This is a genomic window from Mycobacterium paraffinicum, from assembly GCF_001907675.1.
Lineage (GTDB): Bacteria > Actinomycetota > Actinomycetes > Mycobacteriales > Mycobacteriaceae > Mycobacterium > Mycobacterium paraffinicum_A.
This window is the reverse complement of sequence record NZ_MPNT01000013.1, coordinates 57,108-169,328: the sequence shown is the minus strand read 5'-3', so window position 1 is coordinate 169,328 and position 112,221 is coordinate 57,108. Positions and strand designations below refer to the sequence as shown.

The 112,221-nt window shown below is 70.2% G+C and carries 112 protein-coding genes (1 of these 112 cut by a window edge); 67 read left to right on the top strand and 45 right to left on the bottom strand.

The features are described 5' to 3' along the window. Positions 1-80 precede the first annotated feature (80 nt). From BRW65_RS16180 to BRW65_RS16160, 5 genes are all read right to left on the bottom strand, one after another. Positions 81-518 (bottom strand): SufE family protein, encoded by a 438-nt coding sequence (locus BRW65_RS16180; RefSeq protein ID WP_073876192.1) that lies wholly within the window; start codon positions 516-518, stop codon positions 81-83. Beyond that, positions 515-1,408: a sulfurtransferase gene (locus BRW65_RS16175; RefSeq protein ID WP_073876190.1), complete on the bottom strand. Its 894-nt coding sequence runs from the start codon at positions 1,406-1,408 to the stop codon at positions 515-517. Before BRW65_RS16175 ends, BRW65_RS16180 begins: the two co-directional genes overlap by 4 nt. 125 nt (positions 1,409-1,533) lie before the next feature. After that, entirely contained in the window at positions 1,534-2,166 is a 633-nt protein-coding gene (locus BRW65_RS16170) for a Maf family protein (protein ID WP_073876188.1), read from the bottom strand. Beyond that, positions 2,163-2,444, bottom strand: a complete 282-nt coding sequence (locus tag BRW65_RS16165) for an acyl-CoA carboxylase epsilon subunit (RefSeq protein ID WP_084187840.1) — start codon at positions 2,442-2,444, stop codon at positions 2,163-2,165. Before BRW65_RS16165 ends, BRW65_RS16170 begins: the two co-directional genes overlap by 4 nt. Continuing rightward, the gene (locus BRW65_RS16160; protein WP_073876184.1) at positions 2,441-4,090 is read right to left on the bottom strand and encodes an acyl-CoA carboxylase subunit beta; all 1,650 of its coding nucleotides are present in this window, start codon (positions 4,088-4,090) and stop codon (positions 2,441-2,443) included. Before BRW65_RS16160 ends, BRW65_RS16165 begins: the two co-directional genes overlap by 4 nt. Positions 4,091-4,125: 35 nt before the next feature. Between BRW65_RS16160 and BRW65_RS16155 the strand changes: the two genes are divergently transcribed. From BRW65_RS16155 to BRW65_RS16145, 3 genes are read left to right on the top strand one after another with little or no spacing between them, the layout of a single operon-like run. After that, positions 4,126-5,694: an FAD-binding protein gene (locus tag BRW65_RS16155; protein ID WP_073876182.1), complete on the top strand. Its 1,569-nt coding sequence runs from the start codon at positions 4,126-4,128 to the stop codon at positions 5,692-5,694. Positions 5,695-5,711: 17 nt separating this feature from the next. Further along, positions 5,712-6,518: a biotin--[acetyl-CoA-carboxylase] ligase gene (locus BRW65_RS16150; RefSeq protein WP_073876180.1), complete on the top strand. Its 807-nt coding sequence runs from the start codon at positions 5,712-5,714 to the stop codon at positions 6,516-6,518. A gap of 10 nt (positions 6,519-6,528) precedes the next feature. Beyond that, positions 6,529-7,047: a PH domain-containing protein gene (locus BRW65_RS16145; protein WP_073876268.1), complete on the top strand. Its 519-nt coding sequence runs from the start codon at positions 6,529-6,531 to the stop codon at positions 7,045-7,047. Here the strand turns inward: BRW65_RS16145 and BRW65_RS16140 are convergent. Continuing rightward, on the bottom strand, positions 7,002-7,661 hold the full coding sequence (locus tag BRW65_RS16140) for a GtrA family protein (RefSeq protein ID WP_073876179.1): 660 nt from the start codon (positions 7,659-7,661) through the stop codon (positions 7,002-7,004). The genes BRW65_RS16145 and BRW65_RS16140 overlap by 46 nt on opposite strands. Positions 7,662-7,758: 97 nt before the next feature. Between BRW65_RS16140 and BRW65_RS16135 the strand changes: the two genes are divergently transcribed. The 6 genes from BRW65_RS16135 to BRW65_RS16110 all read left to right on the top strand — a co-directional run bounded on the left by BRW65_RS16135 (position 7,759) and on the right by BRW65_RS16110 (position 14,064). Continuing rightward, positions 7,759-8,994 (top strand): 5-(carboxyamino)imidazole ribonucleotide synthase, encoded by a 1,236-nt coding sequence (locus tag BRW65_RS16135; RefSeq protein WP_084187839.1) that lies wholly within the window; start codon positions 7,759-7,761, stop codon positions 8,992-8,994. After that, a complete protein-coding gene (gene purE / locus BRW65_RS16130) occupies positions 8,981-9,499 on the top strand; it encodes a 5-(carboxyamino)imidazole ribonucleotide mutase (RefSeq protein ID WP_073876177.1) in 519 nt (172 codons plus the stop codon). The genes BRW65_RS16135 and purE overlap by 14 nt, the downstream gene beginning before the upstream one ends. A gap of 15 nt (positions 9,500-9,514) precedes the next feature. Then, on the top strand, positions 9,515-10,684 hold the full coding sequence (locus BRW65_RS16125; RefSeq protein ID WP_073876175.1) for an acyl-CoA dehydrogenase: 1,170 nt from the start codon (positions 9,515-9,517) through the stop codon (positions 10,682-10,684). A 136-nt stretch (positions 10,685-10,820) separates the two neighbouring features. Beyond that, positions 10,821-12,014, top strand: coding sequence for a PP2C family protein-serine/threonine phosphatase (locus BRW65_RS16120; protein ID WP_073876174.1), 1,194 nt, complete (start codon positions 10,821-10,823; stop codon positions 12,012-12,014). Between the two features lie 71 nt (positions 12,015-12,085). Further along, positions 12,086-13,627 (top strand): sensor histidine kinase, encoded by a 1,542-nt coding sequence (locus BRW65_RS16115; protein ID WP_084187841.1) that lies wholly within the window; start codon positions 12,086-12,088, stop codon positions 13,625-13,627. Next, positions 13,624-14,064 carry a response regulator gene (locus tag BRW65_RS16110; protein ID WP_073876170.1) on the top strand — a complete coding sequence of 147 codons (441 nt, stop codon included), beginning with the start codon at positions 13,624-13,626 and terminating at the stop codon, positions 14,062-14,064. The genes BRW65_RS16115 and BRW65_RS16110 overlap by 4 nt, the downstream gene beginning before the upstream one ends. 4 nt (positions 14,065-14,068) lie before the next feature. Here BRW65_RS16110 and BRW65_RS16105 read toward each other — a convergent pair whose 3' ends face one another. Further along, positions 14,069-15,262 (bottom strand): CoA transferase, encoded by a 1,194-nt coding sequence (locus BRW65_RS16105; RefSeq protein WP_073876168.1) that lies wholly within the window; start codon positions 15,260-15,262, stop codon positions 14,069-14,071. Positions 15,263-15,275: 13 nt separating this feature from the next. Continuing rightward, positions 15,276-16,190 carry a class I SAM-dependent methyltransferase gene (locus BRW65_RS16100; RefSeq protein WP_073876166.1) on the bottom strand — a complete coding sequence of 305 codons (915 nt, stop codon included), beginning with the start codon at positions 16,188-16,190 and terminating at the stop codon, positions 15,276-15,278. Between the two features lie 116 nt (positions 16,191-16,306). Between BRW65_RS16100 and BRW65_RS16095 the strand changes: the two genes are divergently transcribed. Both BRW65_RS16095 and BRW65_RS16090 read left to right on the top strand, forming a co-directional pair. Beyond that, entirely contained in the window at positions 16,307-17,911 is a 1,605-nt protein-coding gene (locus BRW65_RS16095; protein ID WP_073876164.1) for an AMP-binding protein, read from the top strand. 65 nt (positions 17,912-17,976) lie between these two features. After that, on the top strand, positions 17,977-18,636 hold the full coding sequence (locus BRW65_RS16090; protein WP_073876162.1) for a cation transporter: 660 nt from the start codon (positions 17,977-17,979) through the stop codon (positions 18,634-18,636). A gap of 6 nt (positions 18,637-18,642) precedes the next feature. Here the strand turns inward: BRW65_RS16090 and ctpC are convergent, their stop codons facing one another. Together ctpC and BRW65_RS16080 are read right to left on the bottom strand one after the other, a co-directional pair. Continuing rightward, positions 18,643-20,817 (bottom strand): manganese-exporting P-type ATPase CtpC, encoded by a 2,175-nt coding sequence (gene ctpC / locus BRW65_RS16085; RefSeq protein WP_073876160.1) that lies wholly within the window; start codon positions 20,815-20,817, stop codon positions 18,643-18,645. Positions 20,818-20,828: 11 nt separating this feature from the next. Beyond that, positions 20,829-21,110 (bottom strand): DUF1490 family protein, encoded by a 282-nt coding sequence (locus tag BRW65_RS16080; RefSeq protein WP_066949897.1) that lies wholly within the window; start codon positions 21,108-21,110, stop codon positions 20,829-20,831. Positions 21,111-21,430: 320 nt separating this feature from the next. Between BRW65_RS16080 and BRW65_RS16075 the strand changes: the two genes are divergently transcribed. Next, a complete protein-coding gene (locus BRW65_RS16075; RefSeq protein WP_073876159.1) occupies positions 21,431-22,801 on the top strand; it encodes a PPE family protein, SVP subgroup in 1,371 nt (456 codons plus the stop codon). Positions 22,802-22,851: 50 nt separating this feature from the next. Then, the gene (locus BRW65_RS32675; RefSeq protein ID WP_073876157.1) at positions 22,852-24,222 is read left to right on the top strand and encodes a PPE family protein; all 1,371 of its coding nucleotides are present in this window, start codon (positions 22,852-22,854) and stop codon (positions 24,220-24,222) included. Positions 24,223-24,235: 13 nt separating this feature from the next. On the opposite strand, the gene BRW65_RS16065 is transcribed toward BRW65_RS32675, so the two are convergent. Together BRW65_RS16065 and BRW65_RS16060 are read right to left on the bottom strand one after the other, a co-directional pair. Next, positions 24,236-24,958: a TIGR03089 family protein gene (locus BRW65_RS16065; RefSeq protein WP_208611822.1), complete on the bottom strand. Its 723-nt coding sequence runs from the start codon at positions 24,956-24,958 to the stop codon at positions 24,236-24,238. Then, positions 24,946-26,418 (bottom strand): LCP family protein, encoded by a 1,473-nt coding sequence (locus BRW65_RS16060; protein WP_073876155.1) that lies wholly within the window; start codon positions 26,416-26,418, stop codon positions 24,946-24,948. Before BRW65_RS16060 ends, BRW65_RS16065 begins: the two co-directional genes overlap by 13 nt. A gap of 98 nt (positions 26,419-26,516) precedes the next feature. Here BRW65_RS16060 and rfbD point away from each other — a divergent pair, with 98 nt between their 5' ends. The 3 genes from rfbD to BRW65_RS16045 are packed head-to-tail and all read left to right on the top strand — an operon-like array spanning position 26,517 to position 29,377. Continuing rightward, a complete protein-coding gene (gene rfbD / locus BRW65_RS16055) occupies positions 26,517-27,404 on the top strand; it encodes a dTDP-4-dehydrorhamnose reductase (protein WP_073876153.1) in 888 nt (295 codons plus the stop codon). Beyond that, a complete protein-coding gene (locus tag BRW65_RS16050) occupies positions 27,397-28,305 on the top strand; it encodes a glycosyltransferase family 2 protein (protein WP_073876151.1) in 909 nt (302 codons plus the stop codon). The genes rfbD and BRW65_RS16050 overlap by 8 nt, the downstream gene beginning before the upstream one ends. Then, on the top strand, positions 28,298-29,377 hold the full coding sequence (locus tag BRW65_RS16045; protein ID WP_073876149.1) for a sugar phosphate nucleotidyltransferase: 1,080 nt from the start codon (positions 28,298-28,300) through the stop codon (positions 29,375-29,377). The genes BRW65_RS16050 and BRW65_RS16045 overlap by 8 nt, the downstream gene beginning before the upstream one ends. Before the next feature lie 76 nt (positions 29,378-29,453). On the opposite strand, the gene BRW65_RS16040 is transcribed toward BRW65_RS16045, so the two are convergent. From BRW65_RS16040 to cofD, 4 genes are read right to left on the bottom strand one after another with little or no spacing between them, the layout of a single operon-like run. Continuing rightward, complete coding sequence (locus BRW65_RS16040) at positions 29,454-29,993, bottom strand: NUDIX hydrolase (protein ID WP_073876262.1); 540 nt, start codon at positions 29,991-29,993, stop codon at positions 29,454-29,456. Continuing rightward, complete coding sequence (locus tag BRW65_RS16035; protein WP_073876147.1) at positions 29,990-31,564, bottom strand: class I SAM-dependent methyltransferase; 1,575 nt, start codon at positions 31,562-31,564, stop codon at positions 29,990-29,992. Before BRW65_RS16035 ends, BRW65_RS16040 begins: the two co-directional genes overlap by 4 nt. A 10-nt stretch (positions 31,565-31,574) precedes the next feature. Then, a complete protein-coding gene (locus tag BRW65_RS16030) occupies positions 31,575-32,915 on the bottom strand; it encodes a coenzyme F420-0:L-glutamate ligase (RefSeq protein ID WP_073876145.1) in 1,341 nt (446 codons plus the stop codon). Then, positions 32,912-33,913 (bottom strand): 2-phospho-L-lactate transferase, encoded by a 1,002-nt coding sequence (gene cofD, locus BRW65_RS16025; RefSeq protein WP_073876143.1) that lies wholly within the window; start codon positions 33,911-33,913, stop codon positions 32,912-32,914. Before cofD ends, BRW65_RS16030 begins: the two co-directional genes overlap by 4 nt. 353 nt (positions 33,914-34,266) lie before the next feature. Here cofD and BRW65_RS16015 point away from each other — a divergent pair, with 353 nt between their 5' ends. Beyond that, on the top strand, positions 34,267-34,605 hold the full coding sequence (locus tag BRW65_RS16015) for a WhiB family transcriptional regulator (RefSeq protein WP_068078515.1): 339 nt from the start codon (positions 34,267-34,269) through the stop codon (positions 34,603-34,605). 42 nt (positions 34,606-34,647) lie between these two features. Here the strand turns inward: BRW65_RS16015 and BRW65_RS16010 are convergent, their stop codons facing one another. Further along, positions 34,648-35,070 (bottom strand): metallopeptidase family protein, encoded by a 423-nt coding sequence (locus tag BRW65_RS16010; RefSeq protein ID WP_066949924.1) that lies wholly within the window; start codon positions 35,068-35,070, stop codon positions 34,648-34,650. A gap of 173 nt (positions 35,071-35,243) precedes the next feature. Here BRW65_RS16010 and BRW65_RS16005 point away from each other — a divergent pair, with 173 nt between their 5' ends. The 4 genes from BRW65_RS16005 to manA all read left to right on the top strand — a co-directional run bounded on the left by BRW65_RS16005 (position 35,244) and on the right by manA (position 39,527). Then, complete coding sequence (locus BRW65_RS16005; protein ID WP_208611821.1) at positions 35,244-35,693, top strand: DUF3499 domain-containing protein; 450 nt, start codon at positions 35,244-35,246, stop codon at positions 35,691-35,693. Between the two features lie 112 nt (positions 35,694-35,805). Further along, on the top strand, positions 35,806-37,203 hold the full coding sequence (locus BRW65_RS16000; RefSeq protein ID WP_073876137.1) for a phosphomannomutase/phosphoglucomutase: 1,398 nt from the start codon (positions 35,806-35,808) through the stop codon (positions 37,201-37,203). Further along, entirely contained in the window at positions 37,200-38,291 is a 1,092-nt protein-coding gene (locus tag BRW65_RS15995) for a TobH protein (RefSeq protein WP_073876135.1), read from the top strand. Before BRW65_RS16000 ends, BRW65_RS15995 begins: the two co-directional genes overlap by 4 nt. A gap of 9 nt (positions 38,292-38,300) precedes the next feature. Then, positions 38,301-39,527, top strand: a complete 1,227-nt coding sequence (gene manA / locus BRW65_RS15990; RefSeq protein ID WP_073876133.1) for a mannose-6-phosphate isomerase, class I — start codon at positions 38,301-38,303, stop codon at positions 39,525-39,527. A gap of 10 nt (positions 39,528-39,537) precedes the next feature. Here manA and BRW65_RS15985 read toward each other — a convergent pair whose 3' ends face one another. Further along, positions 39,538-40,926, bottom strand: coding sequence for an FAD-dependent oxidoreductase (locus BRW65_RS15985; RefSeq protein WP_139273143.1), 1,389 nt, complete (start codon positions 40,924-40,926; stop codon positions 39,538-39,540). A 98-nt stretch (positions 40,927-41,024) separates the two neighbouring features. Between BRW65_RS15985 and BRW65_RS15980 the strand changes: the two genes are divergently transcribed. From BRW65_RS15980 to BRW65_RS15895, 18 genes are all read left to right on the top strand, one after another. Next, positions 41,025-42,533: an amino acid permease gene (locus BRW65_RS15980; protein WP_073876129.1), complete on the top strand. Its 1,509-nt coding sequence runs from the start codon at positions 41,025-41,027 to the stop codon at positions 42,531-42,533. 101 nt (positions 42,534-42,634) lie between these two features. Next, complete coding sequence (locus BRW65_RS15975) at positions 42,635-43,876, top strand: alkane 1-monooxygenase (protein ID WP_073876127.1); 1,242 nt, start codon at positions 42,635-42,637, stop codon at positions 43,874-43,876. After that, the gene (locus BRW65_RS15970) at positions 43,873-44,046 is read left to right on the top strand and encodes a rubredoxin (RefSeq protein ID WP_073876125.1); all 174 of its coding nucleotides are present in this window, start codon (positions 43,873-43,875) and stop codon (positions 44,044-44,046) included. Before BRW65_RS15975 ends, BRW65_RS15970 begins: the two co-directional genes overlap by 4 nt. Further along, positions 44,043-44,225 carry a rubredoxin gene (locus tag BRW65_RS15965; protein WP_073876123.1) on the top strand — a complete coding sequence of 61 codons (183 nt, stop codon included), beginning with the start codon at positions 44,043-44,045 and terminating at the stop codon, positions 44,223-44,225. Before BRW65_RS15970 ends, BRW65_RS15965 begins: the two co-directional genes overlap by 4 nt. A 50-nt stretch (positions 44,226-44,275) precedes the next feature. After that, positions 44,276-44,872 carry a TetR family transcriptional regulator AlkX gene (gene alkX / locus BRW65_RS15960; protein ID WP_139273141.1) on the top strand — a complete coding sequence of 199 codons (597 nt, stop codon included), beginning with the start codon at positions 44,276-44,278 and terminating at the stop codon, positions 44,870-44,872. A 96-nt stretch (positions 44,873-44,968) separates the two neighbouring features. Further along, positions 44,969-46,441 (top strand): adenosylhomocysteinase, encoded by a 1,473-nt coding sequence (gene ahcY / locus BRW65_RS15955; protein ID WP_073876121.1) that lies wholly within the window; start codon positions 44,969-44,971, stop codon positions 46,439-46,441. Between the two features lie 98 nt (positions 46,442-46,539). Further along, a complete protein-coding gene (locus BRW65_RS15950) occupies positions 46,540-47,229 on the top strand; it encodes a dTMP kinase (RefSeq protein WP_073876119.1) in 690 nt (229 codons plus the stop codon). Positions 47,230-47,309: 80 nt separating this feature from the next. Further along, a complete protein-coding gene (gene mtrA, locus BRW65_RS15945; RefSeq protein ID WP_007168097.1) occupies positions 47,310-47,996 on the top strand; it encodes a two-component system response regulator MtrA in 687 nt (228 codons plus the stop codon). A 46-nt stretch (positions 47,997-48,042) separates the two neighbouring features. Then, entirely contained in the window at positions 48,043-49,716 is a 1,674-nt protein-coding gene (gene mtrB, locus BRW65_RS15940) for an MtrAB system histidine kinase MtrB (protein ID WP_073876117.1), read from the top strand. Then, on the top strand, positions 49,716-51,473 hold the full coding sequence (gene lpqB / locus BRW65_RS15935) for an MtrAB system accessory lipoprotein LpqB (protein WP_073876115.1): 1,758 nt from the start codon (positions 49,716-49,718) through the stop codon (positions 51,471-51,473). The genes mtrB and lpqB overlap by 1 nt, the downstream gene beginning before the upstream one ends. A 71-nt stretch (positions 51,474-51,544) precedes the next feature. Continuing rightward, positions 51,545-52,177, top strand: coding sequence for a ComF family protein (locus BRW65_RS15930; protein WP_073876113.1), 633 nt, complete (start codon positions 51,545-51,547; stop codon positions 52,175-52,177). 323 nt (positions 52,178-52,500) lie between these two features. Further along, on the top strand, positions 52,501-53,169 hold the full coding sequence (gene hpf, locus BRW65_RS15925) for a ribosome hibernation-promoting factor, HPF/YfiA family (protein WP_073876110.1): 669 nt from the start codon (positions 52,501-52,503) through the stop codon (positions 53,167-53,169). 82 nt (positions 53,170-53,251) lie between these two features. Continuing rightward, positions 53,252-56,074 (top strand): preprotein translocase subunit SecA, encoded by a 2,823-nt coding sequence (secA, locus tag BRW65_RS15920; RefSeq protein WP_073876108.1) that lies wholly within the window; start codon positions 53,252-53,254, stop codon positions 56,072-56,074. Positions 56,075-56,263: 189 nt separating this feature from the next. Further along, complete coding sequence (locus BRW65_RS15915; RefSeq protein ID WP_073876107.1) at positions 56,264-57,010, top strand: hypothetical protein; 747 nt, start codon at positions 56,264-56,266, stop codon at positions 57,008-57,010. Positions 57,011-57,043: 33 nt separating this feature from the next. After that, complete coding sequence (locus BRW65_RS15910; protein WP_073876258.1) at positions 57,044-58,594, top strand: HD domain-containing phosphohydrolase; 1,551 nt, start codon at positions 57,044-57,046, stop codon at positions 58,592-58,594. A 69-nt stretch (positions 58,595-58,663) separates the two neighbouring features. Beyond that, positions 58,664-59,419, top strand: a complete 756-nt coding sequence (gene mddA, locus BRW65_RS15905; protein ID WP_073876105.1) for a methanethiol S-methyltransferase — start codon at positions 58,664-58,666, stop codon at positions 59,417-59,419. A 72-nt stretch (positions 59,420-59,491) separates the two neighbouring features. Further along, positions 59,492-59,974, top strand: a complete 483-nt coding sequence (locus BRW65_RS15900; protein WP_073876103.1) for a cation:proton antiporter regulatory subunit — start codon at positions 59,492-59,494, stop codon at positions 59,972-59,974. Between the two features lie 4 nt (positions 59,975-59,978). Next, entirely contained in the window at positions 59,979-61,130 is a 1,152-nt protein-coding gene (locus tag BRW65_RS15895; RefSeq protein ID WP_073876095.1) for a cation:proton antiporter, read from the top strand. 10 nt (positions 61,131-61,140) lie between these two features. Here BRW65_RS15895 and BRW65_RS15890 read toward each other — a convergent pair whose 3' ends face one another. After that, positions 61,141-61,629 carry an Rv3235 family protein gene (locus BRW65_RS15890; RefSeq protein ID WP_073876256.1) on the bottom strand — a complete coding sequence of 163 codons (489 nt, stop codon included), beginning with the start codon at positions 61,627-61,629 and terminating at the stop codon, positions 61,141-61,143. A gap of 227 nt (positions 61,630-61,856) precedes the next feature. On the opposite strand from BRW65_RS15890, the gene BRW65_RS15885 reads away from it, so the two are divergent. The 6 genes from BRW65_RS15885 (at position 61,857) to BRW65_RS15860 (ending at position 68,056) form a co-directional block, all read left to right on the top strand. Continuing rightward, positions 61,857-63,275, top strand: a complete 1,419-nt coding sequence (locus BRW65_RS15885; protein WP_073876094.1) for a WS/DGAT/MGAT family O-acyltransferase — start codon at positions 61,857-61,859, stop codon at positions 63,273-63,275. 44 nt (positions 63,276-63,319) lie between these two features. Continuing rightward, positions 63,320-64,180 carry a polyphosphate kinase 2 gene (gene ppk2, locus BRW65_RS15880; RefSeq protein WP_073876091.1) on the top strand — a complete coding sequence of 287 codons (861 nt, stop codon included), beginning with the start codon at positions 63,320-63,322 and terminating at the stop codon, positions 64,178-64,180. Next, complete coding sequence (locus BRW65_RS15875; RefSeq protein WP_139273135.1) at positions 64,177-64,695, top strand: DUF6912 family protein; 519 nt, start codon at positions 64,177-64,179, stop codon at positions 64,693-64,695. Before ppk2 ends, BRW65_RS15875 begins: the two co-directional genes overlap by 4 nt. Before the next feature lie 93 nt (positions 64,696-64,788). Then, complete coding sequence (locus BRW65_RS15870) at positions 64,789-65,982, top strand: ferredoxin reductase (protein ID WP_432206430.1); 1,194 nt, start codon at positions 64,789-64,791, stop codon at positions 65,980-65,982. 99 nt (positions 65,983-66,081) lie between these two features. Next, positions 66,082-67,365 carry a fatty acid desaturase family protein gene (locus tag BRW65_RS15865; protein ID WP_073876089.1) on the top strand — a complete coding sequence of 428 codons (1,284 nt, stop codon included), beginning with the start codon at positions 66,082-66,084 and terminating at the stop codon, positions 67,363-67,365. Positions 67,366-67,519: 154 nt separating this feature from the next. Then, positions 67,520-68,056 carry a hypothetical protein gene (locus BRW65_RS15860; protein WP_073876088.1) on the top strand — a complete coding sequence of 179 codons (537 nt, stop codon included), beginning with the start codon at positions 67,520-67,522 and terminating at the stop codon, positions 68,054-68,056. A gap of 1 nt (position 68,057) precedes the next feature. On the opposite strand, the gene BRW65_RS15855 is transcribed toward BRW65_RS15860, so the two are convergent. From BRW65_RS15855 to BRW65_RS15845, 3 genes are read right to left on the bottom strand one after another with little or no spacing between them, the layout of a single operon-like run. After that, positions 68,058-68,543: a DUF302 domain-containing protein gene (locus BRW65_RS15855; RefSeq protein WP_208611824.1), complete on the bottom strand. Its 486-nt coding sequence runs from the start codon at positions 68,541-68,543 to the stop codon at positions 68,058-68,060. A gap of 31 nt (positions 68,544-68,574) precedes the next feature. Then, entirely contained in the window at positions 68,575-69,663 is a 1,089-nt protein-coding gene (locus tag BRW65_RS15850) for an NmrA family NAD(P)-binding protein (protein ID WP_073876086.1), read from the bottom strand. Positions 69,664-69,668: 5 nt separating this feature from the next. Next, positions 69,669-70,844 carry a thiolase family protein gene (locus tag BRW65_RS15845; RefSeq protein WP_073876085.1) on the bottom strand — a complete coding sequence of 392 codons (1,176 nt, stop codon included), beginning with the start codon at positions 70,842-70,844 and terminating at the stop codon, positions 69,669-69,671. Positions 70,845-70,940: 96 nt separating this feature from the next. Between BRW65_RS15845 and BRW65_RS15840 the strand changes: the two genes are divergently transcribed. Beyond that, entirely contained in the window at positions 70,941-71,411 is a 471-nt protein-coding gene (locus BRW65_RS15840) for a winged helix-turn-helix transcriptional regulator (protein ID WP_073876084.1), read from the top strand. Between the two features lie 25 nt (positions 71,412-71,436). Here BRW65_RS15840 and rsgA read toward each other — a convergent pair whose 3' ends face one another. Both rsgA and aroA read right to left on the bottom strand, forming a co-directional pair. After that, positions 71,437-72,417: a ribosome small subunit-dependent GTPase A gene (rsgA, locus tag BRW65_RS15835; RefSeq protein ID WP_073876083.1), complete on the bottom strand. Its 981-nt coding sequence runs from the start codon at positions 72,415-72,417 to the stop codon at positions 71,437-71,439. Then, positions 72,414-73,697 carry a 3-phosphoshikimate 1-carboxyvinyltransferase gene (gene aroA, locus BRW65_RS15830; RefSeq protein ID WP_139273133.1) on the bottom strand — a complete coding sequence of 428 codons (1,284 nt, stop codon included), beginning with the start codon at positions 73,695-73,697 and terminating at the stop codon, positions 72,414-72,416. The genes rsgA and aroA overlap by 4 nt, the downstream gene beginning before the upstream one ends. Positions 73,698-73,741: 44 nt before the next feature. Here aroA and BRW65_RS15825 point away from each other — a divergent pair, with 44 nt between their 5' ends. Further along, positions 73,742-74,506 carry an SOS response-associated peptidase gene (locus tag BRW65_RS15825; RefSeq protein WP_073876077.1) on the top strand — a complete coding sequence of 255 codons (765 nt, stop codon included), beginning with the start codon at positions 73,742-73,744 and terminating at the stop codon, positions 74,504-74,506. On the opposite strand, the gene BRW65_RS15820 is transcribed toward BRW65_RS15825, so the two are convergent. The 3 genes from BRW65_RS15820 to BRW65_RS15810 form a co-directional block, all read right to left on the bottom strand. Beyond that, the gene (locus tag BRW65_RS15820; protein ID WP_073876075.1) at positions 74,503-74,754 is read right to left on the bottom strand and encodes a hypothetical protein; all 252 of its coding nucleotides are present in this window, start codon (positions 74,752-74,754) and stop codon (positions 74,503-74,505) included. The two genes, BRW65_RS15825 and BRW65_RS15820, sit on opposite strands and share 4 nt — an antisense overlap. Positions 74,755-74,819: 65 nt before the next feature. Further along, positions 74,820-75,305, bottom strand: a complete 486-nt coding sequence (locus BRW65_RS15815) for an aminoacyl-tRNA deacylase (RefSeq protein ID WP_073876073.1) — start codon at positions 75,303-75,305, stop codon at positions 74,820-74,822. A gap of 13 nt (positions 75,306-75,318) precedes the next feature. After that, positions 75,319-76,167: an SDR family oxidoreductase gene (locus BRW65_RS15810; RefSeq protein WP_073876071.1), complete on the bottom strand. Its 849-nt coding sequence runs from the start codon at positions 76,165-76,167 to the stop codon at positions 75,319-75,321. A 305-nt stretch (positions 76,168-76,472) separates the two neighbouring features. Here BRW65_RS15810 and BRW65_RS15805 point away from each other — a divergent pair, with 305 nt between their 5' ends. Continuing rightward, positions 76,473-77,120 carry a sigma-70 family RNA polymerase sigma factor gene (locus BRW65_RS15805; RefSeq protein ID WP_167374054.1) on the top strand — a complete coding sequence of 216 codons (648 nt, stop codon included), beginning with the start codon at positions 76,473-76,475 and terminating at the stop codon, positions 77,118-77,120. Continuing rightward, positions 77,117-77,419, top strand: a complete 303-nt coding sequence (rsrA, locus tag BRW65_RS15800; RefSeq protein ID WP_073876069.1) for a mycothiol system anti-sigma-R factor — start codon at positions 77,117-77,119, stop codon at positions 77,417-77,419. The genes BRW65_RS15805 and rsrA overlap by 4 nt, the downstream gene beginning before the upstream one ends. Positions 77,420-77,424: 5 nt before the next feature. Here the strand turns inward: rsrA and BRW65_RS32930 are convergent, their stop codons facing one another. Continuing rightward, positions 77,425-77,499, bottom strand: coding sequence for a 50S ribosomal protein bL37 (locus BRW65_RS32930; RefSeq protein ID WP_011728008.1), 75 nt, complete (start codon positions 77,497-77,499; stop codon positions 77,425-77,427). 195 nt (positions 77,500-77,694) lie between these two features. On the opposite strand from BRW65_RS32930, the gene BRW65_RS15795 reads away from it, so the two are divergent. Then, the gene (locus BRW65_RS15795) at positions 77,695-77,910 is read left to right on the top strand and encodes a biotin/lipoyl-binding carrier protein (protein WP_073876250.1); all 216 of its coding nucleotides are present in this window, start codon (positions 77,695-77,697) and stop codon (positions 77,908-77,910) included. 60 nt (positions 77,911-77,970) lie between these two features. Continuing rightward, positions 77,971-79,470, top strand: a complete 1,500-nt coding sequence (locus BRW65_RS15790; RefSeq protein WP_073876068.1) for a sensor histidine kinase — start codon at positions 77,971-77,973, stop codon at positions 79,468-79,470. Between the two features lie 70 nt (positions 79,471-79,540). On the opposite strand, the gene whiB1 is transcribed toward BRW65_RS15790, so the two are convergent. Together whiB1 and BRW65_RS15780 are read right to left on the bottom strand one after the other, a co-directional pair. Continuing rightward, a complete protein-coding gene (gene whiB1, locus BRW65_RS15785) occupies positions 79,541-79,795 on the bottom strand; it encodes a transcriptional regulator WhiB1 (protein ID WP_007168139.1) in 255 nt (84 codons plus the stop codon). A 271-nt stretch (positions 79,796-80,066) separates the two neighbouring features. Next, a complete protein-coding gene (locus tag BRW65_RS15780; protein ID WP_073876067.1) occupies positions 80,067-81,047 on the bottom strand; it encodes a diacylglycerol/lipid kinase family protein in 981 nt (326 codons plus the stop codon). Positions 81,048-81,126: 79 nt separating this feature from the next. On the opposite strand from BRW65_RS15780, the gene BRW65_RS15775 reads away from it, so the two are divergent. Beyond that, positions 81,127-81,600, top strand: coding sequence for a hypothetical protein (locus BRW65_RS15775; protein ID WP_139273131.1), 474 nt, complete (start codon positions 81,127-81,129; stop codon positions 81,598-81,600). Here BRW65_RS15775 and BRW65_RS15770 read toward each other — a convergent pair. The 3 genes from BRW65_RS15770 to BRW65_RS15760 are packed head-to-tail and all read right to left on the bottom strand — an operon-like array spanning position 81,552 to position 83,730. Then, the gene (locus BRW65_RS15770; protein WP_073876065.1) at positions 81,552-82,028 is read right to left on the bottom strand and encodes a GNAT family N-acetyltransferase; all 477 of its coding nucleotides are present in this window, start codon (positions 82,026-82,028) and stop codon (positions 81,552-81,554) included. The two genes, BRW65_RS15775 and BRW65_RS15770, sit on opposite strands and share 49 nt — an antisense overlap. Continuing rightward, the gene (locus BRW65_RS15765; RefSeq protein ID WP_073876063.1) at positions 82,028-83,122 is read right to left on the bottom strand and encodes an isochorismate synthase; all 1,095 of its coding nucleotides are present in this window, start codon (positions 83,120-83,122) and stop codon (positions 82,028-82,030) included. Before BRW65_RS15765 ends, BRW65_RS15770 begins: the two co-directional genes overlap by 1 nt. After that, on the bottom strand, positions 83,119-83,730 hold the full coding sequence (locus BRW65_RS15760) for an acid phosphatase (RefSeq protein ID WP_073876061.1): 612 nt from the start codon (positions 83,728-83,730) through the stop codon (positions 83,119-83,121). Before BRW65_RS15760 ends, BRW65_RS15765 begins: the two co-directional genes overlap by 4 nt. Before the next feature lie 110 nt (positions 83,731-83,840). Between BRW65_RS15760 and BRW65_RS15755 the strand changes: the two genes are divergently transcribed. Next, positions 83,841-84,641 carry a ParA family protein gene (locus tag BRW65_RS15755; RefSeq protein WP_073876059.1) on the top strand — a complete coding sequence of 267 codons (801 nt, stop codon included), beginning with the start codon at positions 83,841-83,843 and terminating at the stop codon, positions 84,639-84,641. 85 nt (positions 84,642-84,726) lie between these two features. Here BRW65_RS15755 and BRW65_RS15750 read toward each other — a convergent pair whose 3' ends face one another. Both BRW65_RS15750 and BRW65_RS15745 read right to left on the bottom strand, forming a co-directional pair. After that, the gene (locus BRW65_RS15750; protein ID WP_073876058.1) at positions 84,727-85,947 is read right to left on the bottom strand and encodes an Rv3212 family protein; all 1,221 of its coding nucleotides are present in this window, start codon (positions 85,945-85,947) and stop codon (positions 84,727-84,729) included. A gap of 16 nt (positions 85,948-85,963) precedes the next feature. After that, on the bottom strand, positions 85,964-87,460 hold the full coding sequence (locus BRW65_RS15745) for a DEAD/DEAH box helicase (RefSeq protein WP_073876057.1): 1,497 nt from the start codon (positions 87,458-87,460) through the stop codon (positions 85,964-85,966). A 254-nt stretch (positions 87,461-87,714) separates the two neighbouring features. Here BRW65_RS15745 and BRW65_RS15740 point away from each other — a divergent pair, with 254 nt between their 5' ends. Then, complete coding sequence (locus BRW65_RS15740) at positions 87,715-88,434, top strand: ferritin-like fold-containing protein (RefSeq protein ID WP_073876056.1); 720 nt, start codon at positions 87,715-87,717, stop codon at positions 88,432-88,434. 132 nt (positions 88,435-88,566) lie between these two features. Here BRW65_RS15740 and BRW65_RS15735 read toward each other — a convergent pair whose 3' ends face one another. After that, entirely contained in the window at positions 88,567-89,280 is a 714-nt protein-coding gene (locus BRW65_RS15735) for an MmpS family transport accessory protein (RefSeq protein WP_073876055.1), read from the bottom strand. Positions 89,281-89,486: 206 nt separating this feature from the next. Here BRW65_RS15735 and BRW65_RS15730 point away from each other — a divergent pair, with 206 nt between their 5' ends. Further along, the gene (locus tag BRW65_RS15730) at positions 89,487-89,756 is read left to right on the top strand and encodes a DUF3107 domain-containing protein (protein WP_073876246.1); all 270 of its coding nucleotides are present in this window, start codon (positions 89,487-89,489) and stop codon (positions 89,754-89,756) included. Here the strand turns inward: BRW65_RS15730 and BRW65_RS15725 are convergent. Further along, complete coding sequence (locus BRW65_RS15725) at positions 89,743-90,429, bottom strand: TetR/AcrR family transcriptional regulator (RefSeq protein WP_073876053.1); 687 nt, start codon at positions 90,427-90,429, stop codon at positions 89,743-89,745. The genes BRW65_RS15730 and BRW65_RS15725 overlap by 14 nt on opposite strands. 200 nt (positions 90,430-90,629) lie before the next feature. Here BRW65_RS15725 and BRW65_RS15720 point away from each other — a divergent pair, with 200 nt between their 5' ends. The 3 genes from BRW65_RS15720 (at position 90,630) to BRW65_RS15710 (ending at position 93,837) form a co-directional block, all read left to right on the top strand. After that, positions 90,630-91,655, top strand: coding sequence for a DUF3152 domain-containing protein (locus BRW65_RS15720; RefSeq protein WP_208611817.1), 1,026 nt, complete (start codon positions 90,630-90,632; stop codon positions 91,653-91,655). Between the two features lie 112 nt (positions 91,656-91,767). Continuing rightward, entirely contained in the window at positions 91,768-92,946 is a 1,179-nt protein-coding gene (gene moeZ / locus BRW65_RS15715; RefSeq protein WP_073876245.1) for an adenylyltransferase/sulfurtransferase MoeZ, read from the top strand. Positions 92,947-92,982: 36 nt separating this feature from the next. Further along, the gene (locus BRW65_RS15710; protein WP_073876049.1) at positions 92,983-93,837 is read left to right on the top strand and encodes a TIGR02569 family protein; all 855 of its coding nucleotides are present in this window, start codon (positions 92,983-92,985) and stop codon (positions 93,835-93,837) included. Here BRW65_RS15710 and BRW65_RS15705 read toward each other — a convergent pair. From BRW65_RS15705 to BRW65_RS15695, 3 genes are read right to left on the bottom strand one after another with little or no spacing between them, the layout of a single operon-like run. Continuing rightward, complete coding sequence (locus BRW65_RS15705) at positions 93,834-94,136, bottom strand: MGMT family protein (RefSeq protein WP_073876047.1); 303 nt, start codon at positions 94,134-94,136, stop codon at positions 93,834-93,836. The two genes, BRW65_RS15710 and BRW65_RS15705, sit on opposite strands and share 4 nt — an antisense overlap. Before the next feature lie 2 nt (positions 94,137-94,138). After that, entirely contained in the window at positions 94,139-94,924 is a 786-nt protein-coding gene (locus tag BRW65_RS15700; protein ID WP_073876045.1) for an alpha/beta fold hydrolase, read from the bottom strand. Positions 94,925-94,971: 47 nt separating this feature from the next. Then, positions 94,972-95,166, bottom strand: coding sequence for a hypothetical protein (locus BRW65_RS15695; RefSeq protein WP_073876043.1), 195 nt, complete (start codon positions 95,164-95,166; stop codon positions 94,972-94,974). Positions 95,167-95,274: 108 nt separating this feature from the next. Between BRW65_RS15695 and BRW65_RS15690 the strand changes: the two genes are divergently transcribed. The 4 genes from BRW65_RS15690 to nudC all read left to right on the top strand — a co-directional run bounded on the left by BRW65_RS15690 (position 95,275) and on the right by nudC (position 103,819). Next, on the top strand, positions 95,275-98,409 hold the full coding sequence (locus tag BRW65_RS15690; RefSeq protein ID WP_073876041.1) for an ATP-dependent helicase: 3,135 nt from the start codon (positions 95,275-95,277) through the stop codon (positions 98,407-98,409). Then, positions 98,376-101,669: an ATP-dependent helicase gene (locus BRW65_RS15685; RefSeq protein ID WP_432206429.1), complete on the top strand. Its 3,294-nt coding sequence runs from the start codon at positions 98,376-98,378 to the stop codon at positions 101,667-101,669. Before BRW65_RS15690 ends, BRW65_RS15685 begins: the two co-directional genes overlap by 34 nt. 90 nt (positions 101,670-101,759) lie before the next feature. Then, a complete protein-coding gene (locus BRW65_RS15680) occupies positions 101,760-102,830 on the top strand; it encodes a potassium channel family protein (RefSeq protein WP_073876242.1) in 1,071 nt (356 codons plus the stop codon). After that, on the top strand, positions 102,830-103,819 hold the full coding sequence (gene nudC / locus BRW65_RS15675; RefSeq protein WP_244168107.1) for an NAD(+) diphosphatase: 990 nt from the start codon (positions 102,830-102,832) through the stop codon (positions 103,817-103,819). The genes BRW65_RS15680 and nudC overlap by 1 nt, the downstream gene beginning before the upstream one ends. 10 nt (positions 103,820-103,829) lie before the next feature. Here the strand turns inward: nudC and BRW65_RS15670 are convergent, their stop codons facing one another. Next, positions 103,830-104,372, bottom strand: coding sequence for a sensor domain-containing protein (locus BRW65_RS15670; protein WP_084187837.1), 543 nt, complete (start codon positions 104,370-104,372; stop codon positions 103,830-103,832). Positions 104,373-104,576: 204 nt separating this feature from the next. After that, positions 104,577-104,831 carry a mycoredoxin Mrx1 gene (mrx1, locus tag BRW65_RS15665; protein WP_073876034.1) on the bottom strand — a complete coding sequence of 85 codons (255 nt, stop codon included), beginning with the start codon at positions 104,829-104,831 and terminating at the stop codon, positions 104,577-104,579. A 115-nt stretch (positions 104,832-104,946) separates the two neighbouring features. Between mrx1 and BRW65_RS15660 the strand changes: the two genes are divergently transcribed. From BRW65_RS15660 to BRW65_RS15655, 3 genes are all read left to right on the top strand, one after another. Next, the gene (locus tag BRW65_RS15660; protein WP_167374049.1) at positions 104,947-107,046 is read left to right on the top strand and encodes an ATP-dependent DNA helicase UvrD2; all 2,100 of its coding nucleotides are present in this window, start codon (positions 104,947-104,949) and stop codon (positions 107,044-107,046) included. Positions 107,047-107,254: 208 nt separating this feature from the next. Beyond that, positions 107,255-107,410, top strand: a complete 156-nt coding sequence (locus BRW65_RS31750; protein WP_167374043.1) for a hypothetical protein — start codon at positions 107,255-107,257, stop codon at positions 107,408-107,410. A gap of 136 nt (positions 107,411-107,546) precedes the next feature. Further along, positions 107,547-107,813: a WhiB family transcriptional regulator gene (locus BRW65_RS15655; protein ID WP_073876032.1), complete on the top strand. Its 267-nt coding sequence runs from the start codon at positions 107,547-107,549 to the stop codon at positions 107,811-107,813. Here the strand turns inward: BRW65_RS15655 and BRW65_RS15650 are convergent. Further along, positions 107,810-109,153: a macrolide-binding ATPase MABP-1 gene (locus BRW65_RS15650; protein WP_073876030.1), complete on the bottom strand. Its 1,344-nt coding sequence runs from the start codon at positions 109,151-109,153 to the stop codon at positions 107,810-107,812. The genes BRW65_RS15655 and BRW65_RS15650 overlap by 4 nt on opposite strands. An 83-nt stretch (positions 109,154-109,236) precedes the next feature. Here BRW65_RS15650 and BRW65_RS31745 point away from each other — a divergent pair, with 83 nt between their 5' ends. Beyond that, a complete protein-coding gene (locus tag BRW65_RS31745; RefSeq protein WP_167374048.1) occupies positions 109,237-109,410 on the top strand; it encodes a hypothetical protein in 174 nt (57 codons plus the stop codon). Positions 109,411-109,413: 3 nt separating this feature from the next. On the opposite strand, the gene BRW65_RS15645 is transcribed toward BRW65_RS31745, so the two are convergent. Next, positions 109,414-110,217, bottom strand: a complete 804-nt coding sequence (locus BRW65_RS15645) for a TOMM precursor leader peptide-binding protein (protein WP_073876236.1) — start codon at positions 110,215-110,217, stop codon at positions 109,414-109,416. Between the two features lie 78 nt (positions 110,218-110,295). Then, a complete protein-coding gene (locus tag BRW65_RS15640) occupies positions 110,296-111,675 on the bottom strand; it encodes a zinc-dependent metalloprotease (RefSeq protein ID WP_167374047.1) in 1,380 nt (459 codons plus the stop codon). 77 nt (positions 111,676-111,752) lie between these two features. Between BRW65_RS15640 and BRW65_RS15635 the strand changes: the two genes are divergently transcribed. Next, positions 111,753-112,221 carry the 5' end (the start) of a YlbL family protein gene (locus BRW65_RS15635; RefSeq protein WP_073876026.1) on the top strand. The gene runs 554 nt beyond the window's last position, so the window shows 469 of its 1,023 coding nt (coding positions 1-469); its start codon is at positions 111,753-111,755; its stop codon lies off the right edge, out of view.

Sequence of the window (112,221 nt, the reverse complement as noted above, 5' to 3'; positions counted from 1 at the left end):
GGACGTGTTTCCGCCGTGGGCTTCTTTAAGAGAGTTTCTTACAACTCCAGGGAAGTCTAAGCGTCGCGCCGTCAGGCCGATCAGCCGGTGCCGGAATTCTGGCCCGACTCGCGCACCCGCCGCTTGATGCGGGCGAGCATCGCCGACATGCCACGCAACCGCAGCGGGCTGATCAGTGCGGCCAGCCCCAGGTCGGTGTAGAAATCCTCGGGCACCGCCAGGATGTCCGCGGCGGGTTGCTCGTCGAGGCCGGTGGCGAGGATCGACGCGAACCCGCGTGTGGTGGGCGCCTCGGCGGGCGCGCTGAAGTGCAACCGCACCCGGTCGGGGTCGCTGGCGTCGACGTGCAGGAACAGCGGGGTCTGGCACTCCGGGACGGGCTCCATGGCCCGCTCTTCCAGTTCGGGGGGCAGGGGCGGCAGGTCATTGGCGAATTCGAGCAGCAGCGCCAGCTTGTCCTGGCCCTCGACTTCGGCGAAGTCGGACACCACCTCGGCCAGGGGCGCGGGCAGGCTCATCGGACCGGAACGGCCCCGGGCTCTTCGCCGGCGACGATCGGCGTGCGCACGGTGTTGCCCCACTCCGTCCACGATCCGTCGTAGTTGCGCACCCCGGGCTTGCCCAGAAGGTGCGTGAGCACGAACCAGGTGTGGCTGGACCGCTCGCCGATGCGGCAGTACACGACGGTCTTGTCGTCGGGCTCGATGAAGCCGTAGAGCTCCTCGAGCTCCTCGCGGCTGCGGAATCGCCCGCTCTCGTCGACGGCCTTGGCCCAGGGGATGGACCGGGCGGTGGGGATGTGCCCGCCGCGCAGCACGCCCTCCTCGGGATATTCGGGCATGTGAGTGCGCTTGCCGGTGTACTCGTCGGGCGAGCGCACGTCGATCAGCGGCTGGCTGCCCAGAATGGCCAGCACGTCGTCCTTGTACGCCCGGATGGGGGCGTCGTTGCGCTCGACGACGGGATAGCCGGTGGAGGTCTTGGTCGGCACGTCCAGGGTGGTCTCCCGGCGCTCGGCCAGCCACAGGTCGCGCCCGCCGTTGAGCAGCCGCACGTCGGGATGGCCGAACAACGTGAAGACCCACAGCGCGTAGGCGGCCCACCAGTTGCTCTTGTCGCCGTAGATCACCACGGTGTCGTCACGCGAAATACCCTTGCGGTCCATCAATTCGGCGAACTGCTTGCCGTTGATGTAGTCGCGGACCGTCGGGTCGTTGAGGTCGGTGTGCCAGTCGATCTTGACCGCGCCGGGGATATGGCCGATGTCGTAGAGCAAGACGTCCTCGTCCGATTCGACGATCACCAGGCCGGGCGCGCCTTGGTTGGCGGAGAGCCAGTCGGCGGTGACGAGCCGCTCGGGGTGGGCGTAGTCGGTCAGGGTCGGGCTTGGATCGGGGGGTAGGGCCACGACCCGAGCCTACCGTCAGCTAGCAAAGGGGCCCCACGCCATTGGCCGGCGCGACATATAACCGCCTGCGACGACACGCCCCGACGAAGTCCGTCGTGGTCCATGTCTCGCGGCCCGACCGAGGGCTATTCCGGCGTCCACAGCGCGGTCACCGACAGGCCCACCCGTCCGAGAAGCGACCGCAGCAGCGGCAGGCTCACGCCGATCACGTTCGACGGATCGCCCTCGATCCCGTCGACGAACCAGCCGCCCAGCCCGTCGAGGGTGAAGCCGCCGGCCACCTGCAGCGGCTCCCCGACGGCGACGTACGCCCGCAGGTCCGCGTCGGTGGGCACCGCGAAATGCACGACGGTGCACGCGGATTCCACTTCGCGGTGGGTGATCGCGCCGCCGCTCAGCCGCAGCAGGCAGTGTCCGGTGTGCAGCCGGCCGGACCGGCCGCCCATGCGGCGCCACTGGGCCGTTGCGGCCTCCGCCGAACCGGGCTTGCCGCACAGCTCGCCGCCGAGGTCCAGCATCGAATCACAGCCCAGGACAACGCAATCCGCGGCGACGTCGCCGTCGAGCCCGCCCGCGACCTGCTCGGCCTTGGCGGCCGCCAGCGCGCACACCACGTCGGCCGGGGCGGCCTCGGAGCCCAGCGCGGCGACCAGCGCGTCCTCGTCCACCCCGGAGACCACCACCAACGGATCGATGCCGGCCTGGCGCAGCACCTTGCGGCGCCCCGACGAGGCCGACCCGAGGACCAGGCGGGTCAATGCTTCATGTGTGTCATCTGCTGGAAGGTGAGCCGCTGGTAGTTGGACATCGCGAACCGCAGCCGGTCCACCGGCAAACCCCAGCGCGTGCGCTCGGGCTCGCCGGGCTCCGGGACGGGGCCGCCCACGACGCCGAGCGCGGCGACCAGCGCGGCCAGCTCCGCGTCGGTGGGCTGACCCTTGAGGATCTGGATGTGCGGCTCCTGCGGCCCGTGCGCGGTTTCGGTCGGCTCGGAACCGTTTTCGTCTGCCACAGCCCGACCGTTCGTTTGACTCACAGCGGAATGTTCCCGTGCTTCTTGGGCGGCAGGTGCGCGATCTTGCGCTCCAGCAGCCGCAGCGCGGTGCCGATGTAGCCGCGGGTGTGCGACGGCGGGATGACCGCGTCGACGTATCCCCGCTCGGCGGCGACGTAGGGGTTGACCAGGGTGTCCTCGTACTCCTGCTGCAGCTCCAGCCGCAGGGCGTCGACGTCCTTGCCCTCCTTGGCCGCCTCCGAAAGCTGCTTGCGGTAGACGAAGCCGACGGCCCCGGAGGCGCCCATCACCGCGATCTGCGCGGTCGGCCAGGCGATGTTGACGTCGCAGCCCATGTCCTTGGAGCCCATGACGCAGTACGCGCCGCCGTAGGCCTTACGGGTGATGACCGTGATCTTCGGAACGGTGGCCTCGCCGTAGGCGAACAGCAGCTTGGCGCCGCGCCGGATGATGCCGTTGTATTCCTGGCCGGTTCCCGGCAGGAAGCCCGGGACGTCCACCAGCATGATGATCGGGATGTTGAAGCAGTCGCAGGTGCGCACGAACCGCGCCGCCTTCTCCGAGGCGTTGATGTCCAGGCAGCCGGCGAACTGGGTGGGCTGGTTGGCCACGATGCCCACCGGGCGGCCCTCGATGCGGCCGAACCCGACGATGATGTTCGTGGCGTAGCCGTTCTGGATCTCCAGGAACTCGTCGTCGTCGAGGATGCGGGTGATCACCTCGTGCATGTCGTACGGCTGGTTTGCCGAGTCCGGGATCAGCGTGTCCAGCTCGAGGTCCTCCTCGGTGAGGTTGTCCTCGATCGCACCCTCCGGGACGGGCTCCGCGTAGCGCGGCGCGTCGGTGGCGTTGTTGGGGGGCAGGTAGCTCAACAGGTCGCGCACCCAGTCGAAGGCGTCCTGCTCGCCGGAGGCGACGTAGTGCAGGGTGCCCGACTTGGCCATGTGGGTGTGGGCCCCGCCGAGCTCCTCCATCGTGACGTCCTCGCCCGTGACGGTCTTGATGACGTCCGGCCCGGTGATGAACATCTGGCTGGTCTGGTCGACCATCACCACGAAGTCGGTCAGGGCGGGGGAGTAGACGTGCCCACCGGCGGCCGCGCCCATGATCAGCGAGATCTGCGGGACCACGCCGGAGGCCAGGATGTTGTTCCGGAAGATCTTGCTGTACAGGCCGAGCGAGACGACGCCCTCCTGGATGCGGGCGCCGGCGCCGTCGTTGATGCCGATCAGCGGGCGGCCGGTCTTGATCGCCAGCTCCTGCACCTTGACGATCTTCTCGCCGTACACCTCGCCGAGGCTGCCGCCGAACACGGTGGCGTCCTGGCTGAAGATGCACACGTCGCGGCCGTCGATGGTGCCGTAACCGGTGATGACGCCGTCGCCCAGCGGGCGGTTGTTCTCCAGGCCGAAATTCTTGCTGCGGTGCCGGGCCAGCGCGTCGAGCTCGACGAACGAGTCCTCGTCGAGCAGGGCGAGGATGCGCTCGCGGGCGGTCAGCTTGCCCTTGGCGTGGACCTTCTCGACGGCCTCTTCGCCCACCGGGTGCAGCGACTCCTCGCGGCGCTTGTGCAGCTCGGCCAGCTTGCCTGCGGTGGTGTGGATGTCGATGGTGTGCTCAGCTGCGGGCTCCGCGGTATGAGCAGAGGAGTCGGTAACGCTTGTCATGGGATCCGAGCTTAGCGGCGCGCTAGTCTCCGCTGATGGACTGGGCGACCGAATGCGATGTACTGGTCGCCGGGTCGGGCGGCGGCGGCGTCACCGGCGCCTACACCGCGGCGCGCGAGGGCCTGGACGTGCTGCTGGTGGAGGCGACGTCGAAATTCGGCGGCACCACCGCCTACTCCGGCGGCGGCGGCGTGTGGTTTCCGTGCAATCCGGTGCTGCTGCGGGCCGGTGACCCTGGCTCCTTTGATGACACGATCGAGGACGCGCTCACCTACTACCACGCCGTGGTCGGTGACCGCACCCCGCGCGAGCTGCAGGAGACCTATGTCCGTGGCGGCGCCCGGCTGATCGAGTACCTGGAGGCCGACCCCGTCCTGAAGTTCGTGCCGCTGCCGTGGCCCGACTACTACGGGAAGGCGCCCAAGGCGCGGCTGGATGGCCAGCGCCACATCGCCGCGAAGCCCTGGAAGGTGGCCGCCGCCCCCGAACTTCGGGAGGTGATCCGCGGGCCGTTGGACACCGACCGGCTCGGCGCGGAACCGCCGTCCGACTACTACCTCGGGGGTCGCGCCCTGATCGCGCGGTTCCTCACGGCCATCGGTCAATACCCGAACGCGGCGCTGTGGCGCGACACCGCTCTGGTCGAGCTGGTCCTGTCCGACGGCGCCGTGACCGGTGCCATCGTGGAGAGCGACGGCGAGCGGCGGGCCATCCGCACCCGGCGGGGCGTGCTGCTGGCCGCCGGCGGTTTCGAGAACAACGAGGAGATGCGCCGCGAATTCGGCGTGCCCGGCACGGCGCGAGACACCATGGGCGGCCCGGGAAGTCGCGGCCTGGCGCTGCGGGCCGGCATCGCCGCGGGCGCCGACACCGACCTGCTGGACCAGGCTTGGTGGTCGCCGGGCATGACCCATCCCGACGGCCGGTCCGCGTTCGCGCTGTGGTTCACCGGCGGCATCTTCGTCAACCAGGACGGCAACCGGTTCGTCAACGAGTCCCGGGCCTACGACCGGGCCGGGCGCGAGATCATCGCGCAACTTCAGGACGGCTCAATCACGTTGCCGTACTGGATGATCTACGACGACTCCGACGGCGAGGTGCCGCCGGTGAAGGCGGCCAACGTCTCCATCGTCGAGACCGAGAAGTACGTCGCGGCCGGCCTGTGGCACACCGCGGACACCCTCGAGGAACTGGCGGACAAGATCGGGGTGCCGGGTGCGCGGCTGGTGGCAACGGTCAACCGGTTCAACGGATTTGCGGCATCCGGCGTCGACGAGGACTTCGGCAGGGGCGACGAGGCCTTCGACCGCGCGTTCTCCGGCGGCGCCTCGCCGCTGGTGCCCATCGACAAACCGCCGTATCACGCCGCGGCGTTCGGCATCTCCGATCTGGGCACCAAGGGCGGCCTGCGCACCGACGCCGCCGCCCGGGTGCTCGACACGTCCGGCAACCCGATACCGGGCCTCTACGCCGCCGGCAACACGATGGCCGCGCCCAGCGGCACCGCGTATCCCGGCGGCGGCAACCCGATCGGGACCAGCATGCTGTTCAGCCACCTGGCCGTCTTGGATATGCGCGACGACATGGGCCGCCGGCGCCGCTGAGTCCTAGGCTGGGTCCAGTGACAGACCGAGACCAGCTCCCAGCACCGTTGGACCAGGCCGCATTACGAGCCGAGCTGATCGGCACCGGACTGGGCTGGCGCCGCCTCGACGTGGTCGACGAAACGGGCTCCACCAACGCCGACCTGCTGGCCCGGGCTGCGTCGGGGGCCGACGTCGCCGGGGCGGTGCTGATCGCCGAGCACCAGACCGCCGGGCGCGGGCGGCACGGCCGCGGCTGGTCGGCCACGCCGCGGGTCCAACTCACGATGTCGGTCGCCGTCAGCATCGTCGACGTGCCGACGGCAGGGTGGGGCTGGCTGCCGCTGGCCACCGGGGTGGCGGTGGTGGACACGCTGGCCCCGCTGCTCGAGGGCGTTCGGGTGGGGCTCAAGTGGCCCAACGACGTGCTGGCGGGCGACCCCCCGGGCAAACTGGCCGGCATCCTGGCCGAGGTGGCGCGCCCGGTGGTGGTAATCGGCTTGGGGCTCAACGTGTTCGAGGCCCCCGCCGGCGTCGAGGGGGCAACCTCGCTGGTCGACCTGGGCGTGCCGGCGCCCGACCGCACCCGGCTGGTGTGCGCGCTGTTGAGAGAACTCGGGCGGCGGATCGTCGCCTGGCGCGCCGCGCGCGGGGCCGACTGGGCGCTGGCGGCCGACTACCGCGCGCGCAGCCTGACCATCGGCGCCCGGGTCCGGGCGCACCTGCCGGGCGGCAAGGAGGTGGTCGGGGACGCGAGCGCCGTCGACGACCAGGGCAGGCTCTGCATCGAAAGTGGGGGACAGACGGTCGTCGTTTCGGCCGGTGACGTGGTGCATTTGCGGTAGCTTCTGGCACGTGAGCTATCCGGATAACGTCCTGGCCGCCGGCGAGCAGGTGATCATCCACCGCCACCCGCACTGGAAGCGGCTGATCTGGCCCGTCGTGGTCCTTTTGCTGGTGACCGCGATCGCGTCGTTCGGGTCGGGATACCTCAACTCGACGCATTGGAGCCAGCTGGCCAAGAACATCATCTACGGCGTCATCTGGGGCATCTGGCTGGTGATCGTCGGCTGGCTGACGCTGTGGCCGTTCTTGAGCTGGCTGACCACCCATTTCGTCGTGACGAACCGGCGGGTGATGTTCCGGCACGGGGTGCTGACCCGCACCGGGATCGACATCCCGCTGGCGCGGATCAACAGCGTGGAATTCCGCGACCGCATCACCGAGCGGATGTTTCGCACCGGGACGCTGATTATCGAATCGGCGTCACAAGACCCGTTGGAGTTCTACGACATTCCGCGGCTGCGCGAGGTGCACGCGCTGCTGTATCACGAAGTCTTCGACACCCTCGGTTCCGAGGAGTCGCCCGGCTGAGCCGACCGGCCGGCCCGGTTGCGCCAGGACCGCAGCAGCGTGACGTTGCCGCCCTCGATCTCGTCCTCGAGCATTTCGGCGATACCGCCTGCGGTGAGGGCGGATTCCAGCGCCTTGTCGGGGTTGCGCGCGAACTCGTCGGGGAACACCCAGCGCCGGAACGCGTAGAACCGGAACGCCATCTGCAGCAGGTTGCCGATGATGTAGGCCGAGATGAAGTCGGCGATGTTCTCCACGGTCAGCGACACCGTCGGCTCCCGCAGCTGCAGGACGTAGCTGGAGAACCACAGCGGCGCCATGGACAGCAGCACGCCCACCCCGCTGAACGCGAAGAACAGCAGCGCCTCGTGGTGACGCTCCCGGCCGCCGCGGTCGCGGAAGCTCCACTCCCGGTTCAGCACGTACGACGCGATGACCGCGACGATGCCGGCGATGACCTTCGCCGTGACCGGCTTGGATTCCAGAATTGTCAGCTTCAGCGTGTAGAAAATCGCCGAGTCGATCACGAACGTGGTACCGCCGACGATGGCGAATTTGATCAGTTCGTGGTGGCGCAGCAAATAGGGCTGAATAAACCCGGGCATGCGCTCGATTGCGGCTTCGGCGAAGGGCACAAGTCGTCAGTGTACGGACGGACACAAAATCGGCGCAAAATGGTACATAACGATTCGGCGTCACCGCCGGTCAACACGCCCGTCGCGCCGTGACACCATGATGGCCGTGCCGAACACACGCCCTTCCGGGGCCGCACCCACCGCAGCGCCGTTGGTCGCCATGGTCGGCGGCGGACAACTGGCCCGGATGACCCACCAGGCCGCGATCGCCCTCGGGCAGACGCTTCGCGTGCTGGCCACCGCCGCCGACGAGCCGGCCGCGCAGGTCACGCCCGACGTGGTGATCGGTTCGCATACCGAAATCGACGACCTGCGCCGGGTCGCGGCCGGGGCCCATGTGCTGACGTTCGACCACGAGCACGTGCCGAACGAACTGCTGGAGAAGCTGGTCGCCGAGGGGGTCAACGTCGCGCCGCCGCCGCAGGCACTGGTGCACGCCCAGGACAAGCTGGTGATGCGCCGGCGGCTGGAGGCGCTGGGCGCACCGGTGCCCCGCTACGCCGGCATCGACAACCTCGAGGAGCTGGAGGCCTTCGCGCAGCGCGTAGGGGGTCCGGTGGTCGTCAAAGCCGTCCGTGGCGGCTACGACGGGCGCGGGGTGCGGATGGCGCGCGACCCGTCGCACGCCCGCGACATCGCGGCCAGCTTCCTGGCCGATGGAGTGCCGGTGATGGCCGAGGAGCAGGTGAACCTGCGTCGCGAACTGTCGGCGCTGGTGGCGCGGTCGCCGTTCGGCCAGGGGGCGGCCTGGCCGGTGGTGGAGACCGTGCAGCGGGACGGGATCTGCGTGCAGGTGGTCGCGCCCGCACCCAACCTGCCGGAGAATGTGGCCGCGGCCGCCCAGCAGCTGGCCCTGCGGCTGGCCGCCGAACTCGGCGTGGTCGGGGTGCTCGCGGTGGAGTTGTTCGAGACGGTCGAGGGTGAGCTGCTGGTCAACGAGCTCGCGATGCGGCCGCACAATTCAGGGCACTGGACCATGGACGGGTCGCGCACCAGTCAGTTCGAACAGCACGTACGGGCGGTGCTCGACTACCCGCTCGGCGACACGGATGCCATCGCCGCGGTGACGGTGATGGCGAACGTCCTGGGCGCCGCGCAGCGGCCGGCGATGACGGTCGACGAGCGGTTGCACCACCTGTTCGCGCGGATGCCCGACGCGCGGGTTCACCTCTACGGCAAGGAGGAACGGCCCGGCCGCAAGGTCGGCCACGTCAATTTCCTGGGCACCGACATGGCGGCGTTGGCGGCGCTGCGGGAGCGCGCCGAGCTCGCGGCACACTGGTTGGCACACGGGCAGTGGACGGACGGATGGGATCCGCATGAGCATGAGTGAGCCTCGCGTTGGCGTGATCATGGGCAGCGACAGCGACTGGTCGGTGATGAAGGACGCCGCCGAGGCGCTGGCCGAGTTCGACATACCGGCCGAGGTTCGGGTGGTCTCCGCGCACCGGACGCCCCAGGTGATGTTCGACTACGCGCGCGGCGCGGCCCACCGCGGCATCGAGGTGATCATCGCCGGCGCCGGCGGCGCCGCACACCTGCCCGGGATGGTGGCGTCCGCGACGCCGCTGCCGGTGATCGGGGTGCCCGTGCCCCTGGCGCGCCTCGACGGCCTCGACTCGCTGCTGTCGATCGTGCAGATGCCGGCGGGCGTGCCGGTGGCCACGGTCTCCATCGGCGGCGCCCGCAATGCGGGTCTGCTCGCCGTGCGCATCCTCGGCTCGTCCGACCCGGCGCTGCGGGCGCGCATCGTCGAGTTTCAGGCCCAGCTGGCCGAGAGCGTGCGGGCCAAGGATGAGGCGCTGCAAAAGCGTCAGGGTAAAGTTACCGGCGAGTAGTAATAGGAGGCCGAGATGGCTGGTTGGGCCGGAGACCCCACGTTTGATCTGTTCCAGTTGCCCGAGGAACACCAGGAGTTGCGGGCGGCGATCCGGGCGCTGGCGGAGAAGGAGATCGCCCCGCACGCCGCCGATGTCGATGAGAATTCGCGGTTTCCGGACGAGGCGCTGGCGGCGCTGAACGCATCGGGGTTCAACGCGGTGCACGTGCCCGAGGAGTACGGCGGCCAGGGCGCGGATTCGGTGGCGGCATGCATCGTGATCGAGGAGGTGGCCCGCGTCGACGCCTCGGCGTCGCTGATCCCGGCGGTGAACAAGCTGGGCACCATGGGGCTGATCCTGCGCGGCTCCGACGAGCTCAAGAAGCAGGTGCTGCCCTCGATCGCCGACGGGTCGGCGATGGCGTCGTATGCGCTTTCGGAGCGGGAAGCCGGCAGCGACGCGGCCTCGATGCGCACGCGGGCCAAGGCCGACGGCGACGACTGGATTCTCAACGGCGCCAAGTGCTGGATCACCAACGGCGGCAAGTCGAGCTGGTACACGGTGATGGCGGTCAGCGACCCCGACAAGGGCGCCAATGGCATCTCGTCGTTCATGGTGCACGCCGACGACGAGGGGTTCACCGTCGGCCCGAAGGAGCGCAAGCTGGGCATCAAGGGCTCACCGACCACCGAGCTCTACTTCGAGAACTGCCGCATCCCGGGCGACCGGATCATCGGCGAGCCGGGCACGGGCTTCAAGACCGCGCTGGCGACGCTGGACCACACCCGGCCCACGATCGGGGCCCAGGCGGTCGGCATCGCCCAGGGGGCGCTGGACGCCGCGATCGCCTACACCAAGGACCGCAAGCAGTTCGGCCGCCCGGTCAGCGACAACCAGGGCGTGCAGTTCATGCTCGCCGACATGGCCATGAAGCTCGAGTCCGCCCGGCTGATGGTCTACCACGCCGCGGCCCGCGCCGAGCGCGGCGAATCCAACCTGGGCTTCATCTCCGCGGCGTCCAAGTGCTGGGCCTCCGATGTCGCGATGGAGGTGACCACCGACGCGGTCCAGCTGTTCGGCGGCGCCGGCTACACCGTCGACTTCCCGGTGGAGCGGATGATGCGCGACGCCAAGATCACCCAGATCTACGAGGGCACCAATCAGATTCAACGCGTGGTCATGTCGCGGGCGCTGCTGCGCTGACCGATAGGATCTCCACCGGTTCGCCATTCGGGGTGGTGCACCGGACGTAGAGTCGTTCGATGGGTCTTGCCCGCGGCAGGGGGTCAACAGTGAACAGGGCGGCTTCCTGCGCTCACTCACGAATGACCGGGAATTGATGCCCGTGCGCGCACCAGTGACCCCGGCGGCGAGTTGGCAGTCATTGTCGTTGCTGTTGGTCGAGGATGACCGCGCCGACGCGGTGCTCGTCGAAGACCTGATCGCCGACGCCGTCGCCGATATTCGGGTGGTGTGGGCGCAGTCGATGGCCCACGCCGAACGCGAGCTGGCGTCGGCCCGGCCCGACTGCGTGCTGCTGGACCTGCACCTGCCCGACGCCAACGGCATCGACGCGCTGGACCGCATCGCCAAGCACGACGCCACCGTGCCCATCGTGGTGCTGACCGGACTGAACGACGAGTACTTCGGCGCGTCGGCGGTCGCGGCGGGCGCCCAGGACTATCTGGTCAAGGGTCGGGTCGAGCCGGAGATGCTGCGGCGCGCGCTGCTGTACGCGATCGAGCGCAAGCGGGCCGAGCTCATCGCCGCCGACCTGCACGCGACCCGGCTGCGCGCCCGGGAGAACGCGCTGCTGGAGCGCGGGCTGTTGCCCTCTCCGCTGCTACTGGACAACCCGGGCGTCGACATCGTCGCCCGGTACCGGCCGAGCCGCGAGGACGCGTTGCTGTGCGGGGACTTCTACGACGTGGTCCAGACGACCGATCGGGTCGTGCACGTCCTGATCGGCGACGTCGCGGGCCACGGGCCGCACGAGGCCGCCCTGGGTGCGGCGCTGCGGATCGCGTTCCGCGCGCTCACCCTCGCCGGCGTGCACGGGGAGGAACTGATGCGGCAACTCGAGCGGGTGCTGCGCTCGGAGCGAACGGACACGGGCGTTTTCGCGACCGTGCTCAGCCTGGAGATCCCCGCCGACGGCACGCGCCTCACCGCCATCCGCGCCGGCCATCCGGGGATGCTGCTGCAGCGCGACGGCGCCGTGGAATGGGTGGAGCCGCCGGGAGGTCCCGCGCTGGGTCTGCGGGCCGACGACGACTGGCCGCGGTTCGAGATGGACCTGCCCGCGGGTCAGGGCCTGCTGCTGCTGACCGACGGGCTGTTCGAGGGATATTCGGGACAGGGCAACCTACGCCTCGGTGAGGACGGCCTGCTCGCGCTCGCGCGGTCGCACGCGGCCAAGCCCGGCCCGGAGTTCGTCGATGCGCTCATCGACGGCGCGCAGGAGCTCGCCCAGTCGCATGGCGGGCTCACCGACGACATCGCCGTGCTGCGGGTGGAAAGGACCACCACGTGACCCCACGGCTCCGCCGCCTGCGGTTGTCGGAGTTCACCGTGCGCGGATGGCAGGCCCTCGTCCTGGTCAGCATGGGCGTGATGGTGCTGGCCGGCGCGGTGATCGGCGCGCTGCTGCTGAACCGCACGGATCAGGTGACGCGCGAGCTCGTCGACAACATCCAACCGGCGCGCGTGGCCGCCTTTCAGCTGCAGGCCACGCTGCGCGACCAGGAGACCGGCGTCCGCGGCTACCTGATCTCCGGGGACCGGCAATTCCTCACGCCGTACTACGACGGGCAGCACAGCGAACAGGCTGCGGCGGAAGAGATCCGGCGCCGGCTGGGCCAGCGCCCGGACCTGATCGGCGACCTGAACGCGATCGAGGCCGCCGCGGCCAGGTGGCGGGAAAGCTATGCCGAACCCGCGATCGCCACCGTGCTCCCGAACGGCAAGAACGTCAACAGCAAGCCGTCGGCCGAGCGCGGAAAAGCCGAATTCGACCATCTTCGGACGCTTTTCGACAAACAGAACGCGAACCTGTCCGCGGCCCGGGCGGCCGCCGCGGACGAACTCACCCGCGTTGACGCCTGGCGCGACAGGGCCCTTGGCGCCATGGTGCTGTTGCTCTTCGTCACGGCCGCGATGCTGGGGCTCCTGGTCCGGGACGCGGTCGCGCGGCCGCTCGCGGCGCTGGCCGCGGCGTGCCGGCGCATCACCGAGGGCAGCTTCGAGGAAAGCATCGCGGCGCCGAAGCGGCCCAAGGACATTCGCGACATGGCGCTCGACGTGGAGAACATGCGCAAGCGGATGGTCGAGGAGCTCGAGATCTCGCGTTCGGCGCAGGCGCAACTGGACGAGCAGGCGGCCGAATTGCGCCGGTCCAACACCGAACTCGAGCAGTTCGCCTACGTCGCGTCGCACGACCTGCAGGAGCCGCTGCGCAAGGTCGCCTCGTTCTGTCAGCTGCTCGAGCGGCGCTACGGCGACCAGCTCGACGAGCGCGGCATCGAATACATCGGCTTCGCGGTCGACGGGGCCAAACGGATGCAGGCGCTGATCAACGATCTGCTCACCTTCTCGCGCGTCGGCCGGCTGGGCACCACGGAAACCGACGTGAACCTCGACACCACGTTGGACTCCGGCCTGGCCAACCTGGCTGTCGCGATCGAGGAGTCCGACGCCGAGGTCGTGCGCCCCGACTCGCTCCCGCGGATCAAGGGCGACCCGATGCTGCTGACCATGCTCTGGCAGAACCTCATCGGCAACGCGGTGAAGTTCCGGCACAAGGACCGGCCGCCCCGCGTCGTCATCGAGTGCGCACCGGGCGCCGGGGCTCACGACCACGAATGGGTGATCACCGTGTCCGACAACGGCATCGGGATCCCGGCGGAGTTCGCCGACAAGGTCTTCGTCATCTTCCAGCGCCTGCACGGCCGCGACGTGTACGCCGGGACGGGGGTCGGCCTCGCACTGGTCAAGAAGATCGTCGAGCACCACGGCGGCGCCATTCGGATCGATACCACGCGCACCGAGGGAACGCGGTTCGAGTTCACGCTGCCCATGATCGAGCTAGCGCAGGAGACGGACGCGGAGGCGCCACGCACAGCCGCTTTGGAAGGAGCGCATGAATGACATCAGACGGTAGAGCGATCGACATCCTGCTCGTCGAGGATGACCCGGGGGACGAGCTGATCACGCGAGAAGCGTTCGAGCACAACAAACTCAACAACCGGCTTCACGTCGCGCACGACGGCGAGGAGGGCCTCGACTACCTCTACCGACGCGGTCGATTCCAGGACGCGCCGCGGCCCGACCTCATCCTGCTGGACCTCAACCTGCCGAAATACGACGGCCGTCAGCTGCTGGAAAAGGTCAAGTCCGACCCCGACCTGGCCCGCATCCCGGTCGTCGTGCTCACCACCTCCTCGGCCGAGGAGGACATCCTGCGCAGCTACAAGCTGCACGCCAACGCGTATGTCACCAAACCCGTTGACCTGGACCAGTTCATGAAGGCCGTCCGGCAGATCGACGAGTTCTTCGTCCAGGTGGTTCGGCTGCCCAGCCAGTGACGGCTTACGACGTGGGCTGCGGCGCGGTGAGGAACTCGTCGTTGTGCTGTCCGGGCGCGGGCGGCGGTTCGGCGGCCACCGCGTCGAAGCTGGAGTAGCGCGCGGGCATGCGGACCACCGTGAGGGTGTCGTCGCCGCTGCCCACCCGCAGGGCGAGCTCGTTCTCGGCGAACAGCGGCGTGTCCACCACCTGTTTCCACGTGTAGGCCAGGCAGGCCATCAGCCCGCCCTGCTGAAGCAGCTCGACCCACTCCGCCGCGGTCTTGGCCGCCAGCGCCGACTCGAGTTCCTCGGTCAGTTCGGGGTAATTCATTGCGCGGGACCGCTGGTCGATGAACCGCTCGTCGGTCAGCAGGTCGGGGCGGCCGATGATCTCGCACAGCTTGGCCCAGTGCTTGGGCACGTACGCACTGATCACCAGGTACCCGTCGGCGGCCTTGAACGCGTCGGACGGCTGGGTGGCCAAGCCAACTCCCTTGCGCTTCTTGGCTTTCGGCGCCGTGTCGGGCTTGGGCGCCGCGCTCGGCTTGTTCAGGTGGATGGTGAGCTGGCCGGCCTGCAGGTTGACCGCGACGTCGTACATGGCCACCCGCACCACGTCGGCCACCCCGTGGCGCTCCCGGTTGAGCAGCGCGGCCAGCACCGCCTGGGCCAGCACGTGGCCGCTGGCGGCGTCGACCAGCTGGAAGGGGATGATCTGGGGTTTGCCGGTCGGGGTGGGCATCCCGGTGGTCATCCCGGACTCGGCCGCGACCATCAGGTCGACGCCGGGCCTGCTGCCGTGCGGGCCGTTGCCGCCGTAGGCCGACAGCCGCGCGTAGATCAGCCTGGGGTTGCGGGCGCGCAGGTCGTCGGGTCCCAGGCCCATGCGTTCCATCACGCCGGGCCGGAACCCCTCCAGCACGACGTCGGCCGTGTCGACCAGCCGAAGGATCTGCTGCTTGGCCTCGTCGTCGCCGAGGTCCACCGCCACCGACTTCTTGCCCCGGTTGTGCGGCAGAAACAGCGTGGGCAGCGGCGGGCGCCCGGGCAGCACCGCGGTGATCTGCCGGGCCGCCTCGCCGTGGGGCGCCTCCACCTTGATCACCTCGGCGCCCAGGTCGGCCAGCACCTGGCCGGCCAGCGGCCCGGCGATGTTCTGGGTGAAATCGAGAACCCGGAATCCGTCAAGTGGCTTGGCGGGCGTGCTGTCTGCCATGGCTGGCCTTCCGTCAACGGGCGGTGTGTAACTCGGCGGTGCAGTAGTAGTTCCGGGCGAACGGCGCACCGGGATCGGTGCGCTGCAAAGGTAACCCGTTGTCGGCCAACAGCTGATTCAGGGGTGTGCGAGTCGGGCGCCAGCCGTGCCGCTCCAGGTAGCTCGCCACGTCGTTGCGTTCGCCCGGAAAGCCCAGGTCGCCGAGCGCGATGTCCAGGCCGTTTTCCCGCCACTTCTGGCTAGCGGCGTTCAGGGCGTCCCCGCCGGCTCCGGAATTGACGAAGACCTCGGCCACCAGCCGGCTGCCGCCGGCGCTCAGCGCGGTGACATCGTCGAGCAGCCGGTCCTGCGCCTCGGGCGGCAGGAAGCCCAGCAATCCCTCGGCGGCCCAGGCGGTGGGTGCGGCGGTGTCGAACCCGGCCGCGCGCAGCGCCGACGGCCAGTCGTGGCGCAGGTCGACCGGGACGGGCCGCACCTCGGCCGTGGGCTGGGCGCCGAGCTCGGCGATGGTGGCGGTCTTGAACTCGATCACCGCCGGCTGGTCGATCTCGTACACCGTGGTGCCCGCCGGCCAGGGCAGCCGGTAGGCGCGGGCGTCCAGGCCGGAGGCCAGGATCACCACCTGGCGTATCCCCGCGGCGCCCGCCTCGGCGAAGAAGGCGTCGATGTAGCGCGTGCGGGCGGCCAGCATGTCGGTCATGCGTTGCATGCCCCACGGCGCCCCCGGCTCGTCGACGTCGGCGGAGTCCAGTTCGCCGGCCGCCCAGCGCGTCATGAAGTCGACCCCGACCGCCCGCACCAGCGGCTCGGCGAACGGGTCGTCGATCAGCGCGTCGCGGGTGGCCCGTGCCCGCCCGGCGGCCACCATGGTGGCGGTCGCCCCCACGCTCGTGGCCAGGTCCCAGCTGTCGTTGTCGGTGCGCGTCATCGGCAATCGTCCCTTTCCGTCTAGTCGTTAGCCAGAATAACGATGGTGACGAAAGGCCCCGCCCGTGGTGGCGTTGCGCCCTTATCCGGCGCGGTGCGGGGCGGCAGCATCGACCTGTGCAAATACTTCGGCGCGCCGGTGCGGAAGCCCGGTCACTGCTTCTCTACGCCCGGTCCGGGGGATTGCGGTGGATACCGCCCGGCCGCATCGTGCCGGTGCTGGGTGCCGTCCGGCGCTACGGCATCCTCGGGGCGGCGACGGCCATCGCCGCGGGCCGCGACCCCGACGGGGTGGCGCTCATCGACGAGCGCGGCCCGCTGACGTTCGGGGACCTGGACCGCCGGACCAACGCGCTGGCCAACGCGTGGCGCGAGCGCGGCCTCGGCCCGGGCCACGGCGTGGCCATCCTGGTGGGCAACCACCGCGGGTTTTTGGAAGCCGTCTACGCCGCCGGCAAGTGCGGCGCCGGTGTCCTGTTGCTCAACACCGGGTTCGGCGCCCCGCAGCTGGCCGGGATGCTGGCCGCCGAACGCGCGGACCTGCTCGTGTACGACGAGGAGTACGGCGCCGTCGTCGCCGACGCCCGGCCGCGGCTCGGCCGGTTCCTGGCGTGGACGGAGAGGCCCGATCCCGACTCGCTCGACGCGCTGATCCAGGGCGGCGACCCCGCCCCGCCGCCGGCGTCGGGCGGGCGGCCCAAGATCGTCATTTCGACCAGCGGGACCACCGGAACGCCGAAGGGCGCCGCGCGGTCGGAGCCCTACTCGCTGATACCGGTCGGCGGCCTGCTCGGGAAGGTCCCGTTCCGCGGTCGGGAAGTCACCGAATGCTGTGTGCCGCTGTTCCATTCGATGGGGTTCAGCCACGCGATGTACGCGATGGTGCTGGGCTCGACCCTGGTGCTGCGCCGCCACTTCGACGCCCGGCAGACGCTGGCCAGCCTGGCCGCACACCGTGCCAGCGCCCTGATCGTGGTGCCGATCATGTTGCGGCGCATCCTCGACCTGGGCCCGGCGGACCTGGCCGCGCACGACCTGTCGGCGCTGCGCATCGTGTTCATCGGCGGCTCCCAGCTCGGCGCCGCGCTGGCCGCCCGGGCGCTCGACGCGCTCGGACCCGTGGTCTACAACATGTACGGGTCCACCGAGGTGGCCTACGCCACCATCGCCACGCCCGCGGATCTGGCCGTCGCGCCGGGCTGCGTGGGCGCCGTGGTGCCCGGCTCGGTCGTCAAGGTCTTGACCGCCGACGGGCGCGAGGCGCCGCCGGGAACACCGGGGCGCATCTTCGTGGGAAACGTGCTGGCCTTCGAGGGCTACACGGGTGGTGGCACCAAGGAGTCGATCGGGGGCCTGATGTCCACCGGCGACGTCGGCCATTTCGACGCCGAGGGCCGGCTCTTCGTCGACGGGCGCGACGACGAGATGATCGTGTCCGGCGGGGAGAACGTCTACCCGGGCGAGGTCGAGGAGGCCCTCGCGCACCACCCGGACGTCCTGGACGTCGCGGTCGTCGGCGTCGACGACGAGGAGTTCGGGCAGCGGTTGCGTGCCTACGTCGTGGTGCGCCCCGGCGCGACGCTGACCGAGGACGAGGTCCGGACGTACGTGCGGAACCGGTTGGCGCGCTTCAAGGTCCCCCGCGACGTCTTGTTCGTCGACGCGCTGCCCCGCAACGCCGGCGGGAAGGTGCTCAAGCGAGTGCTGATTGGTCACGTATGACACGGTTGTGTTACTAGCTGGTGTCCGGGCCCGCCGCGGGCCGCGATCGCGGCTAGCCTCGCGCAATGACCACCTTCTCGCTCACCGCCGATGACTGCGCCGTCGCCGCGACGCGGGACGCCGGATGGCGACGCAGCGCCGAGTGGGCGCGACGGCTGGCGTGGATCAGCCTGGTCGCGGTGCTGGTCGAGGGCGGCGTGGGACTGTGGCAGGGCCTGGCGGTCGGGTCGGTGGCGCTGACCGGGTGGGCGCTCGGCGGGGTGTCCGAGGCGCTGGGCAGCGCGATGGTGGTGTGGCGGTTCAGCGGAGCCCGCACCTTCTCGGTGGACGCCGAGCGGCGCGCGCGACGCGGTGTCGCGGTGTCGTTCTGGCTGACCGCCCCGTACATCGCCGCGGAATCCGTGCGCGAGCTGACCGGTGAGCACCACGCTGAGGCCTCGGCTATCGGGCTCGCGCTGACCGCCGCGGGGTTCCTGCTGATGCCGATCCTCGGCCGGGCCAACCGCCGCCTGGGGGCGCGGCTGGACTCCGGCGCCACCGAGGCCGAGGGAATGCAGAACTACCTGTGTGCCGCCCAGGCGGGTGGGGTGCTCGTCGGGCTGGCGACGATGGCGCTGTGGTCCGGCGGCTGGTGGATCGACCCGGCGATCGGGCTCGGGATCGCCGGCGTCGCGGCGTGGCAGGGTGTGCGGGCCTGGCGCGGCCACGACTGCGGCTGCTGCTGAACCCGGTTAGTCCAGCCGGTATCGGATCAGCCGGGAGCTGTTGGCCACCACCGCGACCGACGACGCGTTGTGCAGGATCGCGGCCAGCACGGGGGACAGCGCGCCGCCCGCGCCGATGATCAGACCCGCGGCGTTGACCGCGATCGACATGCCGTAGTTCTCCCGGATGACGTCCACGGCCCGGGCGCCCAGGTCCCGCACGTCGAGGAGGCGATGCAGGTCGTCGTTGGCCAGCGCCACGTCGGCGGTCTCCACCGCGACGTCGGTTCCGGCCAGGCCCATGGCGATCCCGATGTCGGCGGCCGCCAGCGCCGGGGCGTCGTTGATGCCGTCACCCACCATGCCGACCACGTAGCCGTCGTTCTGCAGACCGCGCACCACCTCGAGCTTGTCCTCCGGCATCACCTCGGCGCGCCACTCGTCGATCCCCAGCTCCTCGGCGACCACCTGGGCGATGTCGGGATGGTCGCCGGTCAGCATGACGATGCGGCGAATCCCGTTGTCCCGCAACTGCTTCAATACCTCAATCGCCTCGGGGCGCACCTCGTCGCGCAGGCTGATCAAGCCCACCGGCTTGCCGTCGACGGCCAGCAGCAGCGGGGTCTCGGCCTGGCGCCGCAGCCGGTCCACCCACTCCGAGGCCTTCTTCGACACCCGCACCTTCTCGGCGCGCAGCAACCCGGGGCTGCCGAGCAACAGGGTGCGGCCGTCGGCCCAGGTGCGCATGCCCAGGCCGACCAGCACCTCGCACTCCTCGTGCGGCGGGATGGTGATGTGGCGTTCCTCGGTCGAGCGGATCACCGCCTCTGCCAATGGATGACGGGAGTGGATCTCCGAGCTGGCCGCGTATGCCAGCACCTGTTCTGGCTCCCAATCCTTGTGCAGCGCAATGATGTTGGTGACGACGGGACGGCCGACGGTCAGCGTGCCGGTTTTGTCGAACACGATCGCGTCCACCCGGCCGGCCTGCTCGAGGTGCGATCCGCCCTTGATCAGGATGCCGCGGCGCGCGCCGTTGCCGATCGCGGCGCTGATGGCCGTCGGGGTGGACAGGCCCACCGCGCAGGGGCAGGCGATCAGCAGCATGGTCATCGCGCGGCGGACGTCCCCGGTGACCGCCAGGGTGAGGGCCGAGACGATGAACGAGGTGGGCACGAAACGGCGGGAGAAGTTCTCGCCGACGGTCTGGATGGGCGCCCGGTCGTGCTGCGCCTCCTCGACGCGGGCGATGATGCGCCCGATCGCCGTGTGCTTGCCGACGGCCTGTGCGCGCACCACCAGGCGCCCGCGCACCACGACCGACCCGGCGTGCACGTGCGCGCCCACCGCGACGGAAACGGGCAGGTTCTCGCCGGTGATCGCGGACTGGTTGACGATCGCCTCGCCGTCGACGACCTCGCCGTCCACCGGTATCGCGACGTGGTCGTGGATGATCACCTCGTCGCCGATCTCCACGCTGTCGATGGGGACCTGGACCTCGGCCCCGTCGGCCAGCCGGATCCAGGCCGTGTCCTGGCTGCCGCGCAGCAGCTCCGAGATCGCCCGGCGGGTGCGGCGCAGGGTCAGGTCCTGCAGGTACTCACCGATGTTGAGCAGCCACAGCACGGTCAGCGCCACCACGTTCTCGCGCAACACCAGGCTGGCCACCGTCGCCGCCGACACCAGGGCGTCGGTGCCGGCCCGGCCCGAGCGCAACGAGCGCAGCGCCCCGCGCAGGAACGGGTAGCCGGTGAAGACGGTGACGCCGGTGGCCAGGATCCGGCCGTTCGGGCCCAACAACGGCGGCCGGGCGAACACGTAGCGGCGCACGCCGAGCAGGGCCAGCGCCGCGCCGCCGACGACCATCCGCAGCACGTCGGTGTTGCGGATTTCCTCCGAATGCGGCGCGCGCGCCGGGATCAGCTCGGCGGCGACGTGCGCGGCGGAGCCGATCGCCGCCAGCACCGCGGCGCGATCGCAACGCCTGGGCGAGTACCAGACGACGACCGATCCGGTACGCGGATAGGCGTGCACCACGCGCACGCCGTCCTCCTTGGCCACGGCCTCCTCGACCGCCACCGCGCGCCGGGAGTCGCACCGCAGCCAGTCGACGGAAACCCGCATGCGCCCGGCTGCATCCGAAATGACCTGCAGCGCAGGGTCTTCCGAGCGGGCCGGCTCGAGGTCGGTGGCGAGCGCCATCGAACGGGGGATCAGTGGTCGTGCTGGTGGACGTCGGCGACGGCCGGGGTGGGCGCTTCCTCGCCGATGCGCTCGCGGGCCTCGGCCATGACGTCGGCGATCTTGAGCCGGGCCGACTCGGCGGCCTCCTCGGCCTTGCGGGTTCCACGCAGCCCCAGCTCGGCCGCCGACACCGCGGTCTCGTGCAGCGGCGCCTTGGCCACGGCCTTGCGCACCACCTCGTAGGCCGTCACGCCGACGAGGCCGGTGACCACCGTCGATGCCGCCTTTGCCAAGAGCGCGTACCCCGCCATTGCCCGGACCTCCTAGTCGTCACAGCGTCAGCCGATGCTCGCTCGACGTTAACATCGAAATATAGCGATATCAATATGGGTTGGTGGGCCCGGTCACCCCGGATTGGCGTCCGTTCACACCGAATTCCGATGCCGTGGAGGCTCGGATGACCGCCCTACCGGGCAAGATATGTGCTGGATATGACCTTGCCGCGCCGGCGGGCACGATGTGCGCGGGAACTGTAGCGTGGCCTCGCCGGTGATTTTATTCGTGGAGAGCAGTACCACGGGCGGTGCGATGAATTCACCCCGACCGCGGCGCGTCGAGGAGCAACACAGCCATGGACTTCGGGAGCTATCCGCCGGAGGTCAACTCTGCCCGTATGTTTGCCGGTCCCGGATCGGGACCGATGTTGGCCTCGGCCGAGGCGTGGGATGCGCTCGCCGCCGGACTGCATTCGGCGGCGAATTCGTACCAAGCGGTGGTATCGGGATTAACCGCTGGTCCCTGGCTGGGGCCGGCAGCGGGGGCGATGAGCGCTGCGGCCGCGCCGTATGCGGCATGGCTGCGTGTCACTGCCGCACAGGCCGAAGAAACCGGCGCTCGGGCCAGATCCGCGGCCGCTGCCTACCAAACCGCGTTTTCGGCGACGGTTCCGCCGCCGATGGTGGCCGCCAACCGCAGTCAGCTGTTGACCCTGATCGCGACCAATGTGTTCGGCATGAACGCCCAGGCGATCGCGGCCACCGAAGCTCAGTACGGGGAGATGTGGGCCCAGGACGTGGCGGCGATGTATGGCTACGCAGCCTCGTCGGCCTCGGCGACGGCGCTGACGCCGTTCCGCCCACCCCCGCCGACGACCAACCCGGGCGGCCTCGCCGACCAAGCCACCGCCACCGGCGTCGCGGAAAGCACTGTCCAGCAAGCCTTCTCCGCGGTGCCCAGCGCGCTGCAGAGCGCGGCCGCAGTGCTCCCGGAGGACGGATTGCTCTATCTGAGCCTGCTGGCCGACCTGTCCACCCTTTTCGTCGGCGTATCAGCGGGCATCGCTACCTTTGCTATCGGCGTGCCCGCCAACGTAATCGGGGTGATGGGTTTTGGGGTGACCGTCTACGGCACCCTGGTGGGTCTTCACACCGACGAGATCCTCAGCGGCTGGAGCGGCGAGGAGCCCTTTCCGGGCACTGAGCCGGCGCCGGTGAAGCCGTTCCCGGCGCCGCTGCTCAACTTGCCGCCGGGCACGGTGCCGCCGCCGAGGGCGTCGGTCGGTCTGGGTGAGGCGAACACGGTCGGGGCACTATCCGTGCCGCCGGCGTGGACGGTCGCCACCCCGGCGGTGCGCCCCGTCGCGTACACGCTGCCGGCGCTGAGTGGGACCGACACGACCGCAGCACCGGCGGCGGGAGCCGGCTCGGGCGGCACGCTCGCTCAGATGGCACTGGCGGGCATGGCCGGACGAGCCATGGCCGGAACCGTTGGCACCGGCCGGAGCGGCAGCGAGAAGGCAATTGCGCCCGCTCGCGCCAGAACCGCAGCGACCGCCGCTGACAATGCGGCACCTCGCGAAAACGGTGAGACGCCCAAGGACAAGCCTCGGGCGGTGGTCACCGGGGTCGCGGGCGAGCTACGTGAATTCACCAAGCTCCGCGACGAGGGGATTTTGACCGACGAGGAATACACCGAGCAGAAGAACCGTCTGCTGGGTCGCTGAACCGCCCGTCGGGCGAATGTAGCGGTCGTTGAGAAGGGATATGCGCGGCAGTGGATTTCGGGATCTATCCGCCGGAGATCAACTCCGGTCGGATGTATACCGGTCCGGGTCAGGGGCCGATGCTGGCAGCTGCGCAGGCGTGGGAAAGCGTGGCCGACGAGCTGTATACAGCGATCTCCGGATATCAGTCGGTGGTGTCCGAACTTGCCGAAGGGGCTTGGTCGGGTCCGTCGTCCGCGGCGATGAGGGCAGCGGCCGGGTCCTACGTGGGATGGCTGAGCGCCACCGCCGCGCAGGCGGGCCAAACCGCCGCCCAGGCATGGATGGCGGCCACCGCTTACGAGGCGGCGTTCGCATCGACGGTGCCGCCACCGGAGATCGCCGCCAACCGCGGCATGCTCGCGGTGCTGGTGGCGACCAACGTCTTAGGGCAGAACACACCCGCAATCGCGGCCGCCGAGGCGCTCTACGCCGAGATGTGGGCGCAGGACGCCCTGGCGATGTATATCTACGCAGCCTCGTCAGCAGCCGCGGTCATGCTGACTCCGTTCACCTCTCCGCACCAGAACACCGACCCCGGCGCGGCGGCCAGCCAAGCCGCCGCGATCAGCCAAATCGGCACCTTCGCCGACACTGTGCAAGGTGCCATATCGGTTGTGCCGCAGGCGTTGTCCGCGATGGCGGTACCGGCCCAGGCCGAGCAGCTCGAAATCCTGGCCCATCTGGCCGCGCTCAGTATCGTTGTACCAAGCGACCTTGTGACTCTTTTCGGGGTCCTCCCGGCGGATACGCTGGCCACCATCGTGGATTTTCCTATCGCCACGTTCACCACTGCTTCGGCTGCCGGTGACGATGGCACTTTCAGCGGCTGGAACGGCGTAGAGGCGTGGCCGGGCACCGAGCCGGCACCCGTCGTGCCGTTCGTGGCGCCCCTTTCGAACCTGCCCCCCGGCGGTGTTCCCACGCCGACGATGTCGGCGGCCTTCGCCGGGGCCAACAGGGTCGGGGCATTGACGGTGCCGTCGAGCTGGACCCAAAATGCCACGGCCGCAGGCGAAATACGCCCGACCGCACTGATCACGCCGCTGGCGAGCGAGACCGAGGCGGCGGCGCCGGCGGCAGAATTCGACGTGGCAAACGCGTTAAACCAGATGGGAATTGGTGCAATGGCCGGACGGTCGACAGCTGGCCCGTCTGGCGCCGCGGACGGCCAGAAGCCGGCCGGGGCGGCGCGACTCACCGGCTCCGCCGGGAATGCGCCGGCCGAGGATGTCGAGGTAGTGCCAGCGCCGCGGACCGTCATGACCGGCGTCGCCGCCGCCATCCGCCACATCGCAGTACAGCGCGCCGCTGGGCTGCTGAGTGAACAGGAATACACCGAGCAGAAGAAGAGCCTGCTGGAGATCTCGTTCGGGCAGTAGGTCAGACCGCGGCCTAGAGCACCCGGGTGACCTTTTCGGTCTCGATCCGGCGTTGCTGCGCCGACGCGTCAGGATGGGCCACCTGCACCAGCGATGCGCCGACGGCCAGGATCGCCAGCAGGCCGTCCACCAGTTCCTCGGGACTCGACCACGCGGCGGTGGAAAGGACTCGGTCCTTGGCCGTCAACTCCCTTGCGGCGGCCGAGCTTTGGCAATCGGCCAGGACCTCGTCGACCGACCGGCCGGCCAGCGCCGGGCCGGGATGGCGTTCGGCGACGATCTGGTCGCCGTGCACGCGCACGGCGGTGGCGTAGTCGGTGACGCCGATCGGCAGCTCGGCGGCCGGGCGACCGAACGGGTCCAACGACAGCACCGCCACCTCACCGGCAATCGAGTCCGCCTCGTCCAGCCGCTCGGGTGTGCACAGCGCGAGGTCGGCCGGTCCCGGTTCGAGCACGGCCTCGGCGCCGATCCACCACACGCCGAACAACACCGCCGCCGTCTGCCAGTGCGCCGGCAGCAGGATGGCGACCCGGCCGCCCGGCCCGGAGCCCAATTCGTCGCGCAACAGGTTGCCGGTCTTGGCCGCCCAGTTGGCCAGCGTGGCCGCGGACAACTCGATGCGTAAGCCGGTGGCCCCAAGAGCATCGTCGTAATAGGTGATGCGCGGGCCGACCGGGTCGGCCCGCAGCATCGGGTCCAGGATGGCGCCGGAGAGCGTGCTCAGTTGATGCACTCGGGCTTGTCGGAACCGGCGGTCAGGATCGGCGACGGCGCCGGGACGTTGGGATCGGCCGCCACCGAACCGACGTTGGACACCCGGGCGGGCATCACCGTCCCGGTGCCGGACAGGCCCGAGCCGGGGCCGCTGTAGTCGTTGCCCAGCACCACCCGCACCGAGCCCGGCGCGACGGAGGGATCGGCCACCACCGGCAACCCGCCCAGTTCCTTGGACACCTCCTGGGCGCCCAGGTCGTCGGTCTTGGCGGCCATCACCTGGCTGCCCTTGACGTGGCCGCCGTCGTTGTTGCCGACCGTGCCCGCACCAAACCCCTTGGAGGTCAACACCTGTGACACCGCCGATGCCAGCCCGTTGATGTCGGTGTCGTTGACCACGCTGGCGGTCGTCTTCGCCGGCGTGTAGGCGATCTCCTCGGTCTTGCCCTGCTCCTGGTCGTGCAGCAGCCCGCTGACCCAATCGGCGACCTGGTGCGGGTCCACCCGCACGACGCTCTGCATGCCGTCGTCGCTCCAGCCGGCGCCGTCGAGCACCGGGATGGTGGCGAATGCGACGTTGCCGCCGGCCAGTTTCTGCATCTGTTGCACGAAATCCATGACGTCCCAACCCTGCGAGATCACCACCGAGCGTTGCACGGCCGCCTCCAGACGTTTGACCGTCGCGGGGCTGGACAGCGTCTTGCCGGAGATGACCCGGTGGGCCAGCGAGGCCATCACCACCTGCTGGCGCACCACCCGGTCGAGGTCGCCGCGCGGCAGCTCGTGACGCTGACGGACGAAGCTGAGCGCCTCCGGCCCGTCGAGCCGCTGCGGACCGGCCGGGAAGTCGGCGCCCGAAAGCGGTTCGAACACCGGCTCTTTGAGGCAGACGTCCACGCCGCCGAGCGCGTCGGTGATCAAGGAGAAGCCGAGCAGCCCGATCTCGGCGTAGTGGTCCACGGTGACGCCGGTGAGGTCGGCGACGGTCTTGATCAGCGCCTCGCGCCCGGCCTCGGTGCCCTGCGCGGCGGCGTCCTCGGCCGAGTCGCCGGCCTTGACCAGGTTGGTGCGCTTGGCCTCGCGGGTCTGGCCGTAGACGCCGTTGATCTTCGTCTTGCCCAGGCCGGGGGCCGCGACGTAGGAGTCGCGGGGGATCGAGATGGCGGTCGCCGACTTCCCGTTGTTGGGGATCCGGATCAGGATGATCGTGTCGGTGTTGGTCGCTTCCTCGTCGCCGGCCCGCAGGGTGGCCAGCTCCTCCTGCGACAGCGGGTTGCCGTGCGCGTCGGTGCGGCTGTCGAGGCCGACCAACAGGATGTCGATCGCGCCGTCGTCGCCGCCCTTGCCGAGCGAGGGTGCGGACATGTGGAAGATGCCGTCCTCGAATGAGCGGACGTTGCTCCACGCGAGCCCGGTGCCGAGGACGACAACGAGCGTGAGCGCAGTGGCAATCACACGAACCACACGTTGCACAGGCATCCCACTAGGTTACTTGCGACACAGACGCTTCGCGGGTAGCGAAGCCCCGCGCGCCCCGGCCGTCGCCCGCGCGTTTCCCCGCATGCCAAACTCAAACCATGTCGAGCAGGATCGTGATCGCCGGTGCCGGCGGGCAGCTGGGCCGCTATTTGCGTTCGCTCGCGGCCGGTCAGGGCCGTGACGTGCTGGCCATGACGTCGTCGGAGTGGGACATCACCGACCCCGCCGCCGCCGAGCGAATCGTCCGGGGCGGCGACGTGGTGATCAACTGCGCGGCGTACACCGATGTCGACGGCGCCGAGAGCGACGAGGCCGCCGCCTTCGCCGTCAACGCCACCGGTCCTCAGAACATCGCCCGCGCCTGCGCGCGCGCCGGCGCCCGGTTCATCCACGTCTCCACCGACTACGTCTTCAACGGGGACTTCGGTGGCGCCGACCCGCGTCCGTACGAGCCCAGCGACCCCACCGCGCCGTCGGGCGTGTACGGGCGCAGCAAGCTCGCCGGGGAGGATGCCGTGCTGGCGGCGCTTCCCGACGCCGTCATCGTCCGCACCGCCTGGGTCTACACCGGCGCCGACGGCAAGGACTTCGTCGCCGTCATGCGCCGCCTGGCCGCCGGCGACGGCCCGGTCAACGTGGTCGATGACCAGGTCGGCTCACCCACGTACGTGGGCGACCTGGCGGAGGCGCTGCTGCAGATCGCCGACGACGGCGTGCCCGGGCCGATCCTGCATGCCGCCAACGAGGGCGCGGTGTCCCGCTTCGAGCAGACCCGCGCGATCTTCTCCGAATGCGGCGCCGACCCCGAGCGGGTGCGGCCGGTCAGCACCGCGGAGTTTCCCAGGCCGGCGCCGCGCCCGACCTACTCCGCGCTGTCGGGCCGCGAGTCCGCCGCGGCGGGACTGCGGACGTTACGGCCCTGGCGCCCCGCGCTTGTCGCGGCGCTTGCGGCCGCCGATCGACCGTTACCCTCGACGCGTGACTGACGTCCTGCCGGTCGTGACGGTGACCTACTCACCGGGCCCACACCTCGAGCGCTTCCTGGCCTCGCTGGCGCTGGCCACCGAGCGGCCCGTGTGCGTCCTGATGGCCGACAACGGCTCCACCGACGGGACGCCGGAGGCCGCCGTCGAGCGCTACCCGAATGTGCGGCTGTTCCACACGGGGGCCAACCTCGGGTACGGCACCGCGGTGAATCGCGCGGTCTCCCAGCTCGCCGATTCGGCGGAGGTCGACGACGACTGGGTGATCGTGGCCAACCCCGACGTGCAGTGGGGCCCGGGCAGCATCGATGCCCTGCTGGACGCCGCCACCCGCTGGCCGCGCGCCGGCGCCCTCGGCCCGCTCATCCGCGACCCGGACGGCTCGGTCTACCCGTCGGCGCGGCACCTGCCCAGCCTGGTCCGCGGCGGCATGCACGCGGTCGTCGGGCCGGTCTGGAAGCGCAACCCGTGGTCGGCGGCCTACCGCCAGGAGCGGCTGGAGCCCAGCGAACGCCCGGTCGGCTGGTTGTCCGGGTCGTGCCTGCTGGTCCGCCGGTCCGCCTTCGCCCAGGTCGGCGGGTTCGACGAGCGCTACTTCATGTATATGGAAGACGTCGACCTCGGGGACCGGCTCGGCCGGGCCGGCTGGCTGAGCGTCTACGTGCCGTCGGCCGAGGTGCTGCACCACAAGGGCCACTCCACCGGGGACGACCCGGCGAGCCACCTGGCCGCGCATCACGCGAGCACCTACCTGTTCCTGGCCGACCGGCACGCGGGGTGGTGGCGGGCGCCGCTGCGCTGGGTGCTGCGGGGCTCGTTGGCGGTCCGGTCCCGCCTGATGGTGCGCGGTGCGCTGCGGGATCGGAGACGGAAACTGGCGGAAGGGCGGCGCGCAAATGGCTAACCCGCAAGTCGATGCGGTGATTCTGGTCGGCGGCAAGGGCACCCGGCTGCGGCCGCTGACGCTGTCGGCGCCCAAGCCGATGTTGCCCACCGCCGGGCTGCCGTTCTTGACCCACCTGCTGTCGAGGATCGCCGCGGCGGGCATCGAGCACGTCATCCTGAGCACCTCGTATCAGGCCGCGGTCTTCGAGGCCGAGTTCGGCGACGGCTCCAAGCTGGGCCTGCAGATCGAATACGTCACCGAGGACAGCCCGCTGGGAACGGGCGGCGGCATCGCCAACGTCGCCGGCCACCTGCGGCACGACACCGTGCTGGTGTTCAACGGCGACGTGCTCTCGGGTTCGGACCTCAACCAGATCATCGACTTCCACCGGGCGCAGCAGGCCGACGTCACACTGCACCTGGTGCGGGTCGGCGACCCGCGGGCGTACGGCTGCGTCACGACCGACGAAAACGGCCGGGTCACCGCCTTCGTGGAGAAGACGCAGGACCCGCCGACCGACCAGATCAACGCCGGCACGTACGTGTTCGCCCGCGACATCATCGACCGGATCCCCCGCGGCCGCGAGGTGTCGGTCGAACGCGAGGTGTTCCCGGCCCTGCTCAAGGACCCGGACGTCAAGGTTTGCGGCTACGTCGACGCCACCTATTGGCGGGACATGGGCACCCCGGAGGACTTCGTTCGGGGGTCGGCGGACCTGGTGCGCGGCATCGCGCCGTCGCCGGCGCTGCACGGCCACCGCGGCGAGCAGCTGGTGCACGACGGCGCGGCGGTGTCACCGGGCGCGGTGCTCATCGGCGGCACGGTCGTCGGGCGGGGGGCCGAGATCGGGCCAGGCGTGCGGCTGGACGGCGCGGTGATCTTCGACGGCGTCAAGGTGGAGGCCGGCAGCGTGATCGAGCGCTCCATCATCGGCTTCGGCGCCCGCATCGGCCCGCGGGCGCTGATCCGCGACGGCGTGATCGGCGACGGCGCCGACATCGGCGCGCGCTGCGAGCTGCTGCGCGGCGCCCGCGTGTGGCCCGGCGTCGCGATTCCCGACGGCGGCATCCGCTACTCGTCCGACGTCTAGGCCCGGCTCCCCGGGCCGAGCGTCACGCCAGCGTGGCCGCCGGAGCCCAACGCCACGCTCGCGTGACGCTCGCGCGTCAGGCGCGGCGCAGCGCCCGTCGCACCAGATACGCCAGCGCGTGGTCGGTGCCGTCGGGCAACGCGTCGACCGGCCACCACTGCAGGTCCTCCGACTCGTCGCTGATCGCGATCCGCGCGCCGGCGGGCGCGCGCGCCACGAACTGCAGATCCAGGTGGCAGGTAGGCACGCCCAGCGAACAGGTGACCGGGTGGACGTGCACCGCGGCCAGCCGGGGTTCGATGCGCAGGCCGTCGACTCCGGACTCCTCGGTGGCCTCGCGCAGGGCGGCGGCGACGATGTCGCCGTCGTCATCGTCGCAGTGGCCGCCCAGTTGCACCCAGCGGCCCAGTCGCGGATGCAACGTGAGCAGCACGCGGTCGCCGGCGTGGTCGAGCACCAGCGCCGAGGCGGTGACGTGGCCCGGCACGCACTCGCGCAGGCACGCGTCGGGACGGGCGAGCACGAACGCCAGGACCGCGTGCCGCAACGAATCCTGCTCGGCGTCGGGCGCGTCCCAGTCGGACAGCAGCGCGATCGCCGAATCCCGGACGCTCACCGGGCACCCCGCCGCTTCCGGCGATCCCGCAGCGCGGCCCAGGCCGCGCGGCACTGCGCCACCACCTCGGGTGTCAACCCCAGGCCGTCGATCAGGACGTGGCGGTCGACGAGGTCCAGCGCCTTCTCCATCTCGTTGGCCTTCAACAGCAGGTCGACGTCGCCGGCCAGCTCGGGGCCGCCCAGGGGCGGCGGGGGAATGGGCAGCTGCTCGGCCTCGCGGGGTTCCAGCTCCAAGATGCCCCCGCCGTAACTGCGGCCGGTGATCTCGGCGAAGGCGAACGTCACGCTGTTGTGGAAGACCGTCGCCAGCGCGGCCGCGTCCACCCCGGCGGCAAGCCGGACGCGGTGCACCGTGTCGGTGCTCGTCGCGGCGGCGGCGTTGACGGTCAGCCGCGGCGCCCGGTGAATCTGCCGCAGCAGGAACAAGTCGGGGATCCACAGCGACGGCGTGCCCCACCACGGCTTGCGGATCGAGCACTTGTAGCCCCGGTGCACGCCGGCGGATTCACCGGCCCGGATGTGGGCGATCAGCGCGCGATCGCCCGGGTCGCGCGGCGCGTCGAGCAGCCAGGTTCGAAGCCCGCCCGCGACATCGCTTGCCCGGCAATCGGTGTCGTAGACCAGCCCGGACAACTGCGCGCTGCGCGAGACGAGCGGCACACAGTGGGGCAACAGGCCGAGTTCGCGGGCCTGCGCGTCGGCGAACGTGAAGAAGCTGTTGCGGCCCGTGACGATGCCGACGTCCACGTCGGCGACCGAGCCGAGCCGGGTCATGGCCGTCGAGCCCTTGAGCGTTCGCAGCAGCCGGATCGCGTCCGGCCGCAGAAAGTATTTGGTCCACTTCTCGTCCTCGTGCAACAGCGCCGGAGCCCAGTCGACGTCGGGGTCCGCGTGCGCGAGCGCCTCGGCGTCGGTGAGGTGCAGCGTGCGGACGCGGGCCGGCCCCGCGCCGGCGACCCCGCAGAACAACACGACCTCCTGCAGGATCCCGTCGAACACCAGGCGCTCGAACGTCACCAGGGTGATGTCGCTGAACCGGCTCAGCAGGAACTCGCGCAGCTGCGCGGCGTAGGAGACCTGAAGCAACTCGGCGGGCAGCACCAGGCCCACCCGGCCGCCGTCACGCACCAGGACCGAGCTCGCCACCACGAAGGGGACCCACGCGTTGGTCAGGCGGCTGGGCCGCAATCCCACCCGCCTCATCAGGTCCAGCGCGGGATCGCGCTGCTCGGCCGCCCAGTTGCCGAACCGGATGTAGGGCGGGTTGCCGGCGACGCCGTCCCAGCCGCCGGGCTCGGTGGTGGCGAGCCAACCGAACAGATTCGCGGCGTCGACGGGCGCGAATTCCCTTGCTTTGGCCGCCTCTTCGGCGACGAGCTCGACGCCGCGCGGCCGTCCGCCAAGGGCGGCCAGCTCGCGCAGGATGGCGCCGTCGCCGCAGGATGGTTCGACGATGCGCGGTCCGGCCTCGCGAACCCAGCGGGCCAGGAAGCGGGCGACGGGCGCGGGCGTGTAGTAGCCGCCGCGGGCCTTCTCGGCGGACGCCGCCGCCTTGCCCGCGAATCTCATGGGGCCAGTATCACTTGCGGATCAACAAATCCCCGGCGTCCGCGGCCTCGCGCGGTCCGGCGGGTTCCTCGGGGTAACCGATCGCGATGGCGCCCAACGGCTCCCAATCCGCGGGCAGGCCCAGTTCGGCGCGCACCAGGTCGGGGGCGAAGATCGTCGAGCCGATCCAGCAGCTGCCCACCCCCCGCACGGCCAGGGCGACCAGCAGGGCCTGCACCGCCGCTCCGACGGCGACGGTGAACATGGTGTGCTCGGCCTCGGTGCGGGCGGCGTCGGGATACGTGTGCGCGCCGTCGAGGACCAGCATCGGGATGACGACCTCGGGTGCGTCGTAGAGGATCTGGCCGCGCGCCACCCGGCGTTCCACCGAGTCGGCGGGCCGGCCGTCGCCGGCCAGGTCGGACCGCCACTTGTCTTGCATCCGGTCCAGCAGCCGCAGCCGGACGTCGGGGGTCTGCAACCAGACGAACCGGACCGGGCGGGTGTGGTGCGGGGCCGGGGCGGTCAGGGCCTCGGCGACGGCGGCTTCGATCAGCTCGGGCGCGACGGGCTCGGCGCCGAACCGGCGCACCGACCGGCGCAGGAGTTGCGCCTGCCGGCGGCCCATGTCGAGGGCCTCGGCGGTGCCGAGCCAGAACAGGTCCTCCTCGCCGGGCCGCAACAGCTGCCGGGCGGTCGTGCCGTCGTCGGCCACGGCGAGGCCGCGTACCACGGCCACCGGCATGGCGGTCAGCTTGCCCTTCACCAGATCGGCGGCCGCCGCCACCTCGTCGGCGACCGCGATCTCGGTGACCACCAGCTCGTTGCCGTGCCGGTCGACCGCCCCCGAATACCCATGCAGCACAGCCAAACCCGACGAACCCACCGCGGCGTCGATCTGGCCGTTGCGCCAGGCGCGGCCCATCGTGTCGGTGATGACCACGGCCACGTCGACCCCCAGCCGTCCGCGAAGCCCGGCCCGCAGCGCCGCGGCGCTGGCGTCGGGGTCGACCGGCAGCAGCGCCAGTTCGTCGCGGCCCACGTTGGATCCGTCCACGCCCGCGGCGGCCTGGATCAGGCCGATGCGGTTCTCGGTGATCAGGGTGCGGCCCTTGCGGGCCAACACCCGCACCGCCTCGTCGTCGACGAGCTTGCGTCTCAGTGCGTCCCGCTCCTCGGGGTCCCGCGGCGCCGGCACCAGCCGGCCCTCGCACTTGGACACCACCTTGCTGGTCACCACCACCACGTCGCGGTCGCGCAGCCACGGCGCGGCGGCCGCCAGCGCCGCGCTCAGATCATCGCCGGGCCGGAACTCGGGAAGCCCGGTGACGGGCAGGATCTCGATCGCCGCGCCGGTGCCGTGTTCGGTCACGGGGCCACACCCGCGAGCTCGAGCCCGACGCGCACCATCTCGGCGGTCGCCTTGGGATCGGTCATCAACAGCGGCGCGGCGGTCACCGCCACGCCCTCGATATCGGCGTGATCGCCCTCGTGCACCAGCCAGCAATCGAGTATCCCGGTGCCGCCGCGCGCCCCGTAGTGCCGGCCGACCGCCTCCGCGGTGGATTCCACCCCGATCACCGACAGGCACGCGTCGGCCATGCCCCGCAAGGGTTTTCCGCCGATGATCGGCGAGTAGCCGACGATCGGGGCGGTCGCCGAGCGCAACGCGGCGCGAATCCCGGGGACGGCCAGGATGGCGCCGACGCTGACCACCGGGTTGGACGGCGCCAGCAGGATGGCGTCGGCGTCGGCGATGGTCGCCACAGCTTCGCTTGTGGCATTGGCTTTTTCGGCGCCGACGAAGGCAAAGCTGTGCGTGGGCACCTCGGCCCGGTAGCGCACCCACCACTCCTGGAAGTGGATCGCGCGGCGGGTGCCGTCGTCGGGATCGGTGATCACCACGTGGGTCTCGCAGCGGTCGTCGCTCGCCGGCAGCAATCGAGCGCCGGGTTGCCAGCGGTCGCACAGGGCGGTGGTGATCTGTGACAGCGGGTAGCCGGCGTTGAGCATCTGAGTGCGCACCAGGTGAGTGGCGATATCCCGGTCGCCGAGCCCGAACCAGTCCGGCTGCACGCCGTAGCGCGCCAATTCCTCTTTGGCGTGCCAGGTTTCGTCGCGGTGACCCCACCCGCGCTCCGGGTCTACCCCTCCACCTAAGGTGTACATGCAGGTGTCCAGATCCGGGCAGACCCGCAGTCCGTGAATCCAAGCGTCGTCGCCGATGTTGACGATTGCGTTAAGTTCGTGGTTGCCGGTTCCCGCGTCTGGGTGCTGTTGAGTTCCGAACCGACCGAGCCCGAGCAGTTGTTGAACCCCCAGCAGGAATCGGGCGCCGCCAACCCCACCGACCAGAACGGTGACCTTCACGTGGACGACAGTACTGCCCGGCGACCTTGCGGTGGCGGGGCCGTTACGCGGCCCTTAAGCATAGTCGTGCGCGGTGTGATCGACACGCCGAATGCGCAAAACAACGGAAACGCCGTAATTCGGTCACGAGATGGTATGGAAATGCGCCGTAATGCTTGACCCGGCAGGTCAACCCGTGTCTAATCACAACAGTGTCATTTCCCGGTTGGCCGGCCGGTTCCGGTGTCGCAGACCGAGATTCGATCACTTGTTCGAATTGTCTGTACACATCAGAAATAGTGGGAACCACTCACTCTCTCAATCAAACTGAGGAGGCGGACGACCGTATGTCTTACGAACATCTTCGAGGAGTCATGGCGAGCACGCCGCACACCCCCATCGTGCCGGCGCCGGTCCGACCGGCCCGGCCGCACTTGACCGTGGTTCCTGATGCGCCAGTCGCATTCGAGCCCGAGCCGATGCCGGCCCCGGTCGCGGACCAGTGGCAGGACCGGGCGCTGTGTGCCCAAACGGATCCCGAGGCGTTCTTCCCGGAGAAGGGCGGCTCCACCCGTGAGGCCAAGAAGATCTGCCTGGGGTGCGAGGTACGCCACGAGTGCCTGGACTACGCCCTGGAGCACGACGAGCGCTTCGGCATTTGGGGCGGGCTCTCCGAGCGCGAGCGCCGGCGCCTCAAGCGCGGCATCATCTAAGGCGCCGAAGGCACAACGATCTAAGGCGCCGAAGGCACAACGTCATTCGTCGTCGATCGTCGGGTCGATGACCGACGGCTCCACGTCGAGGTAGATGGCCACCTGGGCCACCAGTATTTCGTGCAGCAAATCACCGAGCTCGACGGTGTCCTTGGCCCGTCGCTCAATCGGCTTGCGGAACAGGACAATTCGCGCCCGCGTGGCGTTCCCGCGGACGTCGACGCCGGCCGGGATCAATCGCGCCAACGGGATCGGCCCGTCGGCGATGACCTCCGGCGGCCACTGCACGCTGTCGGGATCCTTGGCCGCGATGCGCGGGATCTCGTCGACCGCCACGTCGAGGTCGGCGAGGCGCGCCTGCCAATTCCGCTCGATCGGTTCGTAGGCCTCGAGCACCGCCATGTCGAACCGCTCGGCCCGGCTGCGCCACCCGGGCACCGTCGGCGGCAGTAGCGGGCCGCGCACGTCGCGGCCCCGCCGGGAGGACCGGTGGGAAGCGAATCGGCCCTGGGGCCGATCCCTCCGCGGGAAGCTGCGCGAATCGCCCACGCGCCGATGGTAACGGTTGAACATCGGGGGCCCGCCGGTTGCGCGTGTCCGGCGCTTCAGCGGCGTTTGTGCACGATAGCCTTTCGCTCGTGAACGTTCCCCGTCGCTGTTGCCGGCCCGGGTGTCCGCATTACGCCGTGGCGACCTTGACGTTCGTCTACTCGGACTCGACGGCGGTGGTGGGGCCACTCGCGACCGCGCGGGAACCGCATTCGTGGGACCTGTGCGTCGGCCATGCCGGCCGGATCACCGCTCCCCGCGGATGGGATCTCGTGCGTCATGCCGGTCCCCTCCACGCCGAGCCCACCCACCCCGACGAGGACGACCTGGTCGCCCTGGCCGACGCGGTGCGCGAAGGCCGCCAGGGCGAGCGCGCCGTGCCCTATGGCGGCACCGGCACGCCCCTCAACGGCTTCGCGGACCCGCACATTCATAACGGTGGGGCCACCGCGCCCAGCAGTAGTGTGCTGGCGCCACCCGAGCATCGTTCGGGCCGGCGCCGCGGGCACCTGCGGGTGTTGCCCGACCCCAAGGACTAGCCGTTCGGGTGTGGCGCGCGGTCCCCGCCCACCGCGGCGGCCCCTGTTTCCCGGGGGCCGATAGGCTGACGACCAACAGGCGAAAAAATCCAAGGCGTCAGGAGGCCCCCGCATGTCTCGGCTCGCCGCGACTGTGCACCGTGTCGTCAAGGCGTACGACGTGCGAGGGTTGGTCGGCGAAGAGCTCGACGAGCCGCTGGTCACCGCTTTGGGTGCGGCGTTCGCCGCGCTGATGCGCGGTGAGGGCGCCCGGCAGGTGGTGATTGGCTACGACATGCGGGACAGTTCACCCACACTGGCCGCGGCCTTCGCTTCCGGGGTGACGGGCCAGGGCCTGGACGTGGTGCGGATCGGTCTCGCCTCCACCGATCAGCTCTACTTCGCCTCCGGGTCGCTGGACTGTCCGGGCGCGATGTTCACCGCGAGCCATAACCCGGCGGCCTACAACGGCATCAAGCTGTGCCGGGCGGCCGCCAAACCGGTCGGCGCCGACAGCGGCCTGCGCACCGTCAGCGAATCCGTGATCGCGGGGGTCGAGCGCTACGACGGACAGCCCGGAACCGTGACCGACCGCGATGTGCTGGACGACTACGGGACGTTCCTGCGCTCGCTGGTGAGCACCTCGGGCCTGCGCCCCCTGCGGGTGGCGGTGGACGCGGGCAACGGCATGGCCGGCCTCACCGCGCCCGCGGTGCTGGGGGCGATCGACTCCATCACGCTGCTGCCGCTGTACTTCGAGCTCGACGGGTCGTTCCCCAACCACGAGGCCAACCCGCTCGACCCGGCCAACCTGGTCGACCTGCAGGCCTACGTGCGCGAGACGGGCGCCGATATAGGCCTGGCCTTCGACGGGGACGCCGACCGCTGCTTCGTCGTCGACGAACGCGGCCGGCCGGTGTCACCCTCGACGGTGACCAGCTTGGTGGCCGCGCGCGAGCTGGGCCGGGAGATCGGCGCCACCATCATCCACAACGTGATCACCTCCCGGGCGGTGCCCGAGCTGGTCACCGAACGCGGCGGGACACCGCTGCGCTCCCGCGTCGGCCACTCCTATATCAAGGCGATGATGGCCGACACCGGCGCCATCTTCGGGGGCGAGCATTCGGCGCACTATTACTTCCGTGACTTCTGGGGCGCGGACTCCGGGATGCTGGCGGCACTGTACGTGCTGGCGGCGTTGGGCGAGCAGGACCGGCCGTTGTCGGAGCTGACCGCCGACTACCAGCGCTACGAAGCGTCCGGCGAGATCAACTTCACCGTGGCGGACGCCGCGCTGTGCACGGAGGCGGTGCTGAAATCCTTCGGCAGCCGCATCCACTCGATCGACCACGTGGACGGCGTGACCGTCGACCTGGGCGACGGCAGCTGGTTCAACCTGCGCAGCTCCAACACCGAGCCGTTGCTGCGGCTCAACGTGGAGGCGCGCAGCACCGAGGACGTCGACGCGGTCGTCGCGCAGATCAGCGCCGAGATCCTGGCCCAGTCGACGCCCGCCGAGGCCGCGCCGTGAGCGCCGTCCGGGCGATCGATCTCGAGGACACCGAGGGCCTGCTCGCCGCCGACCGGGACGGGCTGCTGCGCTCCGCGTCGTCGGCCGGCGCGCAGGTGCGGGCGATCGCCGCCGCCGTCGACGAGGGCGCGCTGGATCCGCTGCGCTCCGATGACCGGCCGCGGAGCCTGATCTGGGTCGCCGGCCGCGGCACCGCCGACAACGCCGGCGCGATGGTCGCGGCGACGGTGGCCGGTGCGGCCTCCGAGCCCATCACGCTGACCGCCGAGGTCCCGCCGTGGATCGGCCCGCTCGACGTGCTGATCGTCGCGGGCGACGATCCCGGCGATCCGGCGCTGGTCACCGCGGCCGCCGCCGGGGTTCGTCGCGGGGCGCGGGTCGTCGTCGTCGCGCCCTACGAGGGTCCGCTGCGGGATGCCACCGCCGGCCGCGCGGCGGTGCTGGCGCCGCGGCTTCCGGTCCCCGACGAGTTCGGGTTGTGCCGCTACCTGGCCGCCGCCCTGGCCGTCGTGCAGGCGGTGGACCGGCGACCGCTCGTCGACCTGCGGGCGCTGGCCGACGAGCTGGACGCCGAGGTGCTGCGCAACAGTGCGGCCCGCGAGCTCTTCACCAACCCCGCCAAGACGATCGCCGCGCGCATCGCCGACCGCCAGGTGGCGCTGGCCGGTGACTGCGCCGCGACGCTCGCACTGGCCCGGCACGGCAGCTCGGTCCTGCTGCGGGTCGCGCATCAGGTCGTCGCGGCCACCGGGCTGTCGGACGCCGTCGTCGCGCTGCGCGCCGGAATCTCCGGCGGCTCCGCCGACGCGCTCTTCCACGACGAACAGATCGACGGGCCGCTGCCCCAGCGGCTGCTGGTGCTGGCCCTCACGTTGTCCGCCGAACAGACCGTCGTGGCGGCCCGGACCGCCGGGCTCGACGACGTGTACCTGCTCGCCGCCGAGGACGTGCCCGACGGTCCCGGTGGCGCCGCCGGGTCCACCGTCGCGCCGGCGTTGGGCGGCGCCATCAGCGCCGAGCAGCAACTGGCAGTATTGGCCGTTCGACTGGAGATGGCCGCGGTTTACGCGCGCCTGGCGCGGGGATAGATAACAACAGTGGAACTGCTTCGCGGGGCCTTACGGACGTACGCCTGGGGATCGCGTACCGCCATAGCGGAATTCACCGGGCGTACGGTTCCGGCTGCCCATCCGGAGGCCGAACTCTGGTTCGGCGCGCATCCGGGCGACCCGGCCTGGCTGGAGACGGACGCGGGCGAGATCTCGTTGCTCGACGCGCTGGTCGCCGACCCGGAGGGCCAGCTCGGGCCCGGGGCCCGCGCCCGGTTCGGCGACGTGCTGCCCTTCCTGGTCAAGGTGCTCGCGGCCGACGAGCCGCTGTCCCTGCAGGCGCACCCGAGCGCGGCGCAGGCGGCCGAGGGTTACCTGCGTGAGGAGCGGCTGGGCATTCCGCTGAACTCGCCGGTGCGCAACTACCGCGACACCTCGCACAAGCCCGAATTGCTGGTGGCGCTGCAGCCTTTCGAGGCGCTCGCCGGGTTCCGGCAGGCCTCGCGCACGGTGGAGCTGCTACGGGCGCTGTCCGTCTCCGACCTCGACCCCTTCATCGACTTGCTCAACGACCAGTCCGACGCCGACGGCCTGCGGGCGCTGTTCACCACCTGGATCACCGCGCCGCAGCCCGACATCGACGTGCTGGTGCCCGCCGTGCTGGACGGCGCCATCCAGTACATCAGCTCCGGGGCAACGGAATTCGCCGGCGAGGTCAAGACGGTGCTGGAGCTCGGGGAACGCTATCCCGGGGACGCGGGGGTGCTGGCCGCGCTGCTGCTGAACCGCATCACGCTGGCCCCGGGCGAGGCGATCTTCGTGTCGGCCGGCAGCCTGCACACCTACCTACGCGGGTTCGCGCTGGAGGTCATGGCCAACTCCGACAACGTATTACGCGGCGGCCTGACCCCGAAGCACGTCGACGTCCCCGAGTTGCTGCGGGTGCTCGACTTCACCCCGACCACCGAGGCGCAGGTGCGCCCGCACGTGCGCCGCGAGGGCTTCGGCCTGATCTATGAGACGCCGGCCGAGGAGTTCGCCGTCGCGCTGCTGGAGCTCGACGGCGATTACCTGGGCCACGAGGTCGACGCCTCGTGCAGCCACGAGGGTCCACAGATCCTGCTGTGCACCGAGGGGTGCACGACGGTGCACGGCAAGTCCGGGTCGCTGACGTTGCAGCGGGGGATGGCCGCGTGGGTGGCGGCCGACGACGCCCCGATCCGGCTGGTCGCGCGCGAGCCCACCAAGCTGTTCAGGGCGACCGTAGGGCTGTGAGGGGCCGGTCTTATAGCGGCGAATCGCTTCGCCCGGCTTCGCCGCGCTCGCGATCGCCACGGGCGGCCTGACGGCGCTCGCCCAACCACAGCCGCAGATTGTGGGCGATGGCCCGGCCGACGATGCGCGGCGGCGGGACCATGTAGAGGCTGTCGAGCAGCGAGAACCGGCGCAAAAACCATTCGGCCAGCACGGGATCGGTTTCGGCGGCCCCGAGGAACTGGTCGAATAGCGTCCCCGAGGGCCGCCACCACCAGGGGATGGGGCCCTTGGTCTCGGCGTGGTGGAAGGTGACGTCGCCGATCGCGTTCATCGTCCACACCGGGAAGGTCGTCTTGGCGGTGGCCCGGCTCAGCCCGGCGGCCACCCGGTCGTCGGGGAGTTTCAGCGCCCGCCGCAGGTGGCCGGCCTGCAGCGAGGTCATCGTCATGCCCTGCCCGAAGGTGGGGTTGAAGCTGGCGACGGCGTCACCGAGGGGGATGATGCCGGCGGGGAAGCGGTCCAGCTTGTCGTAGCGACGCCACTTGCTGGCCGGAAACGCGTGGAACGCCGGCTCGCCGATGGGATCGGCCCGCTTCAGCGCCGCGTTGACGTGAGCGGGGACCAGCTCCTCGGCCAGTTCGAGCATCTCGGGGAAGGTTTGCGGCGGCTTGACGTTGGCCACCCCGAACGTCGTCAGCACCCAGGTGCCGTCCTCGTAGCAGAGCATGCCGAGCCCCAGCGACTTGTCGTGCGAGGCGCCCGCGACCACCACCTTCTCCGCTATCAATCCGTCCGGGATGCGGAATTGCTGGGTCGCGTAGTAGATGCCGATGTCGAGGAGGTCTTCCCGCGGCCGTTCATACCCCCACTGGGTCAGCCACGTCGGCAGCCGGGTGCCCCGGCCCGCCGCGTCGACGACGAGGTCGGCCGCGACGAATTCCGGATCCCCGCCGTCGACGGGATCCAGCAGCACCCCGGTCACCCGCCGGCGCGCCGGGTCGAACCGCGGTTCGGCCACCGAACGCCGCACCATCGTGACGTTCTCCGTGTCGCGGACGCGTTTGCGCAGCTGCCACTCGAGGTGCGGACGGCTGGGCACGTACGCGGTGAATTCGTCGCGCAGGGTGTGCCCGGTGCCGAGCACGTGGCCTGCGGCGCCGAGGTGGATGCAGTCGGGCCGGTTCTCCAGCTTGGGCACGCCCGCGGCCACCATGTCTTGCAACAGCCCGGGGAAGAGGCTCTCGAATTCCATTGCGCCGCGGGCCATCAGCATGTGCAGGTGCCGGTCCTGCGGGACCGTCGCCCGGTTCGACGGTGTGCTCGGCAACTCGTCGCGCTCGTAGACGGTGACCCGGGAGAAGGCGTCCGAGAGCACTTGCGCGGCGCACAGCCCGGCGATGCTGCCGCCGATGACCACCGCATGGTCCCTCGTGTTTGCCTTGAGGTCCGCCATCTCGGCAGAGTACCCAGTACTGTGACGGACCAATGGGTCCCAGGGAATGGGAAGGGCGACGGATGGCCAACCGATGGCGCACGAAGTCGGTCGAACAATCGATCGCCGACACCGACGAGCCAGACACCCGGTTGCGCAAGGAGCTGACCTGGCTGGACCTGGTGGTCTTCGGGGTCGCGGTGGTGATCGGCGCCGGTATCTTCACGGTCACCGCGTCGACGACCGGTGACATCACCGGCCCGGCGATCTGGATTTCCTTCGTGATCGCGGCGGTCACCTGCGCGCTGGCGGCGCTGTGTTACGCCGAGTTCGCCTCGACGCTGCCGGTGGCCGGCAGCGCCTACACCTTTTCCTATGCCACCTTCGGGGAGTTCCTCGCCTGGATCATCGGCTGGAACCTGCTGCTGGAGCTGGCGATCGGCGCGGCGGTCGTGGCCAAGGGCTGGTCGAGCTATCTGGGCAACGTCTTCGGGTTTGCTGGTGGCACGACGCAGCTCGGCTCGGTCAGCCTGGACTGGGGTGCGCTGCTGATCGTCACCGCCGTTGCGGTGCTGATCGCGCTGGGCACCAAGCTGTCGTCGCGGTTCTCCGCGGTGATCACCGGGATCAAGGTGTCGGTGGTGCTGCTGGTGGTCGTCGTCGGCGCCTTCTACATCAAGCGCTCCAACTATTCGCCGTTCATCCCCAAGCCCGAGGCGGGGCACGAGGCGTCGGGCGTCAACCAGTCGGTGCTGTCGCTGCTGACCGGGGCGCACAGCAGCCACTACGGCTGGTACGGCGTGCTGGCGGGCGCGTCGATCGTGTTCTTCGCGTTCATCGGGTTCGACATCGTCGCGACCATGGCCGAGGAGACCAGGCGGCCCCAGCGCGACGTCCCGCGGGGAATCCTGGCGTCGCTCGCGATCGTCACCGTGCTCTACGTGGCGGTCTCGGTGGTGCTGTCCGGGATGGTCTCCTACACCCAGCTCAAGACGGCCCCCGGGCACAAGCCGGCCAACCTGGCGACGGCGTTCACCGCGAACGGCATCCACTGGGCCAGCAAGATCATCGCGATCGGGGCGCTGGCCGGATTGACCACCGTGGTGATGGTCCTGATGCTCGGCCAGTGCCGCGTCCTGTTCGCGATGGCGCGCGACGGCTTGCTGCCGCGGCAGCTGGCGAAGACCGGCTCGCGCGGCACCCCGGTCCGGATCACCGTGCTCGTCGCGGTGGTGGTGGCGGCGACGGCCTCGGTGTTTCCGATCGCGAAGCTCGAAGAGATGGTCAACGTCGGCACGCTGTTCGCGTTCGTGCTGGTTTCTGCCGGTGTCATGGTGTTGCGCCGCACCCGTCCCGACCTGGAGCGCGGCTTCCGCGCCCCGTGGGTGCCGGTCCTGCCGATCGCCTCGATCGCCGCGTGCGTCTGGCTGATGGTCAACCTGACCGCGCTGACCTGGGTGCGGTTCGGCGTCTGGCTGGTGGTGGGCACCGCGATCTACGTCGGCTACGGCTACCGACACTCCGTGCAGGGCCGTCGCGAGGCGGAGGGCGTCGCCCCGCCGGCCCGGGCCGAGCCGGGCGCCGTGCCCTGACGAAACTGGTTTACTAAACCACCGCTTGTGTCTAGACACGAGACGCAGATAGGGATATTGTCAATCTCCAACGTGGTGTGACTCACAAGGAGGTTTGGCATATGACCACACTCGAACGGCAGGCAGGCACCGAAGCGGTGGAGCCGCCCGTCTGGCGGGACAAGAAGCGCCGGCTCTGGCTGATGGGGCTGATCGCCCCCACGGCGTTGTTCGTGATGCTGCCGATCGTCTGGGGGCTCAACCAGCTCGGCTGGCACGCCGCCGCCCAGGTGCCGCTGTGGATCGGGCCGATCCTGCTGTACATCCTGCTGCCGATCCTCGACCTGCGATTCGGGCCGGACGGGCAGAACCCGCCCGACGAGGTGATGGAGCAGCTGGAGAACGACAAGTACTACCGCTACTGCACCTACATCTACGTTCCGTTCCAGTACCTCAGCGTGGTCATGGGCGCCTACCTGTTCACCGCCTCGAACCTGCACTGGCTCGGCTTCGACGGAGCGCTGGGCTGGGCGGGCAAGCTGGGCGTGGCGCTGTCGGTCGGCGTCCTCGGCGGCGTCGGCATCAACACCGCCCACGAGATGGGCCACAAGAAGGACTCGCTGGAGCGGTGGCTGTCCAAGATCACCCTGGCGCAGACCTGCTACGGCCACTTCTACATCGAGCACAACCGCGGCCACCACGTGCGGGTGTCCACCCCCGAAGACCCCGCGTCGGCCCGCCTCGGGGAGACCTTCTGGGAGTTCTTGCCGCGCAGCGTCTTCGGCAGCCTGCGCTCGTCGTTGCGGCTGGAGGCCCAGCGCCTGCGCCGGCTGGACAAGAACCCGTGGAACCCCGCGACGTACCTGTCCAACGACGTGCTCAACGCCTGGCTGCTGTCGATCGTGTTGTGGGGCACGCTGATCGCGGTCTTCGGCCCGGCGCTCATCCCGTTCGTGATCGTCCAGGCCGTCTTCGGCTTCAGCCTGCTCGAGGCCGTCAACTACCTGGAGCACTACGGGCTGCTGCGGCAGAAGAATGCGAACGGGCGCTACGAGCGGTGCGCCCCGGTGCACAGCTGGAACTCCGACCACATCGTGACCAACCTGTTCCTGTACCACCTGCAGCGGCACAGCGATCACCACGCCAACCCCACCCGGCGTTACCAGACGCTGCGCAGCATGGCAGGCGCGCCCAACCTGCCCAGCGGCTACGCGTCGATGATCTCGCTGACCTACCTACCGCCGCTGTGGCGCAAGGTGATGGATCACCGGGTGCTCGAGCATTACGACGGCGACATCACCAAGGTCAACATCCACCCGCGGGTGCGCGCACGGGTGCTGGCCCGCTACGGGGTGACGGCATGAGCGCCTACCGCTGCCCGGGCTGCGATTACGTCTACGACGAGGCGAAAGGCGCTCCGCGGGAAGGCTTTCCCGCGGGCACGCCCTTCAGTGAGATTCCCGACGACTGGTGCTGCCCCGACTGTTCGGTGCGCGAAAAGATCGATTTCGATTGCTTAGGAGCCATCCGATGACCGACTACAAGCTCTTCATCTGCGTGCAGTGCGGATTCGAATACGACGAGGCCAAGGGCTGGCCGGAGGACGGCATCGCGCCCGGGACCCGCTGGGCCGACATCCCCGACGACTGGAGCTGCCCGGACTGCGGCGCGGCGAAATCCGACTTCGAGATGGTCGAGATAGCCCGGGCGTGATCGGCACCAACGGCCTGGCCGAAGCGGCTATTGTCGCGCCTGTGAAGCGGATGCCCTACCCCGAGGCGTCACGCGCCCTGCTGCGCGACTCGGTGCTGGACGCGATGCGGGAGCTGCTGCTGACCCGCGACTGGTCCGCCATCACCCTCTCGGACGTGGCCCGCGCCGCGGGCGTCAGCCGGCAGACCATCTACAACGAGTTCGGGTCGCGGCAGGGCCTGGCGCAGGGTTACGCCTTGCGCCTGGCCGACCGGCTGGTCGACGCCGTCCATACCGCCATCGTCGCCAACGTCGGCAAGATCTACGAGGCCTTCCTGCAGGGCTTTCGCGCCTTCTTCGCCGAGTCGGCGGCGGACCCGCTGGTGATCTCGCTGCTGACCGGGGTGGCCAAACCGGACCTGCTGCAGATCATCACCACCGACAGCGGACCGATCATCACCCGGGCGTCGGAACGGCTGAGCACGGCGTTCACCCACAGCTGGGTGGCCACCAGCGACTCCGATGCCGGCGTGCTGGCGCGCGCCATCGTGCGACTGGCGCTGAGCTACGTGTCGATGCCGCCCGAGGCCAGTCACGACGTCGCCGCGGACCTGGCCAGGCTGATGACGCCGTTCGCGGAGCGTCACGGCGTCGTCAACGTCCCCTGACGGCAGCCGGCGCCGGGGCCGCCGACTACAGTGGCCAAGAGCGCATACCTAAGCTAAGTAATCTTGGAACCAAGCCGCAGAAGGAATGGAACGTTAATGACGACGACTGAAAGTTCGCTGACCGCCGACGTCCGCAACGGCATCGACTTCAAGGTCGCCGACCTGTCGCTGGCGGACTACGGTCGCCGGGACATCGAGCTCTCCGAGCAGGAGATGCCGGGCCTGATGTCGCTGCGCCGCGAGTACCACGACGTGCAGCCGCTCAAGGGCGCGCGGATTTCGGGCTCGCTGCACATGACCGTGCAGACCGCGGTGCTCATCGAGACCCTCGTCTCGCTCGGCGCGCAGGTCCGCTGGGCATCGTGCAACATCTTCTCCACCCAGGACCACGCGGCCGCCGCGGTGGTGGTCGGCCCGCACGGCACGCCCGAGGAGCCCAAGGGTGTCCCGGTGTTCGCCTGGAAGGGCGAGACGCTGGAGGAGTACTGGTGGGCCGCCGAGCAGATGCTGACCTGGCCCGACGAGCCGGCCAACATGATCCTCGACGACGGCGGTGACGCCACCATGCTGGTGCTGCGCGGCGCGCAGTACGAGAAGGCCGGCGTGGTGCCGCCCGCGGAGGACGACGACCCCACCGAATGGAAGGTCTTCCTGGAGCTGTTGCGCAAGCGCTTCGAGACCGACAAGGACAAGTGGACCAAGATCTCGGAGTCGGTCAAGGGCGTCACCGAGGAGACCACCACCGGTGTGCTGCGGCTCTACCAGTTCGCCGCCGCCGGCGACCTGGCCTTCCCGGCGATCAACGTCAACGACTCGGTCACCAAGTCCAAGTTCGACAACAAGTACGGCTGCCGCCACTCCCTGATCGACGGCATCAACCGCGGCACCGACGTGCTGATCGGCGGCAAGAAGGTGCTGGTGTGCGGGTACGGCGACGTCGGCAAGGGCTGCGCCGAGTCGGTCAAGGGCCAGGGCGCGCGCGTCGTCGTCACCGAGATCGACCCGATCAACGCGCTGCAGGCCCTGATGGAGGGCTACGACGTGGAGACCGTCGAGGACGCGATCGGCAACGCCGACATCGTCATCACCGCCACCGGTAACAAGGACATCATCACCCTCGAGCACATGAAGGCGATGAAGGACTACGCGGTCCTGGGCAACATCGGGCACTTCGACAACGAGATCCAGGTCGCACAGCTGGAGCGTTCCGGCGCGACGAAGACGAACATTCGGCCGCAGGTCGACGTGTGGACGTTCCCCGACAGCGGCAAGTCGATCATCCTGCTCTCCGAGGGCCGGCTGCTGAACCTGGGCAACGCCACCGGCCACCCCTCGTTCGTGATGAGCAACAGCTTCTCCAACCAGGTGATCGCCCAGATCGAGCTGTGGACCAAGAACGACGAGTACGACAACGAGGTCTACCGGCTGCCCAAGCACCTCGACGAGAAGGTGGCCCGCATCCACGTCGAGGCGCTCGGCGGCAAGCTGACCAAGCTGACCAAGGAGCAGGCCGAGTACATCGGCGTCGACGTCGACGGCCCCTACAAGGCCGACCACTACCGCTACTGAGCGGGCCGGTGCCGAACGTGCGGCCAGCCGCACGTTCGGTGTCCAGTGTGCGGCTGGCCGCACACTCGCGCACACCACCGCCCGATAGGCTCGGCGGCGTGCTGATCGCGATCGAAGGGGTCGACGGCGCGGGCAAACGGACGCTGTCCGAGGGCCTGCGCAAGGCCTTCGAGGCGGCTGGGAAGTCGGTGGCGATCACGGCCTTCCCGCGCTACGGGAAATCGGTGACCGCCGACGTCGCGGCCGAGGCCCTGCACGGCGCGCACGGCGACCTGTCGTCGTCGGTCTACGGGATGGCGATGCTGTTCGCGCTCGACCGGGCCGGCGCCGTCGAGGACATTGAGGCGCTGCGCCGCGACCACGACGTCGTGATCCTGGACCGCTACGTCGCGTCGAACGCGGCCTACAGCGCCGCGCGCCTGCACGAGGGCGCGGCCGGCGCGGCGGCCGACTGGGTGCTCGAGCTCGAATACCGGCGGCTGCGGCTGCCCGCGCCTGACTGGCAGGTGCTGCTCGCGGTGCCGACGGAGCTGGCCGGGCAGCGCGCCCGCAGCCGCGCGGAGGCCGACCCGGGACGGGCCCGCGACAGCTACGAACGCGACAACGAATTGCAGCTGCGCACCGGCGCGGTGTATGCGGAGCTGGCCGCGTCGGGCTGGGGCGGACCCTGGCTGGTGGCCGACGCGGACGTCGATCCGGGGCGGCTGGCCGCCACGCTCATCGGCGCGAAGGACGTCCCCGCAACGGTCCGGGAGGGCGCGCCGGGGGCGCCGAGCAAGGGTATTTGACCGGATTTGCATCCATATTTGCGCCTCGGAGCAAGAAACGCCCGTGTGGCGCGCCGGGTTTGTCCCGATCTGGTGACACCATGGACTCCATGAGGCAAAGGATTTTAGTCGTCGATGACGACGCTTCGCTGGCCGAGATGCTCACCATCGTGTTGCGTGGGGAGGGTTTCGACACCGCGGTCATCGGTGACGGTACCCAGGCCCTGACTGCGGTGCGCGAACTGCGCCCCGACCTGGTGTTGTTGGACCTGATGCTGCCCGGCATGAACGGCATCGACGTCTGTCGCGTGCTGCGCGCCGACTCGGGCGTCCCGATCGTCATGCTCACCGCGAAGACGGACACCGTGGACGTGGTGCTCGGCCTCGAGTCGGGGGCCGACGACTACATCATGAAGCCGTTCAAGCCCAAGGAGCTGGTGGCCCGGGTGCGGGCGCGGCTGCGGCGCAACGACGACGAGCCGGCCGAGATGCTGTCCATCGCCGACGTCGAGATCGACGTGCCGGCGCACAAGGTCACCCGCAACGGCGAGCAGATCTCGCTGACGCCGCTCGAGTTCGACCTGCTGGTCGCGTTGGCGCGCAAACCGCGGCAGGTGTTTACTCGTGATGTGCTGCTCGAACAGGTGTGGGGATACCGGCACCCGGCGGACACCCGTCTGGTGAACGTGCACGTCCAGCGTCTGCGGGCCAAGGTTGAGAAGGATCCCGAAAACCCGACCGTGGTGTTGACCGTTCGAGGAGTGGGTTACAAGGCCGGACCTCCGTGATCCTGCGCAGCTTCGTTGAAGAGCGTCGTGGGGGAGGGCGCCGGCGGTGATCTGGGGCTCCCGGCGACGCACTCGGAGCCGCTGGGGGCGCTCCGGCCCCATGACTCGTGGCTTGGGCGCGGTGAGTCGCGCCGTGGCCGTCGCCTGGCGCCGGTCTTTGCAGCTGCGCGTCGTCGCGCTGACCCTCGGGCTGTCGCTGGCGGTGATCCTCGCGCTCGGTTTCGTGTTGACTTCTCAGGTCACCAATCGGGTCCTCGACGTCAAGGTCAAGGCCGGCATCGAGCAGATCGAACGCGCGCGCACCACCGTCGGTGGGATCGTCAGCGGTGAGGAGACGCGCTCGCTGGACAGCAGCCTGCAGCTGGCCCGCAACACGCTGACGTCCAAGACCGATTCCGCTTCGGGCGCCGGGCTGGCCGGCGCGTTCGACGCGGTGCTGATCGTGCCGGGCGACGGGCCGCGCGCGGCGACCACGGCCGGGCCCGTCGACCAGGTGCCCAATTCGCTGCGCGGCTTCGTCAAGGCCGGGCAGGCGTCGTACCAGTACGCGACCGTGCACACCGACGGCTTCTCCGGGCCGGCCCTGATCATGGGGACGCCGGCCTCGTCGCAGGTGGCCAACCTGGAGCTGTATCTGATCTTCCCGCTGAAGAACGAGCAGGCCACCATCACGCTGGTCCGCGGCACCATGATCACCGGCGGCGCCGTGCTGTTGGTGCTGCTCGCCGGGATCGCGCTGCTGGTCTCGCGCCAGGTGGTGGTGCCGGTGCGGTCGGCGTCGCGGATCGCCGAACGGTTCGCCGAGGGGCACCTGTCCGAACGGATGCCGGTGCGCGGCGAGGACGACATGGCCCGGCTGGCGGTGTCGTTCAACGACATGGCCGAAAGCCTGTCCCGCCAGATCACCCAGCTCGAGGAGTTCGGCAACCTGCAGCGCCGGTTCACCTCCGACGTCAGCCACGAACTGCGCACCCCGCTGACCACCGTCCGGATGGCCGCCGACCTCATCTATGACCACAGCGCCGACCTGGACCCCACCCTGGCGCGCTCCACCGAGCTGATGGTCAACGAGCTCGACCGGTTCGAGTCGCTGCTCAACGATCTGCTGGAGATCTCCCGCCACGACGCGGGGGTGGCCGAATTGTCCGTCGAGGCGGTCGATCTGCGCACCACCGTGCAAAGCGCGCTGGGCAATGTGGGCCACCTCGCCGAGGAGGCCGGCATCGAGCTGCTTGTCGACCTGCCCGACGAGGAGGTGATCGCGGAGGTCGACACCCGGCGGGTGGAGCGGATCCTGCGCAACCTGATCGCCAACGCGATCGACCACGCCGAACACAAGCCGGTGCAGATCCGGATGGGCGCCGACGAGGACACCGTGGCGGTCACCGTCCGCGACTACGGGGTGGGGCTGCGGCCCGGCGAGGAGAAGCTGGTGTTCAGCCGGTTCTGGCGGGCCGACCCGTCGCGGGTGCGCCGCTCGGGCGGCACCGGCCTCGGCCTGGCGATCAGCGTCGAGGACGCCCGCCTGCACCAGGGCCGGCTCGAGGCGTGGGGCGAGCCCGGCGAGGGCTCCTGCTTCCGCCTCACGCTGCCGCTGGTTCGCGGCCACAAGGTCATCACCAGCCCGCTGCCCATGAAGCCCATCCCGCCGACCGCCAACACCGGCCCGCTGCCCAAAGACCGCTCGCGGCAACGCGAACACGCGGAGAGGAGCGGGTGATGCGGCGGCTGCTGGGCCTGCTGATGCTGGCCGCGCTGCTGGCCGGCTGCGCGGGTGTGCCCAGCTCGTCGGCGCCCCAGGCCATCGGCACGGTCGAGCGACCCGCGCCGTCGAACCTGCCCAAGCCGACCCCGGGCATGGATCCCGATGTCCTGCTGCGCGAATTCCTCAAGGCCACAGCCGATCCCGCGAACCGGCACCTGGCGGCCCGCCAGTTCCTCACCCAATCGGCGTCCAACGCCTGGGACGACGCCGGTAGCGCGCTGCTGATCGACCACGTGGTATTCGTGGAAACCCGTGCCGCCGAACGGGTTTCGGCGACGATGCGGGCCGACATGCTGGGGTCGCTGTCGGACATGGGCGTGTTCGAGACCGCCGAGGGGGTGCTGCCCGATCCCGGCCCGATCGAGCTGGTCAAGACCTCGGGCGGGTGGCGGATCGACCGCCTGCCCAACGGGGTGTTCCTGGACTGGCAGCAGTTCCAGTCGACCTACAAGCGCAACACGCTCTACTTCGCCGACCCGACCGGCAAGACGGTGGTGCCCGATCCGCGTTACGTGGCGGTGGCCGACCATGACCAGTTGGCGACCGAGCTGGTCTCCAAACTGATCGCCGGGCCACGCCCCGAGATGGCGCACACCGTGCGCAACCTGCTTGCCCCGCCGCTGCGGCTGCGCGGGCCGGTGACCCGGGCCGACGGCGGCAAGAACGGGATCGGGCGCGGTTACGGCGGCGCGCGCATAGACCTGGAGAAGCTGTCCACCACCGATCCGCACAGCAGGGCTTTGCTTGCCGCGCAGATCATTTGGACGCTGGCGCGAGCCGACATCCGGGGCCCGTACGTGATCAACGCCGACGGCGCCCCGCTGGACGACAGGTTCGCCGAGGGCTGGACGACGTCCGACGTCGCCGCCACCGACCCGGGCGTGGCCGACGGCGCGGGCGCCGGGCTGCATGCGCTGGTAAACGGCTCGCTGGTGTCCTTGGACGGCCAGCACTTCGCCAACGTGCCCGGCGCCTTCGGGCGGATGGGTGACCAGACCGGCGCCGCGCTGTCGCGCAGCGGGCGGCAGGTGGCGTCCGTCGTGACCCTGCACCGCGGCGCGCCGGACGAGGCGGCCTCGCTGTGGATCGGTGACCTCGGTGGCGAGGCGGCCCAGTCCGCGGACGGGCACAGCCTGTCGCGGCCGAGCTGGTCGCTGGACGACGCGGTGTGGGTGGTGGTGGACGGCAACAACGTGCTGCGCGCGATCCAGGAACCGGCGTCGGGCCAACCCGCGCGCATCCCGGTCGATTCCGTCGCGGTGTCCACCCGCTTCCCGGGGCCGATCACCGACCTGCAGCTGTCCCGCGACAGCACGCGCGCCGCGATGGTGATCGGCGGTCAGGTGATCCTGGCCAGCGTCGAGCAGACCCAGGCCGGCCAGTACGCCCTGACCTACCCCCGGCGGCTCGGCTTCGGGCTGGGCAACTCGGTGGTGTCGCTGTCCTGGCGCACCGGCGACGACATCGTGGTGACCCGCACGGACGCCAGCCATCCGGTGTCGTACGTCAACCTCGACGGGGTGAACTCCGACGCGCCCGCCCGGGGCCTGCAGATGCCGGTGCTGACCGTCGCCGCCAACCCGTCGACGGTCTACGTCGGGGCTCCCCAAGGGGTGCTGCAGTATTCGGCGGCTGCCGCCGAAAGCCAGCAGGGGTGGTCGGAGGTGCCGGGGCTCATGGTGTTCGGGGCGGCGCCGGTGCTGCCGGGCTGAGACAAGCCGGCGCCGGGCGCGGCGGGTCGCCACCAGGCTGATCTGTCGGCCCCGTCGGCGACACTGACCACGTGCTGGATCTCATCCTGCCGCTGCAGTGCGGCGGCTGCGGGGCGCCGTCGACCCGCTGGTGCCCCGCGTGCGCCCGCGAGCTGTCGGTGGCCCCCGACCAGCCGCACGTGGCGAACCCACGCATTGATCCGCAGGTGCCGGTATTCGCGCTCGGCCGCTACGCCGGCTCGCGGCGGGCGGCGATCCTGGCGCTCAAGGAGCACGGCCGCACGGACCTCGTCGGGCCGCTGGCGGGGGCGCTGGCCACCGGCGTGCACCGGCTGCTGTCGTGGGGCATCGTCGAGACGCCGCTGACGGTCGTGCCGGCCCCGACGCGCCGCTCGGCGGCGCGGCGGCGCGGCGGCGACCCGGTCACCCGGCTCGCGCGTGCGGCGGTGGCCGGCCACCCCGCGATCGCCGTCGCCCCGGCGTTGCGGATGAGGGCGCTGGTTCGCGACTCGGTGGGCCTCGGCACCGCGGCCCGCGAACGCAACGTCGCGGGCCGGGTGCTGCTGCGGCGGGCGCCGCCGCGCACCGAGGTCTTGGTCGTCGACGACATCGTCACCACCGGGGCCACGGCCCGCGAGTCGGTGCGGGTATTGCGGGCGGCGGGGGTTCGGGTCACCGCCGTGCTGACGGTCGCGACCGCGTGAGGCTGTGCGGCCGCCAAGAGTATGTGAAGAACTCGCAACACCTCCGCGAAATCAGTGGCATGGCGAGGCGAACAAGAGCTAACGTCGAGAACAACGTTAATCAACTCACTGGTCTGACTCACTGGTCGCGACATTCCCAGGTTGAGACCGCACTCGCGGGAAGGGGTGAGTATTCGACACCTTGCATCGGCGAGCAGCCTGCAGCGGTGATTTACCCAAAGACCCGCTCTCCCCACCTCGTCGGCGCGTCGTCAGCAAGCCGGGCACGCAGGGCGCGTGCGACGTGAAAGAGAAACGAGTTGTCACGTATGTCAAGGCTATCCGTGGATTCCGGTCAAATTCTCGACCAACCGCCGACGCAAACCGACGGCGAAGTTCAACCGATGACCAACGCCGAAGTCGTCTTCAAGGGCCGCAACGTAGAAATCCCCGATCACTATCGGGTGTACGTCTCCCAGAAACTCGCCCGCCTCGAGCGGTTCGATCGCTCCATCTATCTCTTCGATGTCGAGCTCAAGCACGCGCCCAACCGGCGACAGCGTAAATCGTGTCAACGCGTCGAGATCACCGCCCGCGGCCGCGGGCCGGTAAGCCGGGCGGAGGCCTGCGCCGACAGCTTCTACGCGGCGCTCGAGTCCGCGGTCGACAAGCTGGAGAACCGGCTGCGCCGGGTCAAGGATCGCCGCAAGGTCCACTACGGCGACAAGACGCCGGTGTCGCTGGCCGCGGCCACCGCGGTCGTGCCGCCGCCCGCTCAGGAACGCCTGCCCGAGCCGCCGGTCGAGCATGACGGCGCCGAGATCGACCACGAGCCCGGCCGGATCGTGCGGGAAAAGGAACACCCGGCCACGCCGATGACGGTCGACGACGCGCTCTACGAGATGGAGCTCGTCGGGCACGACTTCTTCCTCTTCCACGACAAGCAGACCGAGCGGCCCTGCGTGGTCTACCGCCGGCACGCCTACGACTACGGGCTGATCAGGCTGTCCTAGGTACGGGGGCTCTCGACGCGTCGTCACCTACGATGGGAGTCGCTTCAAGAGAAGAGACTCCCAACCAACAGGGGACATAGCTGTGCTGTCGAAGTTGCTGCGCCTTGGCGAAGGTCGCATGCTCAAGCGTCTCAAGCGGGTGGCTGACTACGTCAACACCCTGTCCGACGAGGTCGAAAAGCTGACCGACGCCGAGCTGCGGGCCAAGACCGACGAGTTCAAGAAGCGGCACGCCGACGGCGAAAGCCTCGACGACCTGCTGCCCGAGGCCTTCGCGGTGGCCCGCGAGGCGGCCTGGCGGGTGCTCGACCAGCGCCCGTTCGACGTGCAGGTGATGGGCGCGGCCGCGCTGCATTTCGGCAACGTGGCGGAGATGAAGACGGGTGAGGGCAAGACCCTGACCTCGGTGCTGCCGGCCTACCTCAACGGCATCGGCGGCAAGGGCGTGCACGTCGTCACCGTCAACGACTACCTGGCCAAACGTGACAGCGAGTGGATGGGACGCGTGCACCGCTTCCTCGGCCTCGAGGTCGGCGTGATCCTCGCGCAGATGACGCCCGACGAGCGCCGCGTGGCGTATGCCGCCGACATCACTTACGGCACCAACAACGAATTCGGCTTCGACTATCTGCGCGACAACATGGCGCATTCGCTCGACGACCTGGTGCAGCGCGGGCACAACTTCGCCATCGTCGACGAGGTCGACTCCATCCTGATCGACGAGGCCCGCACGCCGCTGATCATCTCCGGTCCCGCGGACGGCGCCTCCAGCTGGTACCTCGAGTTCGCCCGGCTGGCGCCGCTGATGGAAAAGGACGTCCACTACGAGGTGGACCTGCGCAAGCGCACCGTCGGCGTGCACGAGCTCGGGGTGGAATTCGTCGAGGACCAGCTCGGCATCGACAACCTCTACGAGGCCGCCAACTCGCCGCTGGTCAGCTACCTCAACAACGCGCTGAAGGCCAAGGAGCTGTTCAACCGCGACAAGGACTACATCGTGCGCGACGGCGAGGTGCTGATCGTCGACGAGTTCACCGGCCGCGTGCTCTACGGCCGCCGCTACAACGAGGGCATGCACCAGGCCATCGAGGCCAAGGAGCACGTCGAGATCAAGGCCGAGAACCAGACCCTGGCCACGATCACGCTGCAGAACTACTTCCGGCTCTACGACAAGCTCGCCGGCATGACCGGTACCGCCCAGACCGAGGCGGCCGAGCTGCACGAGATCTACAAGCTGGGCGTGGTGCCCATCCCGACCAACAAGCCGATGGTTCGCACCGATCAGTCCGACCTCATCTACAAGACGGAAGAGGCCAAGTACATCGCGGTGGTCGACGACGTCGTCGAACGCTACGAGAAGGGCCAGCCCGTCCTGATCGGTACCACCAGCGTGGAGCGCTCCGAGTACCTGTCGCGGCAGTTCCAGAAACGCCGCGTCCCGCACAACGTGCTCAACGCCAAGTACCACGAGCAGGAGGCCGGCATCGTGGCCGTGGCGGGCCGCCGCGGCGGCGTCACCGTGGCCACCAACATGGCCGGCCGCGGTACCGACATCGTGCTGGGCGGCAACGTCGACTTCCTCACTGACCAGCGGCTGCGCGAGCGCGGCCTGGACCCGGTGGAAACCCCCGAGGAGTACGAGGCGGCCTGGCACGAGGAGCTGCCCAAGGTCAAGGAGGAGGCCGGCAAGGAGGCCGCCGAGGTGGTCGAGGCGGGCGGCCTGTACGTACTGGGCACCGAGCGGCACGAGTCGCGGCGCATCGACAACCAGCTGCGCGGCCGCTCCGGCCGGCAGGGCGACCCGGGCGAGTCCCGCTTCTACCTGTCGCTGGGCGACGAGCTCATGCGCCGGTTCAACGGCGCCGCGCTGGAGGCGATGCTCAACCGGCTGAACCTGCCCGACGACGTGCCCATCGAGGCCAAGATGGTCACCCGCGCCATCAAGAGCGCGCAGACCCAGGTGGAGCAGCAGAACTTCGAGGTCCGCAAGAACGTCCTCAAGTACGACGAGGTGATGAACCAGCAGCGCAAGGTGATCTACGCCGAGCGCCGCCGCATCCTGGAAGGCGAGAACCTCAAGGAGCAGGCGCTGGACATGGTCCGCGACGTGGTCACCGCCTATGTCAACGGCGCGACCGCCGACGGGTACGCCGAGGACTGGGACCTCGAGGCGTTGTGGACCGCGCTCAAGACCCTGTACCCGGTCGGCATCGACCACGAGACGTTGATGCGCGTGGACGCCGACTCCGACCGCGACGACCTCACCCGCGAGGAGCTGCTCGACGAGCTGCTCAAAGACGCCGAACGGGCTTATGCCGCAAGGGAAGCCGAACTCGAGGAGATCGCCGGCGAGGGCGCGATGCGCCAGCTCGAGCGCAACGTGTTGCTCAATGTCATCGACCGGAAGTGGCGCGAGCACCTCTACGAGATGGACTACCTCAAGGAGGGCATCGGGCTGCGCGCGATGGCGCAGCGCGACCCGCTGGTGGAGTACCAGCGCGAGGGCTACGACATGTTCATGGCCATGCTCGACGGCATGAAGGAGGAGTCCGTCGGGTTCCTGTTCAACGTCACCGTCGAGGCGGTGCCGTCCCCGCAGGTCGCGCCGGTGGAAACGCCCGAGGGGCTCAGGGAGCTCGGAACCGCGGCGGAGCACGGCGACGCCACCCCGGCCCCGCGCGAAGAGCCAACTCAGTTGCGCGCCAAGGGGATTGACAACGAGGCGCCGGCCATGACCTTTTCCGGCCCGTCCGAGGACGGCTCGGCTCAGGTGCAGCGCAACGGCGGCGACGGTCAGCGGACGCCGGCGGGCGTGGCGGGGGGAGGCTCCCGGCGCGAGCGGCGCGCGGCCGCCAGGCAGCAGGGCCGCGGCGCCAAGTCGCCGAAGTCGGTCAAGCGCCGCTAGGGCGCCTCGCGGCCTTTCGCCGAGCCGCCTTTTCGTCGACCGCCTTTCCGACGGCCGCCTTCCGCCGAGCGTGCGGCCAGCTTCACGCTCGTCGCCCAGCGTGCGGCCAGCCGCACACTCAGCGACGGGCCGGGGATTTGAGGCAGCCGCCCCATGCGCCGGGGGCTCGCGCGCGCCGACTATCGACGCATGACCAAAGCACGCACCCCACTGGACGCCGCCACGGCCGTCCTGCAGAACCCCCGCCTGCCCTCCGGAGACGACGAACGGTTCGTCGGCTTCGGCGTGATGGGCCTTCCGTTCGCGAGCGGACACTACCTGGCGCTGCGGGTCTTCCCGGCGACGTCGTTCTCACCCGGCTACCGGTCGGTGTGGCACCGTGACCCCGACGGCGCGTGGACCTTCTACGCGACGACGCCGGCCCCGCAGAGCTGCGCCCGCTTCTTCAGCTCGGCGACCCCCAACGACGCGGTGCAGTGTGACATCGACGTCGCCTGGGTCACCCCGTGGTCGCTGTTCGTCGAGATCCCGGGATTACTTGCCTGGCACATCGAGATCGGCACCACCGTGTCCACCCGGCTGATGAGCGCGGTCGGCGCGCGGTTGCCGGCGCGGGCGTGGACCAATCGCGCGGTGCTGGCCGCGCTGGGCCGGGCCGCGGGCCCGACCCTGCGGGCCGGGCGGGTCCGACTGTCCGGAACCACGCCCAACGGGCAGCGATTCATGATCGCCCCGGCGCGGGTGTGGGCGGTGGCGGGTTCGCGCGCGGCATGGCGCGGGGAGGACCTCGGGCCGGTCGGGCCGCTGCCACACCAACCTCGGTTGGCCGGTTTCCGGCCGCCGCAGCGCGGCCTGTTCGTGGTGGGCTCGGGTCATTTCGAAACTTTCGACGCCGGGCGCCATCACGGGGTCGGACGCACTGTGTCAATCGGCTGACCGCGCGCGGATGAGGTGGGCACAATGAGGCCCATGTCGGAGGCCGAACTGCCGACCCGGGCGGAGCTGTTGGCAGCGCTGTCGGTGGCGATCGACCTCGGCCTGGGCCAGCCCGCCGAGCACATGCTGCGGGCGGCGCTGATCGCGACCAGGCTTGCCGACCGGCTCGGGCTCGACGCCGACCAACGGGACTGCACCTACTACACGACCCTGATCATGTGGATCGGCTGTCACGCCGACTCCCACGAATACGCGCGGTGGTTCGGCGATGACATCGCCGTGCGCCACGACTCGTATCTCGTCGACTGGTCGGGGTTGCCGTACCTGCGGTTCCTGGCCGGCAACGTGGGCCGCGGCCAGCCGCTGGCGCACCGGTTGAGCGTCATGGCAACGCTTTTCGCCAACGCGCGCGGCCACATCTCCCGCCTGATCCATTCGCATTGCACCTCGGCGGCCGTGCTGGCGGACCGAATGGGCTTGGGGCCCAACGTGCAGGCGGCCGTGGCGTTCGCGTTCGAACGCTACGACGGCGGGGGGCTGCCCGCCGGCGCGAAGGGCGACGAGATACCCATCCAGATGCGGATCGCTCAGCTGGCCGACATGGTCGAGGTGCACCACCGCACCTACGGCGTCGCGGGGGCCGAGGCCATGGTGCGCGACCGGCGCGGCGGCCAATTCGACCCGCAGGTCGCCGACGCCTTCCTGTGCCAAGGCGAGGAAATCCTGGCCGGCCCGCCGGCCGGTGACGCGTGGGCCGCCGCGCTGGCCGCCGCGCCCGATCGGCATGAGCGGCTCGACGACCAATCGCTGGACGCCCTGCTGGTGGCCCTCGGTGACTTCGTCGACCTGAAATGCCCGTTCACCCTTGGGCATTCGCGCGCGGTGGCCCGGCTCGCCGGGGACGCGGCGCGGGCCGCGGGCGTCGACGCCGACGCGGCGGCTCTGACGCGACGCGCGGGTCACGTCCACGACCTGGGCCGCATCGGGGTGTCTAACCAGATCTGGTCCCGGCAAGGGCCGCTGACGGCCTCGGAATTCGAACGCGTCCGGCTGCACCCGTATCTGACGGTGCGCATCCTCAACCAGGTGCCGGGGTTGCGGCCGCTCGCGGAGGTCGCGGGCAATCACCATGAATGCCTGGACGGTTCGGGATATCCGCGTGGGCTCGCCGGTCCCGCGCTGGGCCTGCCGGACCGCATCCTGGCCGCGGCGGTCTGCTACCAGTCCGCCTGCGAGCCCAGGCCGTATCGCGAACAGATGTCCCCGGACGCGGCGGCCCGGCGGCTGCGCGGGCGGGCGCGGGCCGGTGAACTCGAATCCGTCGCCGTCGAAGCGGTGCTGCACGCGGCGGGGCAACCCGCGCATCGGCCCAATGTGCGGCCGGACGGGTTGACCCCCAGGGAGATCGAGGTGCTCTGCCTGGTCGCGCGCGGCGCCTCCAACAAGGACATCGCGGCGTCGCTGGTGATCAGCGAAAAGACCGCCCGCAACCACGTCGAGCGCACCTACGCCAAGATCGGCGTATCGAACCGCATCGGCGCCAGCATGTACGCGCTGCGCAACGGACTGGTCAAAAATACCTAGTGCCCCATCCGGCAAAGATGAGGCAAACGACCTATGGTCGAGCGCCCGCGCGCGGCGGACACTTAGCCCATGAAGCGATATCTGACGCTTGGTTACGGCGCCGCGGCGTACCTGCTCTTCCTCGCGGCCTTTCTGTATCTCATTGGTTTCGTGGGCGATTTCCTGGTGCCCCGAAGCGTCGATCGTGGGCTCGCCGCGCCCATCGCCGAGGCCGTGCCGGTCAACGCGGCGTTGGTCGCCCTGTTCGGGGTGCAGCACAGCGTGATGGCCCGGCCCGCGTTCAAGCGGTGGTGGGCACGCTTCGTGCCGGCGTCGATCGAGCGCAGCACCTACGTCGTGTTCTCGAGCGTGGTGCTCGCGGTGCTGTACTGGCAATGGCGGACGATGCCCACGGTGATCTGGGATGTGCGGATGCCGGCGGCCCGCGCGGTGCTGTGGGCGCTGTTCTGGCTGGGCTGGGCGATCGCGCTGCTGGCGACGTTCCTGATCAACCACTTCGACCTGTTCGGGCTTCGCCAGGTGTACCTGGCGTCGCGCCAACAGCCCTACACCAGCGTCGAATTCCGCGTCCGGCTTCTCTACCGCGTGGTGCGTCACCCCCTGATGCTCGGGATGGCCATCGCGTTCTGGGCCGCCCCCGTCATGACGGCCGGGCATCTGCTGTTCTCGATCGGCATGACGATCTACATCCTGGTCGCGACCCAGCTGGAGGAGCGGGACCTGGTCGCCTCGCTGGGCCACCAATATCTCGATTACCGCCGCGAGGTGTCGATGCTGGTGCCGATTCCGCACCGCCGCACGGCGGGGATGGCGCGGCACGGCTGATTCGCTAGCAGTTCCGTAGGAGCTCGGCGATCCGGTGCCGGCGCCTGGATCCCACCTGTCAGGATTGACGGTATGGATGTCAAGGAGGTGCTGCTGCCGGGCGTCGGCCTTCGCTACGAATTCATCGATCACAAGGGCGACCGCATCGGCATCATCGCACGGCGAAGCGGCGACTTCGAGGTCGTCGTGTACGCGCGGGACGATCCCGACAAGGCCCGGCCGCTGCTGCACCTCAGCGAGGAAGAGGCCGAGGCGGTGGCGCAGATCCTCGGGGCGCCCCGGATCGCGGAGCGGTTCACCGAGCTGGCCCGGGAAATACCGGGACTCGAGACCGGGCAGGTCGCCATCCTGGCCGACAGCCCCTTCGTCGGGCACCCCCTCGGCGACACCCACGCCCGCACCCGCACCGGTGCCTCCATCGTCGCGATCGTGCGCAACGAGGAGGTGCTCGCCTCACCCGGCCCGTCCGAGATGCTTTATGCTCGAGACGTTTTGATTGTCATCGGAACCCATGACGGCATCGCCGGTGTCGAGCACATAATCGACAAGGGCTGAGCCGGTGCAAGTTTCGTGGGCGCTGCTGCTACAGCTCGGCGCCCTCCTGGCCATGCTGGCCGTATTGGGTGCGGTCGCACGCCGATTCGCGTTGTCGCCGATACCGGTCTACCTGCTGGCGGGGCTGTCCCTGGGTAAGGGCGGGATCCTGCCGCTGGCCGCCGGCGGCCAGTTCATCACGACGAGCGCGCCCATCGGCGTGGTGCTGCTGCTGTTGACCCTGGGCCTGGAATTCTCCGCGGCCGAGTTCGCCGCCAGCCTGCGCCACCACCTGCCGTCGGCGGGCGTCGACATCGTGCTCAACGCGGCGCCCGGCGCGGTCGCGGGCTGGCTGCTCGGACTGCACGGCGTGGCGATCCTGTGCCTGGCCGGCGTCACCTACATCTCCTCGTCGGGTGTCATCGCGCGCCTGCTGGAGGACCTGCACCGCCTCGGTAACCGGGAGACGCCGGCGGTGCTGTCCGTGCTGGTGCTCGAAGACTTCGCGATGGCGGCCTATCTGCCGCTGTTCGCCGTGCTGGCCGCCGGCGGCGGCTGGCCGCACGCCGTCGGCGGCATGGTGGTGGCGGTGGCCGCGCTGCTGGCGGCGTTCGCCGCGTCCTACCGTTGGGGCCACCACGTCGGCCGCCTGGTCGAACACCCCGACTCCGAACAACTGCTGCTCCGGGTGCTCGGCATCACCCTGATCGTGGCGGCGATGGCCGAGTCCCTGCACGCATCCGCCGCCGTGGGCGCGTTCCTGGTGGGGCTGACGCTGACCGGCGAGACGGCGGAACGCGCGCGTCGGGTGCTGGGCCCGCTGCGCGACCTGTTCGCCGCGATCTTCTTCCTGGCGATCGGCTTTTCCGTCGACCCGCACGCGCTGGTCCCGATGCTTCCGGCGGCGCTGATCCTGGCCGCGGTGACCGCGGCGACCAAGGTGGCCACCGGGATCTTCGCCGCCCGGCGCGACGGGGTGGCGCGGCGCGGGCAGCTGCGCGCGGGCACCGCGCTGGTCGCCCGCGGCGAGTTCTCGCTGATCATCATCGGATTGGCCGGCACGTCGATCCCCGCGGTCGCCGCGCTGGCGACGTCGTACGTGTTCATCATGGCGATCCTGGGTCCCGTGCTCACCCGCTACACGGGCGGTCCGCTGGCGTCCACCGCCGGGTCCTGAGCGCGGCCGGTCACCCGATGTGGAGGGCGACCACCAGCCACCGGGCGCCGGCGTCGGCGGGCACCCGTTCGACACGGCAGGCGATGGCATGGATCCGGTTCCCGCGGCTGTAGGAGCCGGCGACCTCGGCGGCGGCCTCCCGGTCGGTGTGACCGGCCGGCTGCAACCGCACCCGCCGCAACACCGCGGCGCCCGCGTGCCCGGCGGTCGCATGGCCCACGGCGACCACGGAATCCACCAGACTGGGCGCCAGCAACGGGCGCAGCTGCGCGGCCGGCCGCCGGCGGTCGATGACCTCCAGCACCCGGCGCAGCGCCGCATCGGCGAACGCGGCCGCCTGCCGCATCTGCGGTGACGAAGCGGCGCGGGCCGGCTCCGCGGGTGGCCGCCCGGGCGGCTGCGGGCCGCGCCGGCGCAGCGGTGCGCGCGCCGACGGCCGGCACGGTGGAACGCTGCGCGGGACGTCGCGCGGGGGAGGCTCGTAGTCGACGACGGGCAGGACGGCGAAGGCGTCGGATGGACCCGCGACAGGACTGCTGTTCACCACGCACTCTCCAACTCTTCGGTCGAACCGTGAGCCCGCTGGAGAGTGGCAGGCAGTGGTCATCATGGCACAACCGCGGCCCCCGCGTACCCGCGCTCGGCCGGGACCAGGCGAGGCGATTACCGTGGGCGGGGCATCTCCTTAAGCAACAGGGCGATTCGACGGAGGAGGTCTGCGCCCTTATGGTGACCCGGCTGTCCCCATCGGACGCGTCGTTTTTTCGGCTGGAGAACACGGCCACCCCGATGTATGTCGGATCGCTGGCGATCCTGCGCCGGCCGCGTGCGGGATTGAGCTACGAGACGCTGCTGGCCACCGTCGAGCAACGGCTACCCCAGATCCCGCGCTATCGGCAGAAGGTCCGGGAGGTGCGGGTCGGCTCGGCCCGCCCCGTGTGGGTCGACGACGGCGACTTCGACATCACCTACCACGTGCGGCGCTCCGCGCTGCCGTCGCCGGGCAGCGACGAACAGCTGCACCAGCTGATCGCCCGCCTGGCCGCCCGGCCGTTGGACAAGACGCGGCCGCTGTGGGAGATGTATCTGGTCGAGGGCCTGTCCAAGAACCGGGTCGCCCTCTACACCAAGTCGCACCAAGCGCTCATCAACGGCATGACGGCGCTGGAGATCAACCATGTCATCGCCGACCGCACGAAGCGGCCGCCCGCGTTTCCCGAGGACATCTGGGTCCCGGAGCGCGACCCGGGTAGCGCGCGGCTGATCTTCGGCGCCATCGGCGACTGGTTCGTGGGGCCGGGCACCCAGCTGCAGGCCGTCGGGTCGGCCCTCGGCGGGCTGGTGACCAATCATGGCGAACTGCTCGCCGCAGGCCGCCGGGTCCTCGATTTCGCCCGCACCGTCTCGCGCGGCACTGCACCCAGCAGCCCCCTCAATGCCACCGTTTCGCGCCACCGACGGTTCACGGTGGCGTCTGGCAACCTCGATGACTACCGCGCGGTGCGCGCGCGGTACGACTGCGACGTCAACGATGTGGTGCTCGCGGTGATCGCCGGCGCGCTGGGCAACTGGCTGATGTCGCGCGGGGTGGCGGTGTCGCCGACCGCGACGGTGCGGGCCATGGCGCCGCTGCCGGTCTACGCCGACGGCCAGCTCGACGCGACCGGCCCCGGCCAGGCCATCAGCCAGGTCACGCCCTTCCTGGTCGACCTGCCGGTGGGCGAGCCGAACGCGGTGGTGCGGCTGTCGCAGATCGCGCACGCCACCGAATCGAACCCGACGGGCGCGCGCCTGGTGGACGCCCGGACCATCGTCACCCTGTCGGGATTCGCGCCCCCCACGCTGCACGCCATGGGTATCCGCGTGGCCACCAGTTTCCCCACCTTCTCCAGGCGGACGTTCAACCTGCTGATCACCAACGCGCCCGGGACCCAGTCGCAGATGTACATCGCGGGCGCCAAGCTGCTGGAGACCTACGCCGTGCCGCCGCTGCTGCACAATCAGGCGCTGGCCATCAGCGTGACGTCCTACAACGGCATGCTGTATTTCGGCATCAACGCCGACCGCGAAGCGATGAGCGACGTGGAACTGCTGCCCGGCCTGTTGAGCCAATCGCTCGAGGAATTGCTGGAAGCTTCCCGGTAATTAGTCCACGTGAAAAGCGCTGGCCGGTTCTATCATCCGTTGATGTGAGCACCGCGACGAAAAGCCCCAAGGCAAAACCGGCGAAATCGGCGGAGCCGAAAGTACCCAAGATTTCCGACGAGGTATACCGCGCCGAATTGTTCCGCCTGCAAACGGAATTCGTGAAGCTGCAGGAGTGGGTGCGGCACACCGGCCAGCGCCTCGTGGTGATCTTCGAAGGCCGCGACGGAGCGGGCAAGGGCGGCACCATCAAGCGGATCACCGAATATCTCAACCCGCGCGTCGCCCGCATCGCCGCGCTGCCCGCGCCGACCGACCGGGAACGCGGCCAGTGGTACTACCAGCGCTACATCGCCCACCTGCCCGCCAAAGGGGAGATCGTGCTGTTCGACCGGTCGTGGTACAACCGCGCCGGCGTGGAAAAAGTCATGGGATTTTGCACGCCCCAAGAGCATGCGCTGTTCTTGCGCCAGACCCCGATCTTCGAACAGATGCTGATCGACGACGGGATATTGCTACGCAAGTATTGGTTCTCGGTCTCCGCTAACGAGCAGCTGCGCCGGTTCAAGGCGCGCCTGAATGACCCTGTGCGGCAATGGAAACTCAGCCCGATGGACACCGAATCGCTGTATCGGCGGGAGGACTATTCGCGCGCCAAGGACGAGATGATGGTGCACACCGATACCCCGGTCAGCCCCTGGTACGTCGTGGAATCCGACATCAAGAAGCACGCGCGGCTGAACATGATGGCGCATCTGCTGGCTAGCATCGAATATCACGACGTCGAGCGCCCGCACGTCAAACTGCCCAAGACCCCGGTGGTGAGCGGGAACTACCAGCGCCCGCCGCGTGAACTGTCCAAGTACGTCGACGACTACGCGGCCACACTGATGGGGGATTCGTGACGCTGGTCTACATCCCGGCCACGCTGGCCATGTTGCAGCGGCTGGTCTCCGACGGCTCGTTGATGCCCGTCAACGGCACCGCGTTCGCGCTGACGCCGACGCTGCGGGAGTCCTACGCCGAGGGTGACGACGACGAGCTCGCCGAGGTCGCGCTGCGCGAGGCGGCGCTGGCGTCGCTGCGCCTGCTGGCCGACTCGGACGCGGAGGAGGCCGCGACCGGTGGGTCCTTGCCTCCGCGGCGAGCGGTGCTGGCCGCCGAGGTCGGCGACGTCCGCTACCGCCCCGACCTCGACGACGCCGTGGTGAGACTCGACGCGCCCGTCGCGCTGACCGACGTGGTCGCCGCCTATGTCGACAACGCGGCGGCCGAGCCCGACGTGACGAAGGCGATCGACGTCATCGACGCCGCCGACCTGGGCGACGAGGACGCCGAGCTGATCGTCGGCGACGCTTTAGACCACGACCTGGCCTGGTACGCCAACCAGGAACTGCCGTTTCTGCTGGAGCTGCTCTGACACTGTGACGCGGTCGGGGCGCGTGAGCCTAGCTACGCGACCGTAGGTTACGGTACCGTAGGTTTCGTGAGGCCCCAGGAATCGACCACAATGGTGAGCGCAACCAAGACGCCGCGTAGTGAGCAGGAGCTTCCGCTGGGCAGACGTAACCCCTCTATCAAGGGCAACGTCGTCGAAACCAAGCGACCCGTTGTCGCGGGCGCGGACCGGCATCCTGGCTGGCACGCGCTGCGCAAGATCGCCGCGCGCATCACCACACCGTTGCTGCCCGACGACTACCTGCACTTGGCGAACCCGCTGTGGTCCGCGCGGGAACTGCGCGGCCGCGTGCTCGAGGTGCGCCGCGAGACCGAGGATTCCGCGACCCTGGTGATCAAGCCGGGCTGGGGCTTCGACTTCGACTACCAGCCCGGCCAGTACATCGGGATCGGCCTGCTGATCGACGGACGCTGGCGCTGGCGGTCGTATTCGCTGACGTCCAGCCCCGCCGCGACGTCGGGATTCGGCTCCGCGCGCACCGTGACCATCACCGTCAAGGCGATGCCCGAGGGGTTCCTTTCGACCCACCTGGTGGCCGGCGTCGCGCGCGGGACCATCGTCCGGCTGGCCGCGCCCCAGGGCAACTTCGTGCTGCCCGACCCGGCGCCGCCGTCGATCCTGTTCCTCACCGCCGGCTCCGGGATCACGCCGGTGATGTCGATGCTGCGAACCCTGGTGCGACGCAATCAGATTGGGGACATCACGCACGTGCACTCGGCGCCCACCGCATCCGACGTGATGTTCCGCGGCGAGCTGGCCGCGCTGGCCGCCGAGCACCCGGGCTACCAACTGAAGCTGCGGGAGACCCGCGCCCAGGGCCGGCTCGATCTCGCCCTGCTCGACCACGAGGTGCCGGACTGGCGCGAGCGCCACACCTGGGCCTGCGGGCCGGAGGGCATGCTGACCCAGGCCGAGAAGATCTGGTCGGCGGCGGGCATTGGCGACCGGCTGCACCTGGAGCGGTTCGCGGTGTCCAAGGCCGCGCCGGCCGGCGCGGGCGGGACGGTCACCTTCGCCCGGAGCGGCCGCGCCGTTGCCGCCGATGCCGCCACGTCGTTGATGGACGCGGGGGAGGGCGCCGGCGTGCAGATGCCGTTCGGCTGCCGGATGGGTATATGTCAGTCGTGTGTGGTGGATCTGGTGGAGGGTCACGTTCGGGACCTGCGCACCGGCGCGGAACACGAGCCGGGCACCCGGATTCAGACCTGCATCTCGGCCGCTTCCGGCGATTGCGCCCTCGACATCTAAAGGCTACTCACTGGTAACCTACGGGTTCGTAGGTTACGATAGCGTAGGTCTGGACCTGGTTTAGGAACGGACGAATCGAACCGTAGGGAGAAGAAGACGATGGCGATCACCGACGTCGACGTATTCGCCCATCTGACGGACGCCGACATTGAGAACCTGGCCGTTGAGCTCGACGCCATCCGCCAGGACATCGAAGACTCGCGCGGCGAGCGGGACTCCCGCTACATCCGCCGCACCATCGCGGCCCAGCGGGCGCTGGAGGTATCCGGCCGGCTGCTGCTGGCCGCCAGTTCCCGCCGCTCGGCCTGGTGGGCCGGCACCGTGACGCTGGGCGTGGCCAAGATCATCGAGAACATGGAGATCGGCCACAACGTCATGCACGGCCAGTGGGACTGGATGAACGACCCCGAGATCCACTCCTCGACGTGGGAATGGGACATGAGCGGGTCGTCCAAGCACTGGCGCTACACGCACAATTTCGTGCACCACAAGTACACCAACATCCTCGGGATGGACGACGACGTCGGCTACGGCCTGCTGCGCGTCACCCGCGACCAGCGCTGGAAGCGCTTCAACATCTTCAACCTGGTGTACAACACCCTGCTGGCGCTGCTCTTCGAGTGGGGCGTTGGCCTACAGCACGTGGAACTCGGCAAGATCGCCAAGAAGCGGATGGAGCACGACGACGCCCGGCAGCGGGTGGACGAGTTCCTGGCCAAGGCCGGCCGGCAGGTCGTCAAGGACTACGTCGCGTTCCCGGCGCTGACCGCGCTGTCACCCGGCGCGACGTACCGATCCACGTTGAAGGCCAACGCGGTCGCCAACATCATCCGCAACGTGTGGGCCAACGCGGTCATCTTCTGCGGGCATTTCCCCGACGGCGCAGAGAAATTCACCAAGACCGACATGATCGGCGAGACGAAGGGGCAGTGGTACCTGCGCCAGATGCTGGGCAGCGCCAACTTCGAGGCCGGGCCCGCGCTGCGGTTCATGAGCGGCAACCTGTGCCACCAGATCGAGCACCACCTCTACCCCGACCTGCCGAGCAACCGGTTGCACGAGATCTCGGTGCGGGTGCGGGAGGTCTGCGACAAGTACGACCTGCCCTACACCACCGGCTCGTTTTTGGTGCAGTACGGCAAGACCTGGCGCACGCTGGCGAAGCTGTCGCTGCCGAACAAATACCTGCGCGACGACGCCGACAACGCGCCGGAAACCCGCAGCGAGCGGATGTTCGCCGAACTGGAGCCCGGTTTCGCGGGCACCGACCCGGAGACCGGCCGGCGGCGGGGGCTGAAGACCGCCATCGAGACCGTGCGCGGCTGGCGGCGCGGCAAGCGCGCGCAGCGCGAGGCGCGGCGCGCGGACGACCTCGCGGCATAGCGGCCTAGTCCCGCAGCGCACCGACGCGGCGGGCTCGTGCACGAATACCAGCGCCGCACAAGGGTGAATCGCGTTCGCCGACTACCTAAAGGTGCCGGTGGCCGGGGAGATCAGCGCCTGACTCGGCCCAGCCTTCGGGACTACGCTCCTAGGCATGCTCGCAGCGTTTGGATTCGAAACTCTTGGTGTCGTCGTCGGTGACATGTTCTTCGTCGACCCGCGCCCGCTGGAAGGTCAGGAAACCCCGGAGCGGGGCGTCCGGCTTGAACTGCGCCTCGTCGACCGGGACGAGCCGCAGGGCTCTATTTACGCCGGCGTCCCGATCGGCTTCAACCGCCCGGTCTGGCGGGTGGACCTCTTCGGCTCCACCGAGAGCCCGCCCGGGACCCTGGACCGGGCCCATCACCACCCGAAGTTCGACGGGTGGGAGCCCGGGCGCCGGCACTTCGTTCCCGAGCTGTCCGCCGACCCGGTGGCCTGGCTGGCCGATCAGCTCGCCGACCCGGCCGCCGTGCTGGCGCGGGCGGGGGTCGATCCCGACCAGGTTCCCGACGCCGACAAGGCCGGCCTGGCCGCGGCCGCACCGGAGATCGTGGCGGCGGTGAAGCGGATGCTCGACGGCGTGCGCGACGGGCAGTTGGCTCCGTCGCCGCCTGAGCCGGTCGCCGCCGCCCGCACCGGCTGGCTGTGAGTCAGGCGGTTACTTTCTCGGCCAGCGCCGCCAACTTGTCGTCGAGTTGCTCGGCGGCGCTGAGCAACTCGGGATTCGGTTCGACGACCATCAGCGACGACGGCTTGACGTAAGCCAGGCTGCTACCGGCCGGCTCGTCGGTGATCAGCAGCTCGACCGGGGCGAACAGGCCCGCGGTCACGTCGTGGCGCAGCATCGTGATCGCGATCAACGGGTTGCCGAGGACGACGCGGATCACCTTGCGCTCGATGCCGGTCCTGGTGATCCATGCTCCGTGATCGAAGGTGCCGAACAACATGAATCCGCTTGGCCCGACATGCGATTCGATTCGCTGTCGGTAGGAATCCCAGCCGTCGGAGGTCGTCGCGATGTCGTTGACGGGGACGGGCCGCTCGCCGATGTCGGCCAGCAGCGCGGCGAGCAGCGCGTCGTAGCTCTTGGTGCTGTCGTAGCGCACCCGCACGCCCTCGAACCGGGTCTCGGTCACCATGTTTCAGCCCGCCTTTCAGACGCCGAACCTATAACTTCCCTGTCCTTCGATCCTCACCGATCTTGAGGATCGGAGTCCGGTTCTCCGGTTGAACCCGCTCCCACAGACCGCCCTTGCCCAGCGCCCGTCCCAACCGGTCTTCTCGGTCGAACCACTCCTCGGCGGTCTTGATCCGGTTCGGGTGAATCTCGTCGAGCAGGTCGTAATCGCGATTGATGACTTCGTATTTCCACAAGTTCCAGAACCCGGTGAAGTTGTCGCGGATGTTCATGGTGCTCTTGTCGCGGGGGTCGGCGTTGTAGCCCGCGGGTGCATCGGCGGCTCCGCTCATCGGGCCCGCACGCCAGTACGTGTCCAGGTCGGTGTCGATGTAGCGGGCGGGATGCCCGGTGACCTTCTCGAACGCCGCGGCGAGATCCGCGTAGCGGATCTGGTCGATCGCGACTTCGAGATCCATGCCGTTCGCGCGCTCGGGATGATCGAAGAGCCACCGGACGTAATAGCCGCAATCCTCAAGTGCCACATGGGGCACGGCGCCCGCACCGAGCGGAACCCGCCAGGTCACCACGCCGTCCTCGAGTGCGGGCGCCATGGGCGTCCCGGGCGAGATCACCATCTCGATGTACGGGCCCGTGGTGAAGACCGCCGCTCCCATCCGGTCACGATTCGCCTGGTTCTGGAACAGGATCCACTCGCCCACCCGGCCCTTACCGTCATAGTGGCCGGTGCGGAAGCGGGAGTCGTATCCCGCCTTCTTGAGCCCGTAGTCGAGGTTGCCATAGACGAAGAATTTGACCCCTGCTTCGATGGCTATCTCGTAACTGCGGATGGCCCAATACATCTCGGTCTTCTCACCGGTGTTGAACCCGTCGATGTTGACGAATGCCGCATCGCAGCCGCGGAACCCTTCGCGCAGGACCTCCTCGTCGGCGAACGAGCCTTCCAGTACCGAGACATTCTCCAGGGCGAGAAGCTCCTTGGCCCGGCGCGAGGCGGGGTCGCGGCTGAGGAATCGAACGGAGTATCTCTTGTCGGCGACCAAAGCATGGATGATGGGCATGCCCTGGGCGCCGGTGCCGCCGATGACGAATATCTTCGAGATGCTAGGTGACGACATCGTCGTCAGCCCAGCCGCTCGATGATGGTGGCGTTGGCCATGCCCCCGCCTTCGCACATCGTCTGCAGCCCGTACCGACCCCCGCGCTGCTCGAGCGCGTTGACCAGGGTGGTCATGATTCGGGCGCCGCTGGCGCCCAGCGGGTGGCCGATCGCGATGGCGCCGCCGTTGACGTTGGTCTTGGCCAGATCGGCGCCGGTGTCGTGCGCCCACGCCAGCACGACGGGCGCGAAGGCCTCGTTGACTTCGAACAGGTCGATGTCGGCGAGCGTCAATCCCGCTCGGTGGAGCACCTTTTCGGTGGCCGGGATGACCCCGGTCAGCATGTACAGCGGATCCGAACCCACGACGGTGGTGGTGTGGATGCGCGCCAGCGGGCGCAGGCCGAGCTTCTTGGCGACGTCGCTGGTGGTGATCAGCACGGCGGCGCTGCCGTCCGAAAGCGGCGAGGAGTTGCCGGCGGTGATCTCCCAATTGATCTGGGGGAAGCGGGCTTCCATGGCTTCGCTGTAAAACGCCGGGCGCAAGCCGGCCAGCGTCTCGACCGTCGTGCCGGGCCGGATGAATTCGTCGGCGGACAGGCCCGCGATCGGAATCAGCTCTTTGTCGAACAGCCCATCCTTGGTGGCGCGGGCGGCCTTGTCGTGGCTGCCGGCCGAGAACTCGTCGAGCTGGGTGCGCGAGAATCCCCAGCGCGCCGCGATCAGTTCGGCGCTGATGCCCTGCGGCACCAGGCCGTCGGGGTAGCGCCGCGTCATGTCCGCGCCGAAGGGATTGCTGCCCGGCAACACCGAGGTGCCCATCGGGACGCGGCCCATCGACTCCACACCGGCGGCGACGACGAGGTCGTAGGCGCCGGAGAGCACGCCCTGGGCGGCGAAGCTGATCGCCTGCTGGCTGCTGCCGCACTGCCGGTCGATCGTGACGCCGGGAACCGACTCCGGGAATCCGGCGCCCAGCAGCGCGTTGCGGGCGATGTTGACCGCCTGGTCGCCGACCTGGGCGACGGCGCCGGCGATGACGTCGTCGATCTGCGCGGGGTCCACGCCCGTGCGCGCCACCAGCTCGCGCAGGCTGTGTGCCAGCAGGTCGGCGGGTAAGACGTCGTGCAGCGCGCCGGTGGGCTTGCCCTTGCCGATGGGGGTGCGGACGGCTCCGACGATGACGGCGTCGCGGTTCATGGCTCCTCCTTGAGTCCCACGATCTAGGTATAGACCGCTGTACCCAGGTAAACATCTAGGTACACTAAAAGCAACCCAGCCGGGAGAGTGATTTAGATGACACTGCTACAGGGGCCGCTGGCCGACCGCGACGCCTGGTCGGCCGTCGGCGAGTGCGCGATCGAGAAGACCATGGCGGTGGTGGGCACCAGGTCCGCGATGCTCATCATGCGCGAGGCCTATTACGGCACCACGCGCTTCGACGACTTCGCCCGCCGGGTGGGCATCACCAAGGCCGCCACCTCGGCGCGGCTGTCCGAACTGGTCGAGCTGGGGCTGCTGAAGCGGCAGCCCTACCACGAGCCGGGGCAGCGCCGTCGCGAGGAATACGTGCTCACCGAGGCCGGCATCGACTTCATGCCGGTGGTGTGGGCGATGTTCGAGTGGGGCCGGCGCCACCTGCCCGGCCGCAACCGCCTCCGGTTGACCCACCTCGGGTGCGGCGCCGAGGTGAGCGTCGAAATCCGTTGCGCGGAGGGCCACAAGGTGGCGCCCGACGAGCTCGGGATGCGGCTCGTCAAGCCGTAGTCTTTCGCGCGCTCGCGGGTTGGAGTCAGGCCTCCCGGAGCGCGGCCAGCAGCCGCCGGGCCGCGGCCACGCGGCGGGCGGCGGGTCCGGACAGCGCGTCCAGCGCGCATTCGGGGTCGGCCGGCGGACCCATGTGCCCGCAGCCGCGCGGACAGTTCTCGATCGCCATGGCCAGATCGGAGAACGCCATCAGCACGTCGTCGGGCTCGATGTGCGCCAGCCCGAAGGACCGGATGCCCGGGGTGTCGATCACCCAGCCCGAGGTCGCCAGCGGCAGCGCGACCGACTGGGTGGAGGTGTGCCTGCCCCGGCCGATGTCGGTGACCTCGCCGACGGCCCGTTCCGCCTCGGGGACAAGGCGATTCACCAACGTCGACTTGCCGACGCCGGAGTGCCCCAGCAGCACGGTGATCTTGCCGTCGAGCAGGTCGGCCACCGCGAGCAACGGGTCGTCGCGGCCCGCGGTGACCACCGTGAGGTCCAGGTCGACGAACTGCTCGGCGAACGGCTCCGGCCGGGCGAGGTCGGTCTTGGTCAGGCACAGGATGGGCGTCAGGCCGCCGGCGAACGCGGCGATCAGCGCCCGGTCGACCAGGCCCGTCCGCGGCGGCGGATCGGCCAGCGCCACCACGATCAGCAATTGGTCGGCGTTGGCGACCACCACCCGTTCGGTCGGATCGGTGTCATCGGCGGTGCGCCGCAACACCGTTCGCCGCTCGGCCCGCCGGACGATGCGGGCCAGGGTATCGAGGCGCCCGGACAGATCGCCGACCACGTCGACGTCATCGCCGACGACGATCGGCGTGCGGCCGAGTTCCCGCGCCCGCATGGCCGTGATCCGGCGTTCGGGGTCGCCGCCCAGCACGCACCCCCAGCGGCCCCGGTCGACGCTGACCACCATGGCGGCCTCGGCGTCGGCGTGCTCGGGACGAGTCTTGGTGCGCGGTCGCGAGCCCCGGCCGGAGCGGACCTTGACGTCGGACTCGTCGTAATCGCCGGGCCTCAAATATCGGACCCCAGCATGTGCGCCCACAGCCGCGGAAACTCCGGCAGCGTCTTGGAGGTGGAGCCGATGTCGTCCACCACGACCCCGGCCACCCGCAGCCCAACGATCGCGCCCGCCATCGCCATCCGGTGGTCGGCGTAGGCCCGCCAGACGCCGGGGTGCAGCGGTGTCGCGGTGATCACCAGGCCGTCGGGCGTCTCGGTGCAGTCGCCGCCGAGGTTGTTGATCTCGGTCCGCAGCGCGGCCAGCCGGTCGGTCTCGTGGCCTCGCAGGTGGCCGATGCCGGACAGGCGCGACACCGAGCCCGGGGTCGCCAGCGCGGCCAGGGCCGCTACCGACGGGGTCAACTCGCCGACGTCGCGCAGGTCGACCTCGAAGCCGTCGTAGCCGGTTGAGCCCCGCACTTCGAGGAACGAATCACCCTGGGCGACAACGGCATTCAGCTTGCCCAGCACCGTCAGGATGTGCTCGGCCGGTTGCACGCTGTCCGCGGGCCACCCGGTGATGCGCACCGTCCCGCCGCTGACCACGGCCGCCGCCAGGAACGGGACGGCGTTGGTCAGGTCCGGTTCGACCTGCCAGTGCCGGGCCGCGACCGGGCCGGGTTGCACCCGCCAGGTGTTGCGGACCGAGTCGTCGACCGCAACCCCGGCCTGGCGCAGCATCACCACCGTCATCGCGATGTGCGGCGCCGACGGCAGCGTCGCCCCGGTGTGCCGCACGGTCAGCCCCTCGGTGAACGACGGCGCGCACAGCAGCAGGCCCGACACGAACTGCGAGGACGCCGAGGCATCGATGTCCACTGTCCCGCCGGCGACCGATCCGCCGCCGTGGACACGGAAGGGCAGGCCCGAGCCCTCGATCGGCACGCCCAGGCCGCGCAGCGCGTCGAGCAACGGCGCGATCGGCCGCGCCCGGGCCTGCTCGTCGCCGTCGAACTCGACCACCGCCTCGGCCAGCGCCGCCAGCGGCGGGACGAACCGCAGCACCGTGCCGGCCAGGCCGCAATCCACCCGCGCCTGGGGCCCGGGGGCGATCCGGCCGCCGACGGTCAGCTCGGACCCGGCGCCGTCGACCCGCAAGCCGAGGGTGCGCAGCGCGCCGATCATCAGGTCGGTGTCGCGGCTGCGCAGCGCCCCGCTGACGGTCGGGTTGCCGTGCCCCTGCGCGGCCGCCAAAGCCGCCAGCACCAGCGCCCGGTTGGTCTGCGACTTCGAGCCTGGAACGGTCACGGTCGCGTGCACCGGTTTCGGCGCGCTGGGGGCCGTCCACATACTCACCGGTCCATCATGGCGTGTCGGGCTCTTCTGCCACCATGGAAGGTATGTGTGGACGGTTCGCGGTCACCACAGATCCGGCGCTGCTGGCCCAGAAGATCAAGGCGATCGACGAGGCCACGGGCGCCTCCGAGGGCGCGGGCGCGCCCAATTACAACGTGGCCCCGACGTCCACCATCGCGACCGTCGTGAGCCGCCACACCGATCCCGACGACGACCCGACCCGCCGGGTGCGGCTGATGCGCTGGGGCCTGGTGCCGCCGTGGGTGAAGGCCGGCGCCGACGGGGCGCCGGAGACCAAGGGCCCGATGCTGATCAACGCCCGCGCGGACAAGGTGACCACCTCGCCCGCGTTCCGGTCGAGCGCCAAGTCGAAGCGTTGCCTGATCCCGATGGACGGCTACTACGAATGGCGCGTCAACCCGGATGCCGCCGGCGGGAAGAAGTCCCGCAAGACGCCCTTCTTCATGTACCGCGAGGACGGCGAGCCGCTGTTCATGGCGGGGTTGTGGTCGGTCTGGAAGCCGGCCAAGGACGGCTCGCCGCTGCTGAGTTGCACCATCATCACCACCGACGCGCCCGGCGAGCTGGCCGAGATCCATGACCGGATGCCGCTGGTGGTGCCCGAGGGGGAGTGGGACCGCTGGCTGGACCCCGACGCCCCGGTCGACGAGAAGCTGCTCACCCGGCCGCCCGACGTGCGCGGCATTCGCATGCGCGAGGTGTCGACGCTGGTCAACAACGTCCGCAACAACGGGCCCGAGCTACTCGAGCCGGCCGACCCGGAGCCCGAGCAGGCCACGTTGCTTTAGTTGCTGAGCACCAGCTTCCAGTTGCCGTTGACGTTGCGGTCCGGGATGCACCAGAAGTTGTTCCAGTTGCCCGGGGTCGACGCCTTCACGCCCGGCCCGGCGTTCTGGCAGGCCTCGCGGGTGGGATAGTTGCCCTCGGTCTGGATCGTTTCGGCATGGCCGATGCCGACGCCGGCGGTCAGCAACCCCGCGGCGCCCAGCACACCGGCGGCGAGCAGGGCCGCGGCGCGGGATCGCTTCGTGTTCATGGCGGGAGCGTAACGCCACCGCGAAAAATCCGGCCGGTTTTCGCCATGGCGTTACAAGCGCGCGGCTACCCGCGGATGTCCGCGGTGACCGCGTCCGTCAACCGGATCAGGTCCCGCGGTGCCACCGCGACGTCCCAGCCGCGACGGCCGGCGCTGCAGTACACCCGATCCCAGTCCAACGCGCCCGCGTCCACGACCGTCGGCAGGGTCTTGCGTTGCCCGAACGGCGACACCGCGCCGACCACGTAGCCGGTGGCCCGCTCGGCGGCGGCCGGCTCGGCCATGCTCGCTTTGGCCACCCCCAGCGCCGCGGCGGCCGCCTTCAACGAAACCCGGTGCGGCACAGGCAATATCGCGACGGCGAGCCCGCCCGGCACCGCGATCACCAGGGTCTTGAAGATCTGCTCGGGCGCGATGCCGCGCTCGGTTAGCGCGTGGACCGCCTCCAAGCCGAAGGAGCGTTCGCGCGGGTCGTGGTCGAACGTGACAACCTCATGCGGCACACCGGCTTTCACCAACGCGGCGAGCGCGGGTGTGGCGGCGCGGCCCACCGGCGTGGCCCGACTAGGGACCCGTGTACCCAGGCGGGTTGACCCCGTCGACCCAGAAGTCGACGCCGAGCTTCCCGCCCGGCACGCAGTTGTACACCGACAGGTCGGTGACGCCGGATTCCAGCAGCACGTCCTCGCACAGCAGCATGTTGCCGGTGTATTCGCGGGCCGGCTTGTTGAGGATCACGTAGGCCGCGTCGGAGTACACCTCCGGCTTGCGCGCCCGGCCCATCGCCTCGTCGCCCCCGAGCAGGTTCTGCACCGCGGCGGTGGCGACCAGTGTGCGTGGCCACAGGGTGTTCGACGCGATGCCCGCCTCACGCATCTCCTCGGCGATGCCCAGCGCGCACAGGGTCATGCCGAACTTGGCCATCATGTACGCCGTGGGCTTCAACCACTCCTTGCCGAGCAGCACCGGCGGCGACAGCGTCAGGATGTGCGGGTTCTCCCGGCCCTGCATGTGCGCCAGGCAGGCCTGCGAGACGGCGTAGGTGCCGCGCACCTGGATGCCGTTCATCAGGTCGAACCGCTTCATCGGCACCTCGGTGATGGACCCCAGGTTGATCGCCGACGCGTTGTTGACGCAGATGTCGATGCCGCCGAACTGCTCAACGGTCTTGGCCACCGCGGCCTCCACCGACTCCGGGTCGCGGACGTCACCCACGATGGGCAGGGCCTGCCCGCCCGCTTCCTCGAGCTCCTTGGCCGCGGTGTACACCGTGCCCGGCAGCTTGGGGTGGGGCTCGGCGGTCTTGGCGATCAGGGCGATGTTCGCGCCGTCTTGGGCGGCACGCTTGGCGATCGCCAGGCCGATACCGCGGCTGGCGCCGGAGATGAACATGGTCTTGCCGTTCAGGGACATGGCGTCACACTAACGTCAGCCCGCTCTCGGCTGGATCGGGGGACGGGCGCCAGGCACCCCGCCGGGAAATAGCACGTCGGCCTCGGCTGTTGAAGGGATCGGTCTCGAAGTTCCGAGTGGGCGCCACCCGCGCAGACAGTGTCGGTGGCAGCCTCTAGATTGGGAGGAGCGGTTTGGTGTCAACGGCGACGAGCCTGTTGGACCGTCCAATGGGTGCCGAGCAGTTGGCTTGCGTTCTGGCAAGCCCGGTGGCGCTTCCGGTGCTGTCCGGTGACACCGCAGCAGAAGGGACCGGGGTAATCGACATGGCCGACAGCGACGGCACGACCGCACAGGAGATTGCCGAGCCGGGCCCGCAGGAGACGGACGCGGAGCTGATGGCGCGTTTCGAGCGCGACGCGATTCCGCTGCTGGACCAGCTTTACGGCGGTGCCCTGCGCATGACCCGCAATCCCGCCGACGCCGAAGACCTGCTGCAAGAGACGATGGTGAAGGCCTACGCGGGCTTCCGCTCGTTCAGGGCCGGCACCAACCTCAAGGCTTGGCTGTACCGGATCCTGACCAATACCTACATCAACAGCTACCGCAAGAGGCAACGCCAGCCGGCCGAGTACCCGACCGAGGAGATCACCGATTGGCAGCTTGCGTCCAACGCCGAGCACTCGTCCACCGGGCTGCGGTCGGCCGAGGTCGAGGCGCTGGAGGCGCTGCCGGACGACGAGATCAAGGAAGCGCTGCAGGCGTTGCCCGAGGAATTCCGGATGGCCGTCTACTACGCCGATGTCGAGGGTTTCCCGTACAAGGAAATCGCCGAGATCATGGATACGCCCATCGGGACGGTAATGTCACGGCTGCACCGCGGCAGGCGTCAACTGCGGGCGCTGCTGGCTGACGTGGCCAAGGAGCGGGGCTTCAACCGCGGCCACCAGGCGCACGAGGAGGTGTCGTCATGAGCGAATTGTCGGGCCCCGGCGACACGTGCCCCAATGACGACGCCCACGGCGCCGTCGGCTGTGCCGAGGTGATCCGCCAAGTCTGGCTGCTGCTCGACGGCGAATGCACGCCCGAGTCGCGGGACCAGCTGCGCCGCCACCTCGAGGCGTGCCCAGGCTGCTTCAAGCATTACGGCCTCGAGGAGCGCATCAAGGCGCTGATCGCCAGCAAGTGCAAAGGCGAGAAGGCCCCGGAGGGCCTGCGCGAGCGGCTACGGCTGGAGATCCGGCGGACCACCATCATCCGGGAGACGCGCTAGCCGTCCTAGGCGTTGGGCCGCTTGCCGTGGTTGGCCTTGCTGTGCTTGCGGTCGCGCTTCTTGCGGCCCCGTTTTGCCATTTCGGAAAACCTCCGTCGATTGATCAGAACCGGGCGCCCGGCGCCCGTTAGCTTGCCTCACATTCTCGCACGGCCTGTCGGGGCCCCGTGCGCCGCGGTGGGCCGGGGGCCTGTGGTTCGATATACACCGAGCCTGACGGAAGCTAGATGGACCAGCAGCCAGCCTGCGCAATGGCCGAAACGAGTGGGGTGAAGATGGCCGAGGATGTGCGCGCCGAGATTGTGGCCAGCGTGCTCGAAGTCGTAGTCAGCGAGGGTGACCAGATCGGCAAAGGCGACGTCGTGGTGCTGCTGGAGTCGATGAAGATGGAGATCCCGGTCCTGGCTGAGGTCGACGGCACGGTCAGCAAGGTGAGCGTCTCCGTGGGCGATGTCATCCAGGCCGGCGACCTGATTGCCGTGATCAGCTAGGCACGACAAGGTTTGAAGCGTTTGTTTTCTGCTGCCGGCGAATGGCCCGGGGAGTGAGCGATGTCGACTCTCGGTGACCTGCTCGCCGAACACACCGTGCTGCCCGGCAACGCGGTGGACCACCTGCACGCGGTGGTGGGGGAGTGGCAGCTGCTGGCAGACCTGTCCTTCGCCGACTACCTGATGTGGGTTCGTCGCGACGACGGCATGTTGGTGTGTGTGGCGCAGTGCCGGCCGAACACCGCGCCCACGGTGCTGCTCACCGACTCGGTGGGCAGCGTCGTCGCCGCCGACCGGCTGACGCTCGTCGCAGAGACCTTCGACTCCGGCATCGCCCAGCGGGATGGCGACGCGGCGCAAAACGATTCGTGGTTGCCCGGCCCGCACGTCGAGGCGTCCCCGGTGCGGTACGGCGGGCGGGTGGTGGCCGTGCTCACCCGGCATCAGACCGCCGACGCGGCCGAGCGCGCGTCCGGCCACCTGGAGACCGCCTACCGGGACTGTGCCCGGGATCTGGTCCACATGCTCGCCGAGGGCACCTTCCCCGATGTGGGCGACGTGGTCATGTCGCGCTCCACCCCGCGGGCCGGCGACGGCTTCATCCGGTTGGACGTCGACGGCGTGGTCGCCTACGCCAGCCCCAACGCGGTGTCGGCCTACCACCGGATGGGTCTGACGACCGAGCTGGAGGGCCGCAACCTGGTCAAGGTCACGCGGCCGCTGGTCTCCGACCCGTTCGAGGCGCAGGAGCTGGCCGAGCACGTGCTCGACCTGCTGGCCGGCGGGCGCAGCATGCGGATGGAGGTGGACGCCGGCGGTGCCACGGTGCTGCTGCGGACGCTGCCGCTGGTGGTCGACGGCGCGAGCGCCGGCGCCGCGGTGCTGATCCGCGACGTCACGGAGGTGAAGCGCCGCGACCGGGCCCTGATCTCCAAGGACGCGACGATCCGCGAAATCCACCATCGGGTGAAGAACAACCTGCAGACGGTGGCGGCGCTGCTGCGGCTGCAGGCCCGCCGCACGGTGAACGCCGAAGGCCGGGAGGCGCTGATCGAATCGGTGCGCCGGGTCTCGTCCATCGCGTTGGTGCACGACGCGCTGTCGATGTCGGTGGACGAGCAGGTCAACCTCGACGAGGTCATCGACCGGATCCTGCCGATCATGAACGACGTGGCGTCGGTCGACCGGCCGATCCGGATCAATAGGGTCGGCGACCTGGGCGTGCTGGACTCCGACCGCGCGACCGCCCTGATCATGGTGATCACCGAACTGGTTCAGAACGCGATCGAGCACGCCTTCGACCCCGCCGTCGAAGAGGGCTCGGTGACCATCCGCGCCGAACGTTCGGCGCGCTGGCTCGACGTCGTCGTGCACGACGACGGCCGTGGTTTGCCGGACGGCTTCAGCCTGGAGACGTCCGACAGCCTGGGCCTGCAGATCGTGCGGACGTTGGTGTCGGCCGAGCTGGACGGCACGCTGGGCATGCGCCAAGCCCCGTCGCGGGGCACCGATGTGGTGTTGCGGGTGCCGATCGGCCGGCGAGCCCGATTGGTGTTATAGGCGGCCTGCGCCCAACACAACAGCGCGGCCCCGACTTTCGTCGAGGCCGCACTGTGTGGTCTAAACCGAGTCAGACTCCGCTACGGGCCTTCGTCCGGGCGTTGCGACGCTTGAGTGCGCGCCGCTCGTCTTCGCTCATGCCGCCCCAGACGCCCGAGTCCTGGCCGGTATTCAGGGCCCAGGAAAGGCAGTCTGTGGTCACCGGGCACCGATTGCAGACCAGTTTCGCGTCAGCGATCTGCGCGAGCGCCGGGCCGCTGTTCCCAACCGGGAAGAACAGCTCCGGGTCTTCGTCGCGACAGACCGCCTTGTGGCGCCAATCCATAAGTTGTTACTCCTCACTGAGTGCGCAGCAAGGCGCACGGCCAATTTTCTTCGGCTGTTAACGCGTGCACAAGAAAAGGGGCCGTACCCCTATCTAAATTTCTGCATGCAACCTTTCGATCGTTTCACAGGCCCAACAGAAGTCAATAGCGTGCGTTACCTCGTGGGCAATCTCACTTTGACCGTTCCGTAGCCGGGCCATTACTCCGTTGTACTACACTGACTGGCCGATCTCGCGGAAAATATTCGCCAGCCGGCCCTCGGTAGCTTCGTTACTGCAGCTCAGGGTGGCTTTTTTGCGGAGGCGCGACAACGGCCAGCGCGTTCGGGACTGCCCGGAACGTCATGCTTTCGCGCACGCCGAGGTAATCCCCGTCGAACTGGCAGGCGACCGGGCCCCCCGCCGAGGTCACCCGCAAACAGGGCACGTCGTCCTCGGTGATGAGGTGGTCGAACGCGAACTTGGGCCGTTTGGCGAACATCTGCCGCACGATGCGCAGCGTCGGGATCGTTTTCATGCTCTTGGGTGCGAACACGCCTAGCCCCGACTCGAAGGTGCAGCCCGGGTTGGTCCACACCGGCCGGTCGTTGGCGAACGTCCACGGGCTGGAATTGGAGACGAACACGAAGCTCACCCCCGGGACGGGTTCGCGGCCCGGCAATTCGAGCTGCAGCATCGGCTCGCGGCGCGTGTAGCGCCACACCGCGGGCACCGCCGCGCGGATGTAGCGCCACGCCGTGACCTTCCCACCCTTGTCGCGTTCGGCCTCGACCGCGGCGACCACCTCCGCGTCCACCCCCATCCCCGTGTTGAAGACGGCCCACCGCTCACCGCAGTCGATCAGCCCGATGCGGCGCCAGGTGTGGTGGCGGCGATAGTCGTCGATCAGCTGGATGAGCTGGTTGGTCGCGGCCACCGGGTCACGCGAGATGCCCAGCGAGCGCGCCAGCACGTTCGCCGAACCGCCGGGAACCACCGCGACCGCCGGCACCGGGCCGGTGGGCCCCGAAGTCGAGCCCGGACGGCCGAGCAGGCCGTTGACCACCCCGCTGACCGTGCCGTCGCCGCCGTGCACCACGACCAGGTCCACGCCGTCGGCGACCGCCTTCTCCGCGAGTTCGGTGCCGTGACCGCGGTGGTGGGTGTGTTCGACGGTGAGCTGCAGGCGGCTCTTGAGCGCGTGGGCCAGCAGGTCGCGGCCGGCCGGGGTCGTGGAGGTGGCGGTCGGGTTCACGATCAGCACGGCGCGCATGATGCACGAGCTTATGCGGGCCGGTTAAGGCCGCGCTGTGGGGAACTCCCCGCGGTGGTGGGTGACTACGCTGACGCGGGTGACCGTCTTTCGCCGCCACCCCGGGGCCGCCCCGGCCGCCGTGCGCGGCGCCGGGCTGCTCGTGGCGGTGCAGGGGCTGGGGGCGCTGGTCATGGCGGCGGTGCTGGTGGTGCGTGCCGTCGCGGGGCCCGACCAGCGCGTGGTCAACGGCTCGCCCGCAAGCGGGTGGTACTCCCAGGGCACGGCGGTCTTCTTCGTCCTGGTCGGCGCGGTGGTGCTGGCCGCCGGCCGCGCGCTGATCCTCGGCAAGCGCTGGGGGCGCGGGCTGGCCGTGATCACCCAGCTGCTGTTGCTGCCCGTGGCGTGGTACCTGACGGCCGACTCGCACCGGCCCGGCTTCGGGATTCCCGCGGGCATCGCGGCGCTGGCCGTGCTCGGCCTGCTCTTCAGCCCCGCCGGCCTGCGCTGGGCGGCCGGCGGCGATCAGCGTGATTCGGCCAGCTCGGCCAGCCGGCGGCCCGACACCCGATAGGTGGTCCATTCGCGCTGCGGTTGGCCGCCGACGCCGTCGTAGAGCGTGATGGCGTCGGCGTTCCAATTCAGCACCGCCCAGGACAACCGCGTGTAACCGTTGTCGACGCATTCGGCCGCCAGCGTCGCCAGCAGCGCGCGGGCCAGGCCGCGGCGGCGAAACTCCGGCCGCACGAACAGGTCTTCGAGGTAAATGCCCGCCACGCCATCCCACGTGGAGAAGTTGAGGAACCACAGCCCCATCGCGGCGACCTGTCCGCCGACCTCCGCGACGTGCCCGTGCAACGTCGGGTTCGCACCGAAAAGCGCTGCGGCAATTTGTTTTTCGGTGACCGTGCATTGGTCGGCGGCATTTTCGAATTCGGCCAACGCGTGAATCATTTCGGTGATGGCGGCGGCGTCTTCGGGTGTGGCGCGGCGGATGGTCATCACTCGACGCCCAATGCGTTGAGGATCGTGGCGAATTTCGTTGTGGTTTCCGCGACTTCCTCGTCGGGGTCGGATTCGGCGACAATGCCGCCGCCGGAGCGGGCCAGCGCGCCGCGGCGGTCCGCCGACAGCTGCGCGCAGCGGATCGCCACCACCCAGCGGCCGTCGCCCCGGGCGTCGCACCAGCCCACCGCCCCCGCGTAGAACCCGCGGTCGCCCTCGAGCTCGGCGATGAGCTCGACCGCGGCCTTGGTCGGCACCCCGCCGACGGCGGGGGTGGGATGCAACGCCAGGGCCAAATCGATTGCGGTGGTTGCGCTGTCGCGCAGCCGGCCGCTGATCGGCGTGCACAGGTGCCACACCGCCGCGGTGCGGCTCAACTCGGGCTCGGCGGCGATCGTCAGCTCGTCGCATAGTGGCTCCAGGGCGGTCCGGATGGTCTCGATCACCAGCTGATGCTCGTGCCGATCCTTGGCCGAGCCGGCCAGCGCGGCGCCGTTGGCCGCGTCGGCGTCCGGGTCTGCCGCGCGGGGGGCCGACCCGGCGAACGGCCGGCAGGTGACGCGCTCCCCGGAGCGCGCCACCAGCAACTCCGGGCTGGCGCCCACGAGCGCCACCCCGGCGTAGTCGTCGCCCGCCGCGGTCAGGTCGACCAGATAGCCATAGGCCGCGGGATCCGCGTCGACAAGCCGGCGCAAGATGACGCGCGCGTCCAGGGGGGCATCGGCCACCAGCCGCAGCGCGCGGGACAGCACCACCTTGCTCAGCAGGCTGTCGGGGGCGGTGAGCTGATCGCGGGCCCGGACGATGCGGCGCCGGTAGTCGTCGGGCGGCGGGTCGGTGGCGGCGATGCGCACCGGCGGCAGCGGGCCCGTCGGCCAGTCCGGCGGGCCGTCGGCGCGGCGCACGGCCTCGGGTGTCAGCAGCGCCGCGGGCCGATCCACGTCAAAAGGCAACGCGCCCAACACTATTGGCGCACTGCCCGACCTCAAGGCGTCCTGCGCCGCCGCCACGTCGCGGTAGCGCTGCCGCACCCCCTCGGCGAGCAGGGTTTGCTTCGGTCCGCACAGCGCGAACGGCGGTTGGGCGCTCACCCGGGTTTGATCGCCTGTGGCTGGGCGGTCAGGCCGAGCGCGGCGAGCTGCCGCACCCCATGTTCGAAGCCGCACACGGCGAGCGAGCCGGCCAGCATCCAGAAGCGGCTGCCCTCGACGAGCGGGAGCTCCACCCAGCGCGTGATGACCGAGCGGGAGAAGTGGCTGTGCCCCACGAACACCACGTCGCGGTCGCTCATGTGCTCCAGCGCGAACGCGACGGCCCGGTCGGCGCGCTCGCTGACCTGCGCCACGCTCTCGCCACCGGGGCATCCGTGCGTGAAGACCAGCCAATCGGGAACCGATTCCTGGATCTGCGGGGTCGTCAACCCCTCGTAGGATCCGTAATCCCATTCGGCGAGCAGCGGAGTGACCTCGTCGACCGCGAGCCCGGCCAACTTGGCCGTGGTGAGTGCGCGGATGCGCGGGCTGCTGACCACCAGGGGGTCGGTGAGGCTGAGTTCGCGCAGGACGCGGCCGGCGAGCTCGGCCTGGACGCGGCCGGTGTCGGTGAGCTCGAGGTCCGTCCGACTGGTGTGCTGGCCGGATTTCGACCACTCGGTCTCGCCGTGGCGGAGCAGTACAAGTCGGTGGTTGTGCAGGCCCATATCGACCGATTCTGCCGGACGACACCCCGGGCCCGTCGGCCGCAGCGCGGGGCGATCGAACATGCCAGGATGGGCACTGTGACCGTGGCAACAAGGAGGGGCGGGCGCTGGTGAGTAAGACCCGGGTATTGGCGGTGGCCAACCAGAAGGGCGGCGTAGCCAAGACGACGACGGTTGCCTCGCTGGGAGCGGCGATGGTGGACAAGGGTCAGCGGGTGCTCCTGGTCGACCTGGATCCGCAGGGTTGTTTGACGTTCTCGCTGGGCCAGGACCCCGACAAGCTCCCGGTGTCGGTGCACGAGGTGTTGCTCGGTGAGGTCGAGCCGAACGCGGCGCTGGTCACGACGATGGAGGGCATGACGCTGCTGCCCGCCAACATCGACCTGGCCGGCGCCGAGGCCATGCTGTTGATGCGCGCCGGCCGCGAGTACGCGCTCAAGCGCGCGCTGGCCAAGGTCTCCGACGCTTTCGACGTGGTCATCATCGACTGCCCGCCGTCGCTGGGCGTGCTCACCCTCAATGGGCTGACCGCCGCCGACGAGGTGATCGTTCCGCTGCAATGCGAGACGCTGGCGCACCGCGGCGTCGGCCAGTTCCTGCGCACGGTCGCCGACGTCCAGCAGATCACCAACCCGGAGCTTCGGCTGCTCGGCGCGTTGCCGACGCTGTACGACTCGCGGACCACCCACACCCGCGACGTGCTGATGGACGTCGCGGACCGCTACAACATGCCGGTGCTGGCCCCGCCGATCCCGCGGACCGTGCGCTTCGCGGAGGCCAGCGCCTCGGGCTCGTCGGTGATGTCCGGCCGCAAGAACAAGGGCTCGTCGGCCTACGGCGAGCTGGCGAAGGCGCTGCTCAAGCACTGGAAGACCGGCAAACCGCTGCCGACGTTCGCCGTCGAGGTGTAGCGATCAGCGCGAGCAGACGCAAACTCGCACGCCAACTGCCGGTCTCGTGCGATTTTGCGTCTGCTCGGCGGAGACGGCCGCACCCTCAGCCCAGGGCCACCACGGTGTCGCCGCGCTGTTCGAACACCCGGGGTCCCGCGACGGTCGGGACCACCGCCCGCCCGGGCGCGCTGGGCGCCCGGTTCACCGGGATGTAGCGCTCGCTGGCGCCGCTGACGGGGTCGTACACGCCGATCGCGCCGGTGACCGGGACCAGCAGGCGGCCGGCCATCATCGTGCCGGGCCCCAGCGGCGCGGTCGTGTCGCCCGCGGCGATGGTGTAGCGCAGCGTCAGGTTGCCCGTCTCGAAGACCATGACGGAATCGCCCGTCCACCAAGTGATCAGGCTGCCCGCGTGCGAGACCGCCCCGGGACCCGATGCCGGTTTGGACAACAGGTTGCTCGAAACGGTGGTGCCGGTTTCGTCGATCACGTCCACCCGCGGCCGCGGCGAGGGCAGGTAGACCGCGGTGTTGTTCTCCCACACGGTGAGCACCCGGGCGCCGGAGTCCGCCCGGACCCCGGGTTCGGCCACGATGCGTTGCTGGGGTTCGTCGTCGTCCTTGCCGGGGCGCAGCAGCACCAGCCGCAGGTCGGCCTCGTTGACGCAACTCTCCAGTAGCGACACCGCCGACGAGCTGGCCGCCGACGAAACCAGCTTGCAGCCGGAATGCAGGCCGCGCGCCGAGGGTTTCACCCGCGCATCGGTCTCGCCGTAGGCCACCATGCGGACCATGTCGGAGCGCCAGAGCTCGAGCCGGGTGTCACCGGCCGACAACACCGTGGTGCCGTCGGAGGACAGCTGCACGCGCGGGTCGGCGTAACCGCTGCGGGCCGGCCCGCGGCGACCGGTCGACCCGTCGAGCGTGCTCACCTGCCCGCACCCGCGGTCGTCCCGATACACGGCGACGGCGAAGTGGTAGACCCAGGACACCCCGCACAGCTCGCTGTCGCGCTCATAGCTCCACAGTGACTGGCCCGAAGCGGGGTCGCGCCCGTCGACCCGGCGGGCGTCCCCGGTGACGAGGGTCCCGCCGACCGCCACGGGTGCGGTGGTGGCCGGACTGGCCGCGGTCCACAGCTCCTTGAGCGTGCCCGGCACCTGCCGGGCGGGGTTCTGGTTAGGCGCCGCGACGGCGGCCGGGCGGCTGATGGTGGCCCGAGCGTCGCTGGTCCACCAGATTAGCGACGCGACGGCGGCGACGACGACCGCGATGGCGACGGCCGCCACGACATCGCCCTTGGTCCGGCGTTCGGGTCTGACCATCTCCTCGGCGCGCGGCTCAGTTGGCGTGCGCGCCGGCTTCGGCGGGCTTGCGGCGCCGGCGGCGGCGCCTGCTGGTCCCGGACTTGCTTGACGCCTCCGCGGCGGCTTCGCCGTTGGTGTCGCCGGCCGCGGCGTTGCCGTTGGGGTGCCCGGTCACGGGCTGGCCGCCGCGGGTGCGCCGCCGCGGGGCGCCGGAGCGGTCACGCCCGGTCCGCTCCGCCTTCTGGCCGTCACGGTCGCTGCTGCGGCGCGGGCCCTGCGGCTTCTTCGGCGTTCCGACGGTGCCGCTCGCCCCGGCGGGGATGCCCAGCTCCTCGTAGAGGTGCGGCGAGTTCGAGTAGGTCTCGGCGGGCTCGGGGCAGTCCAGGCCCAGCGCCTTGTCGATCATCGACCAGCGGGGCAGCTCGTCCCAGTCCACCAGCGTGACCGCTATACCGGTCTTGCCGGCGCGGCCGGTGCGGCCGATGCGGTGCACGTAGGCCTGCTCGTCCTCGGGAATCTGGTAGTTGATGACGTGGGTGATGTCGTCGATGTCGATGCCGCGGGCGGCCACATCGGTGGCCACCAGCACGTCGATGTCGCCGGCGCGGAAGGCCTTGAGCGCCTTCTCGCGGGCGATCTGGCCGAGGTCGCCGTGCACGGCGCCGACCTTGAAGCCCCGCTCGGCCAGCTCGTCGGCGACCTTCTGCGCGGTGCGCTTGGTGCGGGTGAAGATCATCGTCGCGCCGCGGCCCTCGGCCTGCAGCACGCGGCTGACCAGCTCCACCTTGTCCAGCGCGTGGGCCCGGTAGACGAATTGCTCGGTGGTGTCGTGGGTGGCCGCCGAGTGCGGCGCCTCCGCGCGAATGTGCGTGGGCTGGTTCATGAAGGTGCGGGCCAGCGTGATGATCGGCCCGGGCATCGTCGCCGAGAACAGCATCGCCTGCCGCTCGACGGGGATCTGGCGCAGGATGCGCTCGATGTCGGGCAGGAAGCCCAGGTCGAGCATTTCGTCGGCCTCGTCGAGCACCAGGACGGACAGCCCGCCCAGCTGCAGGTGGCCCTGCTGGCTCAGGTCGAGCAGCCGGCCGGGGGTGCCGACCACGACGTCGGCGCCGGCGCGCAGCGCCTCGATCTGCGGCTCGTAGGGGCGGCCGCCGTAAATGGAGACGACGCTCAGCGGACGATCGCCCTCGGCCTTGAGGTACTGGGCCGCCGTGGCGAGGTCACCGTGGACCTGCAGGCACAGCTCGCGGGTCGGCACCACGATCAGGGCCCGCGGTGTGCCGTTGAGCGGGCGCGCGTCGGCGCCGGCCGTGATGCGCTGCAGCAGCGGCACGCCGAACGCGAAGGTCTTGCCCATGCCGGTGCGGGCCTGGCCGATCAGGTCGTCGCCGGCGAGCGCCAGCGGCAGGGTCAGCTCTTGGATTGCGAACGGGCGCTCGATGCCCTTTTCCGCGAGGGCGCGGACGATTTCGTCGCGAACGCCGATGTTGGCAAAAGTCAATTCAGTTGTGCTCGTGAGTGCGCTCATGCGTGGGTAGTAAGCCTTTCGGTGACATATCCGGTTGTGTCGGTGTTTCTCTGTCGCGGTCACGCGCGCACGAGTTCCGACTCCGAATACGTCGCCGAGTCGCGGGCCCCTGCTCAATCTGGGCGGGCCAGCTGTGCACGCACATTTCGCCGATAGCGGCTTTGGAGAAGAAATCCAGCCGCTATCTACATACATGATAGCTGGTCGAGCGCCGGCTCCCGATTCGCGCCGGGCCCGCCGACTACAGTGTTGCCATGACCCGGCCCTCTTTCGAGCCCTCGGAAGCCGACCTGGACGCCGACCGGGCGGACGATTCGCCCGCCCCCCGGCTGTCGGCCGACCACCCCGGTGTCAACGAGTTGTTCGCGGTCCTGGCATACGGCGAGATCGCCGCGTTTTATCGGCTCACCGACGAGGCGCGGATGGCCCCCGACCTGCGCGGACGGATCTCGATGGCGAGCATGGCCGCCGCCGAGATGCAGCACTACGAGCTGCTGCGCGACGCCCTGGAGCGCCGGGGTGTCGACGTCGTGCCCGCGATGTCGAAGTACGTCTCGGCGCTGGATAATTACCACCGGCTGACGATGCCCAGCACCTGGCTGGAGGCGTTGGTGAAGACCTACGTCGGCGACGCCCTGGCCGCCGACCTGTACCTGGAGATCGCCGACGGGCTACCCGACGAGATCGCCGACGTGGTGCGGGCGGCGCTGTCGGAGACCGGGCACTCGCAATTCGTCGTCGCCGAGGTGCGCGCCGCGGTGACGGGCAGCGGCAAGCAGCGCAGCCGGCTGGCGCTGTGGTCGCGGCGGCTGTTCGGCGAGGCGATCACCCAGGCCCAGTACTTGCTGGCCGACCACGACGAGCTGGTGGACCTGGTGATGTCGGGCGCGGGCGGCCTGGGCCAGCTCAACGCGTTCTTCGACCGGTTGCAGCAGACGCACGACCGGCGGATGCACGAGCTGGGCTTGAGCTGACGCTCAGCCGTGATCGCAAGCGCGGCGTAGCCGGGCGCGGCGGGTCACGGCCATCGGACTCAGCCGTGAGCGCAAGCGCGGCGTAGCCGGGCGCTGGGGGTCACGGCCATCGGACTCAGCCGTCATCGCAACTCAGCGGGCGCAGGTCGCCAGGCTCGCGTTGGTGGTAGACGCGGCCACCAGTTGGCCGGCGGCGTTCACGATCGAGCAATTCAGCCGGCCGTAGAAGCTGGTGGCGACGACCGACGGGGTCTGGACGCCGGGATTCAGGATCACCGCCTTGGTCCACGGCAGCGACACGTTGAACTCGGTCTGGGACGCGCCGCTGCCGTCGGTGTAGACGATGTTCACCAGGTCCAGCAGCTGCTTGGAGCCGGTGACGCTGTAGACGACGGTGCGCGGGTTCAGCGCGGCGGGCGGCGGCGTCAGAGTCAGGGGCGGCGCCGCGGTGGGCGTTCCCGTCGGCGCGAGACTCGGCGCGGCGCTGGGCGTGGTCACGGTGGTCACGGTCTCGGGAGGCAGCGGCGTGCTCGAAGGGCTGGGCTGCGCGCTGGGCGGGACGGAGCTCCTCGTCGTGGCGGGCGCGGACGTCACCGGTTGGGGGGCCGGCGCCACGGTGGCCTTGGTCGAGGCGCTGTCGCCGCTGTTGATGATGACCGCGGTCGCAATCGCGCCGACGGCCACCACCGCGCCGACGATCGCCGTGACGGGGCGCCAGCGCAGCTCGGTGGGCCAGCCGGTCCAGGTGTAGTCGCCCTCGGGGAAGGAGTCGGCGCCGTAGAGCTCGTCGGTCTCGTCGTCGGGATAATCCCGCACCCTGTCGCGATCGGCCAGTGTGGTACCCATGTTGCCGAAGTTAGCGATGTGAAAACGCGGATCGCCCCTCCAACCCGGCTCTGGACCCAGCTGCAAGCGAATCGTTATCCGCTCGCGATCATCGTTTCGCTCAGCGCGAAGCCGCGGTGGGGGGCTGTCGCGGATGCGGGCCCGCCGCGTCCACTAGCCTGCAGCTGACAGGTCTGTCGACTTCACTGCCTACGGAAGGGGTGACCGTGGAGGTCAAGATCGGTATCACGGACAGTCCGCGCGAGCTGGTCATCGCCAGCGCGCAGACGCCCGTTGAAGTCGAAGAGCTGGTCAGCGCCGCGCTGAGCGAGGGAGCGGGCCTGCTGAGGCTGAACGACGAGCGGGGACGTCGCTTCCTGGTTCACACCAGCAAGATCGCCTACGTCGAGATCGGTCCCGCGGACGGGCGCCGGGTCGGCTTCGGCATCGGCGCCGAGGTCACCAAACTCCCCGGCAAGGGCGCTAAAGGCGAGTAAGGGGCACGTGGGATAGCCCGCCCCAGGCGAACTGCACGGTGCCTTCGACGGCGTCCGCCTTGGAGATCGGGCGGTCGTTGTCGAGCCAGTACCGGGCGCAGTCGACGCTGATGCCGACCAGGCCCACGGCGATCATCCGGGCGCGGTGCGGATCCAGGCCCGAGTCCTCGCTGATCAAGGCGAACACCGCGTCGATGCACGATTCCGTGGCGACCCGCACCTGCGCGGCCACCTCCGGTTCGGTGACGTAGTCGTTCTCGAAGATGAGCCGGTAACCCTGGCTGTCGTGCTCGATGAAGTCGAAGAACGCCTGGACCGCCGCGTGCAGCCGGCGGCGGTTGTCGGTGGTGGTGTTCAACGCCTGCTGCACGCCCGAGACCAGGTTCTCCACGTGCCGGGCCAGCACGGCCAGATACAGCTCGAGCTTGCTCGAAAAGTGTTGATACAGAACCGGTTTGCTGACACCCGCGCGCTCGGCGATCTCGTCCATGCCGGCGGCGTGGTAGCCGCGATCGACGAACACGTCGCTGGCGACGATGAGCAACTGACCGCGACGCTCGTCGCGGGGCAACCGGTTGCCCCGCCGACTCGAAGCCGCAATGCCGTCCCCGGGCCGACTGCGGTCGGCCGACCTCACGGCGCGCCGCGCCGCGGGTTTGGCGAGTTCGCTCATCGAGTCCCCATCTGATGCGTTGGCAACCGGCCGCCGGCACCACAGGGCCGGCCGCGCGCGGCTCGTTGCGAGAGACATTACTACCCGAGCCGCTGCGGTGATCGTCGTCGCCGCCGTTGTCGCTGGCAGAAAGTGGTGTCGGGCCGTGCAGTCGGGCGCGCCAAGGACGGTGCCGGTGCCGACTGTGTAATCCTGGGGAAATGACTTCCCAGCGGCCCCCGCACGGCACCGGGCGCGTTCCGGTGCTGCGGGACGAGTGGCGGGAACCCCTTCGCGCCCTGCGCGACCCGATCGCCCGCGACGGCGGGCGGACCCGGGCCGACCGGGAGCGGCCGCGCCAGTGGCGCAAGCAGACGTGGCTGGGACGGTTCGTCTCCACCTACGGCTGGCGTGCGTACGCGTTACCGGCCTTGTCCGTGCTCACCGCGGTGGTCGTCTACCAGACGATGACCGGCACCGCCGCGACGAAGCCGATGGCCAATCAGCCCATCCAGAGCCCGCAGGCGATGGAGGCCATGGGCACCTCGATCATCGACGCACCGCCGCGCGGGCTCGCCGCGTTCGACGCCAACCTGCCGGCCGGCACGCTGCCGGACGGCGGCCCGTTCACCGAGGCGGGCGAGAAGACATGGCACGTCGTGCCCGGCGCGACGCCGCAGGTCGGTCAGGGCACCGTGCGGGTGTTTCGGTACACCGTCGAGGTGGAGGACGGCATCGACCCCACGATGTTCGGCGGCGACGACGCCTTCGCCCAGATGGTCGATCAGACGCTGGCCAATCCCAAGGGCTGGACCCACAACCCGCAATTCGCGTTCGTCCGGATCGACAACGGCAAACCCGACTTCCGGATCTCATTGGTGTCGCCGGTGACGGTCCGCGAGGGCTGCGGCTACGAATTCCGTTTGGAAACGTCGTGCTACAACCCGTCCTTCGGCAAGGACCGGCAGTCGCGGGTCTTCATCAACGAGGCGCGCTGGGTGCGCGGAGCCGTCCCGTTCGAGGGCGACATCGGCTCCTATCGCCAATACGTGATCAACCACGAGGTCGGCCACGCCATCGGGTACGTGCGCCACGAGCCGTGCGAGCAGCAGGGCGCTTTGGCGCCGGTGATGATGCAGCAGACGTTCTCCACGTCCAACGACGACGCCGCCAAGTTCGACCCGGATTTCGTCAAGGCCGACGGGAAGACCTGCCGATTCAACCCCTGGCCGTTCCCGATCGCCTAGCCCGGGCGGCGGGTCGCTCGGCGGGTTGAATTCATTGCCGTGCCCCACGACGGCTGCTGTGATGGTGGTGGACGACGAACCGCGTTCGCGAGACCGAGGAGGATGTCCGGCCGTGTCGACATCGCAGACAGCACTGCCGCCACTCGTGGCGCCGGCAGGCGAGTTGACCCGCGATGAGGTGGCCCGCTACAGCCGCCATCTGATCATTCCGGGACTGGGCGTCGACGGGCAGAAGCGGCTCAAGAACGCTCGCGTGCTGGTGATCGGCGCCGGCGGGCTCGGCGCTCCGACGCTGCTGTACCTGGCCGCGGCCGGGGTCGGCACGATCGGCATCGTCGACTTCGACGTCGTCGACGAGTCCAACCTGCAGCGCCAGGTCATCCACGGCGTGGCCGACGTCGGGCGCCCGAAGGCCCAGTCGGCGCGCGAGTCGATCGCCGCGATCAACCCGTCGGTCAGGGTGCGGCTGCACGAGTTCCGGCTGGATTCCAGCAACGCCGTCGACCTGTTCGGGCAGTACGACCTGATCGTGGACGGCACTGACAACTTCGCCACCCGATACCTGGTCAACGACGCCGCCGTGCTGGCCGGCAAGCCGTACGTGTGGGGGTCGATCTACCGCTTCGAGGGCCAGGTGTCGGTGTTCTGGGAGGACGCGCCGGGCGGCCGCGGCCTCAACTACCGCGATCTCTACCCGGAACCGCCGCCGCCGGGCACGGTGCCGTCGTGCGCCGAAGGCGGGGTGCTCGGCATCGTCTGCGCCTCCGTCGCGTCGGTGATGGGCACCGAGGCGATCAAACTCATCACCGGGATCGGCGAATCGCTGCTGGGCCGGCTCATGATCTACGACGCGCTCGAAATGTCCTACCGCACCATCACGATCCGCAAGGACCCGACGGCGCCCGCGATCACCGGGCTGGTCGACTACGAGGAGCTCTGCGGCGGGGCACCCGCCGACCTCGCCGGGGAGTCGACGATCACCCCGCACGAATTGCGCGCGTTGCTGGACTCCGGCACCAAGCTGGCCCTGATCGACGTCCGCGAGCCGGTCGAGTGGGAGATCAATCACATCGACGGCGCCCAGCTGATCCCGCAGTCGTCGATCGACTCGGGTGAGGGCCTGGCAAAGCTGCCGCACGACCGCATGCCGGTGCTGTACTGCAAGACGGGGGTGCGTTCGGCCGAGGCGCTGGCGGCGGTGAAGAAGGCCGGGTTCTCCGACGCGGTGCACCTGCGCGGGGGCATCGTGGCGTGGGCGCAGCAAATGCAACCCGACATGGTGATGTACTGACCCGATCCGGCAGGCGGCCTCGTCTAGGCTACCCGTGTGAATGTCGAGCCACCGCCGGAGCATGTGCTGGCGGCGTTTGGTTTGACCGGTGTCAAGCCCGTCTATCTGGGCGCTAGCTGGGAAGGCGGCTGGCGCTGCGGCGAGGTCGTCCTGTCGTTGGTGGCCGACCACGCCCGGGCGGCTTGGTCGGCCCGGGTGCGTGAAACGTTGTTCGTCGACGGTGTCCGACTGGCCCGCCCGGTCCGCTCGACGGACGGGCGGTACGTGGTTTCGGGGTGGCGGGCCGACACCTTCGTCGCCGGCACACCCGAACCGCGGCACGACGAGGTGGTGTCGGCGGCGGTGCGCCTGCACGAGGCGACCGGCAAACTGGAACGCCCCCGGTTCCTCACCCAGGGCCCCACCGCGCCGTGGGGCGACGTGGACGTCTTCATCGCCGCCGACCGCGCCGCCTGGGAGGAACGGCCGTTGGCCTCGGTGCCCCCGGGCGCGCGGACCGCCCCGCCGACGGCCGACGCCGAGCGGTCGGTGGAGCTGATCAACCAGCTGGCCACCCTGCGCAAGCCGACCAAGAGCCCGAACCAGTTGGTACACGGGGATCTCTACGGCACAGTGCTTTTCGTCGGCACCGCCGCCCCGGGGATCACCGACATCACCCCCTATTGGCGGCCCGCGTCGTGGGCGGCCGGTGTCGTCGTGGTCGACGCCCTGTCCTGGGGTGAGGCCGACGACGGACTCATCGAACGCTGGAACGCGTTGCCGGAGTGGCCGCAAATGTTGTTGCGGGCCTTGATGTTTCGCCTGGCCGTCCATGCGTTGCACCCACGGTCGACCGCCGAGGCCTTCCCCGGCCTGGCCCGCACCGCGGCGCTGGTCCGGCTGATCCTCTAGCGCCCGAAGTCGTATCGGACCTCGCGCAGCGCGATCCTGCCGTCGGTGGCCAGCACCCCCTCGGCGCGCAGCAGTTCGAGCTGCCGGGTGGTCAGATGACGCGCCGGGCGCCCGGAGGCGGTGATCACCCGGTGCCACGGCAGGTCCGAGGAGTCGGTCCGCATGATCCAGCCGACGATGCGCGGGCTGGAAAGGCCTGCGACGTCGGCGATGTCGCCGTAGGTGGCGACCCTGCCGGACGGGATCGACGCAACCAGCGCGCGCACCCGCTCGACCTGCTCCTCGGTCACCGGCGCCACGATCAGCGGGCCTCGAGCAACTCGCGCGTCAGCGCGGCGACTTCCCGCGGCGCGGCGTAGGGGACCATGTGGTTGCAGTCGAAATCCAGCAGCCGGAAATCGGATCCCAACCGTTCCCGCAGCCCGGCGATCAGTCGGTCGCCGACGTATGGCGGCGAGGTGCGCTTCGCGCGCACCAGGATCGTCGGCGTTCCGGCCGGCGGGAGCACGAGGTCGCGGGCCAGCTCGCTCCAGTAGGACATCATCGCCGGCAGGCTGACGCGCCAGCCGTACCGACCGCCCGGCAGCGCGACCAGGTGCTCGCGGATCTCGGCGTCCAGCAGCGCCGGGTCGACGTCCGACCAGGAGCCGTGCACCTTTTCCAGGCGCGCCTCCTCGGCGTCGGGGTAGTCGGGCGAGGCCAGCATCGCGTCCGCGATCTGGCGCATCCACTCGCCGTCCAGCCCGACCGCCGGGTCGAGCAGCAACAGCGCCGCCACCAGGTCCGGTCGTGCCGCGGCCAGCTGCATGGCGAGTCCGCCCCCGAAGGAGTGCCCCACCACGGGCACCGGCCCCTCGGCCGCGTCGTCGAGCAGCGCGGCCATCGCCGCGACGTTGGCGTCGATGGTCCACGGCGCCGCCCAGGTCGACCTGCCGTGGCCGATCAAATCGGGTGCGGCGAAGGTGATTTCGGGGAGCAGGCCGGCCAGCTGCTGCCACCGCTGACCATGGCCGGTCAACCCGTGCAGCGCCAGCACCCGCACCGGGCCCGCCGGGCCGTAGCGGTGCACATGGAGATCCGGGGTCACGCGTCGATCGTGCCAGCCGCCGCCACGGCCGCCGGCGGGCGGATGGCTCAGCGTTCGTCTTCCCACTCGTCCTCGGTGGGGACGATGTAGGCCTGCTCGATCACATCGGCCTCGTTCGCCTCGCGATCGGCCACGGTCAGATGTTCGGTGTCCAAGCCGGCTTCGTCGTCGACGTCGACCGGCTGCAATTGTTCCGCGGCGTCACCTTCGGGCGCGTCGTCGCTGGGAAAGACGTCCGTCACGATTTCTACCTCCTCACCGTTCGTCGGGCTGTTCGCGGCCTCCAGCGTAGGGGGCCGCCGCGGCGCGGGTCGGGCCGACTTGTCAGACCCTGGTGATTGCATGCAGCCATGTCGTTCACCTGGGACACCGAGGCGCTTGCCCTTCTGGCGCCCGGCTTGCGTGGGCCGGTCCGGGTGCTGGGCGGGCCCGGCACCGGCAAGAGCAGCCTGCTCATCGAGGCCGCGGTCGCCCAGATAGGCGCCGGCCTGGACCCGGAATCGGTTCTGCTGCTTACCGGTTCGGGCCGGCTGGGGATGCGGGCGCGCAGCGCGTTGATGACGGCGTTACTGCGGCCGCGCTCGGCGGCGGCCGGCCGGGCCGCCGTCGGTGAACCGCTGGTCCGCACCGTGCACGGCTACGCCTACGCGGTGCTGCGCCGGGCCGCCGAGCGCGCTGGCGATGCGCCGCCGCGGCTGGTCACCAGCGCCGAACAGGACGCCATCGTCCGGGAGCTGCTGGCCGGTGACCTCGAGGACGGGCCGCGCGCGGCGGTGGCGTGGCCCGCCCATCTGCAGCCCGCGCTTGCCACCGCGGGATTCGCCACCGAACTGCGAAACATGTTGGCGCGCTGCGCCGAACGGGGCGTGGACCCGCAGGAGCTGGAGCGGCTGGGTCGTCGGTGCGGGCGGCCGGAATGGACCGCCGCCGGCCGGTTCGCACGTCAATACGAGCAGGTGATGCTGCTGCGGGCGGCGGTCGGCACCGCGGCGCCCCAGGCGACGACGCCGGCGTTGGGGGCCGCCGAACTGGTGGGTGCCGCGCTGGAAGCCTTCGCGGTCGATCCGGAGCTGCTGGCCGCCGAGCGGGCCCGGGTGCGGGTATTGCTGGTCGACGACGCCCAGCAGCTCGACCCGCAGGCCGCCCGGCTGGTCCGGGTGCTCGCGGCGGGCGCGGAGCTGGCGTTGATCGCGGGGGATCCCAATCAGGCGGTGTTCGGCTTTCGGGGCGGTGAATCCGCCGGCTTGTTGGAAGGGGATTCGCCGTCGGTGACGTTGACGGCCTCGCATCGCTGCGCCCCGGCGGTCGCCCGCGCGGTCAGCGGCATCGCGCGCCGGCTGCCCGGCGGCAGCGGCGGCAGGCGGATCGACGGCACCGGGCCCGAGGAGGGATCGGTCGCGGTGCGCCTGGCCGGGTCCGCGCACGCGGAGGCGGCGATGATCGCCGATGCGCTGCGCCGGGCGCACCTGGTGGACGGCGTGCCGTGGTCGCAGATGGCGGTCATCGTCCGTTCGGTGCCGCGGGTCGGCGCGCGCTTGCCCCGCGCCCTGGCCGCCGCCGGGGTGCCGGTGGCCGCGCCGGCGGCGAGGGGATCGCTGTCCGACGAGCCGGCCGCCCGTGCCCTGCTCGACGTCCTGGCGGCCACCGCCGACGGGCTCGACGGCGAGCGGGCCCTGGCGCTGCTGACCGGTCCCATCGGCGGCGTCGATCCCGTCTCGTTGCGGCAGCTGCGCCGAACGCTGCAGCGCGCCAACGACGATCGCGCCCCGCGCGACGTCGCGGACCTGCTGGCCGACGCGCTGTCCGGCGCCACGGCCCCGTCCGGGCCGCAGCTTCGCCCCGTGCAGCGGGTGCGCGCGGTGTTGGACGCGGCCGCGCGCTGCGATCGTGCGGGCCAAGACCCGCGCTACACCCTGTGGGCGGCCTGGCAGCGTTCCGGCCTCCAGCGTCGCTGGCTGTCGGCCGCCGAGCGCGGCGGCCCCGCCGGCGCGCAGGCCACCCGGGACTTGGAGGCGGTCACCGCGTTGTTCGACATCACCGATCAGTACGTGTCGCGCACGTCGGGCGCGTCGCTGCGCGGGCTCGTCGACCACGTCGCCGCGCTGCACCTGCCGAGCGTGAATCAGGAGCCGGTATCGACGGTGGAGCAGGTGCGGGTGCTCAGCGCGCACGCCGCCCTGGGGCACGAATGGGACCTGGTGATCATCGCCGGGCTGCAGGAGGGCTTGTGGCCCAACACCGTTCCGCGCGGTGGTGTCCTGGCTACCCAGCGGCTGCTGGACGTGCTGGACGGCGTCGCCGGGGAGGCGTCGGTGCGGGCGCCGCTGCTGGCCGAGGAGCGGCGGCTGCTGGTCGCCGCGATGGGCCGGGCCCGCCGCCGACTGCTGGTGACCGCCGTGGACAGCGACACCGGCGGCGCCGACAACGAGGCCGCGCTGCCGTCGGCCTTTTTCTACGAGCTCGCGCAGTGGGCCGACGGCGACCCGGATCTGGCTGCCGCGCAACCAGTCTCGGCGCCCCGGGTGCTGTCCGCGGCGGCGCTGGTGGGCCGGTTGCGTGGCGTCGTGTGCGCGCCCGACGGATCGGTCGACGACGCCGTCCGCGCCTGTGCGGCAACGCAATTAGCGCGGCTCGCCCGGGCCGGGGTGCCGGGCGCGGATCCGGCCGGCTGGCACGGCCTGACCCCGGTCAGCACCAGCGAGCGGCTGCACGGCGACGGCGATGCCGTCACCTTGACCCCGTCAACCCTGCAGACGCTCAACGACTGCCCGTTGCGCTGGCTGGCCGAACGCCACGGTGGGACGAACCCGCGCGATCTGCGCTCGACCATCGGCTCGGTGGTGCACGCCCTGGTCGCCGACTCCCACAGGAGCGCAACGGAATTGCTGGCCGAATTGGACCGCGCCTGGCGGCACCTGCCCTTCGAGGCGGACTGGCATTCGGCCAACGAGCTGGCGCGGCATCGCGCGATGATCGAGGCGTTCGTCGAGTGGCGGGCGCAGACCCGAGGCGCGCTGACCGAGGTCGGCGTCGAGGTCGAGATAAACGGGACCCTGCCCGCCTGCCGCGACGGCGGCGGCGAGGTCCGGCTACGCGGCCGGGTCGATCGGTTGGAGCGCGATGCCGCCGGCCGGCTGGTGATCGTCGACGTCAAGACCGGCAAGACGCCGGTCAGCAAGGACGACGCCCAACAGCACGCCCAGCTCGCGATGTATCAGCTGGCGGTGGCCGAGGGCATGGTCGCCGCCGGTGAGGAGCCCGGCGGCGCGCGGCTGGTCTACGTCGGCAAGGCCGGGGCCTCCGGCGCCACGGAACGCGAACAGGATCCGCTGACGCCGGCCGCCCGCGAAGAATGGCGCCGGCTGGTCGTTCGCGCCGCCGAGTCGACCGCCGGTCCCCGGTTCATCGCCCGGCGCAACGACGGTTGCTCGCATTGCCCGATACGGCCTTCGTGCCCGGCCCACGCGGACGGGGCGGCGCGGTGAACGCACGCTACAGCCCGGCCGAATTGGCCTGTGCCCTAGGGCTTTTCCCGCCCACCGACGAGCAGGCCGCCGTCATCGCGGCCCCGCCCGGGCCGCTGGTCGTGATCGCCGGCGCCGGCGCCGGCAAAACCGAGACCATGGCCGCGCGGGTGGTGTGGCTCGTCGCCAACGGCTATGCCGAACCCGGCCAGGTGCTCGGATTGACGTTCACCCGCAAGGCCGCCGGCCAGCTGCAGCGTCGCGTGCGGTCCCGCCTCGCCCGGCTGGCCGGCGTCGGTTTGGGTTCCGACGGCGCGGCGTCCACGGAACCGGCGGGCGCCCCGACGGTCAGCACCTACCACGCCTTCGCCGGTTCCTTGATCCGCGACTACGGCCTGCTGCTGCCCATCGAGCCCGACACCCGGCTGCTCGGCGAGTCCGAGCTGTGGCAGCTGGCCTTCGACGTCGTGAGCGGGTACCGCGGCCGGCTGAACACCGACAAGACCCCCGCCGCGGTGACGTCGATCGTGCTGCGGCTGTGGGGTCAGCTGGCCGAACACCTGGTGGACACCCGCCAGCTCGGCGACACCCACGTGGAGTTGGAGCGGCTGATCCACACCCTGCCCGCGGGCCCCTACCAGCGCGACCGCGGCCCCAGCCAATGGTTGCTGCGGCTGTCGGCCACCCAGACCCAGCGCGCCGAGCTGGTGCCGCTGCTCGACGCGCTGGGCGAGCGGCTGCGGTCGGCCAAGGCGATGGACTTCGGCGTGCAGATGGCCTGCGCGGCACGGCTGGCGGCGAACTACCCGCAGGTCGGCGCGGATTTGCGTGGCCGCTACCGGGTGGTGCTGCTCGACGAGTACCAGGACACCGGGCACGCCCAGCGGGTCGCCCTGTCGTCGCTGTTCGGCGGTGGTGCCGACGACGGGCTGGCGCTGACCGCCGTCGGCGACCCGATCCAGTCGATCTACGGCTGGCGCGGCGCCTCGGCGACCAACCTGCCGCGCTTCAGCACCGACTTCCCGCTGTCCGACGGCACCCCCGCGCCGGTCCTGGAGCTGCGGACCAGCTGGCGCAACCCGCCGAGCACCCTGCGGCTGGCCAACGCGATATCGGCGGAGGCGCGCCGCAGGTCCGTCACGGTGCACGCGCTGCGCCCGCGCCCGGACGCCCCGCCCGGGACCGTGCGCTGCGCATTGCTGCCCGACGTGCAGGCCGAACGGGAGTGGATCGCCGACGAGCTCGCCGGCCGCTACCGTCCGGTCGACGGCGGTAACCCGCCGACCGCCGCGGTGCTGGTCCGCCGCAACGCCGACGCCGTGCCCATCGCCGAAGCGTTGCGCGCCCGCGGCGTCCCGGTCGAGGTCGTCGGGTTGGCCGGGCTGCTGTCCGTCCCGGAGGTCGCCGACGTCGTGGCCATGCTGCGCCTCGTCGCCGACCCGACCGCGGGCGCGGCGGCGATGCGGGTGCTCACGGGTCCGCGCTGGCGCCTCGGCGGCCGCGATGTCGCCGCGCTTTGGCGGCGCGCCCGGACGCTCTGCGACGGGCTGGGCGACGGCGGGGCGTCCGCGCCGGAAGAGATCGCGATGGCGGCCGGCCCGGACGCCGACACCGCGTGCCTGGCGGACGCCATCGCGGATCCCGGCCCGGCCGGGGCCTATTCGGCCGCGGGGTATCAGCGCATCACCGCGCTGGCCGCCGAGCTGCGCGCCCTGCGCGGCCACCTGGGCCACGCGCTGCCCGACCTGGTCGCCGAGGTGCGTCGGGCGCTGGGCGTCGACTGTGACGTCCGCGCCGCGGCGGGGGCGCACTCGGGCTGGGCCGGCACCGAACACCTCGACGCGTTCGCCGACGTCGTCGCCGGCTACGCCGAACGCTCGGACGGCCGTTCGGCGACGGCGTCGGTGACGGGCCTGTTGGCCTTCCTCGAGGTGGCCGAGTCGGTCGAGAACGGTTTGCCGCCGGCTCCGGTGGTGGCCGCGCGCGACCGCGTCCAGGTGCTCACGGTGCACTCCGCGAAGGGGTTGGAGTGGCAGGTGGTCGCGGTGGCGCACCTGTCGGGCGGGATCTTTCCGTCGACGGCGTCCCGGAGCACCTGGCTCACCGACGCGGCGGAGCTGCCGCCGCTGCTGCGGGGCGATCGCGCCTCGGCCGGCGCACTGGGCATCCCGGTGTTGGACACCTCGGACGTCACCAATCGAAAGCAGCTGTCCGACAAGATCTCCGATCACCGCCGCCAACTCGAGCAGCGGCGCATCGACGAGGAGCGACGGCTGCTCTACGTCGCGATCACCCGGGCCGAGGACACCCTGCTGCTGTCCGGCCACCATTGGGGTGCCACCGGCATCAAGCCGCGGGGGCCGTCGGATTTTCTGTGCGAGGTCAAGGACGTCATCGAGCGTTCGGCCGCGGCGGGGGACCCGTGCGGGGTGGTGGACCACTGGGCGCCCGCGCCGGCCGACGGTGACCGGAACCCGTTGCGCGACAACACCGTCGAGGCCGTCTGGCCGGTCGATCCGCTGGCCGGTCGGCGCGGCGACGTCGAGCGCGGCGCGGCGTTGGTGACGCGGGCCATGGCGGGCGACACCGGTGACGGAGGTGCCGACATCGAGGGTTGGACCTCCGACGTCGACGCGCTGCTGGCCGAGCGGGCGCGGGCGGTCCAACCGCCTACCGGGGCGCTGCCCAGCCAGCTGTCGGTCAGCGGCCTGGTCGACCTGGCCCGCGACCCCGCGGGTGCGGCGCAGCGCCTGCGGCATCGGCTGCCGACGCGGCCCGACCCGCATGCGTTGCTGGGCAACGCGTTTCACGCGTGGGTCCAACGGTTCTACGGCGCCGAGTGCCTGTTCGAACTCGCGGACCTGCCGGGTGCGGCGGACTCCGACGTCGGCGACACCCGGGGGCTGGCCGCGTTGCAGGCCGCATTCACCGAATCGCCGTGGGCGGCGCGCACTCCGATCGCCGTCGAGGTGCCCTTCGAGATGCCGATCGGCGACACCCTGGTGCGTGGGCGCATCGACGCGGTGTTCGCCGACCCCGACGGCGGCGCCACGGTCGTCGACTGGAAGACCGGCGAACCACCGCGCGGGCCGGAAGCCATGCGGCAGGCCGCCGTCCAGCTCGCCGTCTACCGCCTGGCGTGGGCCGCCCTGTCCGGTGTTCCGGAATCGTCCGTGCGCACGGCCTTCTATTACGTGCGCGCCCACACCACGGTCGCGCCCGACGATCTGCCCGCCCCCGCCGAACTGGCCGGGCTGCTGGCCGAGCCGGCCGTCGGGTGACCCGCGCTGCGCGGGTACCGGGGTCGCGATCGTGGTTACATGGAGTCGTGCGTGTCTCCTGCGCTGGCGTTGAGCCGATCACGGACCGCCGTGCGCAACGGTAGGTCGCGGCAACTGAGCGGTCTCGAAGAGACGCTGACCGCCCAGCGAGGCCACCAGCTGGTCGGCGTGGTGCGCATCCCCGAGGAACTTGCCAGCCCCATTCGGGTGATCACGCGCCGCGTGGCCATCGCGCTGGTGGTGCTGTTCGCGGCGGCCGTCATCGTCTACGCGGACCGCAACGGATACCGCGACGTGCGGGCCCAGCCGCTGACCTTTCTGGACTGCGTGTACTTCTCCGCGGTGTCGCTGTCGACGACCGGTTACGGCGACATCACCCCGTACACCGAAACCGCGCGTTTGGTTCACACCCTGATCTTCACCGCGCTGCGGATCGCGTTCCTGGCCGTCTTGGTCGGCACGACCCTCGAGGTGCTCTCCGAGCGGTCCCGGCAGGGGTGGAAGATTCAGCGTTGGAGGGGCAGAGTGCGCAACCACACGATCGTGATCGGCTACGGCACCAAGGGGAAGACGGCGGTCGCCGCGATCCTCGGCGACGAGGCCGCCCAGGGGGAGGTCGTCGTCGTCGACACCGATCGCAGTGCCCTCGACCACGCCGCGACCGCGGGGCTGGTCACCGTGCACGGCGACGCCACCAAGGCCGACGTGCTGCGGCTGGCCGGGGCCCAACACGCGGCGTCGATCATCGTCGCCACCAGCCGCGACGACACCGCGGTGCTGGTCACGCTGACCGCCCGGGAGATCGCTCCCAACGCCAAGATCGTGGCGTCCATCCGGGAGGCCGAAAACCAGCACCTGCTGCAGCAATCGGGCGCGGACTCGGTGGTGGTCTCCTCGGCGACCGCCGGGCGGCTGTTGGGGCTGGCCACCACCACGCCCAGCGTCGTGGAGATGATCGAGGACCTGTTGACACCGGACTTCGGGCTGGCGATCGCCGAACGGGAGGTGGAGCCGGCCGAGGTCGGCGGCTCCCCGCGCCATCTGCGCGACATCGTGCTCGGGGTGGTGCGCGACGGCCGGCTGCTGCGCATCGGCGCGCCCGAGGTGGACGCCGTCGAGGCCAGCGACCGGCTGCTCTACATCCGGCACGCGGGGCACTGATGGCGATCGCGAGCGCGGCGGAGCCGGGCGAAGCGGGTCGCCATCCGTCAGATCCCGCGCCGCTCGCGGATTTCCGGCTGCGGAACGTTCCGTTGCTGTCGCGGGTCGGTGCCGACCGGGCCGACCAGTTGCGCACCGACGTCGAAGCGGCCGCGGCCGGCTGGGCGGACGCGGCGCTGCTGCGGGTTGATTCGCGCAGTCAGGTGCTGGTCGCCGACAGCCGGGTGGTGCTGGGCTCGGCGGCCAAGCTGGCCGACAAGCCCCCACCGGATGCGGTGTTTCTGGGCCGCATCGACAACGGCCGCCACGTGTGGGCGATCCGGGGCGCACTGGAGGCGCCCGAGGACGAAGACATGCACGCCGAGGTGGTGAACCTGCGCGGTCTGGGGTCGATCCTCGACGACACCAGCAGCCAACTGGTCTCGTCGGCCGTCGCACTGCTGAACTGGCACGATTCCGCGCGGTTCAGCTCAGTCGACGGCTCACCGACCCGCCCGGCCCGGGCGGGCTGGGCGCGGGTCAACCCGGTCACCGGGCACGAGGAGTTTCCGCGCATCGACCCGGCCGTGATTTGCCTGGTCCACGACGGCGGCGACCGCGCGGTGCTGGCCCGCCAGGCGGTGTGGCCGGAGCGGATGTTCTCACTGCTGGCCGGATTCGTCGAAGCCGGCGAGTCGTTCGAAGGCTGCGTCGCCCGCGAGATCCGTGAGGAGATCGGCCTGTCCGTCCGCGACGTCCGCTACCTGGGCAGTCAGCCGTGGCCGTTCCCGCGCTCGCTCATGGTCGGCTTCCACGCCGTGGCGGACCCGGGCGAGGAATTCTCGTTCAACGACGGCGAGATCGCCGAGGCGGCGTGGTTCACCCGCGACGAGGTGCGCGCCGCGCTGGCGGCCGGCGACTGGTCCAGCTCCGCGGAATCGAAACTGCTACTGCCGGGATCGATCTCGATCGCGCGCGTGATCATCGAATCCTGGGCGGCGATCGACTGACCCGGTGCCGCTACTTGATGCGGTCCGTCACGCTCTGCAGGACGGCGCTGGCGATCTGATCGGTGGGTTCGATCCCCAGCACGCCGACGGAGACCAGCACCGATGACTTCACCGTGTACAGGTGGATCCAGCCGTCGGAGTTCAACTTCAGCGTCTGGCAATCAGGCTTGTTCAATGCGAAGTCATAAGCGGTGTGGTGCAGCGAGGCGCACTGATCCAGCGTGGCGTGCAGCTGGTTGAGCGCCCCTCGCGCGACCCCGGTGTCCGGGTAGACGACGACGGCGTTGGTGACCTCGTTGATCGGCGCGATGCCGCCCGGCCTCAGGTCGTCGGTCGATCCGGCGTAGGCGACCGACCGGTATTCCTTCCAGCCGCCGGCGAAGGTGAGGTCCGTGGCCCCCACCGCCCGGCACGGCGCCGGCGGGTTGCCGACGGTCTCCCGTGGCGGATCGTGGCGGTCGGCGTACGAATACGGTTGCAGCCCTTCGAAATTGGCGATGCGACGGGCATCGTCGAGGCTGATGACCAAGGAGTCGGCGTAGGCGTGCGGCATCGCCGCCGGATGGCCCGGGTGAGTACGAGCATGCCGACAGCACGGCGACGGCGATGACCACGCAAGCCCCGCGGGCCGGCGACAGGCGCCGAAGCACGCGGGCTCGACCGATACCTCGACGCCATGGTCGCCGATGTTAGGGCCGCATTCGGCGGCGGGCGGAGCAGTTGATCAACACCGGCGGCGTGTCGGCGCGGCCGTCGCTCAGGCGCTGGTTTGGGCCAGCTTGGCCTTGACCTCGGCCGCGCTCGGGTTCGTCAGCGTCGACCCGTCGGCGAACTTCACCGTCGGGACCGTCTTGTTGCCGCCGTTGACCGAACCGACGAATTCCGCCGCCGCGGGATCATGCTCGATGTCGACCGCCTGGTACGGAATTCCGTTGGACTTCAACACAGTCATGAGGCGATGGCAGTATCCACACCATGAGGTCGTGTAGACGGTGATCGGGGCAGTGGTCATAGCTCGTTAACGTAGCGGGGCGGTGTGGTGTTCCGCGCCGGAACAGCACACGCATATCCCGACGCGCACCGGCCGGGGCCGCGGTTTGTCGGCCATCGCTGCCAAGATGGAGGCCATGCCGATGGTCGCCGACGCCTTGACCGCCGAGCTGGACGACGAGCAGCGCGAGGCCGTGCTGGCTCCCCGCGGCCCGGTGTGCGTGCTCGCGGGCGCAGGAACGGGCAAGACCCGCACCATCACGCACCGGATCGCGCAGCTGGTGGCGAGCGGTCATGTGGCCGCCGGGCAGGTGCTGGCCGTCACCTTCACCCAGCGGGCGGCGGGGGAGATGCGTTCCCGGCTGCGCACGCTGGGCGCCGCCGCGGGCGCGGACACCGGCGTCGGCGGTGTGCAGGCCCTGACGTTTCACGCCGCGGCGCACCGGCAGTTGCGGTATTTCTGGCCGCGGGTGGTCGGCGACACCCGCTGGCAGCTGCTGGACACGAAGTTCGCCGTGGTGGCGCGGGCGGCCAGCCGCTCCCGGATCAACGCCAGCACCGACGACGTCCGCGACCTCGCCGGTGAGATCGAGTGGGCCAAGGCGTCGCTGATCACCCCCGAGGAGTATCCGGGCGCCGTGGCCGCGGCCGGGCGCGACATCCCGCTCGACGCCGCCCGGGTCGCGACCGTCTACGCCGCCTACGAGGCGCTGAAGGCCCGCGACGAATCGGTGACGCTGCTCGATTTCGACGACCTGCTGCTGCACACCGCGGCCGCCATCGAGAACGACGCCGCCGTGGCCGACGAATTCCGGGGGCGCTACCGCTGTTTCGTCGTCGACGAATACCAGGACGTCACGCCGCTGCAGCAGCGGGTGCTGACGGCGTGGCTCGGCGACCGGGACGACCTGACCGTCGTCGGCGACGCCAACCAGACCATCTACTCGTTCACCGGGGCCTCGCCGCGGTTCCTGCTGGACTTCTCGCGGCGGTACCCCGACGCCACCGTGGTTCGCCTGGAACGCGACTACCGCTCCACCCCGCAGGTGGTGTCGCTGGCCAACCAGGTGATCGCCGCGGCCCGCGGCCGGGTCGCCGGCAGCAAGCTGCACCTGTCCGGGCAGCGCCCGCCGGGCCCCGCCCCGTCGTTCCACGAGCATCCCGACGAACCGGCCGAGGCCGCCGCCGTCGCGGCGTCCATCGCCCGACTGATCGAAGCGGGCACCCCGCCGTCGGAGATCGCGGTGCTCTACCGGGTCAACGCGCAGTCCGAGGCCTACGAGGAGGCGCTGACCGAGGCGGGCATCCCCTACCAGGTCCGCGGCGGCGAGGGCTTTTTCACCCGGCAGGAAATCAAGCAGGCGCTGTTGGCGCTGCAGCGCGCGGCCGAGCGCGGCGCCGACGGGCCGCTGCCCGACGTCGTGCGCGCGGTCCTGGAACCGCTGGGGCTGACGGCCGAGCCACCGGTGGGCACCCGCGCCCGGGAGCGCTGGGACGCGCTGACCGCGCTGGCCGAGCTGGTCGACGCGGAGGTGGCCCAACGCCCGCAGCTGGACCTCCCGGGCCTGCTGGCCGAGCTCCGGCTGCGCGCCGACGCGCGGCACCCGCCGGTGGTGCAGGGCGTCACGCTGGCCTCGTTGCACGCCGCCAAGGGATTGGAATGGGACGCGGTGTTCCTGGTCGGCCTGGCCGACGGCACGCTGCCCATCTCGCACGCGCTGGCCCACGGCCCCGACAGCGAGGCCGTCGAGGAGGAACGCCGGCTGCTTTACGTCGGAATCACCAGGGCGCGAATACATTTGATGCTCAGCTGGGCGCTGGCCCGCAACCCGGGCGGGCGGCAGGGCCGCAAGCCGTCGCGGTTCCTCAACGGCATCGCGCCGCAGGCACGCGCCGACGCCGCCCCCACCCGAACCCGGCGCAATCGCGGGCCCGCGGCGCGCTGCCGGGTCTGCAACAAGGACCTGGCCACCGCCGCGGCGGTCATGTTGCGGCGGTGCGAGACGTGTGCCGCCGACGTCGACGAAGAGCTGCTGCTGCGGCTCAAGGCGTGGCGGCTGGACGTCGCCAAGGAGCAGCAGGTGCCCGCGTATGTGGTCTTCACCGACAACACGCTGATCGCGATCGCCGAGCTGCGGCCCGGGGATGAGGACGCGCTGATCGCGATCCCGGGCATCGGCGCGCGCAAGCTGGAGCAGTACGGCCCCGACGTCCTGGAGTTGGTGCGCGGCGCCTAAGCCGCGCCGCCCCTAAAACCACGCCGCACCTAAAACCACGCCGAGCGTGGGGCCTATGGACGAATTCGAAGCAATTGCCGTACCTAAGGCCCACACTCGGCGAGGTCGTCGCCGATATATGTGCAGGTCAGAAAATCGTTTGTGCCGCGCGGCGGCGGCGGTTTACCCTCGAAGCTGCGTTCTGGCACGACGAAGGGAGGTGGCCGCGATGATCAACGACGCGTTCGGTGTGGACGTGGCCGCCGCGGCGGTCACGCTCAAGCATGCCGCCACCGCCGTGCCGGCGGCCGCGTTGAAGCATCGCGCCGCCGCCGCCGCGACGAACGCGTCCGCGCGACTCGAGGTCCGCCGAATGGCTACGTAACAGCCCGGTTTTCACCGAATGGCCACGGACCCGAAGTCAAGGATCCGTGGCCACAGTATTTTTCGGGCGGAAGCCCGCTACCTGGTCCGGATCACCGAAATAGGCAAGCCCCGACCAGGAAGCAGGTGAGCAGGACATGTCGGCAATGACAGTCCCCAGACAGCCGTCGCCGGCGTTGCCGTGTCACGCCGGCGATCCCGACCTCTGGTTCGCCGAGACCCCGGCCGACCTCGAGCGCGCCAAGGCGCTCTGCGCTAGCTGCCCGATCCGGCGCGAGTGCCTGGCGTCCGCGCTAGAGCGGGCCGAGCCCTGGGGGGTGTGGGGCGGCGAAATCTTCGACCGCGGCGCGATTCTGAGCTTCAAACGACCGCGCGGACGCCCCCGCAAAGATGTCGCCGCCTAGACGACGGCGCTGTCGGGTTCGGCGAAGCCGGGGATCAGCTCCTCGGACAGCGCCTTGATCGGCACCCGCGCGTCCAGCTGGCACAGGATCGCGGCCACGGACGCGATGACCCGCATCGGGATGGCCAGCTTGGGCGGCAGGTCCATCTGCCGGGCCGTCTTGATCTGGGACACCGACCGGTCGATCTGGCCCACGGTCATGCGCTGCAGCCACTTGCGCGTGTAGTGGAACTCGTCGACCTCGATGGGTTCGACGTATTGGCGCAGCATTTCGTCGATGTCGCGCACCGACACCTGCTGGCCCTTCTGGATGAAGCCGACCTTCTCCATCGTCGGCAGCAGCAGGTCGTAGTTCTTGTCGCGGGCCAGGCGAATCGTCATCCCGAGCTCGACGGGGTAGCCGCCGGGCAGCGGCGCGACGGCGCCGAAGTCGATGACGCCCATCCGGTCGTCGGGGAGCAGCATGAAGTTCCCCGGATGCGCGTCGCCGTGCAGCATTCCCAGCCGTCGCGGCGCGTCGAACGTGAGCTCCAGCAGCCGGGTGCCGATCAGGTCGCGCTGCTCGCGGGTCCCGTTTCGGATGATCTCCGCCAGCGGCAGGCCGTCGATCCACTCCTGGACCACGACCTTGGGCGCGCTGGCCACGACGTGGGGTATCGCGAAGTGCGGGTGGCCCTCGTAGGCCTTGGCAAAGGCGCGCTGGTTGTCGGCCTCCAGCCGGTAGTCGAGCTCCATTTCGGTGCGCTCGACCAGCTCGTCGACGATGCCCTGGACATCGGCGCCGGGGGCGAGCTGTTTGACCACGCCGACCATCCGCTGCATGGTCTTCAGGTCGGCGCGCAGCGCCTCGTCGGCGCCGGGGTATTGGATTTTGACGGCCACCGGGCGGCCGTCGGCCCAGACCGCCTTGTGCACCTGGCCGATACTGGCCGAGGCGATGGGTTTGTCGTCGAACGAACTGAACCGTTCCCGCCACTTGGTGCCCAGCTGGCCGTCGAGCACCCGGTGCACCTTGTTGGCGGGTAGCGGCGGGGCGTCCTTCTGCAGCTTGGTCAACGCCTCGCGGTAGGGCTCGCCGTACTCGTCCGGGATGGCGGCCTCCATGACCGACAAGGCCTGGCCGACTTTCATCGCCCCGCCCTTGAGCTCGCCCAAGACGGTGAACAGCTGGTTGGCGGCTTTCTCCATCAGCTCGGCCTGGACTTCGTCCCGCGACTTGCCGGTCAGCCTTTTGCCGAAGCCGAGCGCCGCGCGGCCGGCGAAGCCGACCGGGATGCTGGCCAGCTTCGCGTTGCGCGCCGCCCGGCCGCGTTTGATGTCTGCCACGCCTCCATCATCCATGACGTTCCGCGGGCCCCGCGCTTGATCTGCGCAACACTTCGTCCGGCGGGCGACCGCCCGCGCGTGGCCCTAGGTTCTCAGCCATGGCAGCAAAGCAAGCGCAGCACGACGCCGCTGACTCGCTGTTCAGGGCGATCATCGAAACGCTGGATAAGCACCGCAACGACGGCACACTGACCGCGGAGATCCTGCAGCAGCTCGGGACGGCGTACGAGTCGGTGTCGTCGAACGTCCCCGATCAGGGGCGGCTCGGCTAGCTCTCAGCACGGGCACAGCGGGTGCCGGGTCCATTGCCGCGCGACGAGGGTGCCGGCGTTGAGGTCGAATTCCAGCGTGGCGTTCAGCGTCTGGGGTGCGACGGCGTCCTGTTGGCGCACGGCGGCGATCACCCGGTTCACCTGGCTGAGCGCGAGCGCCGCGGTCGCCAGCAGCGTGGCCCGGTCGGCCACTCCGACGGTTTCCCGCAGCTGCGCGGAGATGGCGGGCCAGGCCGCGTCGCGGTCTCGCCGATGCAGGTCGGCGCAGCCCAGGCAGCTGGTTGTGCCGGGAATGACGAGCGGGCCGACCAGCCCGACGCCGTCGCGGACCCGCACCGGCAGATGGGGCACGGCCCTGGCGTGCAGGTCGCGGACCATGCGCGGGTCGGCGACCAGGTAATCGGACAACACCACCAGGTCGACCGCGGTGGCCGACACGGCGGCGTGCGGCTGGCTGCTGCGGGCGATCCGCGCGCCCGAGCAGCGCAGCGCCTCGACGAGCAGCTCCGACAGCGGGCCGCGGCCGTGGATCCGGATGGACGGCGCCCGGACGCGGGACTTCACGCATTCGGTCGCGACGCCCGCACCGACCAGCTGGTCGACGAGCCCGGTCAGGCCGTCGGCGTCCCGCAAGCCGCGGTCGACGGCGCGGCGTTTTAGTTCCGCCAGCGGCGTGGGTGACCGCATCGATCGCAACAACGCCGCCAGCTCCGCGGCGGCCAGGCCGCCCGGTGGCCGCACCAGCACGGCGCGGCGGGGATCCCAGCCGACCTGGACGGCGCCGTCGGGCCGCAGCAGCACCGGCATGGCGGGGTCCAGCGCATAGGTGGAAAGCGCGGCCGGTGACACGGGTGCACTGTGCCACGCCGGGCGTGCACGCCCCGGTCAGTTATCCACAGGGCCCGAGCCCGGATCCTCGGGGTTCTCCTCGAGCTTGGCGATCGCCTCGTCGATGCCGCTGGTGTCGCCGCCGACGACGCGGTCGATGAAGCCGGCCGGCTCGTCGAGGTCATCGGCCTCGGGCAGCAGGTCGGGGTGTTGCCAGAGGGCGTCGCGCGCGTCCACGCCGGCGGCCTCGGTGAGGCGCTCCCATAGGGCGGCGGCTTCGCGCATCTTGCGGGGCCGCAGCTCCAGGCCCACCAGCGTCGCGAAGGTCTGTTCGGCCGGGCCGCCGGTGGCGCGGCGGCGCCGCAGCGTCTCGCTCAGCGCGGCCGCCCCCGGTATCCGGTCGCCCAGGGCCGCCGTGACCACCACCTGCACCCAACCCTCGATCAGCGCGAGCAGCGTCTCGAGGCGTTCCAGCGCCTGCGTCTGCGCCGGGGTGGCCTTGGGCTCGAAAACGCCTTGTCCCAGCAGGTTTTCGATGGCCGCCGGGTCGGACAGCGTCGCCGGGTTGAAGTCGCGGGCCAGCTCCTCGATGCCGCTCATATCGATCTGCATGCCCTTCGCGTAGGCCTCGACCGCGCCCAGCAGCTGGCTGGACAGCCACGGCACGTGGCTGAACAACCGGTGGTGGGCGGCCTCACGGGCGGCCAGGAACGTCAGGATCTCGCTGCGGGGCTGCTCGAGCCCGGCCGCGAACGATTCCATGGCGTCAGGCAGGATCGCCGCAAGGCCCTTGGGCCCCAACGGCAGTCCGATGTCGGTGGACGTCAGCACCTCGCGTGACAACCGGCCCAGCGCCTGCCCTAGCTGGGAGCCGAAGGCCATCCCGCCCATCTGCGACATCATCGCCATCAGCGGGCCGGCCATGCTCTTGGCCTCGTCGGGGAGCGACGACGCCCACACCGTCGAAATCTGTTGCGCCATCGGGTCGCACAACCGCTTCCAGGTGTCCAGGCTGTTGTCGACCCAGTCGGCCGGGCTCCAGCCCACCGCCTTGCTGGTGCCGGCGGGCAGCGCCGTGGAGCCGTCCAGCCAGGTCTCGGCCAGGTGCACCGCGTCGGCGATCGCCGAGTGCGTCGTGGCGGGGATCGGCGCCACGAAGCCGATCGAATTCGTCGCCACCCGGCGCGCCAGGTCGTAGTTGACCGGGCCCGACTGTCCACCTCCGGCCATCCCGGTGCCCGCGCTGGAGAACATCTGACCCAGCTGGGTGAAGATCTGCCCCAGGTCGCCCATGCCGAAATCGCCGCTCATGCCGAACGCGCCGAACGGATCGGAGCCACCGGAACCCGAATTGGGATCTTTCTTCCCGGGTTTGTCGGGGTCTTCCCCGTGGGAGAAGCCGAAAGGCAGGTCAGCCATACCGTCAACGGTACTCACCGGGGGAACGGGGTGGGTGGTCTCGGGGTCAGCTTGTGGCTGAACCTGGCCGACGGGCTCCGTCTAGTGTAATCGGCGTGAACAGGCGGATTCTGACCTTGATGGTCGCGCTGGTGCCGATCCTGGTCTTCGGCGTGTTGCTCGCGGTGGTGACGGTGCCGTTCGTCTCGCTGGGCCCCGGACCAACCTTCGACACGCTCGGCGAGGTCGACGGCAAGCAGGTGGTGGCGATCGAGGGCACCGCGACGCATCCGACCACCGGGCACCTCAACATGACGACGGTGTCCCAGCGTGACCAGCTGACCCTCGGCGAAGCGCTGACGCTGTGGCTTTCGGGCCAGGAGCAGCTGGTACCGCGTGACCTGATCTACCCGCCGGGCAAGTCGCGGGACGAGGTCGACAAGGCCAACAACGCGGACTTCAAGGAATCCGAGGACAGCGCCGCCTACGCCGCGCTGGGTTACCTGAAATACCCGGCCGCGGTCACGGTCGCCAAGGTCACCGATCCGGGTCCGTCGGCGGGCAAGCTGAAGGACGGCGACGCCA

Excerpts from the sequence above, each read along its gene's own strand:
- BRW65_RS15770 (WP_073876065.1), bottom strand. The coding sequence starts at position 82,028 with ATGACCATCCGCCGCGCCACACCCGAAGACGCCGCCGCCATCACCGAA.
- BRW65_RS16015 (WP_068078515.1), top strand. The coding sequence starts at position 34,267 with ATGGCGAGCACGCCGCACACCCCCATCGTGCCGGCGCCGGTCCGACCG.
- BRW65_RS31745 (WP_167374048.1), top strand. The coding sequence starts at position 109,237 with ATGGCAGCAAAGCAAGCGCAGCACGACGCCGCTGACTCGCTGTTCAGG.
- BRW65_RS16160 (WP_073876184.1), bottom strand. The coding sequence starts at position 4,090 with ATGACAAGCGTTACCGACTCCTCTGCTCATACCGCGGAGCCCGCAGCT.
- BRW65_RS15840 (WP_073876084.1), top strand. The coding sequence starts at position 70,941 with ATGACACTGCTACAGGGGCCGCTGGCCGACCGCGACGCCTGGTCGGCC.
- BRW65_RS15670 (WP_084187837.1), bottom strand. The coding sequence starts at position 104,372 with ATGCCGCACGCCTACGCCGACTCCTTGGTCATCAGCCTCGACGATGCC.
- BRW65_RS15885 (WP_073876094.1), top strand. The coding sequence starts at position 61,857 with ATGGTGACCCGGCTGTCCCCATCGGACGCGTCGTTTTTTCGGCTGGAG.
- BRW65_RS15790 (WP_073876068.1), top strand. The coding sequence starts at position 77,971 with ATGTCGACTCTCGGTGACCTGCTCGCCGAACACACCGTGCTGCCCGGC.
- BRW65_RS15750 (WP_073876058.1), bottom strand. The coding sequence starts at position 85,947 with ATGGTCAGACCCGAACGCCGGACCAAGGGCGATGTCGTGGCGGCCGTC.
- BRW65_RS16080 (WP_066949897.1), bottom strand. The coding sequence starts at position 21,110 with ATGGCGGGGTACGCGCTCTTGGCAAAGGCGGCATCGACGGTGGTCACC.
- purE (WP_073876177.1), top strand. The coding sequence starts at position 8,981 with ATGAGCATGAGTGAGCCTCGCGTTGGCGTGATCATGGGCAGCGACAGC.
- BRW65_RS15970 (WP_073876125.1), top strand. The coding sequence starts at position 43,873 with ATGAGCGCCTACCGCTGCCCGGGCTGCGATTACGTCTACGACGAGGCG.
- BRW65_RS16125 (WP_073876175.1), top strand. The coding sequence starts at position 9,515 with ATGGCTGGTTGGGCCGGAGACCCCACGTTTGATCTGTTCCAGTTGCCC.
- nudC (WP_244168107.1), top strand. The coding sequence starts at position 102,830 with ATGGCGATCGCGAGCGCGGCGGAGCCGGGCGAAGCGGGTCGCCATCCG.
- BRW65_RS15795 (WP_073876250.1), top strand. The coding sequence starts at position 77,695 with ATGGCCGAGGATGTGCGCGCCGAGATTGTGGCCAGCGTGCTCGAAGTC.
- BRW65_RS15720 (WP_208611817.1), top strand. The coding sequence starts at position 90,630 with ATGACTTCCCAGCGGCCCCCGCACGGCACCGGGCGCGTTCCGGTGCTG.
- whiB1 (WP_007168139.1), bottom strand. The coding sequence starts at position 79,795 with ATGGATTGGCGCCACAAGGCGGTCTGTCGCGACGAAGACCCGGAGCTG.
- BRW65_RS15645 (WP_073876236.1), bottom strand. The coding sequence starts at position 110,217 with ATGCCGGTGCTGCTGCGGCCCGACGGCGCCGTCCAGGTCGGCTGGGAT.
- BRW65_RS16105 (WP_073876168.1), bottom strand. The coding sequence starts at position 15,262 with ATGGCAGACAGCACGCCCGCCAAGCCACTTGACGGATTCCGGGTTCTC.
- mtrA (WP_007168097.1), top strand. The coding sequence starts at position 47,310 with ATGGACTCCATGAGGCAAAGGATTTTAGTCGTCGATGACGACGCTTCG.
- BRW65_RS15910 (WP_073876258.1), top strand. The coding sequence starts at position 57,044 with ATGTCGGAGGCCGAACTGCCGACCCGGGCGGAGCTGTTGGCAGCGCTG.
- BRW65_RS15845 (WP_073876085.1), bottom strand. The coding sequence starts at position 70,844 with ATGAACCGCGACGCCGTCATCGTCGGAGCCGTCCGCACCCCCATCGGC.
- BRW65_RS15655 (WP_073876032.1), top strand. The coding sequence starts at position 107,547 with ATGTCGGCAATGACAGTCCCCAGACAGCCGTCGCCGGCGTTGCCGTGT.
- BRW65_RS16110 (WP_073876170.1), top strand. The coding sequence starts at position 13,624 with ATGACATCAGACGGTAGAGCGATCGACATCCTGCTCGTCGAGGATGAC.
- BRW65_RS15865 (WP_073876089.1), top strand. The coding sequence starts at position 66,082 with ATGGCGATCACCGACGTCGACGTATTCGCCCATCTGACGGACGCCGAC.
- BRW65_RS15860 (WP_073876088.1), top strand. The coding sequence starts at position 67,520 with ATGCTCGCAGCGTTTGGATTCGAAACTCTTGGTGTCGTCGTCGGTGAC.
- BRW65_RS16090 (WP_073876162.1), top strand. The coding sequence starts at position 17,977 with ATGACCACCTTCTCGCTCACCGCCGATGACTGCGCCGTCGCCGCGACG.
- BRW65_RS31750 (WP_167374043.1), top strand. The coding sequence starts at position 107,255 with ATGATCAACGACGCGTTCGGTGTGGACGTGGCCGCCGCGGCGGTCACG.
- BRW65_RS15820 (WP_073876075.1), bottom strand. The coding sequence starts at position 74,754 with ATGAACACGAAGCGATCCCGCGCCGCGGCCCTGCTCGCCGCCGGTGTG.
- BRW65_RS15650 (WP_073876030.1), bottom strand. The coding sequence starts at position 109,153 with ATGGATGATGGAGGCGTGGCAGACATCAAACGCGGCCGGGCGGCGCGC.
- mddA (WP_073876105.1), top strand. The coding sequence starts at position 58,664 with ATGAAGCGATATCTGACGCTTGGTTACGGCGCCGCGGCGTACCTGCTC.
- BRW65_RS16135 (WP_084187839.1), top strand. The coding sequence starts at position 7,759 with ATGATGGCCGTGCCGAACACACGCCCTTCCGGGGCCGCACCCACCGCA.
- BRW65_RS15735 (WP_073876055.1), bottom strand. The coding sequence starts at position 89,280 with ATGGGTACCACACTGGCCGATCGCGACAGGGTGCGGGATTATCCCGAC.
- BRW65_RS15965 (WP_073876123.1), top strand. The coding sequence starts at position 44,043 with ATGACCGACTACAAGCTCTTCATCTGCGTGCAGTGCGGATTCGAATAC.
- BRW65_RS15690 (WP_073876041.1), top strand. The coding sequence starts at position 95,275 with ATGTCGTTCACCTGGGACACCGAGGCGCTTGCCCTTCTGGCGCCCGGC.
- ahcY (WP_073876121.1), top strand. The coding sequence starts at position 44,969 with ATGACGACGACTGAAAGTTCGCTGACCGCCGACGTCCGCAACGGCATC.
- BRW65_RS16075 (WP_073876159.1), top strand. The coding sequence starts at position 21,431 with ATGGACTTCGGGAGCTATCCGCCGGAGGTCAACTCTGCCCGTATGTTT.
- BRW65_RS15900 (WP_073876103.1), top strand. The coding sequence starts at position 59,492 with ATGGATGTCAAGGAGGTGCTGCTGCCGGGCGTCGGCCTTCGCTACGAA.
- BRW65_RS15850 (WP_073876086.1), bottom strand. The coding sequence starts at position 69,663 with ATGTCGTCACCTAGCATCTCGAAGATATTCGTCATCGGCGGCACCGGC.
- BRW65_RS15760 (WP_073876061.1), bottom strand. The coding sequence starts at position 83,730 with ATGGGCCTGCACAACCACCGACTTGTACTGCTCCGCCACGGCGAGACC.
- BRW65_RS15810 (WP_073876071.1), bottom strand. The coding sequence starts at position 76,167 with ATGTCCCTGAACGGCAAGACCATGTTCATCTCCGGCGCCAGCCGCGGT.
- mrx1 (WP_073876034.1), bottom strand. The coding sequence starts at position 104,831 with ATGACCACTGCCCCGATCACCGTCTACACGACCTCATGGTGTGGATAC.
- BRW65_RS15805 (WP_167374054.1), top strand. The coding sequence starts at position 76,473 with ATGGCCGACAGCGACGGCACGACCGCACAGGAGATTGCCGAGCCGGGC.
- BRW65_RS15660 (WP_167374049.1), top strand. The coding sequence starts at position 104,947 with ATGCCGATGGTCGCCGACGCCTTGACCGCCGAGCTGGACGACGAGCAG.
- BRW65_RS16000 (WP_073876137.1), top strand. The coding sequence starts at position 35,806 with ATGTCTCGGCTCGCCGCGACTGTGCACCGTGTCGTCAAGGCGTACGAC.
- BRW65_RS15975 (WP_073876127.1), top strand. The coding sequence starts at position 42,635 with ATGACCACACTCGAACGGCAGGCAGGCACCGAAGCGGTGGAGCCGCCC.
- rfbD (WP_073876153.1), top strand. The coding sequence starts at position 26,517 with ATGTCGAGCAGGATCGTGATCGCCGGTGCCGGCGGGCAGCTGGGCCGC.
- BRW65_RS16155 (WP_073876182.1), top strand. The coding sequence starts at position 4,126 with ATGGACTGGGCGACCGAATGCGATGTACTGGTCGCCGGGTCGGGCGGC.
- BRW65_RS15740 (WP_073876056.1), top strand. The coding sequence starts at position 87,715 with ATGACCCGGCCCTCTTTCGAGCCCTCGGAAGCCGACCTGGACGCCGAC.
- BRW65_RS15780 (WP_073876067.1), bottom strand. The coding sequence starts at position 81,047 with ATGCGCGCCGTGCTGATCGTGAACCCGACCGCCACCTCCACGACCCCG.
- BRW65_RS16120 (WP_073876174.1), top strand. The coding sequence starts at position 10,821 with ATGCCCGTGCGCGCACCAGTGACCCCGGCGGCGAGTTGGCAGTCATTG.
- lpqB (WP_073876115.1), top strand. The coding sequence starts at position 49,716 with ATGCGGCGGCTGCTGGGCCTGCTGATGCTGGCCGCGCTGCTGGCCGGC.
- BRW65_RS15725 (WP_073876053.1), bottom strand. The coding sequence starts at position 90,429 with ATGAGCGAACTCGCCAAACCCGCGGCGCGGCGCGCCGTGAGGTCGGCC.
- BRW65_RS16100 (WP_073876166.1), bottom strand. The coding sequence starts at position 16,190 with ATGACGCGCACCGACAACGACAGCTGGGACCTGGCCACGAGCGTGGGG.
- BRW65_RS15745 (WP_073876057.1), bottom strand. The coding sequence starts at position 87,460 with ATGAGCGCACTCACGAGCACAACTGAATTGACTTTTGCCAACATCGGC.
- alkX (WP_139273141.1), top strand. The coding sequence starts at position 44,276 with ATGCCCTACCCCGAGGCGTCACGCGCCCTGCTGCGCGACTCGGTGCTG.
- BRW65_RS16180 (WP_073876192.1), bottom strand. The coding sequence starts at position 518 with ATGAGCCTGCCCGCGCCCCTGGCCGAGGTGGTGTCCGACTTCGCCGAA.
- BRW65_RS16045 (WP_073876149.1), top strand. The coding sequence starts at position 28,298 with ATGGCTAACCCGCAAGTCGATGCGGTGATTCTGGTCGGCGGCAAGGGC.
- rsrA (WP_073876069.1), top strand. The coding sequence starts at position 77,117 with ATGAGCGAATTGTCGGGCCCCGGCGACACGTGCCCCAATGACGACGCC.
- BRW65_RS15825 (WP_073876077.1), top strand. The coding sequence starts at position 73,742 with ATGTGTGGACGGTTCGCGGTCACCACAGATCCGGCGCTGCTGGCCCAG.
- BRW65_RS16060 (WP_073876155.1), bottom strand. The coding sequence starts at position 26,418 with ATGCCTGTGCAACGTGTGGTTCGTGTGATTGCCACTGCGCTCACGCTC.
- BRW65_RS15915 (WP_073876107.1), top strand. The coding sequence starts at position 56,264 with ATGACCAAAGCACGCACCCCACTGGACGCCGCCACGGCCGTCCTGCAG.
- ctpC (WP_073876160.1), bottom strand. The coding sequence starts at position 20,817 with ATGGCGCTCGCCACCGACCTCGAGCCGGCCCGCTCGGAAGACCCTGCG.
- BRW65_RS16115 (WP_084187841.1), top strand. The coding sequence starts at position 12,086 with ATGGGCGTGATGGTGCTGGCCGGCGCGGTGATCGGCGCGCTGCTGCTG.
- BRW65_RS16035 (WP_073876147.1), bottom strand. The coding sequence starts at position 31,564 with ATGAGATTCGCGGGCAAGGCGGCGGCGTCCGCCGAGAAGGCCCGCGGC.
- BRW65_RS15980 (WP_073876129.1), top strand. The coding sequence starts at position 41,025 with ATGGCCAACCGATGGCGCACGAAGTCGGTCGAACAATCGATCGCCGAC.